Origin of the sequence: Oceaniglobus trochenteri, from assembly GCF_020529025.1 — a bacterium.
GTDB lineage: Bacteria > Pseudomonadota > Alphaproteobacteria > Rhodobacterales > Rhodobacteraceae > Oceaniglobus > Oceaniglobus trochenteri.
Genome location: NZ_JACNMM010000003.1, coordinates 275983 through 390567 on the forward strand (window position 1 = coordinate 275983; position 114585 = coordinate 390567).

At 64.7% G+C, this 114585-nt stretch carries 106 protein-coding genes and 1 tRNA gene (2 of these 107 cut by a window edge); 64 read left to right on the forward strand and 43 right to left on the reverse strand.

The window, feature by feature from the left end:
- Together H7828_RS05635 and idi are read right to left on the reverse strand one after the other, a co-directional pair.
- Positions 1-467, reverse strand: the 5' portion of a protein-coding gene (locus tag H7828_RS05635; protein ID WP_226780029.1) for a L,D-transpeptidase. It extends 103 nt beyond the left edge of the window; 467 of the gene's 570 nt are visible here — the first part of the coding sequence; it begins with the start codon at positions 465-467; its stop codon lies off the left edge, out of view.
- 123 nt (positions 468-590) lie between these two features.
- Entirely contained in the window at positions 591-1127 is a 537-nt protein-coding gene (idi, locus tag H7828_RS05640; protein WP_226780030.1) for an isopentenyl-diphosphate Delta-isomerase, read from the reverse strand.
- A 393-nt stretch (positions 1128-1520) separates the two neighbouring features.
- On the opposite strand from idi, the gene hemA reads away from it, so the two are divergent.
- Both hemA and H7828_RS05650 read left to right on the forward strand, forming a co-directional pair.
- A complete protein-coding gene (gene hemA, locus H7828_RS05645; protein WP_226780365.1) occupies positions 1521-2735 on the forward strand; it encodes a 5-aminolevulinate synthase in 1215 nt (404 codons plus the stop codon).
- A 74-nt stretch (positions 2736-2809) separates the two neighbouring features.
- The gene (locus H7828_RS05650) at positions 2810-3244 is read left to right on the forward strand and encodes a c-type cytochrome (RefSeq protein WP_226780031.1); all 435 of its coding nucleotides are present in this window, start codon (positions 2810-2812) and stop codon (positions 3242-3244) included.
- A gap of 52 nt (positions 3245-3296) precedes the next feature.
- Here H7828_RS05650 and H7828_RS05655 read toward each other — a convergent pair whose 3' ends face one another.
- Positions 3297-3737: an NUDIX hydrolase gene (locus H7828_RS05655; protein ID WP_226780032.1), complete on the reverse strand. Its 441-nt coding sequence runs from the start codon at positions 3735-3737 to the stop codon at positions 3297-3299.
- Positions 3738-3819: 82 nt separating this feature from the next.
- Between H7828_RS05655 and hslO the strand changes: the two genes are divergently transcribed.
- From hslO to H7828_RS05700, 9 genes are all read left to right on the forward strand, one after another.
- Positions 3820-4818 (forward strand): Hsp33 family molecular chaperone HslO, encoded by a 999-nt coding sequence (gene hslO, locus H7828_RS05660; RefSeq protein ID WP_226780033.1) that lies wholly within the window; start codon positions 3820-3822, stop codon positions 4816-4818.
- Entirely contained in the window at positions 4802-5395 is a 594-nt protein-coding gene (locus H7828_RS05665; RefSeq protein WP_226780034.1) for a CoA pyrophosphatase, read from the forward strand. Before hslO ends, H7828_RS05665 begins: the two co-directional genes overlap by 17 nt.
- Positions 5392-6528, forward strand: a complete 1137-nt coding sequence (locus H7828_RS05670) for a CCA tRNA nucleotidyltransferase (RefSeq protein ID WP_226780035.1) — start codon at positions 5392-5394, stop codon at positions 6526-6528. Before H7828_RS05665 ends, H7828_RS05670 begins: the two co-directional genes overlap by 4 nt.
- Positions 6529-6580: 52 nt before the next feature.
- Positions 6581-8422 (forward strand): ABC transporter ATP-binding protein, encoded by a 1842-nt coding sequence (locus H7828_RS05675; protein WP_226780036.1) that lies wholly within the window; start codon positions 6581-6583, stop codon positions 8420-8422.
- A complete protein-coding gene (locus H7828_RS05680; RefSeq protein ID WP_226780037.1) occupies positions 8419-10266 on the forward strand; it encodes an ABC transporter ATP-binding protein in 1848 nt (615 codons plus the stop codon). Before H7828_RS05675 ends, H7828_RS05680 begins: the two co-directional genes overlap by 4 nt.
- The gene (locus H7828_RS05685) at positions 10266-10790 is read left to right on the forward strand and encodes a P-loop NTPase family protein (RefSeq protein ID WP_226780038.1); all 525 of its coding nucleotides are present in this window, start codon (positions 10266-10268) and stop codon (positions 10788-10790) included. The genes H7828_RS05680 and H7828_RS05685 overlap by 1 nt, the downstream gene beginning before the upstream one ends.
- A gap of 9 nt (positions 10791-10799) precedes the next feature.
- Positions 10800-12029 carry a class I SAM-dependent RNA methyltransferase gene (locus H7828_RS05690; protein ID WP_226780039.1) on the forward strand — a complete coding sequence of 410 codons (1230 nt, stop codon included), beginning with the start codon at positions 10800-10802 and terminating at the stop codon, positions 12027-12029.
- A 14-nt stretch (positions 12030-12043) separates the two neighbouring features.
- Positions 12044-12829 carry an ion transporter gene (locus H7828_RS05695; RefSeq protein ID WP_226780040.1) on the forward strand — a complete coding sequence of 262 codons (786 nt, stop codon included), beginning with the start codon at positions 12044-12046 and terminating at the stop codon, positions 12827-12829.
- Positions 12830-12910: 81 nt separating this feature from the next.
- Positions 12911-13420, forward strand: coding sequence for a L,D-transpeptidase family protein (locus H7828_RS05700; protein ID WP_226780041.1), 510 nt, complete (start codon positions 12911-12913; stop codon positions 13418-13420).
- 21 nt (positions 13421-13441) lie between these two features.
- Here the strand turns inward: H7828_RS05700 and dalA are convergent, their stop codons facing one another.
- Entirely contained in the window at positions 13442-13954 is a 513-nt protein-coding gene (gene dalA, locus H7828_RS05705; protein WP_226780042.1) for a divisome-associated lipoprotein DalA, read from the reverse strand.
- Between the two features lie 177 nt (positions 13955-14131).
- Between dalA and H7828_RS05710 the strand changes: the two genes are divergently transcribed.
- Both H7828_RS05710 and H7828_RS05715 read left to right on the forward strand, forming a co-directional pair.
- Complete coding sequence (locus H7828_RS05710; RefSeq protein WP_226780043.1) at positions 14132-14728, forward strand: L,D-transpeptidase family protein; 597 nt, start codon at positions 14132-14134, stop codon at positions 14726-14728.
- 150 nt (positions 14729-14878) lie between these two features.
- Positions 14879-15061, forward strand: a complete 183-nt coding sequence (locus tag H7828_RS05715) for a hypothetical protein (RefSeq protein WP_226780044.1) — start codon at positions 14879-14881, stop codon at positions 15059-15061.
- Between the two features lie 73 nt (positions 15062-15134).
- Here the strand turns inward: H7828_RS05715 and hemH are convergent, their stop codons facing one another.
- Entirely contained in the window at positions 15135-16226 is a 1092-nt protein-coding gene (gene hemH, locus H7828_RS05720; protein ID WP_425354935.1) for a ferrochelatase, read from the reverse strand.
- A 61-nt stretch (positions 16227-16287) separates the two neighbouring features.
- Positions 16288-17130 (reverse strand): methyltransferase domain-containing protein, encoded by an 843-nt coding sequence (locus H7828_RS05725; RefSeq protein ID WP_226780045.1) that lies wholly within the window; start codon positions 17128-17130, stop codon positions 16288-16290.
- Between the two features lie 20 nt (positions 17131-17150).
- Between H7828_RS05725 and H7828_RS05730 the strand changes: the two genes are divergently transcribed.
- A complete protein-coding gene (locus H7828_RS05730) occupies positions 17151-17876 on the forward strand; it encodes a ComF family protein (protein ID WP_226780046.1) in 726 nt (241 codons plus the stop codon).
- A 32-nt stretch (positions 17877-17908) separates the two neighbouring features.
- Entirely contained in the window at positions 17909-18166 is a 258-nt protein-coding gene (gene grxC / locus H7828_RS05735) for a glutaredoxin 3 (RefSeq protein WP_226780047.1), read from the forward strand.
- 6 nt (positions 18167-18172) lie between these two features.
- On the opposite strand, the gene ubiG is transcribed toward grxC, so the two are convergent.
- Positions 18173-18925 (reverse strand): bifunctional 2-polyprenyl-6-hydroxyphenol methylase/3-demethylubiquinol 3-O-methyltransferase UbiG, encoded by a 753-nt coding sequence (ubiG, locus tag H7828_RS05740; protein WP_226780048.1) that lies wholly within the window; start codon positions 18923-18925, stop codon positions 18173-18175.
- A 67-nt stretch (positions 18926-18992) separates the two neighbouring features.
- Here ubiG and pip point away from each other — a divergent pair, with 67 nt between their 5' ends.
- The 5 genes from pip to H7828_RS05765 all read left to right on the forward strand — a co-directional run bounded on the left by pip (position 18993) and on the right by H7828_RS05765 (position 25480).
- The gene (gene pip, locus H7828_RS05745) at positions 18993-19970 is read left to right on the forward strand and encodes a prolyl aminopeptidase (RefSeq protein ID WP_226780049.1); all 978 of its coding nucleotides are present in this window, start codon (positions 18993-18995) and stop codon (positions 19968-19970) included.
- Positions 19971-20049: 79 nt separating this feature from the next.
- A complete protein-coding gene (locus H7828_RS05750; RefSeq protein ID WP_226780050.1) occupies positions 20050-21042 on the forward strand; it encodes an ABC transporter permease in 993 nt (330 codons plus the stop codon).
- Positions 21039-22208 (forward strand): ABC transporter permease, encoded by a 1170-nt coding sequence (locus H7828_RS05755; protein ID WP_226780051.1) that lies wholly within the window; start codon positions 21039-21041, stop codon positions 22206-22208. Before H7828_RS05750 ends, H7828_RS05755 begins: the two co-directional genes overlap by 4 nt.
- A 5-nt stretch (positions 22209-22213) precedes the next feature.
- The gene (locus H7828_RS05760) at positions 22214-23863 is read left to right on the forward strand and encodes an ABC transporter ATP-binding protein (protein ID WP_226780052.1); all 1650 of its coding nucleotides are present in this window, start codon (positions 22214-22216) and stop codon (positions 23861-23863) included.
- A gap of 72 nt (positions 23864-23935) precedes the next feature.
- Positions 23936-25480, forward strand: coding sequence for an ABC transporter substrate-binding protein (locus H7828_RS05765; protein WP_226780053.1), 1545 nt, complete (start codon positions 23936-23938; stop codon positions 25478-25480).
- Between the two features lie 57 nt (positions 25481-25537).
- On the opposite strand, the gene H7828_RS22695 is transcribed toward H7828_RS05765, so the two are convergent.
- A complete protein-coding gene (locus H7828_RS22695; protein ID WP_226780054.1) occupies positions 25538-27274 on the reverse strand; it encodes a response regulator in 1737 nt (578 codons plus the stop codon).
- 232 nt (positions 27275-27506) lie between these two features.
- On the opposite strand from H7828_RS22695, the gene rimP reads away from it, so the two are divergent.
- The 4 genes from rimP to infB are packed head-to-tail and all read left to right on the forward strand — an operon-like array spanning position 27507 to position 32865.
- Entirely contained in the window at positions 27507-28109 is a 603-nt protein-coding gene (rimP, locus tag H7828_RS05775; RefSeq protein ID WP_226780055.1) for a ribosome maturation factor RimP, read from the forward strand.
- Between the two features lie 3 nt (positions 28110-28112).
- A complete protein-coding gene (gene nusA / locus H7828_RS05780) occupies positions 28113-29726 on the forward strand; it encodes a transcription termination factor NusA (RefSeq protein ID WP_226780056.1) in 1614 nt (537 codons plus the stop codon).
- Positions 29727-29737: 11 nt separating this feature from the next.
- Entirely contained in the window at positions 29738-30370 is a 633-nt protein-coding gene (locus tag H7828_RS05785) for an RNA-binding protein (protein ID WP_226780057.1), read from the forward strand.
- Entirely contained in the window at positions 30367-32865 is a 2499-nt protein-coding gene (infB, locus tag H7828_RS05790; protein WP_226780058.1) for a translation initiation factor IF-2, read from the forward strand. The genes H7828_RS05785 and infB overlap by 4 nt, the downstream gene beginning before the upstream one ends.
- Positions 32866-32965: 100 nt before the next feature.
- Here infB and H7828_RS22815 read toward each other — a convergent pair whose 3' ends face one another.
- The 4 genes from H7828_RS22815 to H7828_RS05805 all read right to left on the reverse strand — a co-directional run bounded on the left by H7828_RS22815 (position 32966) and on the right by H7828_RS05805 (position 35786).
- Positions 32966-33094 (reverse strand): hypothetical protein, encoded by a 129-nt coding sequence (locus tag H7828_RS22815; RefSeq protein WP_281070694.1) that lies wholly within the window; start codon positions 33092-33094, stop codon positions 32966-32968.
- Positions 33095-33254: 160 nt separating this feature from the next.
- Positions 33255-33653, reverse strand: coding sequence for an 8-oxo-dGTP diphosphatase MutT (gene mutT / locus H7828_RS05795; RefSeq protein WP_342592285.1), 399 nt, complete (start codon positions 33651-33653; stop codon positions 33255-33257).
- Positions 33650-34915 (reverse strand): bifunctional glutamate N-acetyltransferase/amino-acid acetyltransferase ArgJ, encoded by a 1266-nt coding sequence (gene argJ, locus H7828_RS05800; RefSeq protein WP_226780059.1) that lies wholly within the window; start codon positions 34913-34915, stop codon positions 33650-33652. Before argJ ends, mutT begins: the two co-directional genes overlap by 4 nt.
- 31 nt (positions 34916-34946) lie before the next feature.
- Complete coding sequence (locus H7828_RS05805; protein WP_226780060.1) at positions 34947-35786, reverse strand: peptidylprolyl isomerase; 840 nt, start codon at positions 35784-35786, stop codon at positions 34947-34949.
- A 165-nt stretch (positions 35787-35951) separates the two neighbouring features.
- Here H7828_RS05805 and secA point away from each other — a divergent pair, with 165 nt between their 5' ends.
- The 3 genes from secA (at position 35952) to H7828_RS05820 (ending at position 41262) form a co-directional block, all read left to right on the forward strand.
- Entirely contained in the window at positions 35952-38645 is a 2694-nt protein-coding gene (gene secA, locus H7828_RS05810; protein ID WP_226780061.1) for a preprotein translocase subunit SecA, read from the forward strand.
- Positions 38646-38732: 87 nt separating this feature from the next.
- Complete coding sequence (locus H7828_RS05815; protein WP_226780062.1) at positions 38733-39683, forward strand: translocase; 951 nt, start codon at positions 38733-38735, stop codon at positions 39681-39683.
- Between the two features lie 22 nt (positions 39684-39705).
- A complete protein-coding gene (locus tag H7828_RS05820) occupies positions 39706-41262 on the forward strand; it encodes a substrate-binding domain-containing protein (protein WP_226780063.1) in 1557 nt (518 codons plus the stop codon).
- A gap of 4 nt (positions 41263-41266) precedes the next feature.
- On the opposite strand, the gene radC is transcribed toward H7828_RS05820, so the two are convergent.
- From radC to dnaK, 3 genes are all read right to left on the reverse strand, one after another.
- Entirely contained in the window at positions 41267-42019 is a 753-nt protein-coding gene (gene radC, locus H7828_RS05825) for a RadC family protein (RefSeq protein ID WP_226780064.1), read from the reverse strand.
- A gap of 189 nt (positions 42020-42208) precedes the next feature.
- Complete coding sequence (gene dnaJ, locus H7828_RS05830) at positions 42209-43366, reverse strand: molecular chaperone DnaJ (protein WP_226780065.1); 1158 nt, start codon at positions 43364-43366, stop codon at positions 42209-42211.
- Between the two features lie 74 nt (positions 43367-43440).
- Entirely contained in the window at positions 43441-45363 is a 1923-nt protein-coding gene (gene dnaK / locus H7828_RS05835) for a molecular chaperone DnaK (RefSeq protein WP_226780066.1), read from the reverse strand.
- Positions 45364-45603: 240 nt separating this feature from the next.
- Here dnaK and H7828_RS05840 point away from each other — a divergent pair, with 240 nt between their 5' ends.
- Positions 45604-46230: an alpha-ketoglutarate-dependent dioxygenase AlkB family protein gene (locus H7828_RS05840; RefSeq protein WP_226780067.1), complete on the forward strand. Its 627-nt coding sequence runs from the start codon at positions 45604-45606 to the stop codon at positions 46228-46230.
- Positions 46231-46285: 55 nt separating this feature from the next.
- Here H7828_RS05840 and H7828_RS05845 read toward each other — a convergent pair whose 3' ends face one another.
- Together H7828_RS05845 and H7828_RS05850 are read right to left on the reverse strand one after the other, a co-directional pair.
- Positions 46286-47002, reverse strand: coding sequence for a hypothetical protein (locus tag H7828_RS05845; RefSeq protein WP_226780068.1), 717 nt, complete (start codon positions 47000-47002; stop codon positions 46286-46288).
- 240 nt (positions 47003-47242) lie between these two features.
- A complete protein-coding gene (locus H7828_RS05850) occupies positions 47243-48064 on the reverse strand; it encodes an ABC transporter permease (RefSeq protein ID WP_226780069.1) in 822 nt (273 codons plus the stop codon).
- 157 nt (positions 48065-48221) lie between these two features.
- On the opposite strand from H7828_RS05850, the gene cysQ reads away from it, so the two are divergent.
- Positions 48222-49019 carry a 3'(2'),5'-bisphosphate nucleotidase CysQ gene (gene cysQ, locus H7828_RS05855; RefSeq protein WP_226780070.1) on the forward strand — a complete coding sequence of 266 codons (798 nt, stop codon included), beginning with the start codon at positions 48222-48224 and terminating at the stop codon, positions 49017-49019.
- A gap of 12 nt (positions 49020-49031) precedes the next feature.
- Positions 49032-50057, forward strand: a complete 1026-nt coding sequence (locus tag H7828_RS05860) for an ester cyclase (RefSeq protein ID WP_226780071.1) — start codon at positions 49032-49034, stop codon at positions 50055-50057.
- Here the strand turns inward: H7828_RS05860 and H7828_RS05865 are convergent.
- Genes H7828_RS05865 through H7828_RS05880 form a run of 4 tightly spaced genes read right to left on the reverse strand, consistent with a single transcriptional unit; the run spans position 49981 to position 53430 of the window.
- The gene (locus H7828_RS05865) at positions 49981-50844 is read right to left on the reverse strand and encodes a metal ABC transporter permease (RefSeq protein ID WP_226780072.1); all 864 of its coding nucleotides are present in this window, start codon (positions 50842-50844) and stop codon (positions 49981-49983) included. The genes H7828_RS05860 and H7828_RS05865 overlap by 77 nt on opposite strands.
- Positions 50841-51698, reverse strand: a complete 858-nt coding sequence (locus H7828_RS05870; RefSeq protein ID WP_226780073.1) for a metal ABC transporter permease — start codon at positions 51696-51698, stop codon at positions 50841-50843. The genes H7828_RS05865 and H7828_RS05870 overlap by 4 nt, the downstream gene beginning before the upstream one ends.
- Complete coding sequence (locus H7828_RS05875; protein ID WP_226780074.1) at positions 51695-52543, reverse strand: manganese/iron ABC transporter ATP-binding protein; 849 nt, start codon at positions 52541-52543, stop codon at positions 51695-51697. The genes H7828_RS05870 and H7828_RS05875 overlap by 4 nt, the downstream gene beginning before the upstream one ends.
- Positions 52540-53430 carry a metal ABC transporter substrate-binding protein gene (locus tag H7828_RS05880; RefSeq protein ID WP_226780075.1) on the reverse strand — a complete coding sequence of 297 codons (891 nt, stop codon included), beginning with the start codon at positions 53428-53430 and terminating at the stop codon, positions 52540-52542. The genes H7828_RS05875 and H7828_RS05880 overlap by 4 nt, the downstream gene beginning before the upstream one ends.
- Positions 53431-53548: 118 nt before the next feature.
- Between H7828_RS05880 and H7828_RS05885 the strand changes: the two genes are divergently transcribed.
- The gene (locus H7828_RS05885) at positions 53549-53983 is read left to right on the forward strand and encodes a Fur family transcriptional regulator (RefSeq protein WP_226780076.1); all 435 of its coding nucleotides are present in this window, start codon (positions 53549-53551) and stop codon (positions 53981-53983) included.
- Positions 53984-54071: 88 nt separating this feature from the next.
- Positions 54072-56282, forward strand: a complete 2211-nt coding sequence (locus tag H7828_RS22930; RefSeq protein ID WP_226780077.1) for a mechanosensitive ion channel domain-containing protein — start codon at positions 54072-54074, stop codon at positions 56280-56282.
- Here H7828_RS22930 and H7828_RS05895 read toward each other — a convergent pair.
- The 10 genes from H7828_RS05895 to H7828_RS05940 form a co-directional block, all read right to left on the reverse strand.
- A complete protein-coding gene (locus H7828_RS05895) occupies positions 56273-57277 on the reverse strand; it encodes a P1 family peptidase (RefSeq protein WP_226780078.1) in 1005 nt (334 codons plus the stop codon). The genes H7828_RS22930 and H7828_RS05895 overlap by 10 nt on opposite strands.
- Before the next feature lie 78 nt (positions 57278-57355).
- Positions 57356-58096 (reverse strand): glucose 1-dehydrogenase, encoded by a 741-nt coding sequence (locus H7828_RS05900; protein ID WP_226780079.1) that lies wholly within the window; start codon positions 58094-58096, stop codon positions 57356-57358.
- The gene (locus H7828_RS05905) at positions 58093-59688 is read right to left on the reverse strand and encodes an ABC transporter ATP-binding protein (RefSeq protein ID WP_226780080.1); all 1596 of its coding nucleotides are present in this window, start codon (positions 59686-59688) and stop codon (positions 58093-58095) included. Before H7828_RS05905 ends, H7828_RS05900 begins: the two co-directional genes overlap by 4 nt.
- Complete coding sequence (locus tag H7828_RS05910) at positions 59685-60500, reverse strand: ABC transporter permease (protein WP_226780081.1); 816 nt, start codon at positions 60498-60500, stop codon at positions 59685-59687. The genes H7828_RS05905 and H7828_RS05910 overlap by 4 nt, the downstream gene beginning before the upstream one ends.
- Positions 60497-61444 carry an ABC transporter permease gene (locus H7828_RS05915; protein ID WP_226780082.1) on the reverse strand — a complete coding sequence of 316 codons (948 nt, stop codon included), beginning with the start codon at positions 61442-61444 and terminating at the stop codon, positions 60497-60499. Before H7828_RS05915 ends, H7828_RS05910 begins: the two co-directional genes overlap by 4 nt.
- A gap of 272 nt (positions 61445-61716) precedes the next feature.
- Positions 61717-62193, reverse strand: coding sequence for a hypothetical protein (locus H7828_RS05920; protein WP_226780083.1), 477 nt, complete (start codon positions 62191-62193; stop codon positions 61717-61719).
- 146 nt (positions 62194-62339) lie between these two features.
- The gene (locus tag H7828_RS05925; protein ID WP_226780084.1) at positions 62340-63806 is read right to left on the reverse strand and encodes an ABC transporter substrate-binding protein; all 1467 of its coding nucleotides are present in this window, start codon (positions 63804-63806) and stop codon (positions 62340-62342) included.
- A gap of 15 nt (positions 63807-63821) precedes the next feature.
- Positions 63822-65126, reverse strand: coding sequence for an acetylornithine deacetylase/succinyl-diaminopimelate desuccinylase family protein (locus tag H7828_RS05930; protein WP_226780368.1), 1305 nt, complete (start codon positions 65124-65126; stop codon positions 63822-63824).
- 144 nt (positions 65127-65270) lie between these two features.
- On the reverse strand, positions 65271-66521 hold the full coding sequence (locus tag H7828_RS05935) for a sigma-54-dependent transcriptional regulator (protein ID WP_226780085.1): 1251 nt from the start codon (positions 66519-66521) through the stop codon (positions 65271-65273).
- Positions 66518-68242 carry a sensor histidine kinase gene (locus H7828_RS05940; protein WP_226780086.1) on the reverse strand — a complete coding sequence of 575 codons (1725 nt, stop codon included), beginning with the start codon at positions 68240-68242 and terminating at the stop codon, positions 66518-66520. The genes H7828_RS05935 and H7828_RS05940 overlap by 4 nt, the downstream gene beginning before the upstream one ends.
- 249 nt (positions 68243-68491) lie before the next feature.
- On the opposite strand from H7828_RS05940, the gene H7828_RS05945 reads away from it, so the two are divergent.
- From H7828_RS05945 to H7828_RS05980, 8 genes are all read left to right on the forward strand, one after another.
- Positions 68492-69493, forward strand: a complete 1002-nt coding sequence (locus tag H7828_RS05945; protein ID WP_226780087.1) for a TRAP transporter substrate-binding protein — start codon at positions 68492-68494, stop codon at positions 69491-69493.
- A 106-nt stretch (positions 69494-69599) separates the two neighbouring features.
- Positions 69600-70307, forward strand: a complete 708-nt coding sequence (locus H7828_RS05950) for a TRAP transporter small permease (RefSeq protein ID WP_226780088.1) — start codon at positions 69600-69602, stop codon at positions 70305-70307.
- 3 nt (positions 70308-70310) lie between these two features.
- Positions 70311-71705, forward strand: coding sequence for a TRAP transporter large permease (locus tag H7828_RS05955; RefSeq protein ID WP_226780089.1), 1395 nt, complete (start codon positions 70311-70313; stop codon positions 71703-71705).
- A gap of 240 nt (positions 71706-71945) precedes the next feature.
- Complete coding sequence (locus H7828_RS05960) at positions 71946-72788, forward strand: flagellar motor protein MotB (RefSeq protein ID WP_226780090.1); 843 nt, start codon at positions 71946-71948, stop codon at positions 72786-72788.
- A gap of 93 nt (positions 72789-72881) precedes the next feature.
- On the forward strand, positions 72882-74189 hold the full coding sequence (locus tag H7828_RS05965) for a flagellar hook protein FlgE (protein ID WP_226780091.1): 1308 nt from the start codon (positions 72882-72884) through the stop codon (positions 74187-74189).
- Between the two features lie 30 nt (positions 74190-74219).
- On the forward strand, positions 74220-75650 hold the full coding sequence (gene flgK, locus H7828_RS05970; RefSeq protein WP_226780092.1) for a flagellar hook-associated protein FlgK: 1431 nt from the start codon (positions 74220-74222) through the stop codon (positions 75648-75650).
- A gap of 2 nt (positions 75651-75652) precedes the next feature.
- On the forward strand, positions 75653-76657 hold the full coding sequence (locus tag H7828_RS05975) for a flagellin (RefSeq protein WP_226780093.1): 1005 nt from the start codon (positions 75653-75655) through the stop codon (positions 76655-76657).
- Positions 76654-77757: a flagellar basal body P-ring protein FlgI gene (locus H7828_RS05980; RefSeq protein ID WP_226780094.1), complete on the forward strand. Its 1104-nt coding sequence runs from the start codon at positions 76654-76656 to the stop codon at positions 77755-77757. The genes H7828_RS05975 and H7828_RS05980 overlap by 4 nt, the downstream gene beginning before the upstream one ends.
- A gap of 246 nt (positions 77758-78003) precedes the next feature.
- On the opposite strand, the gene H7828_RS05985 is transcribed toward H7828_RS05980, so the two are convergent.
- Positions 78004-78089: transfer RNA gene (locus H7828_RS05985), tRNA-Leu, on the reverse strand.
- Positions 78090-78274: 185 nt separating this feature from the next.
- Here H7828_RS05985 and H7828_RS05990 point away from each other — a divergent pair.
- Positions 78275-79264 carry a complex I NDUFA9 subunit family protein gene (locus H7828_RS05990; RefSeq protein ID WP_226780095.1) on the forward strand — a complete coding sequence of 330 codons (990 nt, stop codon included), beginning with the start codon at positions 78275-78277 and terminating at the stop codon, positions 79262-79264.
- On the opposite strand, the gene H7828_RS05995 is transcribed toward H7828_RS05990, so the two are convergent.
- A complete protein-coding gene (locus H7828_RS05995) occupies positions 79255-80070 on the reverse strand; it encodes an undecaprenyl-diphosphate phosphatase (RefSeq protein ID WP_226780096.1) in 816 nt (271 codons plus the stop codon). The two genes, H7828_RS05990 and H7828_RS05995, sit on opposite strands and share 10 nt — an antisense overlap.
- 218 nt (positions 80071-80288) lie before the next feature.
- Between H7828_RS05995 and H7828_RS06000 the strand changes: the two genes are divergently transcribed.
- The 12 genes from H7828_RS06000 (at position 80289) to H7828_RS06055 (ending at position 93782) form a co-directional block, all read left to right on the forward strand.
- Positions 80289-81722, forward strand: coding sequence for an NAD(P)-dependent oxidoreductase (locus tag H7828_RS06000; protein ID WP_226780097.1), 1434 nt, complete (start codon positions 80289-80291; stop codon positions 81720-81722).
- A gap of 37 nt (positions 81723-81759) precedes the next feature.
- Positions 81760-82200, forward strand: coding sequence for a GFA family protein (locus H7828_RS06005; RefSeq protein WP_226780098.1), 441 nt, complete (start codon positions 81760-81762; stop codon positions 82198-82200).
- The gene (locus H7828_RS06010) at positions 82197-82631 is read left to right on the forward strand and encodes a GFA family protein (RefSeq protein WP_226780099.1); all 435 of its coding nucleotides are present in this window, start codon (positions 82197-82199) and stop codon (positions 82629-82631) included. The genes H7828_RS06005 and H7828_RS06010 overlap by 4 nt, the downstream gene beginning before the upstream one ends.
- 33 nt (positions 82632-82664) lie before the next feature.
- Positions 82665-87191 carry a glutamate synthase large subunit gene (gene gltB, locus H7828_RS06015; RefSeq protein ID WP_226780100.1) on the forward strand — a complete coding sequence of 1509 codons (4527 nt, stop codon included), beginning with the start codon at positions 82665-82667 and terminating at the stop codon, positions 87189-87191.
- Between the two features lie 119 nt (positions 87192-87310).
- Positions 87311-88231 (forward strand): Hint domain-containing protein, encoded by a 921-nt coding sequence (locus tag H7828_RS06020; RefSeq protein WP_226780101.1) that lies wholly within the window; start codon positions 87311-87313, stop codon positions 88229-88231.
- Positions 88232-88263: 32 nt separating this feature from the next.
- On the forward strand, positions 88264-88998 hold the full coding sequence (gene mtgA / locus H7828_RS06025; RefSeq protein ID WP_226780102.1) for a monofunctional biosynthetic peptidoglycan transglycosylase: 735 nt from the start codon (positions 88264-88266) through the stop codon (positions 88996-88998).
- 151 nt (positions 88999-89149) lie between these two features.
- Positions 89150-89581, forward strand: a complete 432-nt coding sequence (locus H7828_RS06030) for a GNAT family N-acetyltransferase (RefSeq protein WP_226780103.1) — start codon at positions 89150-89152, stop codon at positions 89579-89581.
- 111 nt (positions 89582-89692) lie between these two features.
- Entirely contained in the window at positions 89693-90358 is a 666-nt protein-coding gene (gene fzlA, locus H7828_RS06035) for an FtsZ-binding protein FzlA (protein ID WP_226780104.1), read from the forward strand.
- Positions 90359-90427: 69 nt separating this feature from the next.
- Positions 90428-91525, forward strand: coding sequence for a tRNA epoxyqueuosine(34) reductase QueG (queG, locus tag H7828_RS06040; protein ID WP_425354936.1), 1098 nt, complete (start codon positions 90428-90430; stop codon positions 91523-91525).
- A gap of 10 nt (positions 91526-91535) precedes the next feature.
- On the forward strand, positions 91536-92543 hold the full coding sequence (locus H7828_RS06045; RefSeq protein ID WP_226780106.1) for an App1 family protein phosphatidate phosphatase: 1008 nt from the start codon (positions 91536-91538) through the stop codon (positions 92541-92543).
- 63 nt (positions 92544-92606) lie between these two features.
- Positions 92607-93533 (forward strand): DMT family transporter, encoded by a 927-nt coding sequence (locus tag H7828_RS06050; protein WP_226780107.1) that lies wholly within the window; start codon positions 92607-92609, stop codon positions 93531-93533.
- Between the two features lie 60 nt (positions 93534-93593).
- On the forward strand, positions 93594-93782 hold the full coding sequence (locus H7828_RS06055; protein WP_226780108.1) for a hypothetical protein: 189 nt from the start codon (positions 93594-93596) through the stop codon (positions 93780-93782).
- A gap of 3 nt (positions 93783-93785) precedes the next feature.
- Here the strand turns inward: H7828_RS06055 and H7828_RS06060 are convergent, their stop codons facing one another.
- Positions 93786-94655, reverse strand: a complete 870-nt coding sequence (locus tag H7828_RS06060; protein WP_226780109.1) for a branched-chain amino acid aminotransferase — start codon at positions 94653-94655, stop codon at positions 93786-93788.
- Between the two features lie 185 nt (positions 94656-94840).
- Here H7828_RS06060 and H7828_RS06065 point away from each other — a divergent pair, with 185 nt between their 5' ends.
- The 8 genes from H7828_RS06065 (at position 94841) to H7828_RS06100 (ending at position 101717) form a co-directional block, all read left to right on the forward strand.
- The gene (locus tag H7828_RS06065) at positions 94841-95338 is read left to right on the forward strand and encodes a MarR family winged helix-turn-helix transcriptional regulator (RefSeq protein WP_226780110.1); all 498 of its coding nucleotides are present in this window, start codon (positions 94841-94843) and stop codon (positions 95336-95338) included.
- The gene (locus H7828_RS06070) at positions 95338-96042 is read left to right on the forward strand and encodes a response regulator (RefSeq protein WP_226780111.1); all 705 of its coding nucleotides are present in this window, start codon (positions 95338-95340) and stop codon (positions 96040-96042) included. The genes H7828_RS06065 and H7828_RS06070 overlap by 1 nt, the downstream gene beginning before the upstream one ends.
- Positions 96043-96081: 39 nt before the next feature.
- Positions 96082-97023 (forward strand): histone deacetylase family protein, encoded by a 942-nt coding sequence (locus tag H7828_RS06075; protein ID WP_226780112.1) that lies wholly within the window; start codon positions 96082-96084, stop codon positions 97021-97023.
- Positions 97020-97262 (forward strand): exodeoxyribonuclease VII small subunit, encoded by a 243-nt coding sequence (locus tag H7828_RS06080; RefSeq protein WP_226780113.1) that lies wholly within the window; start codon positions 97020-97022, stop codon positions 97260-97262. Before H7828_RS06075 ends, H7828_RS06080 begins: the two co-directional genes overlap by 4 nt.
- A gap of 105 nt (positions 97263-97367) precedes the next feature.
- Entirely contained in the window at positions 97368-98177 is an 810-nt protein-coding gene (locus H7828_RS06085) for a polyprenyl synthetase family protein (RefSeq protein ID WP_226780369.1), read from the forward strand.
- 74 nt (positions 98178-98251) lie between these two features.
- Complete coding sequence (gene dxs / locus H7828_RS06090) at positions 98252-100177, forward strand: 1-deoxy-D-xylulose-5-phosphate synthase (protein ID WP_226780114.1); 1926 nt, start codon at positions 98252-98254, stop codon at positions 100175-100177.
- Positions 100174-101109: a restriction endonuclease gene (locus tag H7828_RS06095; RefSeq protein WP_226780115.1), complete on the forward strand. Its 936-nt coding sequence runs from the start codon at positions 100174-100176 to the stop codon at positions 101107-101109. Before dxs ends, H7828_RS06095 begins: the two co-directional genes overlap by 4 nt.
- A gap of 32 nt (positions 101110-101141) precedes the next feature.
- Positions 101142-101717, forward strand: coding sequence for a class I SAM-dependent methyltransferase (locus tag H7828_RS06100; protein ID WP_226780116.1), 576 nt, complete (start codon positions 101142-101144; stop codon positions 101715-101717).
- Here H7828_RS06100 and H7828_RS06105 read toward each other — a convergent pair.
- From H7828_RS06105 to H7828_RS06145, 9 genes are all read right to left on the reverse strand, one after another.
- A complete protein-coding gene (locus tag H7828_RS06105) occupies positions 101708-102574 on the reverse strand; it encodes an SDR family oxidoreductase (RefSeq protein WP_226780117.1) in 867 nt (288 codons plus the stop codon). The genes H7828_RS06100 and H7828_RS06105 overlap by 10 nt on opposite strands.
- Before the next feature lie 73 nt (positions 102575-102647).
- A complete protein-coding gene (locus tag H7828_RS06110; protein ID WP_226780118.1) occupies positions 102648-103073 on the reverse strand; it encodes a MarR family winged helix-turn-helix transcriptional regulator in 426 nt (141 codons plus the stop codon).
- A complete protein-coding gene (locus H7828_RS06115; RefSeq protein ID WP_226780119.1) occupies positions 103070-103654 on the reverse strand; it encodes an amino acid synthesis family protein in 585 nt (194 codons plus the stop codon). Before H7828_RS06115 ends, H7828_RS06110 begins: the two co-directional genes overlap by 4 nt.
- A complete protein-coding gene (locus H7828_RS06120) occupies positions 103651-104235 on the reverse strand; it encodes an amino acid synthesis family protein (protein WP_226780120.1) in 585 nt (194 codons plus the stop codon). The genes H7828_RS06115 and H7828_RS06120 overlap by 4 nt, the downstream gene beginning before the upstream one ends.
- Positions 104228-105085 carry a UPF0280 family protein gene (locus H7828_RS06125; RefSeq protein WP_226780121.1) on the reverse strand — a complete coding sequence of 286 codons (858 nt, stop codon included), beginning with the start codon at positions 105083-105085 and terminating at the stop codon, positions 104228-104230. Before H7828_RS06125 ends, H7828_RS06120 begins: the two co-directional genes overlap by 8 nt.
- A complete protein-coding gene (locus H7828_RS06130; RefSeq protein WP_226780122.1) occupies positions 105082-106485 on the reverse strand; it encodes a 6-hydroxynicotinate reductase in 1404 nt (467 codons plus the stop codon). Before H7828_RS06130 ends, H7828_RS06125 begins: the two co-directional genes overlap by 4 nt.
- Positions 106482-109178, reverse strand: coding sequence for a molybdopterin-dependent oxidoreductase (locus H7828_RS06135; protein WP_226780123.1), 2697 nt, complete (start codon positions 109176-109178; stop codon positions 106482-106484). Before H7828_RS06135 ends, H7828_RS06130 begins: the two co-directional genes overlap by 4 nt.
- The gene (locus H7828_RS06140; protein WP_226780124.1) at positions 109171-110004 is read right to left on the reverse strand and encodes an FAD binding domain-containing protein; all 834 of its coding nucleotides are present in this window, start codon (positions 110002-110004) and stop codon (positions 109171-109173) included. Before H7828_RS06140 ends, H7828_RS06135 begins: the two co-directional genes overlap by 8 nt.
- Positions 110005-110079: 75 nt before the next feature.
- Positions 110080-110871, reverse strand: coding sequence for a copper chaperone PCu(A)C (locus H7828_RS06145; protein WP_226780125.1), 792 nt, complete (start codon positions 110869-110871; stop codon positions 110080-110082).
- On the opposite strand from H7828_RS06145, the gene H7828_RS06150 reads away from it, so the two are divergent.
- From H7828_RS06150 to H7828_RS06160, 3 genes are all read left to right on the forward strand, one after another.
- The gene (locus tag H7828_RS06150) at positions 110865-112310 is read left to right on the forward strand and encodes a hypothetical protein (RefSeq protein WP_226780126.1); all 1446 of its coding nucleotides are present in this window, start codon (positions 110865-110867) and stop codon (positions 112308-112310) included. The two genes, H7828_RS06145 and H7828_RS06150, sit on opposite strands and share 7 nt — an antisense overlap.
- A 116-nt stretch (positions 112311-112426) precedes the next feature.
- Positions 112427-113722, forward strand: a complete 1296-nt coding sequence (locus tag H7828_RS06155; protein ID WP_226780127.1) for an ABC transporter substrate-binding protein — start codon at positions 112427-112429, stop codon at positions 113720-113722.
- A gap of 177 nt (positions 113723-113899) precedes the next feature.
- On the forward strand, positions 113900-114585 hold the 5' portion of the coding sequence (locus H7828_RS06160) for a branched-chain amino acid ABC transporter permease (protein WP_226780128.1). Its footprint extends 241 nt past the window's final position; the window shows 686 of its 927 coding nt (coding positions 1-686); it begins with the start codon at positions 113900-113902; the stop codon falls past the right edge of the window.

Below are 114585 nucleotides of genomic sequence, written 5' to 3' on the forward strand. Positions count from 1 at the left end.
CCGATGGTCCAGGGCTGCGGCGTGCCGTGAATGCGGTACATCGTGTCTCGGTTGCCACGGTACAGGTACAGCGCGCGCGCACCCAGCGGGTTGTCGGGGCCGCCCGGAACGCCACCGGCAAACTTTGCATAGGTTTCGGGTTCGCGGCGGATCATGTTCTTGGTGGGCGTCCAGCTGGGCCATTCGGCCTTGCGCCCGACACGGGCCGTTCCGCGGAAATTGCGCCCGGCATCGCCGACGGCGACGTGATATTCCGTGGCCACGCCCGGTGCCGTCACATGGTACAGAACGAAATAGCTTGGGAAGACGTGGATGCTGTTGACCGCCACATCATCGCGGATGCGCTTGACCACGGGGTCAAAGCTTTCGGGGGTGGTGTGGGGCGGGCCGACATGGGCCTGGGCGGCAAGGGGCGCGAGGCCGAGCGCCGAACCAGCGGTCTGGATGAAATGGCGACGTGTCAGCATGTTGGACTCCGGCAGCAGTCAAGAACTATCAAGAAGCGAGGTTGCATCTGCACGACACGATGTAAACGCGCCACAGGGCGGATTTGTGCCACATGCGGCGAAAGCGCCACGTTCACAACTGCGTTAACGCGCTTTTGGCCGGGGTGAGAAGATCGTGGCGCGGTGATCGGCCATGTAGATCCTCAGCCAGGGGGTGAAGCCTTCGGGTGCGGTTGCCAGTTCGCTTGTCAGGTCGGCAAGGTCGATCCAGCGCACCTGTGACACCTCGTCGGGATTGGGGGTCAGCGGCAGGTCGTGCGGGGCCGTCGCGACGAAAAGGTCCACGACCTCGTGTTCCGTCATGCCACCGCCGACATCGGCACGATATTCGATCCGGTCACGATGGTGCAGCGACAGGCCCGAGATGCCCAACTCCTCCTGCAACCGGCGGCTGGCGCAGTCGGCCGGGGCTTCGTTCCAGGCGGGATGGGTGCAGCAGGTATTGGCCCAAAGACCCGGCGTGTGGTATTTTCCCGCCGCCCGACGTTGCAGCAGAAGCCGCCCCTCGCCATCCAGGACGAACACTGAAACGGCCATGTGGCGCAGGCCCCGCAGATGCACCTCAAGCTTTTCGACCGGGGTCAGGGTGCCGTCAATCCAGGCTGGAATCATCGTGGGCATGGCATCTTTCCCTGACCGGGCGGGCCGGATCGCAAAGAGGTGGCGTTGGGTTGTCGCGCGGTGTCGTGACCAAAGGTCAGTGAAAGGTCAAGTGTTCCGCCGGGTCGGGCGTGGCCATGGGGCTGCGCCGGTGGCGCCGAAACCGCGATTGTCACGCAAAAGCGATAGGTTCCTTTTGCCGCCCGGGGGCAGAAAGCCTTGTTTTCCGTCGTGTTTCCACCATGATTGTCTCAGGCCCTGATGGCGGGGCGGTTGGTGACGGGGGTGTACGTTTCGCCGCATTGACCGCGATTGCACTTTTGACGCATGTGTGTCCGGCGCCGTTTCCCCGGGCGATTTCGGTCTGTGGCAGGGGGCGGGCGGATGAAAACGAACCGAGACGCGAGGTTACCCATGGATTTCGACACGCTGTTCAAGGGTCAGTTGGACGATCTGAGAGCCGAGGGAAACTACCGCGTCTTTGCGGAGATGGAACGTGCCTGCGGGCGTCATCCCCATGCCGTCAACCGCGGGCCCGATGGCGCGCGGGAAGTGACCGTCTGGTGTTCCAACGATTACCTGGGCATGGGCCAGCACCCCGAAGTGGTTGAATCGATGGTGAATGCCGCGCGCAGTTGCGGCACCGGCGCAGGCGGAACCCGCAACATCAGCGGCACGGCGACGCATCACGTCGCGCTTGAGGCCGAGCTGGCCGATCTGCACGGCAAGGAAGCGGCGCTTCTGTTCACCAGCGGTTATGTGTCGAACTGGGCCGCGCTGGGCACCCTGGGCAGCCGCATTCCCGGCGCGGTGATCCTGTCGGACGCCCTGAACCACGCCAGCATGATCGAAGGCATCCGCCATTCCCGCGCCGACAAGGTGATCTGGAAGCACAACGACCCCGAGGATCTGAACCGCAAGCTGGCGGCCATTCCCGCCGACCGGCCCAAGATCGTCGCCTTCGAATCGGTCTATTCCATGGACGGTGACATCGCGCCCATTGCCGAGATCCTTGACGTTTGCGAGGCGCATGGCGCGATGAGCTATATCGACGAGGTGCACGCCGTGGGCATGTACGGGCCCCGCGGTGGCGGTGTTTCCGAACAGCTGGGCCTGGCGCATCGGATCACCCTGATCGAAGGCACGCTGGGCAAGGCCTTTGGCTGTTTCGGTGGCTACATCACCGGCAGCGCGGCCCTGTGCGATTTCATCCGCAGCTTTTCGTCGGGCTTCATCTTCACCACGGCCCTGCCTCCGGCGGTGGCGGCGGCGGCGCAGACCTCGATCCGGCACCTGAAGACCTCGGATGTCGAACGCAAGCGCCAGCGCGAACAGGTGGCCAAGCTGCGCAAGCGGCTGGATCAGCTGGGCATTCCGCACCTGGACAACCCCAGCCACATCATTCCGGTGATGATCGGCGATCCGGTGAAATGCCGGATGATCAGCGACATCCTGATGCGTGATTTCGGGATCTACGTGCAGCCGATCAACTATCCGACCGTTCCCAAGGGCACCGAACGCCTGCGTTTCACGCCCGGCCCCCAGCACACCGATGCCGATATCGAACACCTCTGCGCCGCTCTGAATTCCCTCTGGAAGCAATGTGCCCTGTCGCGCCAGGTGGCGTGAGGCAAGGTTCAATATTTGTTTACCCTCGGACAGGCGGTTTTGCAGTAGACAGAAACCCTGAACAGGAGATTGCGATGAACGGATTTTGGATTGGCTGCGTGGCAGCAGGCCTTCTGGCGACGCCTGTACTGGCCGAAAGCCACGTTTCGGGCGATGCCGCCGCGGGCGAGGACGCCTTCAGGCAATGCATCAGTTGCCATGTGGTGCAAAACGACGATGGCGAAACCCTGGCCGGGCGCAACGCCAAGACCGGGCCTAACCTTTACGGTGTCGCAGGCCGTCAGGCGGGCATGGCCGAGGGGTATCGTTTCGGCAAATCCATGAAGGAAGCGGGCGAAAAGGGGCTGGAGTGGACCGAGGAACACTTCGTCGCCTACGTGATGGACCCCACCGCATATCTGCGCGAGTTTCTGGATGACAGCAAGGCACGGGGCAAGATGGCGTTCAAGGTCCGCAAGGAAGAAGACGCCGTGAACATCTATGCCTACCTGGCATCCCTGGCCGAGTAGGTCTTTTTAGGTGACGATTTCGGGGCTGTCGGTGCGAACCGGCAGCCCTTTTTCATCGCCCGATCACCCGGGCGACGAAAGCCGCGTCGCCGGGGTTGGCCAGGGCCTCGACCGCCAGCGGGCCGTCCAGCCAGACCGCCGCGTGCCCCGGTTCGGTGGGGGCGCCATGGGGGCGGACGGGACGGGCCAGGTAGATGTGGCAGACCTTCTCGGCCCAGATGTCGTATTCGGGCATGAAGGTGAACCGCCGGAACGCGCCCAGGCGCCGGGGCGCGGCGATGCGCCATCCCGTTTCCTCGAAAACCTCGCGATGCAGCGCCGCGATGGGCGATTCGCCGGGGTCGATGCCGCCGCCGGGCAGTTGGAATTCGGGTGTCGGGTCGGATTGCAGGGTCAGCAACAGCGCGCTGCCCTGTTGCAGGATGCCATAGACGCCGGGGCGATGGACGAAGCGGCGCCCCATTGCCGGCGCTTTGCCATACCGTCTGATCATGCCTGCCCCTCACCTGTTGGTCATCGCGTGTTTTTGACTATATAGACGCGATATGCCAACGCGAGACGCGTAAGGAAACCCCATGACGCTTGGATCGAAAATCGCCTGGGACGACACTGTCCTGCCCTTTCAGCTTGACCGGTCCGATATTCGCGGACGGGTGGCACGCCTTGACGGCGTGTTGGACAACGTGTTGGAGCAGCACGATTATCCCCCCCAGATCGAGGCGCTGGTGGCCGAGATGGCGCTGCTGAACGCACTGATCGGCCAGACCATCAAGCTGCGCTGGAAACTGTCGTTGCAGGTGCGCGGCGACGGGCCTGCACGCCTGATCGCGACCGATTACTATGCCCCCGGCGCCGATGGCAGCCCGGCCCGCATCCGGGCCTGGGCCAGTTTCGACGAAGACAGGCTGGAGTCGGGCAAGCCCGCCTATGACATGATCGGCAACGGCTATTTCGCCCTTCTGCTGGATCAGGGGCAGGGCAACATGCCCTACCAGGGGATCACGCCGATTGCCGGCGGGTCGCTGGCGGCCTGTGCACAGACCTATTTCGCCCAGTCCGAGCAGTTGCCCACCCGCTTTGCGCTGACCTTCGGGCGCAGCCAGGTGCCGGGCGAAAACGAAAGCTGGCGCGCGGGCGGCGTGATGCTGCAACATATGCCCAAGGCGTCGCCCTCGGTTGCCGGGGATGCCACGGGCGACGAAGGCCTGCTGAACGCCGAGGATATCCTTGACGGCGACGAGGGCGAAAACTGGCTGCGGGCCAATACCCTGCTGGATACCGTCGAGGATATCGAATTGATCGGCCCCTCGGTGCAGCCGACCGACCTTCTGGTGCGATTGTTCCACGAGGAACAACCCCGCGTCTTCGATCCGCAGCCCGTGACCTTTGGTTGTGGCTGCTCATCGGACAAGGTGCGCCAAAGCCTTTCGATCTATTCGGCCCGCGACATCGCCACGATGACGACCGAGGAAGGGATCGTCACCGCCGATTGCCAGTTCTGCGGCGCCCATTACGAGTTCGACCCCAAGACCCTGGGGTTCGAGGCCGAGGTGTCGGATGACGGCAACGCGTGACCGGCTTCTGGCAGCGCTGGAGCGTTCCGGCGCCGCGTCGTCCGATTTCGACCTGAACCCCGGCACCGTCCTGCCGCCCGGCCGCCGTTTGCGGGGGGCGGGGGTGATGGTGCCGGTGATCGACACGCCCGCCGGGCCGCAGGTTATTCTGACCAAGCGGTCCTCGGCGCTGAAACATCATCCCGGGCAGATCGCCTTTCCCGGCGGCAAGATCGACGATACCGATGCCGACGCCACGGCCGCCGCCCTGCGCGAGGCGCAGGAGGAGATCGGGCTGGACCGTGCCAATGTCGAACCGCTGGGGATCCTGCCGCCCCATGAGACCGTGACCGGCTTTACCGTGACACCGGTTCTGGCCATGGTGCGGGAAGAATTCACCGCCCGCGCCGAGCCCGGCGAGGTGGCCGAGGTGTTTCGCGTGCCCCTGTCCCATGTCACCGACCCGGCGCAGTTCACCGTGCAATCGCGTCACTGGCGCGGGGTGCAGCGGCATTACTATACCGTGCCTTTCGGCCCCTATTACATCTGGGGCGCCACGGCGCGGATCCTGCGGTCGCTGGCCGCGCGGATGACATGACCGGGCTTTCGGGCCACTGGCTGCGTCATCCCGGCACGCAGAAGGTGCTGGGCCTGCTGGGGGATGCGGGCCATGGCGCCTACCTAGTGGGGGGCTGCGTGCGCAACGACCTGATGGGCCTGGCGGTGGGTGATATCGATATCGCCACCGATGCCCGCCCCGACCGGGTTGGCGACGTCGCCGAAAGCGCCGGTCTGCGCGTCGTGCCCACCGGGATCGACCACGGCACCGTCACCATCATCGCCGATGGTTTGCCCCACGAGGTGACGACCTTTCGCGCCGATGTTGAAACCGACGGCCGGCACGCCGTCGTGCGCTTTTCCGGCGACATGGCCGAGGATGCCCGCCGGCGCGATTTCACCATGAACGCGCTTTACGCCGATGCGTCGGGGTCGGTCTTCGATCCGCTGGGCGGGCTGGCGGACCTGCGGGCGCGGCGGGTGCGCTTCATCGACGATGCCAGCGCCCGGATTGCCGAGGATCACCTGCGCATCCTGCGGTTCTTCCGGTTCCATGCCTGGTATGGCGATCCGGCCGCCGGTCTGGATGCCGAGGGGCTTGCCGCCTGCGCCGCTGGGGTGGATGGCCTGGCGCAGCTGTCACGCGAGAGGATCACGGCCGAGCTGTTGAAACTGCTCTCGGCGCTCGATCCGGCCCCGGCTATTGCCGCCATGGCGCAGGCGGGCATCCTGAACGCGGTGCTGCCCGGTGCCGACCCCCGCCTGTTGCCGGTGCTGGTGCACCTTGAATGCCTGCCGCCCGATCCGCTGCGCCGCCTTGCCGCACTTGGTGGCGACACCGCGCGCCTGCGCTTGTCGCGCAAAGAGGCCGAAATGCTGGTGCTGCTGCGCGACGGCATGGGCGGGACGGGGCGTCCCGCCGCACTGGCCTATCGCCACGGTGCCACACCGGCCCTGAACATCGCGCTTCTGCGGGCGGCACAGTTCGAAGTGCCCCTGCCCGAAGGCATCGAACACGAGATCGAAACAGGCGCCGCGGCACGCTTTCCCGTCTCGGCCCGTGATCTGATGCCGGAGCTGACCGGTGCCGCATTGGGCCGGCGCCTGAAAGAGCTTGAAACGCGCTGGATCGGGTCGGGCTTCACCCTCACGCGCGAGGACTTGCTGGCCTGAATTGCCTTTGCCCCGGTGGCGGAATATATCCCCCCGAGGAAGGCAATATCCCATGTTCCGCTTTTTTGAAAATATGGTCGATCCTTACACCTCGTACGAGGAGCAGGACGCCCCCCCGACCCGGCTTTGGCCGTTCATTCGTGCCTATTCCATCCCGTTTCGGCGGGTTTTCGCGCTGGCCGCCGTCAGCTCGGTTGTCGTGGCCATCGTCGAGATCGGGCTGATCTGGTACATGGGCCGCGTCGTCGATGTGCTGTCGACCGATACGCCCTCGGCGGTCTGGGCGGCCTATGGGTATGAGTTCATTGCCGTGGCGCTGTTCATCCTGCTGATCCGCCCCATCCTCCAGGCCTTCAACGTGGGCCTTCTGAACAACGCGATCCTGCCCAACTATGGCACGCTTTATCGTTGGCGGGCCCATCGCCACGTTCTGCGCCAATCTGTCGGCTGGTTCGAGAACGATTTTGCCGGGCGCATTGCCAACCGCATCATGCAGACGCCCCCCGCCGCGGGCGAGGTGGTGTTTCAGGCTTTTGATGCCATCACCTTTGCGCTGGCCTATATCGTCGGCGCGGCGATCCTGCTGTCGGGGTCAGATCCGCGGCTGGTGATTCCGCTGCTGCTGTGGCTGGTGCTGTACGGTTGGTTGATGAAATGGACCATCGCGCGGGTCGGACCGGCGTCGCAGGCCGCTTCGGATGCCCGCAGCGCGGTGACGGGCCGCGTGGTGGACAGCTATACCAACATCCATTCCGTCAAGCTGTTCGCGCAGGACGATACCGAGATCGGCTATGCCCGCAGCGCCATCGAAAAGGCCCGCGCCACCTTTGCGGCGGAAATGCGCATCTTCACCACGATGGACGTGGCCCTTGTCACGCTGAACGGTCTGCTGATCGTCGCCGTGGTGGGGTGGGCGATGTATCTTTGGGTGGGTGGCACGGCGACGGTCGGCGTGGTGGCGGCGGCGACGGCGCTGGCGCTGCGGTTGAACGCGATGACCGGTTGGATCATGTGGGCGCTGACCTCGCTGTTCCGCAATCTCGGCATCATGGCCGAGGGGCTTCAGACCATCGCCCAGCCGATCACCCTGACCGACAGCGCCGGGGCAAGGCCCCTGCGCCTGACCGAGGGCCGGATCGAGCTGCGAAACCTGACCCATCACTACGGGCGCGATGCCGGCGGGCTTGAGAACATCTCGCTTATCGTTCAACCGGGCGAAAAGATCGGCATCGTCGGGCGCTCGGGGGCGGGGAAATCCACGCTGGTGAAGCTGCTTCTGCGGTTCTACGACCCGGATGGCGGGCAGATCCTGATCGACGGGCAGGACGTGACCAGCGTGCAGCAGGACAGCCTGCGCGCGGCCATCGGAATGGTGCAGCAGGACAGTTCGCTTCTGCACCGCTCGGTGCGCGAGAACGTGCTTTACGGCAACCGCGACGCGACCGAAGACCAGATGCTGGCCGCCACCCGCCGGGCCGAGGCCCATGATTTCATCATCGACCTGCAAGACCCGGAGGGGCGGCAGGGCTATGACGCGCAGGTGGGCGAACGCGGCGTGAAACTGTCGGGCGGTCAGCGTCAGCGCGTGGCACTGGCGCGGGTGATCCTGAAGGATGCGCCGATCCTGGTGCTGGACGAAGCCACCAGCGCACTGGATTCCGAGGTCGAGGCCGCGATCCAGGACACGCTTTACGGCATGATGGAGGGCAAGACGGTGATCGCCATTGCCCACCGTCTGTCCACCATCGCGGCAATGGACCGGATCGTCGTGATCGACGATGGCCGCATTGCCGAAGAGGGCGATCACGATACCTTGCTGGCGAAGGGCGGGCTTTATGCCCGGTTCTGGGCGCGTCAGTCGGGCGGGTTCATCGATACGGAGGCCGCCGAATGACCACAGCCACATCCCACCGCCTTGCCGGATTGATCGACGCCTTCCGCCCCGCCGACGGCGCACCGCCCCGCACCCTGGGGGCCTTCTTTCGCTGGAACCTTGAAGGGTCGTGGAAGTGGCTGTGGATTGCCGGCCTCCTTTCGGCGCTGGCCGGCACGGCCGAGGTGATCACGGCGATCCTTCTGGGCGCGGTGATCGACGCTGCGCTGGATACCGGCGCCGCCACCTTTTTCCAGGACAAGCTGTGGATGCTGGTGGGCGTCGCGGTCTTCTTCGTCGTGGTGCGCCCGGTGCTGTTCGGGCTTTCGGCGGCCAGCAATGCCATCATCGTCGGCCCGAACGTGAACCCCCTTGTCCTGACCCGGCTGCACCGCTGGACCCTGGGCCAGGCGGTGACATTCTTCGACGACGATTTCGCCGGACGCATCGCGCAGAAACAGATGCAGACCAGCCGCGCCATCACCGACGTGGCGACCGAGGTGATCAACGTGGTCTTCTTCGCACTGGCCTCACTGATCGGGTCGGCGCTTTTGCTGACCACGATCAACGGCTGGGTTGCGCTGGCGCTGGCGATCTGGGTGGTGATCTATCTTTACATGATCCGCTGGTTCATGCCGCGCATCCGCACCCGCAGCATGGCGCGGGCGGCCAGCCGTGCGATGGTGACGGGGCAGGTGGTGGATACCATCACCAACATCAAGACGGTGAAGCTTTTCGCCCATGCCGATCACGAGGACAAGGCCGCCATCGGCGCGATCCGCACCTTCCGTGACCGGGTGATCGCCTTTGGGGTTCTGGCCTCGACCTTCCGGTTTTCGCTGATGCTTCTGGCCGGTATCCTGCCGGTTCTGCTGGTGGGCGGAACGCTCTATCTCTGGGCGCAGGGCACGGCAACGCCGGGCAACATCGCCGCCGCCGGGGCCATCGCGATCCGCATTGCGCAGATGACAGGCTGGGTCAGTTTCACGCTGATGGCGATCTATGCCAACGTGGGCGAGGTCGAGGACGGGATGAACACCCTGACCCCGCCCCACACCCTGACCGACGCGCCCGGCGCCCACGACCTGGAGGCCGACGGCGACATCCGTTTCCAGGATGTGACCTTCGCCTATGGCCGCGAAAAGGGTGGCATCCGCGATGTCGACCTGACAATCGCACGGGGCGAGAAGCTGGGCATCGTCGGGGCCTCGGGGGCCGGCAAATCCACCCTCGTGGCGCTGCTTCTGCGGCTTTACGATGCCGAAGAGGGGCGGGTGACGATCAACGGTCAGGACCTGCGCGAGGTGACACAGGAAAGCCTGCGCCGCAGCATCGGCATGGTCACGCAGGAAACGGCGATGTTCAACCGGTCGGCCCGCGACAACATCATTTACGGGCGGCCCGGCGCCAGCGACGCCGAGATGATCGAAGCCGCCAAGCGGGCCGAAGCGCATGAGTTCATCCTTGATCTTGTCGATTTCAAGGGGCGCACCGGCTATGACGCGCACCTTGGCGAACGGGGGGTGAAGCTTTCGGGGGGGCAGCGCCAACGCATCGCCCTGGCCCGGGCCATCCTGAAGGACGCACCGATCCTGGTGCTGGACGAAGCCACCAGCGCCCTAGATTCCGAGGTCGAGGCCGACATCCAGCGGGCGCTGGACAACGTGATGGAGGGCAAGACGGTGCTGGCCATCGCCCACCGCCTGTCGACCATCGCGCGGATGGACAGGATCGTCGTGCTCGAGGATGGCCGGATCGTCGAAACCGGCACCCATGACGATCTGCTGGAACGCGACGGCATCTATGCCCGCTACTGGAACCGGCAGTCGGGGGGCTTCATCGACGTGCGCGACGCGGCCGAGTGATGCGCCGGGTCATGATCGTCGGTGGCCCCGGGTCGGGCAAAAGCACCTTGGCGCGTGATCTTGGCGATGTGACCGGCCTGCCGGTGTGCCATATGGACCTTATCCATTGGAAACCCGGCTGGATCGAACGGCCCACGGCCGAAAAGCTGCCCCTGATCGGCGCCTGGGAATCGCGCGATGCCTGGATCATCGAAGGCGGGCTGTCCCGCACCTACGAGAATCGCGCCGCACGGGCCGATACCATCATCTTTCTCGACCTTCCCCTGATGTTGCGGCTCTGGCGGGTGGTGCGGCGTCGGATGCTCTATCGTGGCGGGCAGACGCGGCCCGACCTGCCAAGGGACTGCCCCGAGCGGTTGGACGGTGCATTCCTGCGCTGGATCGTGAGTTCCAGTCGCAGGACCCGCCGACGCAACCTCGATCTGCGCGATGGTGCGGCGCATGCGACCTATATCCACCTTCGCTCGGGCGCCGCGATCACGCGGTGGCTGGCGGGGATTGCGGCAGCGCCGTCTGCAGGATAACGGGGCGCCATGGAACACATCATCGAACGACTGGGCCACCATGGCGACGGCATCGCGCCGGGGCCGGTGTTTGCCCCCCGCACCCTGCCCGGAGAGCGGATCGAGGGCGAAGCCGAGAACGGACGCATCGACGCACCCCGCATCCTTGCGCCGTCGCCCGACCGGGTCACGCCGCCCTGCCGCCACTACCGCGCCTGCGGTGGATGTGCCTTGCAACATGCCTCGGACGGGTTTGTCGCCGATTGGAAGGTGGGGGTGGTGCGCCATGCCCTGTCCGCCCAGGGGATCGAGACCGAGGTGGGCGGCCCCGACACATCGCCCGCCAATTCGCGCCGCCGTGCCACGCTGTCGGGGCGGCGCACCAAGAAGGGCGCGCTGATCGGTTTTCATGGCCGCGCCTCGGGGGTGATCAGCGAAATCGACGGCTGCACCCTGCTGCATCCCGCCATCCTGGCCGGGATGCCCGCCTTTCAGGCGCTGGTGGTGGCGGGCGGATCGCGCAAGGGGGAAATGGCGATCACCGTCACCCATTCGACGGCGGGGCTGGATGTGACCGTGCGGGGTGGAAAACCCCTGGATGGCCCCTTGCGGATTCAGCTTTCGGGGCTGGCCGGACAGCACGATCTGGCGCGCCTGGTCTGGGAGGATGACGTGATCGTCGAAATCCGCCCCCCGGTTCAGGTCTTCGGCCCGGCCAGCGTCATCCCGCCCGCCGGTGCCTTTCTTCAGGCCACCGTCGAGGGCGAGGCGGCGCTGACCCGTGCGGTTCTGCGCGCCGTGGGCGATGCGAAACGCGTGGCCGACCTTTTTGCCGGCTGCGGCACCTTTGCCCTTCCCCTGGCCCGCAAGGCCGAGGTGCATGCCGTGGAAAGCGTGGCCGAGATGTTGGCGGCGATGGATCGGGGCTGGCGCCATGCCAAGGGGCTGAAACAGCTGTCCCATGCCACGCGCGATCTGTTCCGCCGTCCGCTTCTGCCCGATGAGCTGGCGAAATTCGATGCCGTGGTGATCGACCCGCCCCGCGCGGGTGCCGAGGCGCAGACGGCCGAAATTGCCCGCGCCGAAGTGCCCGTTGTCGCGGCGGTGTCGTGCAATCCGGTCACCTTTGCCCGCGACGCGAAAATCCTGACCGATGCGGGTTACAGGCTGGACTGGGTGCAGGTTGTGGATCAATTCCGCTGGTCGCCCCATGTGGAGGTTGCGGCGCGGTTTTCCCGTGGCCATATCCCCGGAAGCTGAATCAAGAGGACTTCATGGCATTTCGCGCACGTCTGGCCGCCTTCCTGGAACGTCGGGCCGTCACGAACGGCATTCTGGCGGTGATCCTGTTCAACGCCGTTCTTCTGGGGCTGGAAACCTCGGACAGGGTGATGGGCGCCACGGGGCCGTTGATTCCGGTGCTGGATTCGCTTTGCCTGGTGATCTTCGTGGTCGAGCTTGCGGCCAAGATGATTGCGCAGGGCGGCCGGTTCTGGCGGCGTGGCTGGAACCTGTTCGATTTCACCATCGTCGCGCTGTCGCTGGCGCCAGGGGCGCAGACGCTTTCGGTGCTGCGGGCCCTGCGCATCCTGCGGCTGTTCCGGGTGATCTCGGTCGCGCCCAGCCTCCGGCGGGTGGTCGAGGGCCTTGTTTCCGCGTTGCCGGGCATGGCCTCGGTCTTCCTGTTGATGTCGCTTCTGTTCTACATCGGCGCCGTAATGGCGACCAAGCTGTTCGGCCAGAGCTTTCCCGACTGGTTCGGCGATATCGGGTTGTCGGGCTATACGCTGTTTCAGGTCATGACGCTGGAATCCTGGTCCATGGGCATCGTGCGCCCGGTGATGGAGGTTTATCCCTATGCCTGGATGTTCTTCGTTCCCTTCATCCTGATCACGACTTTCGCGGTGGTGAACCTTCTGGTGGGCCTGATCGTGAACTCGATGCAGGATGCCCACCACTCCGAGGACAACGCCCGCACCGACACCTACCGCGACGAGGTTCTGGCACGCCTTGTGGTGATCGAGCAGATGCTGGAACGCGACAGGGACGCGAAACCGTGATCGCGCCCGCGTGAATACCGGTTCCGACATGGGGTCGTTTTCTGTATAGGTTGGGAAAAAATACAGAGGCAGTGATCGACCATGCGAATCTTCAGATTCTTCATTCTCGTGCTTGGGCTGGCCGCGCTTTCGGCCTGTGGCAGCAGTTCGAAATTCCGCACCTACAACGGCCCCGAGGTGACGCAGATCGTGGTGTTCAAGGGCGAGCGCACAATGCATCTGATGCACCACAGAAAGCGTTTGAAAAGCTACAAGTTCGACCTTGGCTTCGCGCCCGTGGGCCACAAGCAGTTCGAAGGCGACGGCAAGACGCCCGAAGGTGTCTATTTCATCGACCGCCGCAATCCCGAAAGCCGGTTCCACCTGTCCATCGGCCTGTCCTATCCCAACGAACGCGACCGCGCCTTCGCCGAGGCCATGGGCCAGAAGCCGGGGGGCGACATCTTCATCCATGGCCGCGGGCCGTTCTATAACCTGAAGAAGAACCGCAAGCCTGACTGGACATGGGGCTGCATCTCGGTGTCGGACCGCGAGATGGAGGAAATCTATTCGATGGTGGCGACGGGAACGCAGATCGTGGTCATGCCCTGACCACGATGGGCCGGCACCTTGTCAGGTGCCGGTGATCAGCGTCCACCAGATCTTGCCGTTGGGTTCCTGGAACCAGGCAAAGCCAAGCTGACGGGCCTTCGGGTCGGTCAGCACGTTGCGTGTCGAGGGTTCGTTCGACCAGGCGGCCAGGGTCTCAAGCTCGGTCTCGAAGGTTTCGCTGATGTTTTCGCCCAGAAGCTTGCCGGTGTAACCGACGCGGCGCACCCGGTCGATAGGCGAAGACCCGTCCGAACCGAAGTGCCAGGGGCGGTTCTGCACCGACATGTCGCGCGAATGGGTGGCGGCGGCGGCGTTCAGCTCGGCGTTCAGTTGCAGGGGAACCGCGCCTGCGGCCTGGCGCAGGGCATTCACCGAATCCAGCATCCGGAACTGGATCGCGGCCGTGTCGGCATCATTGATGCGATACAGCTTCGACAGGGGCTTGCCGTCGCTGCCCAGACGGGGCGGAGCAACCGGCGTACAGGCGGCCACCACAAGGGCGAAGGGAAGCATGAGGGCAAAGCGACGATTCATCAACGGGATCACCTGGGTTTAAATTCTGCCACCCGGACTTATAGGCAATCGTCCGCCGGTTCAAACCCCGTGGTGCCGGCCGGGTGGCGTGATCGCGCCGGTTTGAATTGCGGAAAGGCGGGAACAGCGTTAAAAAACGGCAGATTCACCGAGAATTTGGGACAGCAGGGGCAAACCATGTCGCAGGGTCACGAAAATATGTTCAACCGCCGCCGGTTCCTTAGCACCGCGGCCGCCGCAACGGGCGTACTGGCAACGCCGGCGCTGGCACTGGACAACAGCACCGAATACCTTCCCCCGGCGACGACGAATCGTCGCAATGCCTCCAGCTTCCGGTCGCTGGATTGGCAGCCCTATTTCAACAATCTGACCAACGGGGCGATATTGGTCGATATCACGTCACGCGCCCTGCATTTCTGGACCGAGGACGAATCGGTCTACAAGCTGTACCCGACTTCGGTGCCTCTGACCGACGATCTGACACGACTGGGCCGTACCGAAGTGGTGCGCAAGGTCGAAGGGCCGGAGTGGCGCCCGACGCCGTCGATGAAGGAACGCAACCCCGAATGGCCCGATTTCGTGCCCGCCGGGCCGGATAACCCCTTGGGAACACACGCTTTGTATCTCAGCTGGACCTATTATCGCATCCACGGAACCCACGATACCCGCAAGATTGGCCGTCGATCATCCAATGGATGCATCGGTCTTTACAATGAACATATCGCCGAACTCTTCGGTATGGCCAAGCACGGTACACAAGTGTTGCTTATTTGACGAAACTCTGGCGAAACAGCCCCTTAGAACGATAACTCACATTTGCATCACTCCTCCTTTACTGCTTAAAGAATAGTACGAGGTACAGTCTTGGGTGCCTGCTGCCGTCCTCAATAACCCTCGGCACCAGGCGATACTGGAGGATTTAAAATGAAGAAACTCGCACTCGCCGCCGCTCTGTCGGTTGCTGCCACCGGCGCAATGGCCGGCGGTCTGGCCCCCGTGGTCATGGAACCCGCAGTCATCGTCGAAGAAACCACTTCTTCGTCGGGCGGCATCGTTGTTCCGCTGCTGCTGCTGGCCGTGATCGTGGCCGTGGCCGTTTCCGACTAATTCGTCGAAACGACTATCGAATCAAAAACGGCCGGAGAGATCCGGCCGTTTTTATTTTGTCCGGTGGCTGGTGTCAGGCGATCCAGCCCTTTAAGTTCTCCTCGATGACCGCCGACAGTGCCGCGATATGCGCATCGTCATCGTTTAGGCAGGGAATGTAGGTGAAGCTTTCGCCACCCGCGTGTTCGAAACTCTCGCGGATCTCGCCGTTGATCTCTTCCAGGGTTTCGATGCAATCGGCCGAAAAGGCGGGTGAAATCACCGCGATCCTTTTCGTGCCCGCCTTGGCCAGGCGCGCCACCTCATCGACGGTATAGGGTTTCAGCCATTCCTCGGGGCCGAACAGCGACTGGAAGGTCGAGTTGATGCGGCTTTCGTCCCAGCCCAGCCTTTCGCGCAAGAGGCGCGTCGTCTTCTGGCACTGGCAATGATAGGGGTCGCCCTCGGTCAGGTAACGCTGGGGCATTCCGTGGTAGGAGGCGACCAGAAGATCGGGTTTCACCTCCATCGCGCCATAGGCCCGCTCCACCGATTGGGCCAGGGCCTCGATATAGGCGGGATGGTCGAAATAGGCCGCGGCGGTGCGCACGGCGGGTTGCCATTTCTCGGCCATCAGCGCGCGAAAGAACTGATCGTTCGCGGTGGCCGTGGTGGCCCCGGCGTATTGCGGATAAAGCGGGAAGAACAGGATCTTCTGACACCCTGCCGCGACCATGGCCCGCACCTTGGACTTGGTGGAAGGATTGCCATAACGCATGCAGTAATCCACCATCACGTCGTCGCCATAGCGGGCCTTCATCGCCTCGGTGATCTTCGCGGTCTGCGCCTTGGTGATGGTGGCCAGGGGGCTTTCGCCCTTGTCGTGATTCCAGATCGACTTGTAATTCGCGCCCGAGGTGAAGGGCCGTTTGCTGAGGATCACCAGTTGCAGCAGCGGCTGCCATTTCCACGGCGCATAGTCGATCACCCGGCGGTCGGACAGGAATTCGTTCAGATATCGGCGCATCGACCAGTAATCATAGTTGTCTGGCGTGCCGAGGTTGGCCAGCAATACCCCGACACGGCCGGGCGGAACCCGGGGGTGATCCTTGGGGGCATGGGCCGGGCACACGGCATCCGGCGCGGTGAGCATGGGTGTGCCGTCGGTCAGTTTGGCATCCGACATAGGTATATCCCGATCCGTGAAAGAAACGTTTCCGGGGGAGATAACGGGTTTTACCCCCGGGTCAATCGCGCCCCGGTGTCGCAGGGTCGGGAACCGGGCGTTCGGGCACGCCAAGGGCATCAGCCAGGCGCGCCTTGGCAGACCCGGGGCGCATGGGCTTCTGTTGCGATTCGTCGGGCGCCCAGCCGGTGAGGAACACCAGTTCGAAGGTGGCGCGCACCCTGTCGGCATCGGCGGCGAAATGCGCGTGATAAATCTCGGCGGCGCGCGCAAACAGGGCGCGGGGGGCGAAGCGGCGGTCGCGGGCGGCCAGGGCGTTGGTTTCCCCCATGGCGCGAAGATCGCGCATCAGGTGCAGCGCCGATCTGTAGGTGACCGTCAGGGGCGCCGTATCGGCCACGGGCAGGGCGAAACCGGACCGTTGCAGAAGGCCACCGAGGTCGCGCAATTCGCCCATCGGGGCAACCCGGGGCGACAGCCCGCCGCGCAGGGCGGTTTCGGCCTCGGCCAGGGCGGCGCGCAGTTCGCTCAGGGTCTGGCCGCCGGGAAAGACGGCCAGGAAAAGCCCGTCGGGCCTTAGCGCACGCCGTGCCTGCACCAGTTGGCCCACCGGATCGTCGGCCCATTGCAGCGCCATGGCATGGATCACCAGGTCATGCTGTCCGGGCGCAAGACGCAGGGTTTCGTCGGGTTCAACCAAAAGGGCACCCGGAACGGCGCCTGCCCAGAGTTCGGGATGGGCGGTTACAATGGCTGGCGCGGTAAACGCCCTGTTAACCTCTTCCAGTCTTTCCTGAACCTGGTCCAATGCCTCGTCATGCAGGAACCGCGCATCCTCAAGCCGGGCGCGAGCGCGATGAAGGGCAAGGGCAGGGCGGTCGGTCAGGGGCGGTGGTACGGACATGGAAGTGAAGTAGGCGCAGGATGAGGGTTTTGCAAAGCGCATTGTCGCTGATTTATCCGCATCAGTGTGTGCTGTGCGACACACTGGTCGAACTGGGCAGCGGGCTGTGCGGGCCCTGCTGGCGCGATACGCCCTTCGTGGCGGGGCTGGCCTGCGACATCTGCGGCGCCCCGCTGATGGGTGAGGATGACGGCCACACCGTCCATTGCGACGATTGCATGGCCTTGCCGCGCCCCTGGATACGGGGGCGCACCGCCATGGTGTATCGCGACAAGGGGCGGCGCATGGTGCTGGCGCTGAAACACGGCGACCGGCAAGATATCGTGCGCCCGGCGGCGCGCTGGATGCACCGCGCGGCGGGCGATATCGTGACGCCGGGTTCGCTGATCGTGCCGGTGCCCATCCATTGGCTGCGGATGCTCAAACGCCGGTTCAATCAATCCGCCCTGCTGGCCACGGCCCTGGCGCGCGAGGCGCGGGTGCAGGTTTCGCCCCGGGCCCTGATCCGGTGCCGCAACACCGACCGACAGGATGGCAAGACTCCCGATGAACGCTTTGCCAATGTCCAGGCGGCAATCCGACCGCACCCGAAATATGGCGCGCTTCTGGAAGGGCGCGACGTGGTTCTGGTGGACGACGTGATGACCACCGGCGCCACCCTGGCCGCCTGCGCCGAGGCTTGCCAGGCGGCCGGTGCGGCCCGTGTCGATACCGTGACACTGGCGCGCGTGGTCAAAGATACCTAGATACCCCTACGAACCAGATGCAGGAGGGTCGGATGGCCAATGTCGAAATCTACACCTCGCCCCTGTGCGGATTCTGCCATGCGGCCAAGCGGCTGCTGACGCAGAAGGGCGTGGGATTTGTCGAAACCGACGTGTCGCGGGATGCGGCGCAGAAACAGGCGATGATGCAGCGCGCCAATGGCCGCCACACGGTGCCGCAGATCTTCATCGGCGGCAAACATGTGGGCGGCTGCGACGATCTTTTCGCGCTTGAGCGGGCGGGCAAGCTTGACCCGATGCTGGCCGCCTGACGCCGTTCAGGCGGGTTTCAGGCTGGTGGTGACGTAGTTGCAGCTCAGATCCCGGTCCGACAGGCTCCATGACCAGCCCAGCGGGTTGAACACGAACCCGGTCTTGTCGACCGGGTTCAGCCCGGCCCGGCGCAACAGGTCGAACAATTCGTCGGGCGTGATGAACTTGCTCCACTCGTGGGTGCCCTTGGGCAGCCAGCGCATGACCCATTCGGCCCCGACAATCGCCATGGCAAAGCTTTTCGGGTTTCGGTTCAGGGTGGAACACACCATCAGCCCCCCAGGCTTCAGCAGGGTTTGGCAGGCCGTCAGATACGACAGCGGGTCGGCCACATGTTCGACCACCTCCATGTTCAATATAGCGTCGAACCTTTCGCCCGCCTGCGCCAGGTCTTCGGCGGTGGTGTGGCGATAATCGATCGTCAGGCCCGATTGCGCCGCGTGAACCTGGGCCACCGGGATATTGCCCGCCGCCGCATCGGCGCCCACCACCTCGGCCCCGAGCCGCGCCATGGGTTCGGAAAGCAGGCCGCCACCGCACCCGATGTCGAGGATTCGCAGGCCGGCGAAGGGCAGGGCGCCTTTCAGGTCGCGGTCGAACTCGGATGCGATCTGCGCCGTGATGTAATCCAGGCGGCAGGGGTTGAGCATGTGCAGCGGCTTGAACTTGCCGTTCGGGTCCCACCATTCGGCGGCCATTGCCTCGAACTTGGCGACTTCCGCTGCGTCAACGGTGCTTTGTTGCGCGGGGTGCTGCATTGATATGATACCCTTTTTAAGACAACTGCCCGTGGCGGGGCGGACTTCCACGTTATATAGAGCTTGAATGGACAAGGTTTCAGGTCAAAAGAGCGCAGCCAGCTATCTTTATCGCCCCATCGACCCTTTCGATCAGCGCATGCTGGACGTGGGCGACGGGCATCGGGTCTATGTCGAACAATGCGGCAGGCGTGATGGCATTCCGGTTGTCGTGCTGCATGGCGGCCCCGGCGGCGGCTGTTCACCGTCGATGCGGCGGTACTTCGACCCCTCGGTTTATCGGATCATCCTGTTCGATCAGCGCGGCTGTGGCCGCTCGCGCCCCCATGCCAGTGTCGAGGCGAACACGACATGGCACCTGGTGGCCGATATCGAACGCATCCGCACGGCGCTTGGCATTGATCGCTGGATCGTCTTCGGCGGCAGCTGGGGGGCGACGCTGGCCCTGATCTATGGCGAGGCGCACCCTGACCGGGTGGCGCATCTTGTCCTGCGCGGCGTCTTCCTGATGACCCAGGCCGAACTGCGGTGGTTCTACGGTGGCGGCGCGGGGCAGTTCTGGCCCGATGTCTGGGCCCGCTTCACCGACCCGATCCCCGAAGACGAACGCCACGATCTGATCGCCGCCTATCACCGGCGCCTGTTTTCCGGCGACATGATGGTGGAAACCCGCCACGCCCGCGCCTGGGCCGGATGGGAAAACACCCTTGCCAGCATCGACAACGACGGCCCCGGCGGCGAAAGCCCGGCGGAATACGCCCGCGCCTTTGCCCGGCTTGAAAACCACTATTTCACCAACGCGGGCTTCCTGGATCGCGATGGCCAGATCCTTCAGGACATCGGCCGCATCCGCGATGTGCCGGGCACCATCGTGCAGGGCCGCTATGACATGATCTGCCCGCCCGCCTCGGCCTGGGGTCTGCACAAGGCCTGGCCCGCGTCGCGCCTGGTGATGGTGCCGCGGGCCGGCCATGCCCTGTCGGAACCGGGGATAAGCCGCGCCCTGGTCAAGACGATGGACGATCTGGCGCGCGATCTGCGGTAGACCGGTTGCAGAATTGGGGGGTTACACGAAGCGCATCTTTTCATTAACCTGCCAGTCAACAAAAACCGGAGAATGGCCCTTGGGCGCCCTGTCACGTATTGTTCTGCATCGGCTTTTTCTTGGCCTCCTGACGCTTTTCGTCGTGTCGATCGTGATCTTTACAGCGGTCAACATGCTTCCTGGCGATTTCGCCCAGGCGATCCTGGGCCAGGGCGCCACGCCCGAGGCCGTTACCGCAATCCGGCGCGACCTGGGGTTGGATCAGCCACCGGTCACGCGGTATTTCCAATGGCTTGCCGATGTGCTGCATGGCGATCTGGGTACCAGTTTCGCCCAAGCCAATTTCGTCAGCTTCACCGGCAGCGATGCCGAGAAGGCCTCGGTCCTGGCGCAGATCGGGCCACGCTTTGCCAATACCATGTTCCTGGCGGGGGTGACGGCGGCGATCGCGGTGCCGGTTTCCCTGACCCTTGGCATCCTGGCGGCGCTCTACCGGAATTCGGCCTTCGACAAGGTGGCCAATGTCTTCACGCTCAGCTCGATCTCAAGCCCCGAGTTCTTCCTGGCCTATATCCTGATCCTGTTCCTGGCCGTACTGAACCCGCTGCTGCCGTCGCTGTCGAACATCTATGACGGCATGGGCCTGGGCGAGAGGTTGGAAAAGACGCTTCTGCCCGCGCTGACGCTGACGCTGGTGGTGACGGCCCACATGATGCGGATGACCCGCGCGGCGATCATCAACCTGCTGGCCAGCCCCTATATCGAAATGGCGCGGCTCAAGGGCATGTCGCCCATGCGGGTGATCGTGCGCCACGCCCTGCCCAATGCCCTGGCCCCGATCATCAACGTCATCGCCCTGAACCTGGCTTACCTGATCACCGGTGTCGTCGTGGTCGAGGTGGTCTTTGTCTATCCCGGCATCGGGCAGCTGTTCGTCGATTCGGTGAAGATCCGGGATATTCCGGTGGTGCAGGCCTGTTGCCTGATCTTTGCGGGGGCATACATCCTGCTGAACCTGCTGGCCGACATCCTGTCGATCCTGTCCAACCCGCGGCTGAGGCATCCGAAATGAATGTTGTTGTGGGTCTTGTCGCCTGTGTCGGTTTTCTGGTTCTGGCCGCCTGGGTCTTCCGGTTTGCAGGGCGCCTTTCAGGGCGGACCTATTTTCGCGACATGGAGCTGACAACGGCCTTTGGCTGGATGTTGTCGGTCTTCGTCGCGTTCTGGGGTGTTTACCTCTACATTTTCGTGGAAAGCGCGGTGTTCTTCCGCTGGGCCGTTCAGGGCTTCGTGGTTTTCGCCATCGCGGCCTGGCTGTTTCGCCTGCTGGGGCGAAACCTGGGGCCGGGCGGCACGCGGCGCCTGTTTCGCCAGATGCCGCTGACCGCCAGTTTCGGCATCCTGATCATCCTGCTTTATGCCATCCTGGCCATCTTTGCCGGTGTCCTCGCGCCCCACGGCCAGGAAGAGATTTTCGCCAAGGTCAACGTCCTGCCCGGCGGCGATCCGGCCATTGGTGGCGATCCCGCACATCCCCTGGGCACCGACCAGATCGGGCGCGATTTGCTAAGCCGGCTTATCTATGGCGCGCAGAACACCGTGGGCATCGCCTTTGCCACCACGCTGATCGCGTTCCTTCTGGGCGGCACACTTGGGTTTCTGGCGGCGACACTGGGCGGATGGCTGGATCAGTTGCTCAGCCGGATGGTGGATGTTCTCATGGCCATCCCGTCGCTGATCTTTGCGCTTCTGCTGATGACCATCGCCAGCGCCTGGGCCGGATCGCAGCCGCATCTTCTGACGATCTACATGATCCTGATCATCGCGGTCATCGATTCCACCCGTGTTTTCCGGCTGGCCCGGGCGGTGGGCGGCAATATCGTCGTCATGGATTACATCGAGGCGGCCAAGCTGCGCGGTGAGGGGATGGGATACCTGATCTTCAAGGAAATCCTGCCCAATGCCACGGCGCCCTTGCTGGCCGAGTTCGGCTTGCGGTTCTGTTTCGTGTTCCTGACCATCGCGTCGCTGTCGTTCCTGGGGGTGGGCATCCAGCCGCCGCTGGCCGACTGGGGCACCATGGTGCGCGACCTGTCGCAGTTCATCAACTTCGCCGCCTTCTCTCCGCTGACGGCCGCGCTGCCGCTGATGGCGGCGGGGGCGATCGCCCTGTTGACCGTGGCGGTGAATTTCGTGGTCGACTGGATGCTGCACCGTTCATCGGGCCTGAAGGAGTGAGCGATATGAACGCGAAGCAGCTTCTGAAGATCCGCGGGCTGAAGATCGAAGGTCGCAGCGACGAGACATGGACGCAGATCGTCAACGGGATCGATCTTGATCTGAACCGGGGCGAGGTTCTGGGCCTGATCGGCGAATCCGGCGCCGGCAAATCCACGGTCGGGCTGGCCGCCATGGGGTTCGCCCGTGACGGATGCCGCATTTCGGGCGGTTCGGTGGAATTCGACGGTGTCGATCTGGTGCAGGCCCCGGCAGCGACCAAGCGCGCCCTTCTGGGCAAGCGTATCGCCTATGTCGCGCAGTCGGCCGCGGCCAGCTTCAACCCCGCGCATCGGATCATCGACCAGCACACCGAGGGCCCGGTCCAGCACGGCGTGATGGACAAGGCCGAAAGCGAACGCGACGGCATGGAGCTTTATGCCCGCCTGCGCCTGCCCAATCCCGACGAGATCGGTTTTCGTTATCCCCACCAGGTAAGCGGCGGGCAGTTGCAGCGCGCGATGACGGCCATGGCCATGTCATGCCGGCCCGATCTCATCATCTTCGACGAACCCACGACCGCGCTGGATGTCACCACCCAGATCGAGGTGCTGGCCAGCATTCGCGACATCGTCGAACAATTCGACACCGCCGCGATCTATATCACCCATGACCTGGCGGTGGTGGCGCAGATGGCCGACCGGATCAAGGTTCTGCTGAAGGGCGACGAGGTGGAAGAGGCCGACACCCGCACCATGCTGTCGGCCCCCACCGAGGATTACACCAAATCGCTTTGGGCCGTGCGCAGTTTCGAACGCCCAATGAAACCCTCGATCCCGGAAGGCGCGACACCCGTGGTCAGCCTGCGCAACATCACCGCCGCCTATGGCACCACCGATGTTCTGCACGATGTCAGCTTCGACATGCACGCCGGGCGCACCGTGGCCGTGGTGGGCGAAAGCGGCAGCGGCAAGTCCACGGCAGCACGCTGCATCACCGGGCTGTTGCCGCCCCGCGCGGGCGCCATCGCCTTTGACGGTGTCGATTTGCCGCCGGATTACCGCAAGCGCAGCAAGGAACAGCTGCGCCAGGTGCAGATGATCTATCAGATGGCCGATACCGCCCTGAACCCGCGTTCGACCATCGGGGACATCATCGGCCGGCCGGTGCAGTTTTACCTGGGGCTGCGCGGCGCGAAAAAGCGCGCCCGGGTCGAGGAACTGCTGAACCAGATCGAGCTTGAGCCGAAACAATATATCGACCGCCTGCCGTCCGAACTTTCGGGGGGCCAGAAACAGCGTATCGGCATCGCCCGCGCCCTTGCGGCCGAGCCCCGATTCATCATCTGCGACGAGGTGACAAGCGCGCTGGACCAGCTTGTCGCGGAAGGCATCCTGAAACTGCTGGCGCGGTTGCAGGACGAATTGGGCCTGACCTATATGTTCATCACCCACGATCTGGCCACGGTGCGCGCCATTGCCGACGAAGTGGTGGTGATGAAGGATGGCGCGGTGGTCGAACAGGGCGGCAAGGTGGAAATGTTCCGCCCGCCCCATCACCCCTATACCGACCTGCTGCTGTCCTCGGTCCCCGAGATGGACCCGGACTGGCTCGACGATCTGCTGAAGGAACGCGGAGTTGATAACATCGGCGATGCAGCAGTCGGTAAGATGTAACCGAATCGCCCCGACAAGGGGCAGTAAACCTGTGGGACAACCCCGCAATCAAGAAACGAACGGGAGAATGACATGACCAATATCTCAAGACGCGGCCTGCTGCGTTCGGGCGCCGCTGCCGGTGTTCTTGCGGCCACCGGCCTGCCGGTGATGGCGCAGGCCAAGAAGGGCGGACGGCTGCGGCTGGGCCTGGCGGGCGCGAATACCAGCGACAGCTGGGATGGCCGCACCCATTCCGACACCTTCATGATCATGGCCGCCTTCGGCTGCGTCTTCGATTGCCTGACCGAGATTTCGGCCAGCGGCGAACTGGTGGGCGAACTGGCGGAAAGCTGGGAATCGACCCCCGATGCCAAAACCTGGACGTTCAAGCTGCGCGAGGGCGTGACCTTCCACAACGGCAAGCCCTTCGGCGCCGATGATGTGATCGAATCGCTGAACATGCATGTGGCCGAAGGCTCGAAATCGGCGGCACAGCCGATTGTCGCGGCAATCAGCGAGATGAAGAAGCTGGGCGAACACGAAGTGCAGATGGTGCTGGAATCCGGCAACGCCGATTTCCCCTTCCTGATGTCGGATTATCACCTGCTGATGTATCCGGCCGGCCAGGTGGACGAAGCCATCGCCAAGGGCATCGGCACCGGCATGTACCGCGCCGAAACCCTGGACCCCGGTGTGCGGTTCCTGGGCAAGCGGGTCGACAGCCACTACAAGGACGGCAAGGCCGGCTGGTTCGACGAGGTCGAGATCATCGCGATCAACGATGCCTCGGCCCGGATGAACGCGCTGATGACCGGGCAGGTCGATGCCGTGAACCGCGTCGATTTCAAGACCGAGCCGCTGATGAAGGCCAACCCGATGGTCAAGATCTTCGAGGTGACGGGCAACCAGCATTTCACCTTCCCGATGCTGACCAACCTCGACCCTTTCACCGATGTGAACGTGCGCCGGGCACTGAAACATGCGGTCAATCGGCAGGAACTGGTGGACAAGATCCTTCAGGGCCACGGCGCCGTGGCCAACGACCACCACATCGGCCCGGCGAACCAGTATTATGCCGCCGACCTTGAACAGAACGAATACGACCCTGACAAGGCCAGGTTCTATCTGAAAGAGGCCGGGATGGACGGGCTTTCGGTCGATCTGTCGGCTTCGAGCGCGGCCTTTGCCGGTGCGGTGGATGCGGCGCAGCTTTACCAGGCCTCGGCCAAGAACTGCGGCATCGACATCAACGTCGTGCAGGAACCGGCCGACGGCTATTGGTCGAACGTCTGGATCAAGAAGCCCTGGTGCGCCAGCTATTGGTCGGGCCGCGTGACCGAAGACTGGATGTTCTCGAGCGTGAACGAAGCGGGCGCACCCTGGAACGACAGCAAGTGGGTGAACGACAGGTTCCAGAAGCTGCTGATCGAGGCCCGTGCCACGCTGGATTCCGGCAAGCGGCGCGAGATGTATCGCGAGATGCAGGAGCTGGATTCCAAGGAAGGCGGCACCGTCATTCCGATGTATGCCAACTTCGTCGATGCGGCCTCGGCCAAGCTGGCCAATTCGGGGACCATCGGCAACGTGTTCCAGATGGACAGCTCGCGCCTGATCGAACGGTGGTGGTTCGCCTGATCGCCCCGGTCTTGTTGTGATGAAGCGCCCCGCCATTGGCGGGGCGTTTTTCGTTTCTCACTCGGCCGCCAACCCGCTGACCCCGCGCCGGGCCAGGACACGTTCGATCTCGCGAAACATGGTCATGCGGCACAGGGGCTTGGCCAGGTAGCCGTCCAGCCCGGCGTTCAGGTAGTGGGCGCGATCTTCGGGCGCGGCATCGGCGGTCAGCGCGATGACCGGCAGTTGCGCCGATTGATCGGGCAATTTCCTTATGCGCGCCAATGTCGTCAGCCCGTCCATGCCGGGCATCTGCATGTCCAGCAGGATCATGTCGAAGCGCCGTGTGACCAGCAGGGCAAGGGCGGAGGCGCCGCCATCGGCCTCGGTCACGGTCATCCGGGCCTTTTCCATGAAGGCGCGGGCGATCATGCGGTTGGCGCGGTTGTCGTCCACCAACAAAACCCGCTGCGCGGCAAGGCAACGGTCGGCCGGGGCGTTGGGCTGAAGGATCGGTGCCGCCCCGGCCTGGCGTTCGGGTTCACGCAGCGGCATGTCAAAGCGGAAGACCGATCCCTTGCCGGGGATTGAGCTGACGGTCAGATCACCCTCCATCATCCGCGCAAGGTTGCGCGAGATGACAAGCCCCAGCCCCGTTCCCGAGGCCGCCCTTTCGCTGTCGGGATCGACCTGGACAAAGGATTCGAACAGGCGGGCGCAATCCTCCTCTCTCATCCCGGCGCCGGTGTCCTGCACCGTGAACCAGAACTGCGGGCGGACCCGCGGCGGGGCGATGCCCATGGTCAGCCGCACCTCGCCCGATTCGGTAAATTTCACGGCGTTGGAAATGAGGTTCGACATGATCTGGCGCAGGCGAAGGGCATCCGCCAGGATCAGCGGCGGCAGCCCCGGTTCGATATCCAGGGCAAGCCGCACCCCCTTGCGCCTTGCCTGGTCGGCAAAAAGCCGCACGACGGTATGGCCCAGTTGCACCGGATCGGTCGGGGTTGGGCGAATGTCCATCTTGCCGGCTTCGATCTTGGCGTGGTCCAGCACGTCATCGACCAGGGCGCGCAGGGTGATGGCGGAACTGAGCAGGATGTCGGCCCGGTCGCGCCGGGCATCGGTATCGGCCGCGTCAACCTCAAGCTGGGCAATCCCGAGGATGCCGTTCAGGGGCGTCCTGATCTCATGGCTCATCGCGGTGACGAACCTGCTTTTCGCGCGATTGGCCGCCTCGGCACGGTCCTTTGCCGCGAACATGGACTGGCGCATGCGGTGCATTTCCAGGATGGCCTGAAAGGCATAGAGCCCGAGCAGCGCCGTCATCCCGATTCCGACCCCGCGCAAGAGGAAATCAGGCTCGCGCCGCAGTTCGGCGACCGCGATCCAGAGGCCGGTGGCGATCATCGGGCTGACCACGGCCAGGGTGAAGGGCAGGTGGTAGGAGCGCACGACAATCACGTGCAGGACGGCGCCGAAGAACACCGTGAAGGCGTAGATGTGAGAGGTGATGCTGCCGTGATGCCAGGCCAGCACGGGCATCATCATCGCGGCCAGGCTGCCCGCTAGGCAGGCCAGGAACTGAAGCGCGTAGACCGGCGCGGAATATCCTGACCGCTGGCGCCGGATCGCCAGGATACCGCCGCCTTCGATCAAGAGATAGGCAAGGAACATGGCGCTGATCGCCGCGCCGTCGGCAAAGAACAGCCCGGCAGCGAAAGAGGCCGAAACCGAAAGAATCCGCGAGGGAAGATCGCGGGCGGTCATTTCGTTCTGACGGGCCAGCGTGTCGAGGAAATGTCTGGATGGCACCTTGGCCCTCGTGATTCGTCCTTTTTTCCACGATGCTCACAAAAACCTTAACGGTTCGTCGCCACCGCCCCGGATCAGGGCCGGCAGAAACCCCTTGTGTTTCCCCCGGTTTGAACCTAACTAACGCCAATCAGCGGCGCGTCGGGGTCCAAACCCGAAGGTTCCACCGGAATTTTTCACGGGCCGCGCGCCCGTTTTTTTGTGCCCGATCCATGGGGGATACAGGTCAGCCATGTCCGACATGATTGCAAAAGCCACGATCGACCGCCGCCTAGCCGAGGTGATCACTCCGGTGATCGAAGACCTTGGTTTCGAACTGGTGCGCGTGCGCTACATGGGCGGCAAGACGCCCACGGTCCAGATCATGGCCGACAGGCCCGAGGGCGGAATCGAGGTTGACGATTGCGGCGTGATTTCCACCGCCGTTTCCGCGCACCTGGATGTCGAGGACCCGATCGAGGAAGCCTATACGCTTGAGGTTTCCAGCCCCGGCATCGACCGGCCGCTGACCCGGCTCAAGGATTTCGACGCCTGGGAAGGCTATGAGGCCAAGATCGAGACGACCGAGATGATCGACGGCCGCCGCCGGTTCAAGGGCATCCTGGCCGGGGTCGAGGGCAGCGAGGTTCTGATCGAGATCGAGGAAGGCACCATCGGGCTTCAGTTCGACTGGCTGAGCGATGCCAAGCTGGTGCTGACCGAAGACCTGATCCGCGACGTTCTGCGCAGCCGCAAGGATGCCGGACAGATAGACGAATCACAGTTCGACGCGGTGGAAACCGTGCTGGACGACGACGAAGATGACACGCCCCCGAAGGCACCAAGGGAGAACTGAGCGATGGCGATTACCTCTGCCAACCAGCTGGAACTGCTTCAGACCGCCGAGGCGGTGGCACGCGAAAAGATGATCGACCCGGGCCTTGTGGTCGAGGCGATGGAAGAATCGCTCGCCCGGGCTGCCAAAAGCCGCTACGGCAGCGAAATGGACATCCGCGTGTCGATCGACCGCAAGACGGGCCGCGCCACCTTTACCCGCGTGCGCACGGTGGTCGAGGATGAGCTGCTTGAGAACTACCAGGCCGAACTGACGGTCGAGCAGGCCAAGCAGTACATGGCCGACCCCAAGGTCGGGGACGAGCTGACCGACGAGGTGCCGCCCGTGGAAATGGGCCGGATCGCCGCGCAGAGCGCCAAGCAGGTAATCCTGCAGAAGGTGCGTGAGGCCGAGCGTGACCGTCAGTACGAAGAATTCAAGGATCGTGTGGGCACCATCATCAACGGTGTGGTCAAGCGCGAGGAATACGGCAACATCATCGTGGATATCGGCCGCGGCGAAGGTATCCTGCGGCGCAACGACAAGATCGGGCGCGAAAGCCATCGCACCAACGATCGCGTCCGCTGCTACATCAAGGATGTCCGCCGCGAGGCGCGTGGCCCGCAGATTTTCCTCAGCCGCACCGACCCGCAGTTCATGGCCGAGCTGTTCAAGATGGAAGTGCCGGAAATCTATGACGGAATCATCGAGATCAAGGCCGTCGCCCGCGACCCGGGTTCGCGCGCCAAGATCGCCGTGATCTCCTATGACGGGTCGATCGACCCGGTCGGCGCCTGCGTCGGCATGCGGGGCAGCCGGGTGCAGGCTGTCGTGAACGAGCTTCAGGGCGAGAAGATCGACATCATCCCCTGGAACGAGGACATGCCGACCTTCCTGGTGAACGCGCTTCAGCCCGCCGAGGTAAGCAAGGTCGTGCTGGACGAAGAGGCCGAGCGGATCGAGGTCGTCGTGCCGGATGAGCAGCTTTCGCTGGCCATCGGGCGGCGTGGCCAGAACGTGCGCCTTGCCTCGCAGCTGACCGGGCTCGACATCGACATCATGACCGAGGAAGAGGAATCCAAGCGCCGTCAGGCCGAGTTCGAGCAACGCACCAAGCTGTTCATGGACACGCTGGACCTTGATGAATTCTTCGCCCAGCTTCTGGTTTCGGAAGGGTTCACCAACCTGGAAGAAGTGGCCTATGTCGAAGCCGATGAACTTTTGGTCATCGACGGCGTTGACGACAGTACGGCGCAGGAACTTCAGGCGCGGGCCAAGGATTACCTCGACGAACAGAACCGCAAGGCCCTGGAAAACGCCAAGGCCCTGGGTGTCGAGCAGAGCCTTATTGATTTCGAGGGGCTGACCCCCCAGATGATTGAGGCACTGGCCAACGACGGCGTGAAGACGCTGGAAGATTTCGCCACCTGCGCCGACTGGGAACTTGCCGGCGGCTGGACGACGGTCGACGGCGAGCGGGTCAAGGATGACGGCGTGCTAGAGAAATTTGACGTTTCTCTGGAAGAGGCGCAGAATATGGTCATGACCGCCCGAATCCAGTTGGGTTGGGTCGATCCTGCCGAGCTTGAGCCCGAGGAAGACGAAACCGAGGAACCGGCCGAAGAGGCCGAGGCGTAAGGACGCAGGGCATGTCACGCGGCGGCCGCGAAAAGGATTATACCGACCCCGAGCGCAAGTGCATTGCGACGGGAGAGGTCCACCCCAAGCGCGGCCTGATCCGGTTTGTCGTGGGTCCGGACGATACGATCTATCCCGACCTGGCGGAAAAGCTGCCAGGTCGCGGCATCTGGGTTTCGGCCGAACGGTCGGCGCTTGAGACGGCCGTGAAGAAAAAGCTGTTTTCCCGTGGGGCGAAACGGCAGGTGAATGTGCCACCAACCCTGGTGGCAGATGTTGAAGCGGCGCTTTTGCGTCGTGTGACCGAACGATTGGCCATGGCACGCAAGGCGGGCCGGGCGATTGCCGGTTACGAGAAGGTGAAAGACTGGCTGCTGCAGGAAAAGGCAGCCATCCTGATTCAGGCCTCTGACGGGTCGGAACGTGGAAAATCCAAGCTGCGGCCACCCGGCGGAAGGGGGTCGTTTTTCGAGATCCTGACCGCGCCAGAATTGGGTTTGGCTTTCGGTCGGGAACATGTGATACATGCGGCGCTTGCGCCAGGGGGACTCACTGACAGCTTCAGAGAGGACGCCGTGCGGCTTTCAGGCGTTCGAGATGATGTCGGTGGAGACGCCACCGGAAAGGTAAAGAAGACCACATGAGCGATAGTGACGGCAAGAAGACTCTCGGCCTGCGCGGCGGCCCGCGTTCCGGACAGGTAAAGCAAAGCTTTAGCCACGGCCGGACCAAGAGTGTCGTGGTCGAGACCAAACGCAAACGGGTCGTCGTACCCAAGCCCGCGGCCGGCAAGGCCGGCGGGGGCGGTGGCGCCACGGGCGGTGATCCGTCCAAGCGCCCGGCAGGTATTTCGGACGCCGAACTGGAACGCCGGATGAAGGCACTGGCCGCGGCCCGTGCGCGCGAGGCCGAAGAGGCCGCCGCCCGCGAAGCCGAGGAAAAGGCCCGCGCCGAAGAGCGTGAGCGCCGCCGTGCCGAGATCGAGGCCAAGGAAGCCGAGGAGCGCGAACGCGAAGAACGCGCCAAGGCCAAGGCCGAGGAAGACGCCAAGCGTCTGCGCGAGGAAGCTGCCGCCAAGGCAAAGGCCAATGCGCCTGCCGCCCCGGCCGCGACGCCCGCCGATCTTGAGGCGAAGGTTGCCGACACGGGCCGCAAGGGTGGCGGTGCCGCCCCCGCCCGCAAGGATGACCGTGACACCGATCGCAACGCCAAGCCGTCGAAGGGCCGCGACGATTCGCGCCGTTCGGGCAAGCTGACGCTGAACCAGGCGCTCACCGGTGGTGAGGGTGGCCGGCAGCGGTCGATGGCACAGATCAAGCGCAAGCAGGAACGCGCCCGCCAGAAGGCCATGGGCCAGCAGGTCGTGCGCGAGAAGATCGTGCGCAATGTGAATCTGCCTGAGACGATCACCGTTCACGAACTGGCCGTTCGGATGGCCGAACGTGTGGCCGATGTCGTGAAATTCCTGATGAAAGAGGGCATCATGGCCACTCAGAATCAGGTGATCGACGCGGATACCGCCGAACTGATCATCGAGGATTTCGGCCACAAGGTCGTCCGCGTCTCTGATTCGGACGTGGAACAGGTGATTGACCAGGTCGATGATGCGCCTGAGGATCTCCTGCCCCGTGCGCCGATCATCACGGTCATGGGCCACGTCGACCACGGCAAGACATCGCTGCTCGACTCGATCCGCAAGGCCAAGGTTGTCGCGGGCGAGGCCGGTGGCATCACCCAGCATATCGGCGCCTATCAGGTGACGACGGACGACGGCACGCTGCTGACCTTCCTCGACACGCCCGGCCACGCCGCGTTTACGTCGATGCGGGCCCGTGGTGCGCAGGTGACGGATATCGTCATCCTGGTGGTTGCGGCGGACGATGCCGTGATGCCCCAGACTGTCGAGGCGATTGCCCACGCGAAGGCGGCCAACGTGCCGATGATCGTGGCGATCAACAAGGTGGACCGTCCGGCAGCCAACCCCACAAAGGTGCGCACCGACCTTCTGAACCACGAAGTCGTGGTCGAGGCCATGTCGGGCGACGTTCTGGATGTCGAGGTTTCGGCAATCACCGGCCTCGGGATCGACCAGCTGCTGGAAAGCATCGGGTTGCAGGCCGAACTGCTGGACCTGAAAGCCAACCCCAACCGCGCCGCCCAGGGCGCTGTCATCGAAGCGCAGCTTGACGTGGGCCGTGGCCCCGTTGCGACGGTTCTGGTGCAGAACGGCACACTGCGCAAAGGCGACATCTTCGTCGTCGGCGAACAGTGGGGCAAGGTGCGCGCGCTGGTCAACGACAAGGGCGAACGTGTGGACGAAGCCGGACCTTCGGTTCCGGTCGAGGTTTTGGGCCTGAACGGCACGCCCGAGGCGGGCGATGTTCTGAACGTGGTCGAGACCGAAGCCCAGGCGCGTGAAATCGCCGAGTATCGCGAAAACGCCGCCAAGGAGAAGCGCGCCGCCGTCGGCGCCGCGACGACCCTGGAGCAGATGATGGCCAAGGCCAAGGCCGATGAGGATGTGGCCGAACTTCACATCCTGCTGAAGGCCGACGTGCAGGGCTCTGCCGAGGCGATCGTCCAGGCGATGGAAAAGATCGGCAACGACGAAGTGCGGGTGCGGGTTCTGCATTCTGGTGTCGGTGCGATCACCGAAACCGACGTGGGCTTGGCCGAAGCCTCGAACGCGCCGATCATGGGCTTCAACGTTCGTGCCAATGCATCGGCCCGCAACACGGCCAACCAGAAGGGCGTCGAGATCCGGTATTATTCGGTGATCTACGATCTAGTGGACGACGTGAAGGCGGCTGCCTCCGGCCTGCTGAGCGCCGAAGTTCGCGAAACCTTCATCGGCTATGCCGAGATCAAGGAAGTGTTCAAGGTGTCCAACGTCGGCAAGGTTGCCGGTTGCCTTGTGACCGAGGGTGTTGCACGGCGCAGCGCCGGTGTACGTCTGCTGCGCGACAACGTGGTGATCCACGAAGGCACGCTGAAGACGCTCAAGCGGCACAAGGACGAAGTGACCGAGGTTCAGTCGGGCCAGGAATGCGGCATGGCCTTCGAGAACTATGAAGACATTCGGCCCAAGGACGTGATCGAGATCTTCACCCGCGAAGAGGTGGAGCGGAACCTCACCTGATCGGGGTTTCGCCATTGGAACAAAAAAAGGGCAGTCCCAACCGACTGCCCTTTTTTCCATTTCGTGAGTAACGTTTGTCTTTCGGTCTGTACTGTTCCCGTCAGTACTGAACCGGCTGACCTGCGTATTGGGTCGGGCCGACCTGAATCACCACCCGGCCATCTTCAAGCGAGCGCACCAGCAATCCCTGAACCGACACGCAACTTCCGATCGTGATAGTTTTTACCATTGTGTTTTCCCCTGTTGGTCCCTTGATCTTAACTGCAAAAAGTTTGCTGACCACTCAAACTTCGGGCAGTTCGACAAGATTGTGGCAGAAATATTGAACAACCCGTAAACGCCCTATGGAAATGTCGCAAAGCGCGGCATTTGTGCCACAGTGAAGCGATTCAAAGCCAATCGCGCAGGATCGGAATCAGGGGAATATCCGCTGGCGGCATCGGGTAATCGCGCAGTTTCTGCGGTCGAACCCATTTCAATTGCTGATTCTCGCGCGAAACGGGCGTTCCGCCCCACTTGCGGCAGGCGAAAAGGGGCATCAGAAGGTGAAAATCGTCATAGCTGTGGCTGGCAAAGGTGAGGGGGGCCAGGCAACTGGCCCAGGTGTCGATCCCCAGCTCTTCCTGCAACTCGCGAATCAGTGCCGCCTCGGGGGTTTCGCCGGGCTCGATCTTGCCCCCGGGAAACTCCCAAAGCCCGGCCATGCTTTTGCCTTCGGGGCGCTGCGCCAGAAGAACACGCCCATCGACATCAATCAGCGCAACGGCAGAAACAAGAAGCGTCTTCACGACCGATAGTCGGCGTTGATGGTGATGTACTGATGCGTCAGATCACAGGTCCAGACGATGGAGCGGCCCGCACCCAGCCCCAGATCAACGTTGATCGCCAGATCCTGCTGCTTCATGTAGTCCGCGCCGCTCTGTTCCGTATAGGCGGGCGAAACCCAGCCATTCTCGGCCACCAGGATATCGCCCAGTTGGATCGTCAGGCGGTCACGGTCGGCCTTCGCGCCCGACTTTCCGACGGCCATGACGATACGGCCCCAGTTCGGATCCTCCCCGGCGATGGCGGTTTTCACCAGCGGCGAGTTTGCGATGGCCATGGCCACCTTGCGTGCATCGGCATCGGACTCGGCGCCTGCCACGTTGACGGTGACGAATTTCGTCGCGCCCTCGCCATCGCGGACCACCTGGTGGGCCAGGTCCAGCATCACCTTTTCAAGGGCGGCGCCAAAGGCCAGCGCTTCGGGCGAACCGGCGTCGGTGATCGGCGCATTGCCGGCGGCGCCCGTGGCGGCCATCAGAAGGGTGTCGGATGTCGAGGTGTCGCTGTCGACGGTGATGGCGTTGAACGAGGTTTCATTCAATCGGCTGACCAACTGTTGCAGCACCGGCTGCGCGATGGCGGCATCGGTGAAGATATAGACCAGCATCGTCGCCATATCGGGCGCGATCATGCCCGAGCCCTTGGCGATTCCGGCGATGTTGACGGCCACATCACCGATATCGGCGCTGGCCGCTGCCCCCTTCGGGAAGGTGTCGGTGGTCATGATTGCCTTCGCCGCGGCCTCGATGTCATCGCTTGAAAGACTGCCGCGCAATTCGGCCAGCTTGGCGGTGATCCGGTCATCGGGCAGGGGCTGACCGATGACGCCGGTGGACGAGGAAAAGACCCGGTCTTCGGGAATGCCCAGGGTTTCGGCGACGCCACGGGTGACGCGCGAAACCGATTCCATCCCGGCCTTGCCGGTGAAGGCATTGGAATTGCCCGAGTTCACGATGATCGCCGCGCCCTCGTTCGAGTCACGCCCGATCTTGGCCTGGCAGTCCAGCACCGGGGCCGAGCGTGTGGCCGAGCGGGTGAAAACCCCCGCCATGGCCGTTCCGGGCGCAAGGCGGGCCAGCATCACGTCGGTGCGGTTGCGGTATTTCACGCCCGCCGCCACCGAGGCGAATTCCACGCCGCCGATCACCGGCAGGGCGGGGAATCCCCCGGCCGGAGCCAGGGGGGAAACAGGATTGGCGGCTTTGGTTTTCGTCTGGTCGGTCATTCTGCCGCCACTCCCTTTGTCTTTGTATCGTTTATTTGCCCAGAAGTTCACCGTTGCGCAGCAGCGCGGGGTCGATCTCGCCGGTGTCGGGGCGGTTGATCTCGGCCGATTCGGTCACTTCGGCGATCATGTCCTGAACCGCTTTCTGCCGCACGCCGTCGGACAGTTCCTCGCGCACGTCGTCAAGCGAGGGGGCCTCTTTCTGGCGGGTGTCGGTCAGGATCAGGACGTGCCAGCCGAATTGCGTCTGCACCGGCTCGGAGATTTCGCCGACCTTCAGTTCCATCACAGCCTGTTCGAACTCGGGCACCATCATGCCCTGGCCGAACCACCCCAGCTCACCGCCGTTGGGGCCCGAGGGGCCGGTGGATTTTTCCTTGGCCAGTTCGGCAAAGTCGGCACCGCCGTTCAGCTCTTCGATCAGGGCCTTGGCCTCGTCCTCGGTCTCGACCAGGATGTGGCTGGCTTGGTATTCCATCTCGGGCTCGGCATTGCCGTAGGCTTCGTCATAGGCGGCCTGAAGGTCTTCGTCCGAAACCTCGGCGCGGGCCTTCTCGTCGATCACCTCACCGGCCAGAAGGGCGCGGCGTTCGTTTTCGAGGATCAGCTGCGCGCGCTTGTCCAGCTCGCCCACCTGCTGGCCCAGGGCCGTCTGCTGGATCAGCTGTTCCAGGATGCCGTCAAACAGAACCTGGTCGGGAAGCTGCTTGTACTGGTCGGGCAGGCGTTGTTCGAGAACGATCATGTGACCCAGCGTAATGTCGGTGCCGTTCACCGTCGCGACGACCGTATCGGCGTCCTGGGCGAAACCGGGAGTGGCGAGGGCCAGCATCATTGCTCCGACGGCGGGGATTACGTTTCGTTTCGACATTCAATTGTCCTTCCTGTCGGCCCTTGCGGGCCTTGACGTTGACACTATGTGGGCCGCCCCTTACATCGCTTCATGGCCATGAGGGGGCCCGTATTCTTGCCGTATCTATTGTGGCCTGCGGGCATGGGCAAGCAATCCCCTTTCAAGAAGCCGTCAGGAGAGAACATGCTGGGTATCGGAACTGTCGCGAAAAAGATCTTTGGCACGCCCAATGATCGCAAGGTCAAGTCGGTCAAACCGCTGATCGACAAGATCAACGCGCTGGAGCCGGAGTTCGAGAAACTCTCCGATGCCGAGATAAAAGAGCGCACCGAAGGCCTGGCCAAGCGGGCCATGGGCGGTGAAAGCCTGGATGCGCTCCTGCCCGAGGCCTTTGCTAACTGCCGCGAGGCGGCGCGCCGCGCCCTTGGCCTGCGGGCTTTCGATGTTCAGCTGATGGGCGGCATCTTCCTGCACCAGGGCAATATCGCCGAGATGAAGACAGGCGAGGGCAAGACCCTTGTCGCCACCTTCCCGGCCTATCTGAACGCGCTGACCGGCAAGGGCGTGCATATCGTTACCGTGAACGATTACCTGGTGCGCCGGGATGCCGAATGGATGGGCAAGGTCTTTGCCACGCTGGGCCTGACCTGCGGCGCCGTCTATCCCCAGCAGCCCGAGGAAGAGAAGAAGGCGGCCTATGCCGCCGACGTGACCTATGCCACCAACAACGAGCTGGGCTTCGACTATCTGCGCGACAACATGAAATCCGAACTGTCGGACATGTACCAGCGCCATCACAATTTCGCGATTGTCGACGAGGTGGACAGTATCCTGATCGACGAGGCGCGCACGCCGCTGATCATTTCCGGCCCCTCGCAGGACCGCAGCGATCTTTACCGCACCATCGACGCGGTGATTCCGCTGATCAACGACAGCCACTTCAAACTGGACGAAAAGACCCGCAACGTCACCTATACCGACGAGGGCAACGAATTCCTGGAACAACACCTGGCCGGTGCGGGCATCCTGCCCGAGGGCCAGACGCTGTACGATCCGGAATCCACCACCATCGTTCACCACGTCAACCAGGGCCTGCGGGCGCACAAGCTGTTCACCCGCGACAAGGATTACATCGTCCGCGACGGCGAGGTCGTGCTGATCGACGAATTCACCGGCCGCATGATGGCCGGCCGGCGTCTGTCGGATGGTCTGCACCAGGCCATCGAGGCCAAGGAAGACGTGAACATCCAGCCCGAGAACGTCACCCTGGCCAGCGTGACCTTCCAGAACTATTTCCGCCTCTATGACAAGCTGTCGGGCATGACCGGCACCGCCGCCACCGAGGCCGAGGAATTTGCCGAGATCTACAAGCTGGGCGTTGTCGAGATGCCCACCAACCGGCCCATCGCCCGGGTCGACGATCACGATGCCGTCTATCGCACTGCCCGCGAGAAATACGAGGCCATCGTCGAGAACATCAAGAAATCGAAGGAAAAGGGGCAGCCGGTCCTGGTTGGCACCACCTCGATCGAGAAGTCGGAATTCCTGTCGAACCTGCTGACCGAGGCGGAGATCGAACACAACGTGCTGAACGCGCGCCAGCACGAGAAAGAGGCGCAGATCGTCGCCGACGCGGGCAAGTTCGGCGCCGTCACCATCGCCACCAACATGGCCGGACGCGGCACCGACATTCAGCTTGGCGGCAATGTCGACATGAAGGTGATGCAGGCGCTCGAGGCCGATCCCGAAGCTGACCCCGAGGAGGTGCGCAAGCGCATCGAGGCCGAGGTGGCCGACGACAAGGCGAGGGTGAAAGAGGCCGGCGGCTTGTTCGTCCTGGCCACCGAGCGCCACGAATCCCGCCGGATCGACAACCAGTTGCGCGGCCGCTCGGGCCGTCAGGGCGATCCGGGGCGGTCCAGTTTCTTCCTGTCGCTGGAAGACGACCTGATGCGCATTTTCGGCTCGGAACGTCTGGAAAACGTGCTCAGCAAGCTGGGGATGAAGGAAGGCGAGGCCATCGTTCACCCCTGGGTCAACAAATCGCTGGAAAAGGCCCAGGCCAAGGTCGAAGGGCGCAACTTCGACATCCGCAAGCAGTTGCTGAAGTTCGATGACGTGATGAACGACCAGCGCAAGGTGATCTTCGGCCAGCGCCGCGAGATCATGGAAGCCAAGGACCTGCACGAGATCACCGAGGACATGCGCCACCAGGTGATCGAAGACCTGGTCGATGCCTATATCCCCCCCAAAAGCTATGCCGACCAGTGGAACGGTGAAGGGCTTTATGTCGCCGTGATGGAGCAGCTTGGCCTCGATCTGCCGATCATCGCCTGGGTGGATGAGGACGGCGTGGACAACGAGGTGTTCCGCGAACGCATCATCAAGGCCAGCGACGAATTCATGGCGGGCAAGGCGGCCCAGTTCGGCCCCGACAACATGCGCCAGATCGAAAAGCAGCTGTTGCTGCAAACCATCGACGGCAAGTGGCGCGAACACCTGCTGACGCTGGAACACCTGCGCTCGGTCGTCGGCTTCCGTGGCTATGCGCAGCGCGATCCGCTGAACGAATACAAGACCGAGGCCTTCCAGCTGTTCGAAAGCATGCTCGATTCCCTGCGCGAGGACGTGACCAAGAAGCTGTCGCAGATCCGCCCGCTGTCGGAAGAGGAACAGCAGGCGATGCTGGCCCAGATGCGCGCCCAGCAGCAGGCGCTGGCCGGTGAGACCAACCCCGAGGTGGAAGCCCCGAAAGAGAACGCGGGAACCGGCTTCGTCGAGGAAGATCCCTCAACCTGGGGCAACCCGGGCCGCAACGATCCCTGCCCCTGCGGATCGGGCAAGAAGTTCAAGCATTGCCACGGCGAAATCCGCTAGACGGCACGCAATAACCTTCGGGCCGCCCCAGAAGCGGCCCGATTGAAGGGCACGCCTGCTTTCGTCACCGCAAGCAGGAGAAGCACCATGGCGAAAGCGTTGAAAACCATCGTGACCAAGGGCGTTACCGGCCTGTTTGCGGCTGCGGCGGTTGTCATTGGCGCCACCCATCTTCTGGGCAACGACAGGGCCGGCGCCTTTCAGGCGACCGAGCCGGGGACGATCGACCTCGCCAGCGCCCGGATCGAAGACCTGCCGCGCCCCGCCGAAACGGCCCCGATCCCGGCCGAGGCCCTATTGCCCGGCAAACCGGCACCGTCGATGCCCAAGAGGCCGGTTGCCGTTGCGCCCCCCGCCGCCGATTGCACCCCGGCCCTGTCCGCCACGCTGCTGGGCGGCGCAACCGTGCGCCTGACCCTCGCGGCACCCTGTGATGCAGGGGCGCGGGTCGAGATGCGGCACGAGGGGCTGATCTTCGATGTGGTGACGGATGTGAACGGGGGCGTCAGCGTCGATGTGCCCGCCCTGGCCCGGATTGCCGGTTTCGAGGCCACCGTGGCGGGCGAAACGCTCAAGACCATCGCGGCGCTGCCGGATTTCGACAGCTACGCCCGCGTCGCGCTCCAGTGGGCCGGGGAAAGCGGGCTTCAGATCCACGCGCTGGAATTCGGGGCCGGTCACGGGGATGAGGGCCACGTCTGGCAAGACGCGCCCGGTTCGTCCCTGCGGGCGGTGCGTGCGCGCGGCGGGTTCCTGGCCCGGCTGGGCGATGACAGCCTGCGTGATGGCCGGATGGCTGAAATCTATGTCTTTCCCGCCGCGCTGATGCAACGTGACGGCACGGTGCGGCTGAGCGTCGAGGCGCGCGTCAACGCCTTCAGTTGCGGCAAATCGGTCGAGGGGCAGGTGATGCAACCGGGTGACGATGGCCGGTTGCAAACCACGCTGCTGACACTGGAAATCCCCGATTGCGACGCGGTGGGCGATATTCTGGTGTTGAAAAACCTGCTGCGAGACATGAAGATCGCCAGCAACTGACGCCAAGGATTGCAGGCCCCTGATGATGATGCGCTGCGCGGCGGGAATCGCCGCGCTTCTTCTTTGCTCGGCCAGCCTCGCCAGGGCCGACGACGTGACGCTGACCGCGCGCGACGGCTCGGTTGAGGTTTCGGGCAACCTCTTGGGGTATGATGGCGAATTCTACCGGGTCGATACCGACTACGGCACCCTGACCCTCGATGGTTCGGGGGTGATCTGTGCCGGGCCGGGCTGCCCCGACCTGACGGCCTATGTCGCGGAATTCACACTGTCGGGCGCGCCGGCCATGGGGGCCGTCCTTATCCCGTCGCTGCTGGAATCCTTCGCGGCGCGCAACGGGTTCTCGGTGCGGCGGGTGATGAACAGCGACGACAGGTTCCTTTACGAGCTGAGCGAGCGCAGCACCGGCGCCCCCGCCGCGCGCATCACCTTCAACCTGAACAGCTCGGACGAAGGCTTCGCCGATCTGATCGCGGACGAGGCCGATATCGCCCTGTCGCTGCGCGAAGTTTCGGCACAGGAAGCGGCCTTGGCCCGCACGGGCGATCTGGGCGACCTGACGGCGCCGGGCCGGTCGCGGATCGTGGCGCTTGACGCGCTTGTGCCGTTGGTGTCGGTCTCGAACCCGATTAGCCGCATCGACATGGCCGATCTGGCGGCCGTTTTCGCGGGTGAAATCACCACCTGGGCCGCGCTTGGCGGCGATGACGAGCCGATCGAGCTTCACCTGCGGGCCGAGGATGCCGGGGTGACCCAGGCCTTCGAATCCCGTGTGCTGGCGGAATACGGCAAGACGCTGATGGAGGGGATCACGCGCCATTCCACCAACGCCGAACTGGCCGATGCCGTCGCCGCGAACCCCTTTGCTCTGGGCATGGGAAGCTTTTCCGAACCGGGCAATGCCGCGGCCCTGACCGTGACAGGGCCCTGCAGTTTCGCGACCGAGGCCAGCGTCACCTCGATCAAGACCGAGGATTACCCCCTGACGGCGCCGCTTTTCGCCTATCTTCCGGCCCGGCGCCTGCCCCGGGTCGCGCGGGAATTCCTGCGCTATGTCGCCTCTCCGGCGGCGCAGCCCGTGATCCGGCGTGCCGGCTTCGTCGACCAGTTCCCGGCGGCGATCCCGTTCCGCAACCAGGGCGCGCGCTTTGCCAATGCCATCGACCGCGCCGGAAGCGAGATCGACCTTGAAGAGTTGCAGCGCCTGGTGCGCAGTCTGGCCGGCCACAGCCGCCTTACGGTGACGTTCCGGTTTGAACGTGGCTCGACCTCGCTGGATGCGCAATCGCGCTCCAACGTCGCCCTGCTGGCCGAGGCGCTGGAGCGTGGCGTCTTCGATGACAGAACGCTGGTCTTTGTCGGCTTTTCCGATGGCGATGGCCCGGCGTCGATCAACCGGCGGATTTCGCGCACCCGTGCGGGTGCGGTGCGCGATGCCGTGCGGGCTGCGGCGCGCACGGTCGATCCCGGCCGCCTGACCCTGAACACCGAGGCCTTCGGCGAGGCGATGCCGATGGCCTGCGACGAGGTGCCCTGGGGCCGGCAGGTCAACCGGCGCGTCGAGGTCTGGCTGAAGTGACGGCCTAGAGATAACCGGCGCTGCGAAAGCTGAGCTCGGTCGATTTTCCGATGATCAGGTGGTCGTGCAGCACCAGACCAAGCGCCTGGCAGGCTTCGTTGATACGGGCGGTCATGGAAATGTCGCTGTCGCTGGGTGTCGGATCGCCAGAGGGGTGGTTGTGCACCAGGATCAGCGCCGAGGCGTTCAGCGCCAGGGCCCTCTTGACCACTTCGCGCGGATAGACCGGCACATGATCAACGGTGCCCTTGGCCTGTTCCTCATCTGCGATCACCACGTTCTTGCGGTCCAGGAACAGGATGCGGAACTGTTCCGTGTCGCGGTGCGCCATGGTGGTGTGGCAGTAATCGAGAACGGCATCCCAACTGCTGACCACATGGCGTTGCAGCACCCTTGCACGGGCGATGCGGTGCGCCGTGGCCTCGACGATCTTCAGGTCCTGCATCACGGCCTCGCCCACGCCCTCAACCTCCATCAGTTGCGCGGGGCTGGCCGCCATGACGCGCCCGAGATCGCCGAACCGGTCCATCAGGCGCCGGGCAAGCGGTTTGACATCCTGGCGCGGGATCGAACGGAACAGCAGCAGTTCCAGCATTTCGTAGTCGGGCACGGCATCGGCGCCCCCTTCCATGAAGCGCGAGCGCAGGCGCTTGCGATGATCCTTGATGTAGGAGGGCAGCCGCGGCCCGCTCACCGGCGTGGCCCCGGTGAACAGGGGCAGGGGCGCTTCCGCGAAGGAGGAGGGACGACGTGTCATGCCGCCAGCATGGGCAAGAGAGGTAAACCGGTGGTTAACGCCATCGCTCCCAGGCCGATGCCCCGATGCCCGAAATGACAAAAGCCTCCGGCGGGGATATTTACCCGACCAAAGATGAGGGCGACCCTTTCATCTTTGGTCTTCAAATATCCCCGCCGGAGGCTCCGGCCTTTCGGGTGGCGCCGCAGCTCAGTTCTTCATGCCATCCCAGAAGGTCTTGACCTTCTTGAAGAATCCCGATGTCTCGGGATTGTTGTCTTCGGACAGCTTGTCAAACTCGCGCAGAAGTTCCTTCTGGCGCGACGTCAGGTTCACCGGCGTTTCGACGGCCAGTTCGATATACATGTCGCCATGTCCGCCACCCCGCAGCATGGGCATCCCCTTGCCGCGCAGGCGCATCTGCTTGCCCGACTGGCTGCCGGCGGGCACCTTCACCCGGCTGCGGCCGCCGTCGATGTTGGGAACCTCGATATCGCCCCCAAGCGCGGCGGCGACGATCGACACCGGAACATGGCAGAACAGGTGCTGGTTCTCGCGCTGGAACAGCGGGTGATCGGCCACCTCGATGAAGATATAGAGATCGCCCGCAGGACCGCCGCGCAATCCGGCCTCGCCCTCACCGGACAGCCGGATGCGGGTGCCGGTTTCCACACCTGCCGGGATGTTCACCGACAGCGACCGGTCCTTCTGGACCCGGCCCTGGCCGCCGCAATCGTGGCAGGGGTTCTTGATGGTCTGGCCCGCGCCCGAACAGGTGGGGCAGGTGCGTTCGACCGTGAAGAAGCCCTGCTGGGCGCGCACCTTGCCCATGCCCGCACAGGTCGGGCAGACGCTGGGTTCCGAGCCGCCTTCGGCACCGGTGCCGCTACAGGTCGAGCAGGCAAGGGCCGTCGGCACGTTGATCGTCTTTTGCAGGCCGTTGAAGGCGTCTTCCAGCGAGATGCGCAGGTTGTAGCGCAGGTCGGAGCCGCGGGTGGCCCTCTGGCCGCCACGGCCGCCGCCGCGCCCGCCCATCATGTCGCCGAACAGGTCGTCGAAGACATCGCTGAAGGCGCTGGCAAAATCGCCCTGACCGCCCGCACCGAAGCCGCCGCCCTGCCCGCCGCGCGGTGCATGGCCGCCTTCGAAGGCCGCGTGACCATAGCGGTCATAGGCGGCTTTCTTCTCGGGGTCCTTCAGAACGTCGTAGGCTTCGTTCGCTTCCTTGAACTGTGCTTCGGCGTTGGGGTTGTCGGAGTTGCGGTCGGGGTGCAGTTCCTTGGCCTTCTGGCGAAAGCCCTTCTTGATCTCGTCCGCCGTGGCGCCCTTCTTGACGCCCAGTGTTTCGTAATAATCGCGCTTTGCCATCAGGTCTCATCCTTTTGGAACGCAAGGACCGGCCCAGTGTTGCCGGGCCGGTCCAATGTCATTCCTAGCTGCACTCAGGAGCTGCGCTTGTCGTCGCCCAGATCTTCGAAATCGGCATCGACAATGTCGTCATCCACGCTGCTGGGGCCATCCGAACCGTCGTCTTCGGTCTCCTGCCCGGCTTTCGCCTGCTCGGCCTTGTAGATGGCCTCGCCCAGCTTCATCGCAGCTTCGGTTACGTTCTGGATGCCGCCCTTGATCTTGCCGGCATCTTCGGTTTCCAGCTGTTCGTTCAGGTTGGCAATGGCCAGTTCGATCGCTTCGATCGTGGTCGGGTCAACCTTGTCCTTGTGCTCTTCCATCGCCTTCTCGGTCGAATGGATCAGCGACTCGGCCTGGTTTTTCGCCTCGACAAGTTCGCGGCGGCCCTTGTCGGCCTCGGCGTTGTCTTCGGCATCCTTGACCATTTTCTCGATGTCGTCGTCCGACAGACCGCCCGACGCCTGGATCGTGATCTTCTGTTCCTTGCCGGTGCCCTTGTCCTTGGCGCCCACCGACACGATGCCGTTGGCGTCGATGTCGAAGGTCACTTCGATCTGGGGCATGCCGCGGGGTGCGGGCGGAATGTCCTCAAGGTTGAACTGGCCGAGGATCTTGTTGTCGGCGGCCATTTCCCGTTCACCCTGGAACACCCGGATCGTCACGGCATTCTGGTTGTCTTCCGCGGTCGAGAAGATCTGCGACTTCTTGGTCGGGATCGTGGTGTTGCGGTCGATCAGGCGGGTGAACACGCCACCCAGCGTCTCGATGCCAAGGCTGAGCGGGGTCACGTCGAGAAGGACCACGTCCTTCACGTCACCCTGAAGCACACCGGCCTGAATGGCGGCGCCCAGTGCCACGACCTCGTCGGGGTTCACGCCCTTGTGGGGCTCTTTCCCGAAGAACTTGGTCACTTCCTCGAACACCTTGGGCATCCGGGTCATGCCGCCGACCATCACGACCTCGTCGATGTCGCCCACCGACAGGCCCGCATCCTTCAGCGCGGCCTGGCACGGCTTGATCGACGACTTGATCAGGTCACCCACCAGCGATTCCAGCTTGGCACGGGTCAGCTTCATGACCATGTGCAGCGGCTGGCCGCCTTTCGGGTCCATGCTGATGAAGGGCTGGTTGATTTCGGTCTGGCTCGAGCTCGAGAGTTCGATCTTGGCCTTTTCCGCAGCTTCCTTCAGGCGCTGAAGCGCCATCTTGTCCTGGGTCAGGTCGACGCCGTTGTCCTTCTTGAACTGCTCGGCAAGGTAGTTGACGATCCGCATGTCGAAGTCTTCACCACCCAGGAAGGTATCCCCGTTGGTGGATTTCACTTCGAACAGCCCGTCGTCGATTTCCAGGATGGTCACGTCGAACGTGCCGCCACCCAGGTCATAGACGGCGATGGTCTTCGTCTCTTTCTTGTCCAGGCCATAGGCCAGGGCGGCTGCCGTCGGCTCGTTGATGATGCGCAGCACTTCAAGGCCGGCAATCTTGCCTGCGTCCTTGGTGGCCTGACGCTGGGCGTCGTTGAAATAGGCCGGAACGGTGATGACGGCCTGGGTCACTTCCTCGCCCAGGTAGCTTTCGGCGGTTTCCTTCATCTTCTGCAGGATGAAAGCCGAGATCTGCGAGGGCGAATACTTCTCGCCGCGCACTTCGACCCATGCGTCGCCGTTGCCGCCGCTGATAAGCTTGTAGGGCAGGTTTTTCTTGTCCTTGGCAAGATCGGCGTCGTCGAAACGGCGGCCGATCAGGCGCTTGACCGCAAAGATGGTGTTTTCCGCGTTGGTCACGGCCTGGCGCTTGGCGGCCTGGCCTGCCAGGCGCTCGTCGTCCGTGAAGGCAACGATGGAGGGTGTGGTGCGTGCGCCCTCGGCGTTTTCGATGACGCGGGGTTGGCTGCCGTCCATGATGGCGACACAGCTGTTGGTGGTTCCAAGGTCGATTCCGATGACTTTGGCCATGCTCAAGTCCTCTCTAAGGCGATGTTTTGCCGGGCAACCCGCGGTGCGGCATTCCCCGGCGATCCCAAGTATTCTGCCGGAGTTAGGCCCCGGCCAGCCTGTTGATTGATGCCGGGAACAAAGCCCCCAGCAGGGCGTCTGGGCGTATATAGGGGCCGTATTTGGGGGCTGCAAGCCGCGGAAGGTGTGGAATCTCGCGGAAAATGCGAGTCTTCTGATGTGGTTGGCGAAGGGGGTTCGATGGCACAGGGCGGGGCGATGCGGGTGAAGGGCTTTGATATTCACCGACAGTGGCTGGACCGTCCGGCGCAAGAGGCGGTGCTGGCCGATCTGCGCGGCGTGATCCGGGCCGCGCCGCTGATGCACCCGGTCACGGCGGCGGGGCGCAGGATGTCGGTCAGGATGACATCGGCGGGGAGGGTCGGCTGGATCTCGGACAGGGCCGGCTATCGCTATGCGGCGCGCCACCCCGCGGGGCAGGTCTGGCCCGCGATCCCCGACAGCATCCTGTCGATCTGGCGGGCGCTGGGGCCGGCGCGCCTGCCCGATTGCTGCCTGGTCAATTTCTATGGCGAGGGTGCGCGCATGGGCCTGCATCAGGATCGCGACGAGGGCACCTTCGATCATCCGGTGATCTCACTGTCACTGGGGGATGACGGATTGTTCCGCATGGGCAACCCCACACGCGGCGGAAAGACCGAAAGCCTCTGGCTTAATTCGGGCGATGTGGTGGTGATGGGGGGCGATGCGCGGCTGGCCCATCATGGGGTCGACCGGATCAGGTTCGGATCATCCAGCCTTCTGCCCAGGGGCGGGCGGGTGAACGTGACCCTTCGGGTGGTCGATGACGTGCAGGAACGGCGATAGGAATTGCGGGATCACCCGATTGCCGGGTGGCCCCGCAATTCCATCGGCGGCGGGATCAGAAAATCAGATCGAGCAGCCCGTGATCTTCGTCTTCATCGTCGCAGTCCTCGGGGCCGTCATCCTCGGACAGGACGTCCAGGGACAGGAAGGCGATAAGGTCATCCGCGCCGCCTCCGATATCGGCGGTGGCAATCACTTCGCTGACCAGACCGTCTTCGCCAAGGGTGGCATCGGCAATGGCATCGACATCGATTCCGTCCTCGCCCAGAACCTCGACCCCGGCCTGGGCGTCGATATCGATTCCGTTCTCACCGATGGTGACGGCGGGAAAGGCGTCGACATCCAGGATTTCCTGATCGCCCAGCCGCACATCGGCGAAGACATCGGCGTGCAATCCGTCTTCGTCGATATCGGCATCGGCGATGGCCTTGGCGTGAAGCCCGTCGTCGCCGCCCACATCGGCGTTGGTGATCGCGAAGGTGTCGAGGCCTTCGTCGTCAAGGTCGGCGCTGGCGAATGAAACTGAATCGACGCCTTCGTCTCCGCCCAGATGCGCCGTGCCATAGACATTCGTGTCGAGCGATTCATCGTCCAGCGTTGCGTCGGTCACGGAATAGCTGTTGATGCCGCCATCGCTGTCGGAGCCGATATCCCCGATAAGCTTGGTATCCAGAGCGTCATTTGCGCCGTCGCTGATGGTTTGCAATTCGGCAATAGGATCGCTGGTGACCTTGCCGAAATCCAGCGCCTTCAATTTCAAGAACCTGAACATCACTCACTCCCATGTTGCTATTGAGTGATTGTAGTCACGAATTCTTGTAAAATTCAGTTGCAACCTGAGGGAGAACACTCTGTCCCCGTTTCGGGGAAAGTTAACCATTTCGTAATGAATTGATAAAAATGGAAAAACCTGAATTTGATCGTTTTTTGCATATCGAGGCCAATCGCGGCCCGTACCGGAATTGAAAACAATTGATCCGGTCGAGGTTGAATTGTTCCCGAAACCGGAAAATCAGCGCCTCGCGCTCCAGCTGATCGAGGCGTGTTTTCGGGTATAGAACTCGCCCATCAACCCCACCATCAGCAGGGCAATCGAAACATAGAGCGGATATTCCACCGACGAATTGTGGGGCGAATAATTGATGAAGGCATATCCGCGCGCCTGATCGATGGTGTGGAACAGCGGATTCCAGTCGAAGAACGCCAGCATGGTCGAGGGCAGGTTATTGGCCACGAACATCTTGCCCGACGCGATCATGTTGGCCCGGGTATAGATCATCGACAGGATGTTCACGAAACTGGGCGCCCAGGGCTTCATCGCCAGGAAGATCAGGCCGATCGCCACCCCCGAAAACCACGACAGGATGACCATGCCCAAGGCGCCGATCGGGTCCCAGATATGCACCGGCCCCCATATGACATGATAGAAATACATCACGATCCCCATCGACAGAAGCTGGATGTAAAGCGCCCCCAGCGCCGCCGAGGCAATCGAGATTGCCGTGGTCATGGGGGCGTGTTTCATCATCGCCGATGCCGGGCCTTCCGACCCCAGGATCGCCGTCACCGTGCGGGTATGCACCATGTATAGAAAGATGCCCGACATGATGTAGACCAGGAAATCGCCCCGGATCGCACTGCCCCGCATTCCCAGAACCGAGAACAGCAGGAAGAACGCGGCGACGAAGATCACCGTCTGCAGGATGTTCATCAGGATCGACATCAGCGCGTTCGAGTGGGTCTTGCGGATGCTGCGGACGGTGTTGTGGTAGATCAGTTCAAGGATGTTGGCGGCCGATCCAAGGCGCGTCTCGCGTGTCTGGCGCTGGAACATTCGATCACCTGTCTGCGTTGCCGATCGGTGCCGGGCATGGCACCTGTCGCATGATATTCTTGTCGTTTGGTTGACGACCCACCATAAGGCCACAAGCCCATTCAAACAACTGCACCAGAAATCTGGCGACACTTTGACGAACCGAAGGATTGAAGCGATGGATCACGATACCCTCACACGCGTGATGCGCCGACTGGCGCTTGAGGCCGGCGACAGGATCATGGAGATCTATGGTGCCGACGATTTCGAGGTGAAGTCGAAATCCGACAACAGCCCCGTCACCGAAGCCGACGAAGCCGCAGACGAAATCATCTCGGCCGGGCTGCGCGAGGCCTTCCCCGATGTCGCTCTGGTGACCGAGGAACAGGCCGCCTCCCATGATGTGCAGGCCAGCACCTTCCTGATCGTCGATCCGCTGGACGGCACCAAGGAATTCGTGCAGCGGCGCGGCGATTTCACGGTCAACATCGCCTATGTGGTCGATGGTCTGCCGGTGCGCGGTGTCGTCTATGCGCCCGCCAAGGGGCGGTTGTTCTACACCACTGCAACCGGCACCTCGGTTGAGGAAACCGGCAGTTTCGACAAGGAAACCCCTGGTGAAACCACGCCGATCAAGGTGTCCGAACCCGACAACAACGCTCTGCTTGTCGTCGCCTCGAAATCGCACCGCGACCAGGCGACCGACGATTACATCGGGAAATATTCGGTGCAGGACATGAAAAGTGCCGGATCGTCGCTGAAGTTCTGCCTGGTCGCCACGGGCGAGGCCGACATCTATCCGCGTCTTGGCCGCACGATGGAGTGGGACACCGCCGCCGGCCATGCGGTTCTGAACGGCGCAGGCGGGCGCGTTGTGCGCTTCGACGACCATTCACCGCTGATCTATGGCAAATCCGGCTATGCCAACCCCTTCTTCATCGCCTATTCGCCCGACGTGGCGTTGAAGCCCGCCTGAGGCACAGGAGACATGGCCGGCTTTCAGGATGCCAAGGCCCTTGTTCGCGCCCACCACGCGGCGTTGGCAGGGGCCGCGCCCGACACGGTGGCCGACATCCTGGCCGAACGCACCGGTGCCGGTTGGCACTGGCGCGGGGTGCATCCGTTCAACGAACAGCATGGCGCCCAAGCCGTGGCCGAGAGTTTCTGGGCGCCCTTCCTGACCGCCATGTCGCGGGTGCAGCGGCGCGAGGATATCTTCTTTGCCGGTGACAATGAACAGGACGGCGGGCCGCGCGCCACCTGGGTCGTGTCGATGGGCCATCTCATGGCGCTGTTCGACCGGCCCTTCGTGGGCATCCCGCCCACCCGCAAGATCGCGATGCTGCGCTACGCCGAATTCAACCGCGTCGAGGGCGGCAAGATCGTCGAAACCGCCTTTTTCTGCGATCTGATCCACCTGATGCACCAGGCGGGCCTGCGCCCCCTGCCACCCCAGACTGCCGCGCACCTGGTTCAGCCCGGCCCGCTGACCCACGACGGGCTTCTGCGCGATGATGCCGACCCGGCAGAGGGGGCCGAAACGCTGGCGCTGATCGAACGGATGATCCACCGGATCGGGGCGGCGGGGCGTGTCGTCGATCCGCGTGGTGAACTGCCGCAGGATTGGCACGACGACATGATCTGGTGGGGCCCAGACGGGATCGGGGCGACCTATACCATCGACCGCTATGCCGAACAGCACCAGGCGCCGTTCCGCAATCACAACAAGGACCGCACCTTCAACGGGCATATCGCCCGCCTGGCCGAGGGGAGCTATGGCGGATTTTTCGGCTGGCCCAACCTGTCGCTGACGCCGCTGGGGGGCTACATGGGCCTGCCTGCGGGGCCGCGGGCGGACATGCGGGTGGTCGATATCTACCGGCGCGACGGCGACAAGCTGGCCGAGAACTGGGTCTTCATCGACATGCTGCACTTTCTCAGGATGCAGGGCCTTGATCTGCTGGAACGTCAGAAGGCGCTGGTTCCCCCCGCGCCCGGCGCGATGCTCGGATGAAGGCCGCGATGAAGATCGCCGTCAGGATCAGGATCACCGTGGGTGCCGGCGCGCTGTCGAGGTAGAAGCTGAGATAGACGCCGCCCATTCCCGCCAGAAGCGTGACACCAAGGGCGATGGGCAGCATCCATTCGAACCGCCGCGTCAGCAGGAAGGCGATGGCCCCCGGCGCGATCAGCAGGCCGATCGACAGGATGATCCCGACCGCCGAAAGCGTGGCGACGATGGTAAGCGAGATCATCGCCAGCAAGCCATAGTGCAGCCACCGCGTGCGCAGCCCCACCGCCTGGGCCTGGATCGGATCGAAGGCGTGTAGCAGGAAATCGCGCCGCTTGGCGACGATCAGCCCGCCGACCAGCGCAGCGATCACACCCGCCGTCCACAGATCACCCGCCGAGACGCCCAGCATGTTGCCGAACAGGATGTGATCCAGGTGAACATCGGTCGAAATCTTGGTGTAAAGCACGATCCCGAAGCCGAACATCCCCGAAAAGACGATGCCCATCACGGTGTCCTGTTTCACCCGGCTGTTGTCGCTGAGGAACCCGGTGGAGAGCGCGCAGAACATCCCCGCACAGAAGGCCCCCACGATCAGCGGAATGCCTAGGATATAGGCGGCCACCACGCCGGGCAGCACCGCGTGGCTGATGGCGTCGCCCATCAGCGACCAGCCCTTCAGCACCATGAAACAGGACAGAAGGCTGGTGGGTACCGCCAGGATGGCCATGATCAGGAAGGCCTTGTTCATAAAGGCAAACTGGAACGGCTGGATCAGGGTGTCGATCATTGCGGCTCCAGTGCTGCGGCGGCCTTGCGGCGGGCGGCAAGGTAGCCGTGTTTGGGCGCCAGGAAAAAGGCCACCAGGAAGATCGCGGTCTGAAAGGTGACGATCAGCCCGCCGGTCGCACCGTCGAGGAAGAAGCTCAGGTAGGCGCCGACGAAACTGGTCACCGCGCCGATGGCGACGCTGAGCATCAGAAGCCGCGGAAACCGGTCGGTCAGCAGATAGGCGGTGGCGCCCGGCGTCACCACCATGGCGATGACCAGAAAGGCGCCCACGGTTTGCAACGCCGCAACGCAGGAGGCCGACAGCAGGGTGAAGAACACCACCTTCAGCACATCGGGCCGCAACCCGATGGAGCGGGCATGGCTTTCGTCAAAGAACGTCACCATCAGGTCTTTCCACTTGGCCAGAAGGATCGCCAGCGTGATGAAACCGATCAGCGCCAATTGCAGGGTGTCTTCGGGGGTAATGGCAAGGATGTTGCCCATGGTGATGGTCTGGATGCTGACCGACACCGGCGAAAGCGACACCATGAACAGACCCAGCCCGAAAAACGAGGTGAAGATCAGCCCGATGATCGTGTCTTCCTTCAGCCCCGACCGCTGGCTGAGGAACAGCATCGTTCCCGCCGCCAGCCCGCCGGCAAAGAAGGCCCCCAGGGCAAAGGGCAGGCCCAGCATATAGGCCCCCGCCACCCCCGGCACGATGGAATGGGAAAGCGCGTCACCGATCAGCGACCAGCCCTTCAGCATCAGATAGGCCGACAGGAAGGCGCAGACCCCCCCGACAAGGGCGCTGACCCACATGGCATTGAACATGTAGCCATAGGAAAAGGGCAGAAGCAGCGTTTCGATCATTGCTCGGTTGCCTTTTCATCGCCGTAGACGACGAAGGGGCGCTCATCATCGCTGATGACCCGGACCGAGCGGGTATCGTCATCGTCGTGCAGATCGGCCCCGCCCAGGACGAAGTGGCGCAGGACGCCGCCGAAGGCTTCTTCCAGGTTGGCATGGGTAAAGGTGGTTTCGGTGGGGCCATGGGCCAGAACCGTCTGTTTCACCAGGATCGTGCGGTCACAGAACTCGGGGACCGAGCCAAGGTTGTGGGTGCTGACCAGCATCACCCGCCCTTCGTCGCGCATGTCGCGCAGCAGTTGCACGATGGCCTCTTCGGTCTGCACATCGACACCGGTAAAGGGTTCATCCAGCAGGATCACCTTGCCATCCTGTGCCAGGGCGCGGGCCAGGAACACACGCTTGCGCTGCCCGCCCGAAAGCTCTCCGATCTGGCGGTGGCGGAATTCGCTCATGTTGACCCGGGCCAGGGCCGATGACACGGCGTCGCGGTCGGCCTGCGCGGGGCGGCGGAAAAAACCCATGTGGCCATAGCGGCCCATCATCACCACGTCTTCCACCAGCACGGGAAACGACCAGTCCACTTCCTCGGCCTGGGGAACATAGGCCACGATGTTGCGGCGCAGGGCCTCTTTCACCGGCATGCCCAGAACCGTGATGTCGCCCTTGGCGACCGGCACGAACCCCATGATCGCCTTGAACAGGGTCGATTTGCCGGCCCCGTTCACCCCCACCAGCGCGGTGATCGTGCCGGTGGGTATCGCGAAACTCGCGTCGCGCAGGGCGGTGTGGCCATTGCGATAGGTGACTGTCACATCGCGCGCGGTGATGCCCTGGGCGTCGGTCATTCGGTCAGACCCGTCACGATGGTTTCGGCGGTGACGCGCAGCATGTCGATATAGGTGGGCACCGGGCCGTCCGCCTCGGTCAGGCTGTCGACGTAGAGAACGCCGCCATAATTGGCCCCTGTTTCGCGGGCCACCTGTTTCGCCGGGGCCTGGGACACCGTGCTTTCGCAGAAGACGGCGGGAATGTCGTTGTCGCGCACCGCGTCGATGACCTTGCGCACCTGCTGCGGCGTGCCCTGGCTGTCGGCGTTGATCGGCCAGAGGTACAGTTCCTTCAGCCCGAAATCGCGCGCCAGATAGCTGAAGGCGCCCTCGCAGGACACAAGCCAGCGCTGCTGTTCGGGCACGTTCTGCACCTCGGCCTTCAGGGGCGCGATGGCGTCGGTGATCTGCTGTTTGTAGCGTTCGGCGTTGGCGCGATAGGTTTCGGCATTGTCCGGGTCATGCCGGGCAAAGGCATCGCGGATGTTGTCGACATAGATCAGCGCACTGTCCAGGCTCATCCAGGCATGGGGGTTGGGTTTGCCGTCATATTCGCCTTCGGTGATGCTCATCGGGTCGATGCCGTCGCTCAGCGTGGCGCTGGGAATGTCCGAAAGGTTGGCGAAGAACTGTTCGAACCACAGCTCGAGGTTCAGCCCGTTCCACAGGATCAGATCGGCATCCTGGGCGCGGATGATGTCGCGCGGGGTGGGTTGATAGCCGTGAATTTCGGCCCCCGGCTTGGTGATGCTTTCCACCGTTGCCGCGTCGCCCGCCACGTTGCGGGCCATGTCGGCGATCACGGTGAAGGTGGTCACGGCCTTGAAGGGCTCGGCATGGGCCGCCGGTGCGATGGCAAGCAGGCTGGCGGTCAGCAGCGCCGAAAGGGTCACGCGCGGTCCCATGTGATTCTCCTGATGATGTGGTTCGGGTTGAGAGATGCTTATGAGAACTATTCGCGATTGTAAATGGAATTGATAACCATTCGCAAAGATAGTAGGAAGATGCGAACCGGAGACTGCCATGACCCTTGCCGCCGACAAGACCGCCAAGATGACAACCGCCCTGCGCAAGGCCGGGGTCCGCGTGACGCGCCAGCGAATCGCGCTTCTGTCGGTGCTGGTCGAAGCCGACGATCACCCCCATGCCGAAGAACTGCACAGCCGCGCCAAGCAGATCGAACCGGCGGTGTCACTGGCCACGGTCTATCGCACGCTCTCGGTGCTCGAGGCCGAGGGGGTGGTGCATCGCCACAGTTTCGAAGGCGGCGGCGCCCGGTTCGAAACCGCGACCGAGGCGCATCACGATCACATCGTCGATCTGGACAGCGGCGAGGTGATCGAATTCAACTCGGACAAGATCGAGCGGCTTCAGGACGAGATCGCGGCCGAGCTTGGCTATGATGTCGTGCACCACCGAATGGAGCTTTACTGCCGAAAGCGCAAGGATCGGGCATGAAATTGCCGTTATCCACAGGGAACGGCCATTGCATGTCGTTCCCGATTGCGATGTGAGTGCCGTTAAACCAACAAAGGTACCTATACCCGTGTTTGCCAAGTTTCTTGCCATTTGCCTTGTCGCCCTCGTTTCGCTGGCGGCGCCGATCCATGCCCAGTCGGGCGAAGAACCCGCCGGCCAGACGCCAAGCCAGACCCTGATCGACATTCTGCAGGACGACACCGCCCGTGCCGAACTGATCGAACAGCTGAAAGCCGCCGCTCCCCAAGCCGAAGCCCCCCCCGCCGAAGAGACGAAAACCGTCGCCCAGCAGGTGGTGAGCGAGGTCAGCGCCGTGATCTCGGGGGCGCGCGACGTGGTGGAACGCACGCTGTCGGAAATCGCCCGCGTCGTGGAACTGGTCGGGCAGGTGCATGTCGCGGAATTCTCGCTGCAACCCGAGGCGGTGACCCTGCTTCTGGTGATCGCGGCCGTTGTCGCCGTCAGCGTTCTTGGCAAGCTGGCGCTGGACCGAGTGATCCGCCGCAATCGTATCAACGCCCTGACGCCGCTGCGTCGCCGGGTGTTCCTTATCGTCCTTTACGCCGTCCTTCGGCTGCTGACCCTTGCCCTGTCCTGGGGCGCCGGTTACGCGACCACGCTCTTGCGTCAGACGGGAGGAAGCGGGCCCTCGACGACCGAAGCGATCTTCCTGACGACCGTGCTTGTCTTCGGGCTGTGCCGGATCGCGCTGCGGGTCATCGTGACGCCGGATGCCGAACATGAACCTTCCCTGTCCAACCTGGCGCCCCGCGCGCAGGAATCGGTCTATCGCGGGCTGCGCGGTTTCATTGCCGCCCTGACCTTCAGCTTCATGTTCGCGCTGCCGCTGGTGCGCGAATGGATCGGCTTTGCCACGGTACGCCCGGTGCGCACGCTGCTGGCCACGATCCTGCTGGTGATGGCCATCCTGATGCTGCGCCGGATCGTCAAGGTGCTGGACATCGCCCATGCCGCGCAAGAGACCGATCAGGAAGGCACCGGCGCGATGCTGTCGCGCGGGGTTCAGGCCACCTGGCGGGCCATCTGGCCGCCGCTGGCCACGATCTATGTCATCTATTGCTGGCTGATCGCGGTGACGCGCCCGCGCGAAATGTCGGACCTGGTGCTGGGTGGCACGCTCTATTCCATCGGTGCGCTTGTGCTGGCGCTGATCGCGCTCTGGCTGATCCGCATCGCCTCGACCCTGCATATCGACCTGCCGGGCGCCATCGACCGCGCCATGCCCGACCTTGCCGCGCGGGTCAGCAGCGTGGCGCGGATGCTTTGCGGAATCGTGGCCGCCATGGCGATCGTGGCTGCGCTGGTCGTGGGCATCGCGGCCTGGGGGCTGATCGACGCCGTCACATGGATGAACGATCCCGATGTCCAGCAGGTCTTCTGGCGGATCGTGTCGGCGGCGCTTCTGGCTGTCGTGCTGGCCCTGGTCTGGGCGCTCATCGCCTCATTCGTCGATCAACGCCTGCGCGGTGCCACCCTGATCGAGAACAACCGCGCCCGCACCCTGCTGGGGTTGTTCCGCAACGCCTTTACCATCCTGGTGCTGGTGCTTGGGTCCATGGTCGTGCTGTCGCAGCTGGGCATCGACATTGCGCCGCTTCTGGCCGGTGCCGGTGTCATCGGCCTGGCCATCGGTTTCGGCGCCCAGAAACTGGTGCAGGACATCATCACGGGCGTGTTCATCCAGCTTGAGAACGCCATCAACGAAGGCGATGTCGTCAGTGTCGCGGGAATATCGGGTGGGGTCGAAAAGCTCTCGATCCGCTCGGTCCGGCTGCGTGCCATCGACGGATCGGTGCATATCGTGCCCTTCTCATCCGTCGATACGGTGACGAACCTGACCCGCGATTTCAGCTTCCACGTGGCCGAGGTGGGCGTCGCCTACAAGGAAAAGGTCCCCGAGGTCATCGCGGCGATGCAGGCGGCGTTCGACACCCTGCGCGAGGGCCCGGCGGGTGCCGACATCCTCGACGATTTCGAGATGCACGGCGTGACGGCTCTGGGCGACAGCAGCGTCGTCGTGCGGGCCCGGATCAAGACGAAACCGGGCAAGCAGTGGGGCCTGGGGCGCCAGTATACCGCCCTGGTCAAGGAAGAATTCGACGCCCGCGGCATCGAGATTCCCTTTCCCCATCGCCAGCTGATGCTGCCGCCCGAACTGATCAAGAGCCTGTCGCAAAAACCGGGCGACGATGCCAAGGTGATCGACAACGACAGCAGCAACGACAGCGATCGCGACGGCAACAGCGCTCAGGACTGATCCTGGCGCCAGGTGCGCAGAACATCGCCTGGCGCGGGGGTGGCCTCGTAAACCCCCCGCGCCAGGGCCCGCGCCACGCAATGGGCCGCGGCCGCGCCGATCTGGGCCAGCACGTCCTCGCCCACCGCCCGTTCTCCCGTGGACAGGGCAAAGACGATGTCGCCATCGTGGGGCGTGTGGGCCGGCACCACCGCGCGGGCAATTCCGTCATGGGCCGCAACCGCCAGCCGGTGACACTGCGCCTTGTCCAGCGTGGCATCGGTGGCGACGATACAGGGGGTGGTGTTGGCCCCCGCCGCGATCCCGGCGGCCATGGCCTGCATCTTCAGGCTGACCGGCGCAAAGCACAGCCCGCCGCGCGGGTCCGGCCCCTTGCCACCGAATTCGCCCTCCATCTCGAAGGGGGCCGCCCAGAAGTGGCCCGCCGGCGTGGTGGCGCTGCCCACCGGGTTCGCCACCACCAGCGCCGCCACCGTCACCCCGCACTCCAGCACGAAAGAGGCCGACCCCAGCCCGCCCTTCTGCATCGCGCAGACAGCCCCGGTGCCCGCGCCCACACTGCCCAGTGCGAAATCGTCCTGCGCCCCTTCCAGCGCCGCGCGGCCCAGGGCGCGATAGGGGTTCTCGCTCCAGGTCTTGTCGCCGCCGTTCAGCAGGTCGAACAGGATCGCCCCCGGCACGATCGGCACCAGCGCCGAGGCCAGCCGGAACCCCCGGCCCATCGCCGCCAACCCGTCGGCGACACCCGAACAGGCATCAAGGCCAAAGGCCGATCCGCCCGAAATCACCAGCGCATCCACCGCCTGCACGGTCTTGTCCGGTGCCAGAAGGTCGGTCTCGCGGGTTCCGGGTGCGCCGCCCATCACATGGCACGACGCCACGAAAGGGGCATCGCCGGTCACGACCGTGGCCCCCGATTTCAGCGCAGCGTCCTGGGCGTGCCCCACGCGAAGCCCCGCCACATCCGTCAGTGAATTCCGCTTTCCGGTTTTCATCTCAGCCTCATCTTTGGTCCGCAAATATCCCGGGGGGAATCGCTGCAGGCGATGGGGGGCTGGCCCCCCATGCTCCGGTCAGATACAGCGCCCGCCATCCACTTCCATCGCCACCCCGGTGATCATCGATGCCTCCTCGCTGCACAGGAAACAGGCCGCGTTTCCCATGTCCTGGGGTGTCGAAAAGCGGCCCAGGGGGATCGTTGCCAGGAACTTCGCCCGGACCTCGGGCGTATCCTCGCCCATGAAGGATTTCAGCAGCGGCGTTTCGCCCGCCACCGGGTTCAGCGCGTTCACCCGTACACCGAAGGGGGCCAGTTCCACCGCCATCGCCTTGGTGGCGGTGATCATCCAGCCCTTGCTGGCATTGTACCAGTTCAATCTTGGCCGCGGCGAAACCCCGGCGGTCGAGGCGATGTTCAGGATCGCGCCGCTGCCCTGCGCCTTCATCCCGGGCACCAGGGCACGCGCGGTCAGATAGACGGATTTGGCGTTGACCCGCAGCACCCGGTCGAATTCCTCTTCGCTGATGTCCTCCATCAGGCCCGGCAGGTGGGTGATGCCCGCGTTGTTGACCAGGATATCGACCGCCCCAAGGGCCGAAAGCGCGGCACTTGCCATGGCGTTCACGCTTTCACCGTCGCCCACATCGACGGTGCAGGCAATGCCGCCGATCTCGTCGGCCATGGCACGGGCGGCTTCGGCGTTGATGTCGGCGCAGACCACCTGCGCGCCCTCGGCGGCGAACCTGCGCGCGATTCCGGCCCCGAACCCCGATCCGGCGCCGGTGACGATGGCGCCCTTTCCTTCCAGTTTCATGCTGTTTTTCCCTGTTTCAGATCCGGCAACACCGGCGCGGCGGCGATCAGTTTACGGGTATAGGCGTGGCGCGGCGCGGTGAAGACCGCTTCGGTTTCGCCCTCCTCGACGATCCGGCCCGCCTTCATCACCAGCACCCGGTCGGTGACGGAGCGCACCACCGACAGGTCGTGGCTGATGAACAGATAGGCCAGCCGGTGACTGCGGCAGAGATCGGCCAGAAGGTCCAGAACCTGCGCGCGCACGGAAACATCCAGCGCCGAGACCGCTTCGTCGAACACGATCAGATCGGGTTTCAGGATCAGCGCGCGGGCGATGGCGATCCGCTGCCTTTGCCCACCCGAAAACTGGTGGATGTACTTGCCCGCGTCCTCGGGCGCCATGCCCACGGCGACAAGCGCTTCGGCAATGGCCTGGGTGCGGGCGGCGCCTTCGGGGGGGCGGGGCAGAAGGTGGAAGGGTTCGGTGATCAGGCGCGACACCCGGTGGCGGGGGTTGAAGCTGCTGTAGGGATCCTGGAACACCACCTGCAGGCCGCTGCGCAGGGCCGGGGGCAGGGTGGCGATGTCATGGCCGAAGGCGGCGATGCTGCCGCCCTGCAGGGGCTCCAGCCCCAGGATGGCTCGGGCCAGGGTGGATTTGCCGCAACCCGATTCACCCACCAGCCCGATCCGTTCACCTGCGTTGACGGTCAGGCTCACGCCATCGACGGCGCGGTGAAATTCCCGCCGCGCGAAAAGCCCCCGGCGCGGGCCGGGATAGTCGCGCACCGCGTCTTTGACCGTCAGGATCGGATCGTCGGCGCGTTCGGGGGGCGGCATGTCGGGGCGGTGGGTAGAGGCGGCGAAAAGCGCCCGGGTGTAGGGGTGCTGCATCTGCGTCAGCAGGTCGGCGGTGGGCGCCTGTTCCATGACCGCGCCGTCCTGCATCACCACGATCCGGTCGGCCATGTCGGCCACCACGGCCAGGTCGTGGGTGATCATCATCAGGCCCATCCCGAAATCATCCACCAGCCCCCTCAGCAGGTCGAGGATCTGGGCCTGCGTCGTCACATCCAGCGCCGTCGTGGGTTCATCGGCGATCAGAAGCCGGGGGCGCAGGGCGATGGCCATGGCGATGACAACCCGCTGGCGCTGTCCCCCCGAAAGTTCGTGCGGGTAGCGCGACAGCGGAAAGCGGTCTTCGGGCAGGCCGACCCGGTTCAGCATGTCGCGGGCGCGGCGTGTCGCCTCGCTGCGGCTGGCCTTGGTGTGGATGCGGATGGTTTCGGCCACTTGGGCGCCGATGGTCTGCACCGGGTTCAGGGCGGTCATCGGTTCCTGGAACACCATGCCCACGGTATCGCCGCGCAGGGCGCAGAGCCCGCTTTCGGGGGTTTGCAGGATGTCGGTGCCATCCAGCATCAATTGCCCGGTGGTGGTGGCGCCCTGGGGCAGAAGGCCCATGGTGGCCAGCGCGGTCATGGATTTTCCCGATCCGGATTCACCGGTCAGCGCCACGATCTGCCCCGCTTCCAGATCGAAGCTGATGTCGCGCAGGATGGGCTTGTCGTGGATGCGCACCCCAAGGTTTCGGACCGACAGCAGCGTCATGTGCGCAGGATCCGCAGGCGCGGGTCAAGCCAGTCGCGCAGCCCGTCGCCCATCAGGTTCAACCCCAGCACCGTGAGGATGATCGCCATGCCGGGAAACAGCGCAAGGTGGGGCGCGATGCTGACCAGGGTCTGCGCATCGGCCAGCATCCGGCCCCAGCTGGGGATCGGCGGCTGCGCCCCCAGCCCGACATAGGACAGCCCCGCCTCGGCCAGGATGCCCAGCGAAAACTGGATGGTGCCCTGCACGATCATCAGGTTGGCGATGTTGGGCAGGATATGTTCAAGGGATATCCGCGCGCGCGACTTTCCGGCGACGCGGGCCGCAAGGACGAAATCGCGGCTCCACAGCCCAAGGGCGGCGCCCCGGGTCAGGCGGGCAAAGACGGGGATGTTGAACACCCCGATGGCGATGATCGCGTTCACCGCCCCGGCCCCGAAGACGGCGGTGATCAGGATCGCGATGACAAGCGAGGGAAAGGCAAAGACCAGGTCGTTGCCGCGCATGATCACCTCGTCCAGCCAACCGCCCCGCAGCGCCGCCGCGCCCAGCCCCAGCGGAATGCCCAGCCCCATCCCGATGCCCACCGCCAGAAGCGCCACGGCAATCGAGGTGCGCGCGCCCACCATGATCATCGACAGGATGTCGCGCCCGAAATGATCGGTCCCGAACCAGTGCTGCGCGCTGGGCGGTTGCAGCTTGGCGGGAATGTCCAGCTGTTCGATGTTGTAGGGCGTGAAGACGAAGGAAACGAAAGCGGCCAGGACAAAGACCGAGGTCAGCGCGATGCCAAGCGTCAGATTGCGGCTCATGTCCGGGCCCTCAGCCGCGGATCGACGGCGGCATAGGCCAGGTCGACGATGAAGTTCACGGTGATCACGGCAAAGACCAGCAGCATGACCACGCTTTCCACCACGATCAGGTCACGCGCGCTGATGCTTTGAAAGACAAGCCGCCCCAGCCCGGGCAGGAAGAAGACCTGTTCGATGATGATCGCCCCGGCCAGCAGGAACGAGAATTGCAGGCCGATGATCGTCAGCACCGGGATCAGGGCGTTGCGCAGGGCGTGGCGCCAGAGGGTCTGGCGCCGGGTCAGCCCCTTGGCCCGGGCGGTGCGGATGAAATCCTCGCCCAGCATGTCCAGCAGGGATGAGCGCATGACCCGCGCCAGGATGGCCGCCTGGGGCAGGGCCAGCGCCACGGCGGGCAGGGTCAGCGCCTTCATTCCGGTCCAAAGCCCCTTGTCCCAGCCGGGAAAGCCCCCGGCGGAAAACCAGCGCAGGTTGATGGCAAAGATCAGGACCGAGATCATGGCAAACCAGAAGTTAGGGATCGCCACCCCCAGCTGCGTGGCCGCCATCACCGCCGTATCCCCTGCCCCGCCCCTGCGCGAGGCGGCATAGATGCCGGCGGGAAAGGCGATCAGGGTCGAGAGGGTGAGGGCATAGAAGGCAAGGGGCAGCGACACCCACATCCGCTCGGCGATCATGTCGCGCACGGGGCTGCGATAGGCATATGAGGTTCCGAAATCGCCCCGCGCCATGCCGGTTATCCAGTTGATATAGCGTTCGAATTTCGACACATCCAGCCCCAGTTCGCTGCGCAGGGCGGCCACGGTATCGGGGCGGGCATTGACGCCCAGCATGAAGGACGCCGGATCGCCCGGGGCCACCTCGATCACCAGGAAGATCACCACGCTGGCCACGATCAGCGAGATCGCAAGCGACAGGGCGCGTTTCAGGGCATACCGCAACATGGCCCGACGTTAGGGGCGGAATCCGGGGCGGTCCAGCGGGTTATGCGGATCGCTGTTGGTCACCCTGTCTTAACCTTCTCGATCATAACCTGAGATCGAAAGGAGGCCGCCATGGGCCGTGCGCGAACCCGTTCAGGCGAGATTCTTGTGGCCGGGTACCATCTGGCCCGCTGTTCGCTCATCTCTCCGGGACGCGAAAGCAGGCCGCCAGCGGCCCGGTGCGTGCAGTTGGGCCGAAGCAGCGGTGCTTTTGCCGGCTTCGCGTGGGGCGGTCACTGCCACCAGGCGCGGCCCATGTGACGGCGCAGCCAACCCCCCAGGCTGAAGTGATCGCGCGGGATCAGCAGGATCAGCGCGGCAAAGGCGGCCAGCACGGCAAGGTCGATCACCTGGTTGCGGTTGATCGGAAACCCCTTGTCGTTCAACGCGAAAGGATCGAAAAACCCCTCCCACCGGCGGGTGACGGTGTAAAGATGCATCAGTGCCAGCCCGAAATATGACAGAAGACGAAACAGCCCCAGCGCGGCAAGGACACAAAGCGCGATCTGCACGCCTCCGATGATCTGGACCTGAAGCGTCGACACGTCGACCTTGTCGAAATGGCTGGCCAGCTGTTGATACTGGCCCGGCGTGATGAACTTGTGCGCCGCCCAGAGAAAGATGAACCAGGCAAGGCCCAGCCGCAGGATCAGCAGGGCCAGCGCATCGCGCTTGTCGGCGGGTGTCAGGTGTTCGTTCCGGGCAATCATGACAGACTCTTGGCGTGATGAAAAACAACTCGCGCTGTCCTAGCGGGCGGGACGGGGGAAGGAAAGGCCAGCGGCCGCCTTGCCCGCGGCGCGGCAGGTGAAAGGGGGCCATGACGGCCCCCTCAAATCGTTTCAAAAGGCCGCGATCACTGGCCCCAGCTGACCCCGGTCAGATCGACGGCCTGTGTCGGCTGATCCAGCCAAAGCCCTTTCAGATCGGTCTTGGCGATGGTCGGGATCGCCAGTTCGAAGAGATAGGCGTTCACGTAATCCTCGGCGATCATGCGCTGGGCGTCCTGCAGAAGGGCGGTGCGCGCCTCGGGGTCGGTGGTGGCGTTCAGCTTGTCCATCAGGGCCACGAATTCGGGCTTGCCATACTGGAAGTAGTAGTCGGGATTGGCATAGATGCCGATGTCCATGGGTTCGGTATGGGACACGATGGTCAGGCCGAAATCCTTGCCCTTGAAGGTGTTCTCAAGCCATTGTGCCCATTCCTGGTTCTCGATCTTCGCGTCGATGCCCACGGCACGCAGCTGGCTTGCGATGATCTCGCCTCCGCGGCGGGCATAGGAGGGGGGCGGCAGCTTCAGCGTCGTTTCGAACCCATCGGCAAACCCGGCCTCGGCCAGCAGCTTCTTGCTAAGCTCGGGGTCGAATTGCGACAGGTCGGTCAGATCGACATAGGCGGGGTTGTGCGGCGCGAAATGGGTGCCGATGGGCGTGCCGACGCCGAACATGGCGCCGTCGATGATGGCTTGCCGGTCGATGGCATGGGCCACGGCCTCGCGCACCTTGACGTTGTCGAAGGGTGGCAGCTTGTTGTTCATCGCCAGGATCGTCTCGCCCTCGGTGTTGCCAACCAGCACCTGGAAGCGCGGATCGGCCTCGAACTGGGGCAGGTTCTCGGGGGCGGGAAAGCCGACGAAAGCGTCCACGTCCTCGGCCATGACGGCGGCAAAGGCGGCGGTGGGGTCGGCGATAAACTTGAAGGTCGCCCGGGCCAGTTTCGCCGGCTCGCCCCAGTACTCGGGGTTGCGCGACAGTTCGATCCGGTCGCCCTGCACCCAGTTGTCGAATTTGAAGGCGCCGGTGCCCACGGGCATGTTGGCCAGGTTGTCGGCACTTTCGGGCGCGACGATCACGGCATCGCCCCAGGCCATGTTGAACAGGAAATTGCCGGTGGGGGCCGAAAGCGTCACCTTCACGGTCAGCGGATCGACAACCTCGACCGACTCGATGGGCGCGAACAGGCCCTTCTGCGCATTGGTGCTGTCCTCGGCGCGGGCGCGATCCAGGCTGAATTTCACGTCCTCGGCGTCCATCGCGCTGCCGTCGTGGAACGTGACCCCCTCGTGCAGGTGGAAGGTATAGGTCAGCCCGTCCTCGGAAATCTCCCACTCGCGCGCCAGGCCCGGGATGATCGACCCGTCCGAGGCAAAGCGCGTCAGCCCCTCGTAGACGTTGGAATAGAGCACCGAATCGATGGCCCCGGCCGCCCCCGCGGTGGGGTCGAGGTTGGGCGGCTCAAGCTGGATCGCGACGGTGATGGCGTCCTGCGCGGCGGCGGCGCTGGCGCTCAGGGCAAGGGCGGCAAGGATGGGGGTGAAACGCATGAAGGCTCCCTTCGGTCAGGTTTGGGCGGGCGACAGAAGGTCGACCAGGGACAACGCCATGACCGTGACGCTGTCCATCATGTCATCGACCCCGATCCATTCGTCCGGCTTGTGGGCCAGCTCCAGGATGCCGGGGCCATAGGCGACACAGTTCTTCAACTTGCCGATCCTGTCGATATGCTTTTGATCGTAGGTGCCCGGCGAGGCGACGAATTCCGCCGGCTGGCCCATCACGCGCTCGATGGCGCGGGCCACGGTGGCGGCGACGGGCGCGTTGCGGTCGGTCATCGAGGGCAGGACGTGGTTCAGCTCGCGCAGGGCATATTCGAAGTTCGGGCGGCTTTCGGCCAGTCCGTCGAGAATGCCGCGCACCTCGCCGCGCACCTGGTCCAGCGGCTCTTCGACCAGGAACCGCCGGTCGATCACGATCCGGCAGGAATCGGGCACGCAATGCGAGGGCAGCGCGGTGCTGTCGGCCAGTTTTTCCGCCTGGCCGCCGTGGATGGAGTTGATGTTCATGGTGGAACTGCGCGCCCCTTCCGGCACCACTGGCATGTCGGTGCGCCGCTGCGCCATGGCCGGAAAAAGATCGGCCTCGAAGGCGTTCAGGACCGCCCCCATGTGGCGCACCGCGCAGTCGCCCAGGAAAGGCATTGACCCGTGGGCGATCTCGCCGAAGGTCTCGATCTCGGCCCACCAGCCGCCGCGATGGCCAAGGCAGACGCGATCCTTGTTCAGCGGCTCGGGGATGATGACGTGCTGCACCTTGCGGGGGCTGAAATAGCCCTGCTTGGCCAGGTAGGCGACGCCGCCGTATCCGCCGGATTCCTCGTCCGCCGTGCCGGAAATCTCGATGGCGCCGGAAAAGTCGGGGAAGGCGGCGATGAAACATTCCGCTGCGATGATCGACGCGGCCAGCCCGCCCTTCATGTCGCAGGCGCCCCGCCCGTAGATCCGCCCGTCAACCAGTTCGCCGCCGAAGGGGTCGCGCGTCCAGCCCAGCCCCACGTCCACCACGTCGGTGTGCGAGTTGAAATGCACGCAATCCCCGGCCCGCCTGCCGTCGCGCCGGGCGACGATGTTCCAGCGCGGATAGCGATCGCAATCGCCGGGGGTGTCATGGGCGCGGATCAGATGCGTGTCGAACCCCGCCGCGCCAAGGCGCCTGTCAAGATATTCACAGATGGCGCCGTAATTCTCGCCGGGCGGGTTCAGGGTGGGAATGCGGATCAGGTCCTGGGTCAGCGCGATCAGGGCATCGCGGCTGTCGGCGATGCGGGCGTGCAGATCGGCAAGGCGTGGGTCGGCGGAACTGTCCATGGCGCAACCTTGGCCGATGGCATGGCCCATGGCAACGTCGGACTGGGGTTTCACCCCAGACCCCAGAGTATTTCCGACAAAGAAGAAGCAGGGCGCGGCATCCTGTTTCTTCTTTGTCCAAATACTCAAATTCCGACCCTGGCGTCACAGACCATCGCTGCGGAAGCTGCGGGGTTTCAGACCGTGCCGGGCGAGCTTGTCATAGAAGGTCTTGCGCGGCAGCCCCAGCACGGCGGCGGCGCGGGCGGCCTTTCCGCCCGAACGGCGCAGGGTTTCGGCCAGCACCGCCTTTTCGAAGGCGTCCATCTGTTCGGCCAGTGTCATCATCGAGGGGCCGGTGGTGGTGGCATTGATGCCCAGCACCACGGAATGGGCGAAGTTGCGCAACTCGGGCAGGTTGTCGGGCCAGTCACGGGCCATCACCTGGGCATAGACCGAATCGGGGATCGGCGGCATGTCCTGGTTGAGGTTGCGCACCGCCTGGCGCACCAGCGCCTCGAACAGCACGGCAAGGTCGCCCTTGCGCCGGTCAAGGCCGGGAAGTTCGATCTCCATCAGGTTGAGGGCGAAATAGAGGTCTTCCGACAGGCCGCGCGCGCGCAGGTCGGCCAGGGGGGCGGGGGCCGAGGTGATGAGCCGCAGGTCGGGGCGGCGTTCGATGAGGCGCAAGAGGTCGTCCTGCTGGCGCGGGGTGGCGCAATCGAGGTTCTTCAGCGACAGCGTGGCGCGAGGGGCGGGCGCCTCGAGCGTGGCGACGGCCTCGTCGGGGGCACCCTTGAGGGTGAGCGTGGCAAAGCTGGGTCGGTCGTCGCTGAGCGCGTGGATCGTATGGGCCGCCAGCCTCTTGCCCGCCCCGGCGGGGCCGAAGAGATGCAGGTGGATGGGCAGGCCTGCCGCCCGGCGCAGGTTGCGGCGCAGGGTTTCGGTGATCTCGGAGGGGCCGGGAAAATTGGTGGCGGCGGCGTCGGATTTCTGCAACTGGCGTTCGATCCGGCGCGTGCGCAGCACCAGCGCGCGGTGATCCTGGGCGCGGATCAGCACCTCGGCCAGGTGATCCGGGTCACAGGGTTTTTCCAGGTAGTCATATGCACCGTCGGACATGGCCCGCAGGGCGGTGGGCACATCGGATTCGCCGGTCAGCAGGATCACCGGAAGGTCCGGGTCCAGCCGCCGCGCATGGGACAGCACGTCGAAGCCGTCCTTTCCGGGCATCCGGATGTCGGACAGGATGACACCGGGGAAGGTGGCGCTCATGTGGTCCTTGGCCTCGATATAGCTGGCGGCCTGGATCACGGCCATGTCGGCCAGTTCCAGCGTCTGGGCCAGGGCGGTGCGCAGGGCGCGGTCATCCTCGATCACCAGGACGTGGCGGGTGCCGGTTTCAGGGTGGTTCATGGCGCGGCTTTCGGAAGGGTGAAGGTAAAGGCGGCTCCCTGGCCGGTATTTTCGGCGCGCAGGGTGCCGCCGAAGCTGCCGATGATGCCGAAGCTGATGGACAGCCCCAGGCCCAGCCCCTTGGAGGCGCCGATTTCCTTGGTGGTGTAGAAGGGTTCGAACACGCGGGTCGGGTCCGGCAGGCCACAGCCAGTGTCGGTTATGGTGCAGCTAACCATGTCGCCGGGTTGCAGGGTGATGGTGATCCTTCGGGTTTCGCTTTCGGCCATGGCATCGACGGCGTTGGTCAGCAGATTGACCAGAACCTGTTGCAGGCGCACCGTCCCGCCCAGCACCATCACCGCGCCTTCGGGCGCGTCGAGCGTGACCGTGGCGCCGCCCGCGCGCCAGTGCGGTTCGGTCAGGGCCACGGCATCGCGGGCGATGGCGGCCAGGTCGACGGGGCTGATCCGCACGGTTTCGTTGCGGGCGAAGGCGCGCAGGTTGCGGATGATGCGGTTCATGCGGTCGGTCTGGTTGGTGATCTCGGTCAGGTTTGCGCCGGCCTCGTCGGTGCGGTCGCGCGCGATCAGCTTGCGGGCGTTTCCCGCCAGGCTCTGGATCACCGCCAGTGGCTGGTTCAATTCGTGGCTGAGGCCGGCCGACATCTGCCCCAGCGCCGAAAGCTTGCCCGCCTGCACCAGGTCGTCCTGGGCACGGCGCAGCTGGGCGGTGCGTTCCTCGACCCGTGCCTCGAGGGTGGCGTTCGCCTGTTCCTCGATCAGCAGGCGGTCGGCAAGGCGCTGGCGGCGTTGGGCCAGGGCCAGCAGGCCAAGCGCCAGAAGCCCGGCGAGGGCGGCGGCCAGGCTGGCCTGAAGCAGGGCCGTCGCGCGGGCGGGGCCGGTATCCTTGAACACCAGTTCCGTCATGTTCAACTGCGGCACGAAGCGGCGCAGCACCATGGCGGCGGCGGGCAGGGTGCCGGTGTTCTCGAACATCCATACCTCGTGCCCGAACCAGCGGACGGTCCGATGCGCGGGCAGGGGGGTGACGCTGTCGCTGGGGTAACGCGGCGTGGGCACGAACTCCATGGTGGGGGGCGCATCGCGTGACAGCAGAAGGCCCGGCCGGTTCGACGCGAAAACCACGTCGGCCCGGTCGACGAAGGCGATGGCATCCTCATCGACGCGCCAGTCGAACTCGATCTGCGCCACATCGACCACCAGCACGACAACTCCCTGTTTCGTGGCGCCCCGGACCGACCGTGCATAGTAGAACCGCCGTTGCAGATCCTGCGGATCGACAGCATGATAGAACCCCAGCGCCCCCGACATCGCGGTCAGGACATCGGGGCGGAAGCCCTGGAACCGCTCGGGCGTGTCCGGATGGTTTTCAGTATCCGAGGCGGCAATCACCATCCCCTCGCCATCCAGCACCACCAAACGGTCGATGCCCGTGGTCAGCGCCATGCGCAGCAGGAATTCGTTGGTCTGGCGGGCCGGTGCATCCCCGTCGACGGCGCGGGCCACCGCAGGATGGCTGGCGAAGACATTGACCAGTTCCCGGTGGCTTTCCAGCTTACCGAGGATGCGGTCGGCCCCCTGCGCCAGGCGGACGGTGCCGGCCTGCGCCAGCTGATCCAGCGCGCTGCGGTAGGACAGCAGGAACACCGCCACCGCCAGCGCAAGGGCGAAAAGCCCGTAGCCGGCGAAGAGGGCGATCTTTCGGGTCTGTCGTGTCATCCGGGCATGGCGCGAATCGGTCCGCTCAGGTTTGTGCGGAATATCGCACAATGCGGGACTGGCGGCACCTCTTTGTGTGAGAATCCGCGCGGATTGCCGGGGATTTCACGTGAAGCCGCCATAACATTCTGTTTTCGATGGAAAATCATGCGGCCTGCATTTTCTTTGATCCGCGCGCGGGAAAATTGGCATGGTCACGCCATGTGGCGGGCCGAACCTGCCCGCACAAGACAATTCCGGGAGGATCGAATGAAGACCTTTATCAAAGCCGCTACCGTTGCCGCCGTGGCCCTGGTTCCGGGCGTTGCCGCCGCCGCCTGCGACGATGGCGAGATCGTCATCAAGTTCAGCCACGTCACGAACACCGACAAGCACCCCAAGGGGATCGCCGCCTCGCTGTTCCAGGAGCGTGTCAACGACGAGATGAACGGCATCGCCTGTGTCGAGGTGTTCCCCAACTCGACCCTCTACAACGACGATCAGGTGCTGGAAGCCATGCTTCAGGGCGATGTGCAGATGGCCGCGCCCAGCCTGTCGAAGTTCGAGGCCTTCACCAAGCAATACCGCATCTTCGACCTTCCCTTCATGTTCCGTGACATCGACGCCGTGGATGCCTTCCAGAAATCCGAGGCCGGCGAGGCGATGAAGCAGTCGATGACCCGCCGGGGCCTTCTGGGGCTTGAGTTCTGGCACAACGGCATGAAGCAGTTCTCGGCCAACAAGCCGCTGATCCTGCCCGAGGATGCGGCGGGCCTGAAGTTCCGCGTGCAGCCCAGCGACGTTCTGGTCGCGCAGATGGAGGCGCTGAAGGCATCGCCCCAGCCCATGGCCTTCTCCGAGGTTTACGGCGCGCTTCAGACCGGCGTTGTCGACGGTCAGGAAAACACCTGGTCGAACATCTATGGCCAGAAGTTCTTTGAAGTGCAGGACGGCACCACCGAAACCAACCACGGCGTTCTCGACTACCTTGTCGTGGTCGGCACCGACTGGTGGGATGGGCTGGATGCCCCCGTGCGCGAACAGCTGGCGACCATCCTGACCGAGGTCACGGACGAGCGGAACGCCGCCGTGGGCCAGGTGGACATGGAAGCACGCCAGGCGATCCTGGACACCGGCGCCGAGATCCGCGAACTGACCCCCGAGCAGCGCCAGGCCTGGGTCGATGCGATGAAGCCCGTCTGGGCCCAGTTCGAAGGCGACGTGGGCGCCGACAACATTGCCGCCGCACAGGCGATCAACGAATCGATGTAAGGCAGCCTTCGGGCGCGGGGCCGCAGGCTGGCCCCCGCCCTTCCCCCGGCCATCGCGCCGGGGGTTTCGTTTTCCGGCCCCCTTTCCCCACGACAGGAGCGACAGCATGAGCGCGCCCAGACCCTTTGAACGCACGGCCCTGGGCCGCGCCGTCAACAGCCTTGAAGAAACGGTCATCGCCTTTCTTCTGGGCGCCATGACGCTGGTGACCTTCGTCAACGTCGTGTTGCGCTATGGGTTCAACACCTCGCTGATCTGGGGGCTTGAGGTGGTGCTGATCCTCTTTGCCTGGCTGGTGCTTTTCGGCATCGCCTATGGCTTCAAGATCACCTCGCACCTGGGAGTGGATGCCATCACCAACATGCTGCCGCCGGGGCCCAAGCGGGTGATGGCGATCATCACCGCGCTGCTGTGCCTTGTCTACGTGGCGCTTCTGGCGAAGGGGGCCTGGGATTACTGGGCGCCCTTCGCGGGATTGCAGCAGACCACCGGGCGCTGGTTCCCCACGGGGATCACCGAAGGCGTGCGCAGCCGGGCCTTTTACACCACCGACCAGGTGCCGATGCCCGCGTTCCTCAGCTTCATCGAGCCCTGGACCCTGAACCGCGGCTTTCCCGAGGCCGAATGGGAGCATTACGAAAAGCTCCCCCGCGTTCTGCCCTATGCCATGTTGCCCTTCGCGGCGGCGCTGATGCTGCTGCGGGTATGCCAGGCGCTGTATCGCATCCTGCGCGGCACGCAGGACAGCATGATCGTCAGCCATGAAGCCGAAGACGCGGTCGAAGAAGCCGCCGCCAAGATGAAAGACGCCTGAGCCATGGAAGTTGTTCTGCTGTTCGTGCTGATCGTCGGCCTGCTGATGATCGGCGTTCCCATCGCGGTAAGCCTGGGCCTGTCGTCGATGATCTTCCTGCTGGCCTTCTCGGACACCTCGCTGGCCAGCATCGCGCAATCGCTGTATCAGGCGATGGCGGGGCATTATACCCTGCTGGCGATCCCCTTCTTCATCCTCGCCTCGTCCTTCATGTCCACCGGCGGGGTGGCGAAACGGATCATCCGCTTTGCCATCGCCTGTGTCGGGCATCTGTCGGGCGGCCTGGCCATTGCCGGGGTTCTGGCCTGCATGATGTTCGCGGCCCTGTCGGGGTCTTCGCCCGCCACGGTCGTCGCCATCGGTTCGATCGTGATCGCCGCCATGCGGCAGGTCGGATACACCAAGGAATTCGCCGCCGGCGTGATCTGCAACGCCGGCACCCTGGGCATCCTGATTCCGCCCTCCATCGTGATGGTGGTCTATGCCAGCGCGACCGACGTGTCGGTGGGCCGGATGTTCCTGGCGGGCGTTCTGCCGGGCCTTCTGGCGGGCACCATGCTGATGCTGACGATCTATGTCATCGCCAAGATCAAGAAGATGCCCAAGGGCGAATGGCGCGGCTGGGGCGAAATCTTCGATTCCTTCCGCGACGCACTTTGGGGGCTGCTGTTGATCGTCATCATCATGGTGGGCATCTACGGCATTCCGGGCGTTACCGGCGCGATCTTCACACCCACCGAAGCGGCCGCCGTGGCCTCGGTCTATGCCTTCTTCGTGGCCTGTTTCATCTATCGCGACATGGGGCCGCTGTCGCGCGGCGAGGGCGAGGCACCGCTGTCGCTGTACCAAAACCCCAAGGCCATCGTGACGGCCTTCTTCCACCGCGACACCCGCAACACCCTGCTGGAGGCCGGCAAGCTGACGATCATGCTGATGTTCGTCATCGCCAATGCGCTGATCCTGAAACACGTGCTGACCGACGAGCAGATCCCCCAATCCATCGCCAATGCCATGCTGTCCACCGGTTTTGGTCCGGTGACCTTCCTGATCATGGTCAACGTGATCCTTCTGATCGGCGGCCAGTTCATGGAGCCTTCGGGGCTTCTGGTCATCGTCGCGCCGCTGGTCTTTCCGATCGCCATCGAACTGGGGATCGATCCGATCCACCTGGGCATCATCATGGTGGTGAACATGGAAATCGGGATGATCACCCCGCCGGTGGGCCTGAACCTCTTCGTCACCTCGGGGGTGGCGGGAATGCCGATGATGGCGGTGGTGCGCGCTGCCCTGCCGTTCCTGGCCGTGCTTTTCGTGTTCCTGATCATCGTCACCTACGTGCCCTGGATCTCGACCGCGCTGCCCACAGCGGTCATGGGCCCCGAGATCGTGATAAAATAGCGCCGCGCGATCATCTTTGGTCGTGAAATACCCCCGCCGGAGGCCCTGACTCTCTTTCGGAGCGACAGGAACTTTCAATGCCTCCGGCGGGGATATTTGCAGGACCAAAGATGCAGGCCCCGTTGCCGCCCCGGGCGGCGGGGCGGCCAGAGGGTCGGAAAAACCAATACTTTTAGAGGTTAAGCGCCCCTTCACCCGCCGCTGCTAGACCCGAGCGTGGTGGGAAGAGGGGTGAGACAAATGACAGCGCATGCAAATGCGCCGGTGATCATCAAGCGCAAGAAGATCATTGCCGGCGGGCACCACGGCGGTGCCTGGAAGGTTGCCTATGCGGATTTTGTGACCGCCATGATGGCATTCTTCATGTTGATGTGGCTTTTGAATGCCACGACCGAAACCCAGCGCAAGGGTATTGCCGATTACTTCAACCCGACGATCCCGATAAACCGGATTTCCGGGGGTGGCGGCGGGTCGTTCGGCGGCGAAAATGTCTTCTCGGAAGAGGAGCTGGCCAAGAACGGCTCGGGCGCCTCGGCGCGCTATCATGCCGACGACGACAAGGCGCGTGGCCCTTCGGGGGTGGATACCGAACGTGCCGGCGACGGTGAGGGCGACATGTCGCGTGAGCTGGCGGAACTGGCCGACCGGCTGAGCGGACGATCGGGCGAAAGCATGGTGAGCGAGGAGCTGGCGCGCCACATCGTCACCCGTGTCACCGACCAGGGGCTGATCGTCGAACTGTTCGATCTTCCCGATGCCATGCTGTTCGAAGGTGATTCGGACCGGGCCAGGCCCCTGCTGCGCGAGTTGGTCGATGTCGTGTCCCAGGTCTTTGCACTGGCCGAGAACCGGATCGCCATCGGCGCCCATGTTCGCGCGCAGCCCATCGTGCGGCTGGACAATCCCGTGTGGGACAATTCCGGCGCGCGGGCGCACAGGGTGCTGGGGATGCTGCAGGGATCTGACCTGGACAATCAACGCATTCAAAGGGTTACGGGATACGCTGATCGCAAGCCTGCGGTCGCAAACCCGATGGCGGTGCGCAACAACCGGATCGAGATGATCCTGCTGCGCCGGGATTAGTGCCGGGTCGCGCGGATTTTAACGGTTAGCGGCCTGTTAAGGCTGCTGGCCTATCAAGGGGCAGACCGGACAATCGCATCAGAAAGGCGCTCTATGACCATCTATTCCTCGCTTTCGGCCAGTGTGGCCGGGCTGAATGCCAATGCCCAGCGGCTGGCCGGAATCTCGGACAACCTGGCGAATTCCTCGACCTATGGGTACAAGCGGATGGAAACCGATTTCCATGCGATGGTGGTGAACGGTGGCGCGCTGTCCCAGGGCAAATACACCGCCGGTGGTGTTTCAACGACGACCCACCGGCTGATCAGCGAAAGCGGCCAGGTTGTCGGCACGTCGAACGCCATGGACATCACGGTGCGGGGAAGGGGCATGTTGCCTGTGACCGAAGCCTCGGCCGTCGGGCGGGGCGGTGCGCTGCCGCTGTCGTTGATGACGACCGGTTCGTTCGAGGCGGATGCCGACGGTATCCTGACCAACTCCTCGGGGCAGGTGCTGCTGGGCTGGGCGCTGAACCCCGATGGGTCGCTGCCCGGCGTGACCCGCGACACCAGCGCCGCCCTGGTGCCTGTCAACGTGGGCCACAACCAGTTCGTGCCCAACCGGACGACGGCGGTGAACATGGGCGTCAACCTGCCAGCCGCCGACACCGCTGCCGGGGCCGCCGGCGCGCCGCGCGACCTTTCGGTCGAGTATTTCGGCAATATCGGCCAGGCCGAAAAGCTGACGGTTGCCTTCTCCCCGTCGGTTCCGGCCGCAGGCAGTTCGAATGAGTGGACGATGGTGATCACGGATTCCTCCTCGGGTGGTGCCGTCGTCGGGGAATATCAGCTTGCCTTCAACGACACGGCGGTGGATGGCGGTACGCTTCTTTCGGTCGTCGATGTGTCGGGTGGCCCCTATGATCCGACCACCGGATCGATGACCCTGCCGGTCGCCGGGGGCGATATCGAATTCAGCATCGGCCAGATCGGTGCCATCGACGGCATGACCCAGCTTGCCTCAAGCTTCGCGCCCACCAACCTGACCAAGAACGGTTCGCCCGTCGGCAACCTCGTGGGGGTCGAGATTGATGCGCAGGGGGTCGTGAACGCCGTCTATGACACCGGGTTCAACCGCCCGATCTATCAGGTGCCGCTGGTGGATGTCCCCAACCCCGATGGCCTGCTGTCGATGAGCAACCAGACCTACAAGCTGTCGAAGGAAAGCGGGCCCATGTTCCTGTGGGATGCGGGCGACGGGCCCACGGGCGAAACCCGGGGCTATTCGCTTGAGGCATCCACGACCGATGTCGCCGTTGAACTGACCAATCTGATCCAGACCCAGCGGGCCTATTCCTCGAACGCCAAGGTCATCCAGACGGTGGACGAGATGCTTCAGGAAACCACCAACATCAAACGGTAAACGCGCCGTGCGACCGGAAAGGAACGACAGATGAGCATGAGCGCGGCCCTGAACAACGCCCTGAGCGGGCTGGGCGCCGTCGGGCGTTCGGCGCAGACGGTTTCGTCGAACATCGCCAATGCGCTGACCCCGGGATACGGACGGCGCGAGGTCGCGCAATCCGCGGCCGCCTCCGGGGGGGTGCAGATCGACGGGATCAGCCGTTCGGTCAATGCGGCCGTCCTGTCGGACCGACGGCTGGCCGACGCGGAAGCCGCGCGCAGTGCCGTGGGTGCCGGGTTCCTGGACCGGGTCCAGTCTCTTCTGGGCCTGCCGGGCGATCCGGGCGCGCTGAGCGATCAGGTGGCACAGCTGGAGGGGCGCCTTGTCGAAGCGGCAAGCCGCCCGGATTCCGAGGTGCGCCTGCAATCCGTCGTTGCCGCGGCCCGCGATCTGAGCTCGCGGATCAACGACATCGGCGATGGCCTCCAGGCCGAGCGTGGCGCCGCCGACAAGGCGATTGCCGATGACGTCAGGCTGCTCAACACCACCCTGGCCGAGATCCGCGATCTGAATGCCGGTATTGCCCGGCATTCCGGCACTGGAGATGCCAACGCCCTGAAGGATCAGCGCCAGGTGCTGATCGACAGGATTTCCGAGGTTGTTCCGATCCGGTCGATTCCCCGGGATCGCGATGCCGTGGCCCTGATGACGGTGGGGGGGCAGATCATCCTCGATGGACAGGCGGCCGAATTCGGGTTCACCCGGGCCAATGCCGTGACGCCTGACATGACCCTGGGGGCCGGCCAGCTTTCGGGCCTGACCCTGGATGGCAAACCGATCGAGATGAACACCCACGGTGGCCGTATGGACGGTGGGCGGCTTGCGGCAAGCTTCGCCCTGCGCGATCAGCTTGCCCCCGAAGCCCAGGGCTATCTCGACAATCTCGCCCGCGACCTGATCGAACGGTTCGAAAGTTCGGGCCTGGACCCCACGCGCGGGCCGGGCGATCCGGGGTTGTTCACCGAGAATGGCGCTGCCCTGTCGGCGACCCCGGCGGTGGGGCTGGCACAAAGGTTGCGTCTGAACGCCTTGGTTGACCCTGACCAGGGCGGATCGGCCACACGCCTGCGCGATGGTCTTGGCGCAATGGTGCCCGGGCCTGTCGGAGAATCCGGCCTGCTGCAATCTCTGGCGGATGCGCTGGGCGAAACACGCCCGACGGTCTTGGGGCTGTCCACCTCGGCGGCGGGGCTTGCATCGGAACTTGTGGCCCGAACCGGCGGCGCATTGTTCCAGGCTGAACAATCGCAGGTCTTTGCCCAAAGCCGGGCCGACGCCCTGCGCGAACAGGAGCTGACCTCGGGCGTCGATAGCGATCAGGAAATGCAGAAACTGCTGATGATCGAGCAATCCTACGGCGCCAACGCCCGCGTCATTCAGGTGATCGACAGCATGATGCGTCGACTTTTGGAGATTTGACCATGCCGCATGCCATCGGTGATCTGGCCATGAGCCTTGCGAACCGCTCCTCGAACCTTCGCATCCGCAGCGAAATCAACACGCTTGCCCAGGAGCTTTCATCGGGGCGGAAGTCTGACCTGGGCAGCGCCCTGTCGGGAGATCTGGCGCCCATCGCCCTGATCGAACGCTCGTTGTCCAACCTTTCCGCCTACCAGACGGTCACATCCGAAACGGCCCTGTTTCTGGGCGCGGCGCAAACGGCCCTTGGGCAGATTTCGGGTCATCTGGAGGGGTTGTCAGGCGCGGCCTTCGACATGGAGAACAATGCGAACCCCGCGCTGATCGACAATTTCGCCAAGGATGCGGAGGGCCGATTCTTCAGCATTGCCAGCGCCATGAATGCCGGAATTGCCGGGCGCAGTCTTTTCGCGGGCAATGCAACCGACTCCAAACCGCTTGATCGCCCCGAGCTTGTTCTCTCCGATCTCACCGCCGCGATTCCGCCCGGTGCCGATGCCAAGGCGGTGTCCGATATCGTCGATGCCTATTTCGCCCCTGGCGCGGGCTTTGAAAGCAACCGCTATTCCGGATCGAACGACGCCATGGCGCCCCTGCGCGTTTCGGCCGATGACAATGTGGCATTCGGAGCAACGGCGAAATCCGATGCGATGCGTGCCGCGCTGGCTGCAACCGCCAAGGCGGCCCTGCTTGACCGTGGCATTTTGGCCGGTGACATCGACGAACAGCGCAAGCTGATCCGCGCCAGCGGGCTTGATCTCATGGGGGCGGGGGCCGAAATTGCGGCCTTGCGGGCGGATATCGGGATAGCCGAAGCGAAGGTGGAGCGCGCGCAGGTCAGAAACGGCGCCGAACGATCCGCGCTGGATCTGGCGCGCGCCGATATTGTCGCGGCCGATCCGTTTGAAACCGCCAGTCGGTTGACGGCGGTGCAGGCCCAACTTGAAACCTTCTACACGGTCACCGCGCGCCTGTCCCGACTCAGCCTGACGGAGTATCTGCGATGACCCTGTGGCGCCTGCTGTTTTGCGTCCTGTTGGCCCTGACAACCCAGGCCGCGGCCGGATCGGTCAGGATCAAGGACCTTGTCGAATTCGACGGCGTCCGAGGCAACGATCTGGTCGGATACGGCCTTGTCGTCGGCCTGAATGGCACCGGTGACGGCATCAGGAACGCGCCCTTCACCGAAGACATCATGGCCAGCATCCTTGAACGCCTGGGCGTGAATGTCACCGGAGAGCAGTTTCGACCCAAGAACGTTGCGGCGGTTCTGGTGACGGCTGCCTTGCCGCCCTTCTCACGGGCCGGGGCCCAGATCGACGTCACGGTCTCAGCAATCGGCGATGCCGGCAGTCTCATGGGTGGAACGTTGGTGATGACGCCGCTGAATGCCGCCGACGGTCAGATATACGCCGTGGCCCAGGGGACCGTTCTTGCCGGCGGAACCGTGGCCGAGGGTGACGCCGCAACCGTGACCCAGGGCGTGCCCACCTCGGGGGTGATTCCGGCAGGCGGGCGGGTCGAGCGCGAGATCGAGTTCGATTTCACCCAGATGACATCCATCCGCCTGGCCCTGCGCACGCCCGATTTCACCACCGCGGGCCGTATCGAACAGGCCATAAACCGGGATCTTCGCCGCAATGTCGCGCTGATGCTGGACGCCGGCACGGTCGTGATCGACATCGGCGCGACGCGGCTCCAGTCTCCGGCCCATGCCATCGGGCGGATCGAGAGTATCGCGATCGAGCCTCAGCGGCGCGCACGGGTGGTTGTCGACCCAAGTTCAGGCACGATCGTCATGGGCGAGGATGTGCGCATCAGCCGCGTGGCGGTGAGCCAGGGCAACGTCACGATCCGGATCGAAGAAGCCCCCCTAGTGGTTCAGCCGAACCCCTTCGCAGAGGGGGAAACCGTCGTCGTGCCACGCAGCAAGGTCGGAATTGACGAGGAGCCGGGAATCGGGCTGGCCGAAGTGCCGGAAGGGGCGTCTCTCTCCGAGGTGGTGCAGGGGCTGAACGCCCTTGGCGTATCGCCGCGCGACATGATCGACATCCTAAAGAGCATCAAGGCGGCTGGCGCCCTGCACGCGGAATTCATCGTCCGGTGACATAGCAGTGTCCCCGAAACGGTCGGTCCCATAATCGGAGGGCCCTCTGCCTTTGCGGCAGTTTCGCTGGATAGGCGCTGCGGCGCTGCGATTAGAGGATGGTACGACGCAAGCGGTTTTGAAAGGGCCGTCATGCCGGAATGTTCGCGGAAGGGCATCGCGAAGGCAGCATGTGTCGCCATCAACCGAAGGTCCAACCCAATGCTATCACTGCAGTTTTCGAGAAATGACTTTCCTTCGGGAAAGTGGTGCCCAGGAGAGGACTCGAACCTCCACACCGTTGCCAGTACTAGCACCTGAAGCTAGCGCGTCTACCATTCCGCCACCTGGGCTACCGTGAGTGGCGATTTACGGGAGGGATTCGGGGGTGTCAACGGGATTCGCGGCTGATTTGACGGAATATTTCCGGCGGTGCCCATTTCGCGCGGGGCGTGGTGCCACAGGGGGCGGATTGCGCCTTGTGCCATGGGGGGCGCGGGCTTAAACCTTGGTGCGGAAAAATCTTTGGGGCAACGATATGTCGAACCTTGTCACGATCTTTGGCGGCTCGGGCTTTGTCGGGCGGTATGTGGCGCGCCGGATGGCGAAGGCCGGATGGCGCGTGCGCGTCGCGGTGCGCAATCCCAATCTTGCCGGTTTCGTGCGGCCCTATGGCGTGGTCGGCCAGGTCGAACCCGTGTTCTGCAACATCCGCGATGACGAGTCCGTTCGCGCCGTGGTGAACGGCGCCGATGCCGTGGTGAACTGCGTGGGCATCCTGGCCGAAAGCGGCAAGCAGCGGTTCGATGCGGTTCAGGCCGAAGGCGCGGGGCGCGTGGCCCGGATCGCCGCCGAAAAGGGTGTAGCGCGGCTGGTGCATGTGTCGGCCCTTGGTGCCGATGCCGCAAGTGACAGCGATTATGCGCGCAGCAAGTCCGAAGGCGAAGCGGCGGTTCTGGAACATATGCCCGAAGCGATGATCCTGCGCCCCTCGATCATCTTCGGGGCCGAAGATGAATTCTTCAACCGCTTTGCCGGGATGACGCGCTTTGGCCCGGTCCTGCCGGTAATCGGCGCCGCGACCCGGTTTCAGCCTGTCTATGTCGATGATGTGGCCAAGGCGGCGGTGCTGGGCGCCACCGGCAAGGCGCCGGGGGGCATCTATGAACTTGGCGGACCCGATGTGCGCAGCTTCCGCGAGCTGATGGGTGAGATGCTGGCGACGATCCAGCGGCGGCGTCTGGTCGTGAATGTGCCGTTTCCCATCGCCCGGATCATGGGGTCGGCCTTCGACCTTCTGGGCAAGATCTCGGGCGGGTTGATCGCGGGGCCGGTGACGGCAGACCAGGTGCGCAACCTGCGCCATGACAACGTGGTGTCCGAAGGCGCGCAGGGTTTCGATGACCTGGGGATCCGCCCGACCGCGACCGAGGCCGTGCTGCCCGAATACCTGTGGCGGTTCCGCCCCTCGGGGCAGTATGCTGCGATCAAAGGTTCGGCCAAGAACCTGCGCCTGCGTCAGCCCTGATCATAGCTGTAGGCGATTACCAGGAGGATCACGCCCAGGATCACGCGGTAGATCACGTAGGGCGTGAAACTGACAGAGCGCAAGAGCCGCATCATCAGGGCCAGCGCCAGCAGTGCCGAACCGAAGGCGAAGATCGCGGCGATGGCCGCACCGCCCAGGATGGCATAGTTGGCGTCGGCCACCACTTCGGCCCCCAGCAGAAGGCCCGAGGCCAGGATCGTCGGAATCGACATCAGCATGGCCAGGCGCGCGGCATCCTCGCGCCCATAGCCCAGCATCCGCGCCGCCGAAACGGTGATGCCTGAACGGGACGTACCGGGAATCAGTGCAACCGCCTGCCACAGACCCATGACGATGGCATCGCGCATGGTCCAGGTCTCGGCGGTTTTCGCGGTCGTGCCCTTCTGATCGGTCCAGTACAGCACCAGCCCGAAGATCAGCATGGTCCAGCCGATCACCGCGGTCGAACGAAGCATGTCGTCAACACCCGTCAGCTTGAGGATCAGGCCGGCGATCACCACCGGAATCGTCCCCAGGATCAGGCCTAACGCAAGGCGGGCGCCCGGCGTGTCGATGCGGCCCCGCAGGGCGCGGGGCAGGCCCAGAAGGCCAAGGCGCACATCCTGCCAGAAATAAAGGATCACGGCCCCGAGCGTGCCAAGATGAACGGCGACATCGATGGTCTGGCCCTGATCGGCCAGCCCCGTGAGATGGGGCAGAAGAATCAGGTGGCCGGAGGAGGAGACCGGCAAGAACTCGGTCAGGCCCTGGATGATTGCGACCAGCAGAAGATGGAGAAGAGTCATGTGCCTTGCCCGACTGAAAGGTGCCCAAGCTATAAGGCTTTGAATTTATTTTGGGAAACGAAAAAAGAGACAGTAAGGATTACCTAAAATAGAGCGACCATGATGTGTATCAGGGACGGGAAGCGAAAAAAACAGCAAATAGGTCAGCACAGGTGACTTTTATTTCCCTTCGGCCCCCTTTATGAAGGCGCACGAATGTATGGACCGGGATCTTTCTGATGGCGAAGAACGTGATGCTCAAGTTTGTGGATGTGGCGCGGGATATGCCCGAAAAGCGCGCGCCCGATCTGCGCCGTCAGGATTTCAACGAGATCTACGGCGAATATGCCCGTGAAAAGGCCGGCGAACAGGCCGGGCGGTGCAGCCAGTGCGGCGTGCCCTATTGCCAGAGCCATTGCCCCCTGCACAACAACATCCCCGACTGGCTGCGCCTGACGGCCGAGGGGCGGTTGCAGGAAGCCTATGAGTTGAGCCAGGCCACCAACACCTTTCCCGAAATCTGTGGCCGGATCTGCCCGCAGGACCGGCTTTGCGAAGGCAACTGTGTCATCGAACAGGCCGGGCATGGCACCGTCACCATCGGGTCGGTTGAAAAATACCTCACCGACACGGCGTTCGAACAGGGGTGGGTCAAGCCCATCACCAATGCGGGCGAGCGTGGCGAATCCGTGGGCATCATCGGCGCCGGGCCGGGCGGCCTGGCCGCCGCCGACATGCTGCGGCGCGCCGGGGTGCAGGTGACGGTCTATGATCGCTATGACCGCGCGGGCGGCTTGATGACCTATGGCATTCCCGGCTTCAAGCTGGAGAAGGACATCGTCATGCAGCGGGTTGCGCAGCTTGAAGAAGGCGGCGTGACCTTCGTTCTGAACTGCGATGTGGGCGTCGACATCTCATTCGATGCGATCCGCGGCCGGCATGACGCGGTGCTGATCGCCACCGGTGTCTACAAATCGCGCGAACTGACCGGCCCCGGTTCGGGCGCCAAGGGAATCGTGCGGGCCATCGATTATCTGACCGCCAGCAACCGCAAGAGCTTTGGCGACGAGGTGCCGGAATTCGACAATGGCGATCTGAATGCCACCGGCAAGAAGGTGGTTGTCATAGGCGGCGGCGACACGGCCATGGATTGCGTGCGCACCGCCATCCGCCAGGGGGCGGAATCGGTCAAATGTCTCTATCGCCGTGACAGGGCGAACATGCCGGGCAGCCAGCGCGAGGTTGCCAATGCCGAGGAAGAGGGCGTGGAATTCGTCTGGCTGAGCGCGCCGCACGGCTTTGCCGGCGATACCGTTTCCGGCGTGATGACCCAGCGGATGCGCCTCGGCGATCCCGATGCGACGGGACGCCAGATGCCCGAACTGATCGAAGGGTCGGACTATGTCGAAGAGGCCGACCTGGTGATCAAGGCGCTGGGGTTCGAGCCCGAGGATCTGCCCAAGCTCTGGGGTGTCGAGGGGCTGGAAGTCAGCCGCTGGGGCACCGTGATCGCCGATTTCAAGACGCACGAGACCAGCATCGAGGGCGTCTATGCCTGCGGCGATATCCAGCGTGGCGCGTCGCTGGTGGTCTGGGCCATCCGCGACGGGCGCGAGGCGGCCGAGGCGATGCTTGAATATGTGACCGGGGCGGCGCGGATCGCGGCAGAGTAGCCGGTTTCGACCGGCCCGACCGGAAAGGGGAAACAGGATGACGCAGAAATCTACCGGCGGATGCCTGTGCGGCGCGGTGCGCTATACGCTTGCCGAACGGCCCGAGGGGCTTCACGCCTGCCATTGTTCCATGTGCCGCCGCCATACCGGGGGCATCGCCCTGGCCGTGTCGGTTGCGCCCGGTGGAATCGTGTTTCAATCCGATGCCGCGCTCAGGGTTCACGCCACCTCGGACTGGGCCGAACGGGCGTTTTGCGGCACCTGCGGCTCATCCCTGTTCTGGCGGTTGACGGCCCCCGGCCCGGCGCAGGGCAACATGGCGCTTTATTCCGGCACGCTGGACGATCTGGAGGGGTTGGAACTGATCGAGGAAATCTATGTCGATCACAAGCCCGAAGGCTATGCCTTTGCCGGTGAGCGCAAGCGGATGACCGAGGCCGAGGTTCTGGCGCAGTTCGGGATCGGAGACGCGACATGAAGACCGGCGCCTGCCTTTGCGGTGCCGTGCGGTTTCGGGCCGCCGATGTGCCGGATACCTTCGGCGTGTGCCATTGCAGGATGTGCCGCCGCTGGACCGGCTCGGCCCTGCTTGAGGTCAGTGTGCCCGAGGGCGGCGTGACCTGGGCGGGTGCGGAGAATATCGCCCGGCGGGCGACCTCGGCCTGGGCCGAACGGGCCTGGTGCCGCGAATGCGGATCGGGGTTGTATTACAAGGTGACGATGCAGGGCGAATGGTCGGGCAAGCTCGACATTCCGCTGGGTCTGTTCGATGAGCCGGACGGCTTCAAGATGAGCCACGAGATCTTCATCGATCACAAGCCCGACAGTTTTGAATACGGCGGCCCGGCACGCATCGTGCTGACCCGCCAGCAGTGCGTCGAGAAGTTCGGCGCGCTGGACAGTGAATGATGGCTTCGGCCCGTTTCGGAGAGGATGAACGACATGACCAAGTATGATGCCGAATGGGTTGCCGCCGAGGAAGCAAAGCGCGCCTGGATGGCCGAGAACGGCCTTTACCGCGACGAGGACGAACATTCGTCCTGCGGCGTGGGCCTTGTGGTGTCCATCGACGGCAAGCCCCGCCGCCAGGTGGTGGACAGCGGGATCGCCGCGCTGAAGGCGATCTGGCACCGCGGCGCGGTGGATGCCGACGGGCGCACCGGCGATGGCGCGGGCATCCATGTGCAGATTCCGGTGCCGTTCTTCTACGACCAGATCAAGCGCACCGGCCACGTCCCGCGCGAGGATGAGCTGATCGCGGTGGGCCAGGTCTTTCTGCCGCGCACCAACTTCGGCGCGCAGGAAACCTGCCGGACCATCGTGGAAACCGAAGTCCTGCGCATGGGCTACTATATCTACGGCTGGCGCCATGTGCCCGTGAACATCGACGTTCTGGGCGAAAAGGCCAATGCCACCCGCCCCGAGATCGAACAGATCCTGATTTCCAACGTCAAGGGCGTGGACGAAGAGACCTTCGAGCGGGAACTTTACGTCATTCGCCGCCGGATCGAAAAGGCGGCGACGGCGGCCGGGGTGGGACAGCTTTACATCGCTTCGCTGTCGTGCCGGTCGATCATCTACAAGGGCATGATGCTGGCCCAGGACGTGGCGAATTTCTATCCCGACCTGCAGGACGAACGCTTTGAAAGCGCCTTCGCCATCTATCACCAGCGCTACTCCACCAATACCTTCCCGCAGTGGTGGCTGGCCCAGCCCTTCCGCATGCTGGCCCACAACGGCGAGATCAACACGTTGAAGGGCAACCTCAACTGGTTGAAAAGCCACGAAATTCGGATGGCCAGCAGCACCTTTGGCGACATGGCCGAAGACATCAAGCCGATCGTCGCGCTGGGGTCGTCGGATTCGGCCGCCCTGGATGCGGTTTTCGAGGTTCTCGTGCGTTCGGGCCGGTCGGCGCCCATGGCGAAAACGCTGATGGTGCCTGAAAGCTGGTCCAAGCAGGCCGAGGATCTGCCCCAGGCCTGGCGCGACATGTATTCCTATTGCAACAGCGTGATGGAGCCCTGGGACGGCCCCGCCGCCCTGGCCATGACCGACGGGCGCTGGGTGTGCGCCGGGCTTGACCGCAACGGTCTGCGGCCCATGCGCTATGTCGTGACGGGCGACGGCCTGGTGATCGCCGGCTCGGAAGCGGGCATGGTGCCGGTCGAAGAGGGCCGCGTCGTCGAAAAGGGGGCGCTTGGCCCCGGTCAGATGCTGGCCGTGGACATGCAGAAGGGTGTCCTGTTCCATGACCGCGACATGAAGGACAAGCTGGCCGCGGCGCTGCCCTTCCAGGAATGGGTCGGCAAGATCAAGGAGCTGGATTCGACGCTGACGGCCCTGCCCGAAACGGCAATCTTCAGCGGCACCGAGCTGCGCCGCCGCCAGGGGGCTGCCGGTTACACCATCGAAGAGCTTGAGCAGATCCTCGCCCCCATGGCCGAGGATGGCAAGGAAAGCATCGCCTCGATGGGCGACGATACCCCCAGCGCGGTCCTGTCGCAGAAATACCGCCCGCTCAGCCATTTCTTTCGCCAGAACTTCAGCCAGGTGACGAACCCGCCCATCGACAGCCTGCGCGAACACCGGGTGATGAGCCTGAAGACACGCTTCGGCAACCTCAAGAACGTGCTGGACGAGGACGGCAGCCAGACCGAGATCATCGTGCTGGAAAGCCCCTTCCTGGCCAATGCCGAGTTCGATGAACTGACCCGTCATTTCGACAGCAAGGTCACGGTGATCGACTGCACCTTCGCACCGGGCGCCGGGGCGCTGTCGGACGGTCTGACCCGCATCCGCGCCGAGGCCGAGGATGCCGTGCGCTCGGGCTCGGGGCACCTGGTGCTCAGCGATCAGGGATCGGGCGCCGAACGTGTGGCGATGCCGATGATCCTGGCCACCAGCGCCGTACATTCCTGGCTGACCCGCAAGGGCCTGCGCACCTTCTGTTCGCTGAACGTGCGCAGCGGTGAATGCATCGATCCGCATTACTTCGCGGTTCTGATCGGCTGTGGCGCGACCACGGTAAACCCCTACCTGGCACAGGATTCGATTGCCGACCGCATCGAACGCGGCCTGCTGGACGGCAACCTTGGCGATGCCGTGGCGCGCTATCGCAGTGCCATCGACCAGGGCCTTCTGAAGATCATGTCGAAGATGGGCATCTCGGTGGTCTCGTCCTATCGCGGTGGTCTGAACTACGAGGCGGTGGGCCTGAGCCGCGCCATGTGCGCCGAATATTTCCCCGGGATGCACAGCCGGATTTCCGGCATCGGCGTGTCGGGCATCCAGATCAAGGCCGAAGAGGTGCACGCCCAGGCCTGGCGCAGCGATGTCCTGCCCATCGGCGGTTTCTACAAGGCCCGCCGTTCGGGTGAAACCCACGCCTGGGAGGCCACCAGCATGCACATGCTGCAATCGGCCTGCGACCGCGCGTCGTATCAGATGTGGAAGCAGTATTCGGCCAAGATGCGGGCCAACCCCCCCATCCACCTGCGCGATCTGCTGGACATCAAGCCGCTGGGCAATGCGATTCCGCTGGAAGAGGTGGAAAGCATCACCGCCATCCGCAAGCGGTTCGTCACGCCGGGCATGTCGCTGGGCGCCCTGTCGCCCGAGGCGCACAAGACGCTGAACGTGGCGATGAACCGGATCGGCGCCAAGTCCGACAGCGGCGAAGGCGGCGAAGACCCGGCGCATTTCGTCCCCGAAAGCAACGGCGACAACCCCAGCGCCAAGATCAAGCAGGTGGCATCGGGGCGCTTCGGCGTCACCGCCGAATACCTGAACCAGTGCGAGGAACTGGAAATCAAGGTGGCCCAGGGCGCCAAGCCCGGCGAGGGCGGGCAACTGCCGGGCATGAAGGTGACCAAGCTGATCGCGCGGCTGCGCCATTCCACCCCGGGCGTCACGCTGATTTCGCCGCCGCCCCACCACGACATCTATTCGATCGAGGATCTGGCGCAGCTTATCTATGACCTGAAACAGATCAACCCGCGCTGCAAGGTGACGGTAAAGCTGGTGGCATCCTCGGGGGTCGGCACCATCGCGGCCGGGGTAGCCAAGGCCAAGGCCGATATCATCCTGATTTCCGGGCACAACGGCGGCACCGGCGCCAGCCCGGCGACCAGCATCAAATATGCCGGCCTGCCCTGGGAAATGGGCCTGACCGAGGCGCATCAGGTTCTGGCGATGAACAACCTGCGCGGACGGGTGACCCTGCGCACCGATGGCGGGCTGCGCACCGGTCGCGACATCGTCATGGCGGCGATGATGGGGGCCGAGGAATACGGCATCGGCACCGCCGCCCTGATCGCCATGGGCTGCATCATGGTGCGCCAGTGCCAAAGCAACACCTGCCCCGTCGGCGTCTGCACCCAGGACGACAAGCTGCGTGAAAAGTTCACGGGCACGGCGGACAAGGTGGTGAACCTCATCACCTTCTACGCCCAGGAAGTGCGCGAAATCCTGGCCAGCATCGGTGCGCGGTCGCTGGACGAGGTGATCGGGCGGGCGGACCTGCTGAGCCAGGTGTCGCGCGGCTCGGCGCATCTGGACGACCTTGACCTCAACCCGCTGCTGATCACCGTCGATGGTGCCCAGTCCATCGTCTATGACCGCAACAAGGAGCGTAACGCCGTACCCGACACGCTGGATGCCGAGATCGTCAAGGATGCCGCCCGGTTCCTGGACGAAGGCGAGAAGATGCAGCTGTCCTATGCGGTGCAGAACACCCACCGCACGGTCGGCACCCGCACCTCAAGCCATATCGTGCGCCGCTTCGGGATGCGCAACAACCTGCAACCCGACCACCTGACGGTGAAACTGACCGGATCGGCGGGGCAATCCCTGGGCGCCTTCGCCGCGCCGGGGCTGAAGATCGAGGTGTCGGGCGATGCCAACGACTACGTCGGCAAGGGGCTGTCGGGGGGCACCATCGTGGTGCGTCCGCCCATGGCCTCGCCGCTGACGGCGGCCGACAACACGATCATCGGCAATACCGTGCTTTACGGGGCGACCGACGGTTACCTTTTCGCCGCAGGTCGGGCGGGCGAACGGTTCGCCGTGCGCAACTCTGGTGCGAAGGTGGTGATCGAGGGCTGCGGATCGAACGGTTGCGAATACATGACCGGCGGCGTGGCCGTGATCCTGGGCGAGATCGGCGCGAACTTCGGCGCCGGGATGACCGGTGGCATGGCCTATCTCTATGATCCCGAGGGCCGCGCCGCGACGCTGATCAATGGTGAAACCCTGGTCACCTGCCCGGTGCAGGTCGATCACTGGGAAGACCAGCTGCGGGGCCTGATCCAGCGCCACCTTGACGAAACCGGCAGCCGCCGCGCGGCGGGGATCCTGCAGAACTGGTCGGACACCCGGCGTCACTTCCTGCAGGTCTGCCCGAAGGAAATGCTGGCCCATCTGCCTGCGCCCCTCGGCCGGGAAGAAACCGCGATCCCGGCAGAGTAGCGCCGGGAGCTTGCGAAATCCTGCCCACGCGTGGGCAGGATACACGCATCGGTAGAGTTAACGGTTTGTTTTTGACAGGTTGGTAAGAAAACCGACAGAAACCAGTCAGAGGCAGTACCATGGCAACCTTCAACGACCAGTTCTTCACCTTCGATCCGGCCAATCCGCCGACCGGATCGTCGGTTACCTTCAGTCGCCTTGATCTGACCGATGCCAACAACGACGGCGATGTCGATCGATTCAATAGCGATTCGGTGAACGGGTCGGATGTGGTGCGTTCCTACCCCGGTGATACGGTTACAATCGCCACTGGTTCCGGCAACGTTACCTACACCGGCATCACGTTCTATACTGCGGACGGCGGCCGATATTTCACGCCCACCGACGGCCAGGTCTTGCAGAACGGCACCGTGGTCGGCGCGACGGCGGTGTCGGGGCAAGGCCCGCTTCAAATGTCAAACCTAGGGCCGTCCTGTTTTGTGGCGGGCACCCGGTTGCGCACACCGAACGGGATGCGCCCGGTGGAAGGAATCGCCGTCGGCGAACAGGTGAAAACCCGCGACAGCGGCATCCAGACGGTGCGCTGGGTCGGGCAAAGCACCACGCGCGGTATCGGGCCTGCCGCACCTGTGCGGTTTGCGCCGGGCGCGATCGGCAACACCCGCGAACTGCGGGTCAGCCAGCAGCACAGGATGCTTGTGCGCGGGCCTTTGGCCGAGATCTATTTCGGCGCGGGCGAGGTTCTGACCGCCGCCAGACATCTGGTCAACGGGCGTGACATCACCTTCGCACCCTGCGCCGAAGTCACCTATCTGCACCTGCTGTTCGACCGGCACGAAATCCTCTTTGCCGAGAACGCCCCCTGCGAAAGCTTCCACCCCGGCGACACGGTTCTGGGCGAGGATGACGCGATGATGGATGAACTGCGCATGCTGTTTCCCGATTTCGACGGGCTTTGCGCGGAAGGCGCCTGGCGCATGGCCCGCCCTGTGGTGCGTGGCAGCGAGGCAGCCGTGCTGGTGAACCAAGGCGCGGCTTGACCGCCTGACCCCTCTCGTGGCTATGGTGCGCCGTGGCACGCGCTAGGAAAACCCCAAAGGCCAAGGACGCCCCCAAGACACCCCGCCGCCGGTTTCGCCCCGGGCGGTGGCTGTTGCGCTGGGTGTTCCGCCTGACGGTTCTGGCGATTGCCCTGATGCTGATCTGGGTGTCCTTCCACGCGGTCTTCAACCCGAAAACCACGCCCTACATGCGGTCGGAAAAGGCGCGCCTTGGCGCCGTCGATTTCCAGTGGGTGTCGCTGAAGGATGTGGCGCCCGCCATGGCCCGGTCGGCCGTGGCGGCCGAGGATGCGAATTTCTGCACCCACTGGGGGTTCGACATGGCGGCGATCCGCCAGGCGTTGGAGCAGGGCGGGGCGCGGGGGGCCTCGACCATCTCTCAGCAGGTGGTGAAGAACGTCTTCCTGTGGCAGGGGCGCAGCTGGACCCGCAAGGCGCTTGAGGCGGCGATCACCCCGGTGATGGAAACGATCTGGACCAAGCGTCGCATCCTTGAGGTTTACCTGAACATCGCCGAGTTCGACGAGGGCGTCTTTGGCGTGGATGCCGCCGCCCACCATTACTTTCGCGTCGCCCCCGGCAAGCTGACCACCACTCAGGCGGCCCGGCTGGCCGCGATCCTGCCCAACCCCAAGGCCCGCTCGGCCAGCAAACCCAGCGATTTCGTGCGCCGCCGCGCCTCGTCGATCCGCGACGGCGCTGCGACCATCGCGCGCGACGGACGCGCTGCCTGTTTCGAGGGGTGACAGGGGCGCTGCGCCCTGTCACACTGAAATCGGATTTGGTGACGAAAAACCGCCTTTGGCGGCACTTTTCACGTTTCCAATCCAAAGGAGGGCCGTTGTGTCCTGCATCCCAAGCATTCGCTCCGCCACAGGTGCCGACAAACCCGGCCTGATGTTGCTTTTCAACGATTGCGGCCTGTTCGAACCCGGCGAAGTTCACCTGGTGGAAGAAATGTTCGACGGATGGATCGCCGGCCGCCTTGCGAGGCCCGATCACCGCTGGTTCGTGGCCGGGGATGACGCCGGCATTGCCGGGGCCGGATACCTTGCCGCCGACATCATGGCCGACCGGGTCTTCAACCTGCTGTTTCTCGCGGTGCACAGCCGGGCACGGCGCGGGGGGCTGGGCGATGCGCTGATCGCCCATGGCGAGGTGGCGGCGCGGGATGACGCGGGACGCCTGATGCTGATCGAAACGGCCTCGGGCCCCGAGACGGCGGCGGCACGGGCGCTTTATGCCCGGCGGGGATATGCCCTGGACGGGCGGATCATCGGCTACTACGGCAAGGGCATCGACAAGCTGATCTTTCGCCGTACGCTTTGAGCGTGGCGCGGCGGGCGGCGTGGCGCCGCGGAAGGGGTTGTCGGGTTTGAGCGGTTGAATTGCCGCCGCGTTCACGGCATTGAAGGGTGATCCATAACATTGGTTGTCCCCATGAATCGCCTGTTCCACGTTCCCTTGTCACCGTTTTCCCGCAAGGTCCGCCTGAGCCTTGCGGAGAAGAAGATCGAGGTTGAACTGGTGGAAGAGCGTTACTGGGAGCAGGACCCGGATTTCCTGCGCCGCAATCCGGCGGGCAAGGTCCCGGTGCTGCGGATGGGCAGCCTGACCCTGAGCGACAGCGTGGCGATCTGCGAATACCTGGAAGAGGTGCACCCCGACCCGGCCCTCATGCCGTCCGATTCCGAGGGCCGTTACGAGGTGCGCCGCCTGGTGGCCTGGTTCGACGACAAGTTTCACAAGGAAGTGACCAGCAAGCTTCTGTACGAACGGGTGAACAAGAAGGTGATGGGCCTGGGATACCCCGACAGCACCAACATCAAGGCCGGCGCCAAGGCGATCAAGTATCACCTCGATTACATGGCCTGGCTGTTGGAACAGCGCCGGTGGCTGGCGGGTGACACGATGACCCTGGCCGATTTCGCCGCCGCTGCGCATCTGTCCTGTCTCGACTATATCTCGGATGTCGACTGGAACCGCAGCGAGGCCGTGAAGGACTGGTACGCGAAGATCAAATCGCGCCCGGCCTTCCGTTCGATCCTGGCCGACCAGATTTCCGGCTTCCTGCCGCCACCCCATTATGCCGACCTGGATTTTTGACGCCCGACCCCGGTGGGGGCCTTGCCCCCACACCCCCAGGATATTTGCGGACCAAAGATGGGGGCACCGGTGTCTGAGGCGGTGAAGCGCGCCCTCGTGGCCGAGGCGCTGGCCGATGGCTTCGTGTCGGTGGGGGTCTGCCGCCCCGATGCGCTGCCGGATCTGGCGGCGCGGCTGGAGACCTTCGTGGCCGAAGGGCGGCACGGGCAGATGACCTGGATGGGCGAGCGGATGGGATGGCGCGGCGATGCCGCAGCGCTCTGGCCGGCGGCGCGGTCGGTGGTGATGCTGGCCGAAAGCTATGCCCCGCTGCACGATCCTCTGGCGGTGCTGAAGCAGCGCGACAGGGGCGCGGTGTCGGTCTATGCCCAGGGGCGCGATTACCATGACATCGTGAAGAAGCGGCTGAAGCGCGTGGCGCGATGGCTGATCGAGGCGGTGGAGAAGGGCGGCTATCGCAGCCGGCAGACGGGGAAATGGGTGGCGCTGGATGCCGGCCCGCGCCCCGAGGTGAAGGTTTTCGTCGATACCGCGCCGGTGATGGAAAAGCCCCTGGCGCAGGCCGCCGGCCTGGGTTGGCAGGGCAAGCACACCAACCTGCTGAGCCGGGATTTCGGCAACTGGGTGTTCCTGGGCGCGATCTTCACCACGCTGGACCTGCCTGTCGATCCGCCCGAGGCCGAGCATTGCGGCAGTTGCACCGCCTGCCTTGACATCTGCCCGACGGCCGCCTTTCCCGCGCCCTTCCAGCTGGATGCGCGGCGCTGCATTTCCTATCTCACGATCGAACATGCCGGGCCGGTGGACGAGGAGCTTCGGGCCCTGATGGGCAACCGGATCTATGGCTGCGACGATTGTCTTGCCGTCTGCCCGTGGAACAAGTTTGCGGTTGCGGCATCGGATATGCGATACCATGGCGACGGTGCGCTGGAGGCGCCGCGGCTGGCCGAACTGGCGGCCCTGGACGATGCGGCATTTCGCGCATTGTTTTCCGGCAGCCCGGTGAAAAGGATCGGGCGGGACAGGTTTGTGCGCAATGTCTGCTATGCGATCGGCAATTCCGGCGATCCGGCCCTTCTGCCGGCGGTGTCCGGTTTGGTCGGGGATGAGGATGATACGGTGGCGGATGCCGCGCGGTGGGCCGTGATGCGGCTGACAGGGGAATAGGACGGAAACGGTGCTGGGGCGCAGTTTACTTCACAAGGCGGCCGTTGGGCTTGAGCGGCTGGTCGACAGGGCCATGCGGCGCGAAGGCGCGCGCCCGTTGCTGGACGGCTATCACGGCTTTGCCACCCCCGACCGGTTGATCCTGCGCGGCCGTGTCCTGACCGCGCTGCGCCGGGATGCGCCGCTGCCCGACCAGGGAAAATGGGCCAACCTGCGCCAGATGGTGTCGCTGTTCCTGACCGACGAGGTGGCGGGCGTGAACGTGCGCGCCGGCAGCGTCACGGGCCAGAGCGACGGCGAGGGCTATGTCTGGCTCGAGATCCCGCGCGAGGGCCACACCCCCGGCTGGCACGAAGTGGAAGTGTGCATCGAGGGCGACCCCGAGTCTGCCACGCCCTTCGACGTGATGGTGCCGTCGCGGGCTGCGCGCATCGGCGTGATCTCGGACATCGACGACACGATGCTGCGCACCGGTGCCCATACCCTGCGCCGCAATCTCTGGACCACCTTCACCGGCTCGGCCCGCACGCGGAAGGTGTTTCCCGATGCCGTGGTCCTGATGGATCACCTGCACGCCCATGGGCAGAACCCGGTCTTTTATGTCAGCTCCAGCCCCTGGAACCTGCATTATTTCCTGAACAAGGTGTTTTCGCGGGCGGGGCTGGTGCCGGGGCCGATGTTCCTGCGCGACATGGGGGTGGGCGAGAACCACTTTTTGTCGCCAAGCCACGGCGCCCACAAGGGCGATGCCATCGACCGCATCCTTGCCGCCAACCCCGGCCTGCCCTTCATCCTGCTGGGGGATACCGGCCAGCACGACGCCGAGATCTATCACGCCGTCTGCGAAAGGGCCGGGGGGCAGATCGCGGCGGTGATCATGCGGGAAACGCGCGGCGCCCCCAACGACGAACAGCGCCGCCAGATCGCGGCCATCCGGGCGATGGGGGTGGTGGTGCACACGGCCCCGGATTTCACCGGGGCCGCCGACGCGCTGGAGCGGGGCGGCATCGGCCTTTGATTTCGGGGTGTCCCCTCGGGGGTGGGTACGCTAACCATGGGGCATCTACAGCAGGAGAACCCCATGCAATCGCCATTTCGCGCCATCCTGTTCAAGGTGGGGTCGGTTTTCCTGTTCGTCTGCATGTCGGCGATGATCAAGAGCGTCAGCGACGAGGTGCCGCCGGGCCAGGCCGTGTTCTTCCGATCGCTTCTGGCGATTCCGGTGATCCTGGTCTGGCTGGCCATGCGGCACGAATTGCGCACCGGGTTGCGCACCGCCGTGCCCATGGGCCACGTCTGGCGCGGGCTGGTGGGAACCATGGCCATGGGGCTGGGCTTTGCCGGGCTGGCCTATTTGCCGCTGGCCGAGGCGCAATCCATCCAGTATCTCGCGCCGTTGCTTGTGGTGATCTTTGCCGCGATGTTCCTGGGCGAACAGGTGCGCGCCTTTCGCCTGACGGCGGTGGCGCTGGGGATGACCGGCGTTCTGATTGTGCTTTCGCCGCGCCTGACGGCCATTCAGGATGGCACCCTGGGCGAGGGTGAGGCGCTGGGCGCGGTTCTGGTCCTCATGTCGGCGGTCTTTGCGGCCCTGGCGCAGGTCTTTGTGCGCAAGCTGGTGACGACGGAACAGACCAGCGCCATCGTGTTCTGGTTTTCGGTCACCGCGTCGGTTCTGGCACTTGCCACCCTGCCTTTCGGTTGGGTCATGCCGGATTTGCGGGTGTTGTCGATCCTCATTCTGGCCGGGCTTCTGGGGGGGCTGGGGCAGATCCTGCTTACCACCTCGTACCGGCTGGCCGACGTATCGGTGGTGGCGCCCTTCGAGTATTCCTCGATGCTGCTGTCGGTGATGTTCGGCTACTGGATCTTTTCCGAGGTGCCGACCCTGACCATGCTGGCCGGCGTCGCCCTGATCATCTCGGCCGGGGTGCTGATCATCTGGCGCGAACGCAAACTGGGGCTGGAGCGGAACAAGGGCCGCAAGGTGATGACGCCACAGGGGTGAAGTGACGCGCAATTCGTGATAGGGTTGGACAATCCTATGTTTCCAAGGAGGGAGGCCGCGATGACCCGTCATGTCCTGGATTTTCCGAAGCCCCGGCGCAGCGCGTCGAAGTTGCGCCGGTTTCTCATGCTGGACCGGCAGAATGGCGCGCCCGTGCTGCATCGGGCGCTGGCCCGGCTTCCGCGCGAACGCAATGCCGCGCGCAGGTTTGCGGCCTTTGGCCGCGTCGCCCGCGCGCAGGCGCTTTAGGGTTCAGCTGCGCACCAACTTTTCATACCCTTCCGCGATGTCGCGGGTGATGGTGCCCACTTCGAAGTTGTAATCGCCGATCTTGCCCACGGGCGTCACTTCGGCGGCGGTGCCGGTCAGCCAGCATTGCTCGAACCCTTCCAGTTCCTCGGGCATGATGTGGCGTTCGTGCACCTTGATCTGGCGGTCCTTCAGCATGCCGATCACGGTCTGCCGGGTGATCCCGTTCAGGAAGCAGTCGGGGTCGGGGGTGTGCACCTCGCCGTCCTTGACGAAGAAGATGTTGGCGCCCGTCGCTTCGGCCACATAGCCGCGGTAATCGAACATCATGGCGTCGCTGCATCCCTTCGCCTCGGCGGCGTGCTTGGCCATGGTGCAGATCATGTAAAGACCGGCGGCCTTGGCGTGGCTGGGGGCGGTTTCGGGGCTGGGGCGCTTCCACTTGGCAATGTCGAGCTTGGCGCCCTTCATCTTGGCGTCGCCGTAGTAGTTGCCCCATTCCCAGGCGGCGATGGCCAGGCGCACGGGGTTGCGCTTGGAGGCGACGCCCATATCCTCGCCCGCGCCGCGCCAGGCGACGGCGCGCACATAACCGTCGGTCAGCCCGTTGGCGGCCAGGACGGCCACCTTTGCTGCCTCGATCTCGTCCACGGTATAGGGGATTTCGAAATCGAGACAGCGGGCCGAGTAATGCAGCCTTTCGGAATGGCGGCGGCTTTCGAAGATCTTGCCGCCATAGCAACGCTCACCCTCGAAGACCGAACTGGCATAATGCAGCCCATGGGTCAGAAGATGCACGTTGGCATCGCGCCAGGGCACCAGGGCGCCGTCCATCCAGATCTTTCCATCACGGTCATCATATGCGCCTGCCATAATCGCGGCTCCTGTAGCTTGCGCCCGGATCATGGCGCGTTTTTCGATAGTTGCGCAAGAAAGGTCCGAAACGGATATAAAATTGCGCAGAATGCGCGGAATCGCTAACAGTTTGATCTTGGAATGTCAACAAGGCTGACATAACCTGTGATGAAGAAACAGGCACAGCGAAAACGGAGGCGGCAATGGGCGAACAACGGCCGGGCGGCGAGGGGCTGCTTTTCCTGACCGACGAACAGCTTCGCCTGGGGATCGAGGCGATGTTCTTTGCCTATCGCGGCTTCACCGCCGACCCCGACCGCATCCTGGCCGAACATGCCTATGGGCGCGCCCATCACCGGGCGGTGCATTTCATCAACCGCAGCCCCGGCACCACGGTGAACAACCTTCTGGGCATCCTGGGTGTTACAAAGCAGTCGCTGAACCGTGTGTTGCGCACCCTGGTCGAGGATGGTCTGGTGGAAAGCAGGGTCGGGCATCGTGACAAGAGGGAGCGGCACTTGTTTCTGACGGAAACCGGCAAGACACTGGAACATGCGCTGTCCGAGGCGCAACGCAGCCGGATGCGCGCCGCCTATCGTGCCGCCGGCCCCGAGGCCGTGGCCGGGTTCCGCCAGGTGCTCGAGGCGATGATGGACCCCGAACAGCGGCGCCACTTCGCGATCCGCAAGGGTGAGCGGTGATGAGCGGGGTCAGCGACATTCACCTGCTGATCGTGGACGACGACGAACGCATCCGCAGCCTTCTGCAGAAATTCCTGATCCGCAACGGGTTCTTCGTGTCGGCCGCCCGGGATGCCGCCCATGCCCGCCGCCTGCTGGCGGGGCTGGACTTCGATCTGATCGTGCTGGACGTGATGATGCCGGGCGAGGACGGGATCGCCTTTACCACCGCGCTGCGCGAAACCCTGACGGTGCCGATCCTGCTGCTGACCGCCAAGGGCGACACCGGCGACCGGATCACCGGGCTGGAAGCGGGGGCTGACGATTACCTGGCCAAGCCCTTCGAGCCGAAAGAGCTTCTTCTGCGGATCAACGCCATCCTGCGGCGCATGCCATCCGAACCCACGACCGGCGAGGTGCCCAAGGTGCTGCACCTCGGGCCGGTGCGCTATGACACCGAGCGCGGCGAGATGTGGCAGGGCGATACCCTTGTCCGGCTGACGGCGACCGAGGCGCAGCTGATGAAGATATTCTCGGCCGCGCCGGGCGAGGTGATCAGCCGCACCCAGCTGGTGGATGACCTGGGGCGCGGCAATGGCGGCGCCCAGGACCGGGCGATCGACGTGCAGATCACCCGCCTGCGCCGCAAGATCGAAGCCGACCCGAAACAGCCGAGATACCTTCAGACCGTGCGCGGCGCGGGGTATCTTCTGGCCTCGGACTGATCGGCGGGGCGCGTTTTCCGCCTCTGGCGGGGATGTTTGATGACCAAGGATGAGGGCGCGATGATCTATTTTTCGCATGATGACGGCTTGGCCCATGTCAATCCGCCGGGCCACCCCGAACAGGTGGCGCGGCTTGAAGCCGTGGGCGCGGCACTGGCGGGCATGGACCTGGACAGGCGCGCCGCCCCCCTGTGCGACGATGCCGAGATCCTGCGCTGCCATCCCCGCGCCCACCTGGACCGCATCGCCGCCGCAGTGCCGGCCGAGGGTTGGCGGGCGCTGGATGCCGATACCTCGCTTTCGCCCGGCAGCCTGACCGCCGCGCGCCGGGCGGTCGGCGGTTGCGTGGCTGCGGTGGATGCCGTGCTGGCGGGCGAGGCGAAGACGGCCTTCGTGGGGTGCCGCCCGCCGGGCCACCATGCCGAACGTGAGACGCCCATGGGGTTCTGCCTGTTCGGCAATATCGCCATCGCGGCCATGCGGGCGCTGGACCATCACGGGCTGGATCGCGTCGCGGTGGTGGATTTCGATGTCCACCACGGCAACGGCACCCAGGATCTGCTGTGGGACGAGGGGCGCGCGCTGTTCGTGTCGTCCCACCAGATGCCGCTTTACCCCGGCACCGGCGCTGCCTCGGAGCGGGGGGCGCAGGACAACGTGCTGAACCTGCCCCTGGCGGCGGGCAGCGGCGGCGAGGCCATGCGCGCCCTCTACGAGGATCGCGTCTTTCCGGCGCTGCGCGATTTCGCCCCCGACCTTCTGCTGATTTCGGCCGGGTTCGATGCCCATGCCGCCGACCCGCTGGCCGGCCTGAACTGGTCAACCGCGGACTTCGGCTGGCTGACCGGGCGGCTGTGCGACCTTGCCGATGAGCTTTGCGGCGGGCGCATCGTCTCGACACTGGAGGGCGGGTATGATTTGCAGGCCCTGGGCGCCTCGGTGGCGGCCCATGTGGCGGTTTTGAAGGAGCGGAGCGCATGAGCGAGCAGCCGGTAGCGGAAATGACATTCGAACAGGCCATGGCCGAGCTGGAGCGCGTTGTCGGCCAGCTGGAATCGGGCAACGTGCCGCTGGAGCAGTCGATCGCGCTCTATGAACGCGGCGCCGCCCTGAAGGCGCGCTGCGAGGCCAAGCTGAAAGAGGCCGAAGAGAAGGTGGCGGCGATCACCCTGGACCGGGACGGCGCGCCGACCGGAACGGCGGCCTTTGACGGCAAGTGACGGGCATTTGAGTATTTTCGGCAAGAAAGAGAGCGCAGCGTGAGCCGGTTTCAGGCGCGGCTGGCCGAAAGCGCCGCGGCGGTTCAGCACTGCCTTGACGATGCCATGGCGCCCCTGGGCGACCTGCCGGTGGTGCAGGGCATGCGTTGGGCCTGCAACGGCGGCAAGCGGCTGCGCGGTTTCCTGGTGACCGAGGGGGCGGCGCTGCACGGTCTGCCGCTGGCCCGGTCGGTGCGCACCGCCGCCGCGATCGAGGCCCTGCATGCCTACTCGCTGGTGCATGACGATCTGCCCTGCATGGACGATGACGACCTGCGCCGGGGCCAGCCCACGGTGCATGTGAAATGGGACGAGACGACGGCGGTGCTGGTGGGGGACGCCTTGCATTGCCTGGCCTTCGAGCTGCTGTCCGATCCGGCCTGCCATGACGACCCCGCCGTGCGGTCGGCGCTGGTCCTGTCTCTGGCGCGGGCGGCCGGGGCGCAGGGCATGGTCCTGGGGCAGGCGATGGACATTGCCGCCGAGACCGCGCCCGAACCCCTGGACCTGGCGCAGATCACCGCATTGCAGGCGGGCAAGACGGGGGCGCTGATCCGTTGGTCGGGAGCTGCGGGCGCCCTGCTGGCGGGGGGCGATCCCGCGCCGCTGGAACGCTATGCCACGGCGCTGGGGCTGGCGTTCCAGATCGCCGACGACCTTCTGGATGTGACCGGCGACGCCTTGATGGCGGGCAAGGCCCTGGGCAAGGACGCGGCGGCGGGCAAGGCCACCTTCGTTTCCCTGCTGGGGGTCGCGGGCGCGCGGGCCCGCGCGGGCGAGTTGGTGGACGAGGCCTGTGGCGCGCTTGACACCTACGGCGATGCGGCCGGACCCTTGCGCGACTGCGCGCGTTTTGTCATTGAGCGGGACCGCTGAGCCGGACCCGCGCGTCAAACTGACCCTTTCGCCGGGCGCTGCGGTGCCTATGCTGGAAAGCGGAGGAGATTGTGATGAGCGACAGACCTTCAACCCCCCTTCTGGACCGTATCGCCGGCCCGGCGGACATGCGCGGGATGAGCGACAGCGAATTGAAGCGGCTGGCGGGCGAGTTGCGCGCCGATGTCATCCATGCCGTGTCGCAGACGGGCGGGCACCTGGGCGCGGGCCTGGGTGTTGTCGAACTGACCGTTGCGCTGCACGCCGTCTTCGACACGCCGCGCGACCGGCTGATCTGGGATGTGAGCCACCAGTGCTATCCGCACAAGGTTCTGACCGGGCGACGCGACAGGATGAACACCCTGCGCCAGAAGGACGGGCTGAGCGGCTTCACCAAGCGCAGCGAATCGCCCTTCGATCCTTTCGGCGCGGCCCATTCCAGCACCTCGATTTCCGCCGCGCTGGGGTTTTCCGTGGCGCGCGATCTGGGCGGATCGCCCGAACACGGGCTGGGCGATGCCATCGCCGTGATCGGTGACGGCGCCATGAGCGCGGGCATGGCCTATGAGGCGATGAACAATGCCGGCCACCTGGGCAAGCGACTGATCGTGATCCTGAACGACAACGAGATGAGCATCGCGCCCCCCGTCGGCGCCATGAGCGCCTATCTCTCGCGGCTTTATGCCGGGGCGCCGTTCCAGGAATTCAAGGCCCTGGCCAAGGGCGCCGTGTCGTTCCTGCCACCGCCGTTCCAGGAGGGCGCGCGCCGGGCGAAGGAGCTGGTCAAGGGCATGACCGTGGGCGGTACCCTGTTCGAGGAGTTGGGGTTCTCCTACATCGGGCCCATCGACGGGCACGACCTGGACCAGATCCTGCCGATCCTGCGCACGGTGAAATCCCGTGCCACGGGGCCGGTCCTGATTCACGCGATCACCCAGAAGGGCAAGGGATACGCCCCCGCCGAACATGCCGCAGACAGGGGCCATGCGCGGGGCAAGTTCGACGTGGTGACAGGCGCTCAGGCCAAGGCGAAAAGCAATGCGCCCAGCTATACCTCGGTCTTTGCCAAGGCGCTGCTGGCCCATGGCGCCGAGGATGACAAGGTGGTGGCGGTGACGGCGGCAATGCCCGACGGCACCGGGCTGAACCTCTTTGCCGAGCGTTACCCCAGCCGCTGTTTCGACGTGGGCATCGCCGAGCAACACGGCGTGACCTTCAGTGCCGGTCTTGCGGCGGGCGGGATGAAACCCTTCTGCGCGCTTTATTCCACCTTCCTGCAACGGGGCTATGACCAGGTGGTACATGACGTGGCGATCCAGCGCCTGCCGGTGCGTTTCGCCATCGACCGGGCCGGGCTGGTGGGGGCCGACGGCGCCACCCATGCCGGAGCCTTCGACGTGGCCTTCCTGGCCAACCTGCCGGGGTTCACGGTGATGGCCGCGGCGGACGAGGCCGAGCTGATGCACATGGTCGCCACCGCTGTCGCCCATGACGAGGGGCCCATCGCCTTCCGCTTTCCGCGCGGCGAAGGCGTGGGGGTGGAACTGCCCGCCAAGGGCGTGCCGCTGGAGATCGGCAAGGGGCGCATGGTGCGCGAAGGATCGGGCGTCGCGATCCTGTCCTTCGGCACGCGGCTCTCCGAGGTGGAAACCGCCTGCGAGGGGCTGGCCGCGCGCGGCATCACCCCCACGGTGGCCGATGCCCGTTTCGCCAAGCCGCTGGACCGCGACCTGATCCTGGCGCTGGCCCGCGATCACGACGCGCTGATCACCATCGAGGAAGGGGCCATCGGCGGTTTCGGCAGCCACGTTGCGCAACTGCTGGCCGAGGAAGGCGTGTTCGACACCGGGCTGAAATACCGCTCCATGGTGCTGCCCGACATCTTCATCGATCAGGCCTCCCCCGCCGACATGTACGCCGTCGCCGGCCTCAACGCCTCGGACATCGAGGCGAAGGTGCTGGAGGTCATGGGCCTGGGCCAGATCGGCAAGCGGGCGTGAGCGGGATACCCGATTACCAAACTCTGATGTGCCCTACGCTGAGGGCTTTCGCGGATGGGGCGACCAGTGTTCGTGAAGTCGTTCCCGTATTGAAACGACTTTTCGATCTGAGCGACGCGCAGTGCGAGCAAACATTGCCAAGCGGGCGCGTGACTGTTCTGGCCAGCCGTACACATTGGGCGCGAACCTACTTGGGCAAGGCGGGAATGTTGCACAGTCCCCGCCGCAATGTTCACGAAATCACGCGGCGCGGGCGTGATTTTCTCGCGCGCTTTCCCGACGGATTCCGCCAGTCCGATCTGGAGGAATCTGCCGAATTTCGCGATTGGAAGGCCACCTCGGCCCAAGGAAATACCGCCACACCTGACCGGCCGATACTTGAGCCTTCCGACAATGCGCAGGAAACGCCGGAAGCGATTCTGGAACGAACCTTCGGAGAGATCGAGGCAAGCCTTGTCGAGGAAGTGCTGCTTGCTGTCCTCGGTCTTTCGCCCGACCGTTTCGAGCTTCTGATTGTCGATCTGCTTGTAGCCATGGGATATGGCGGCGGCGACGCGGCCATGGCGCGGGCCATCGGAAGGTCGGGCGATGGCGGCATCGACGGGATCATCAACGAAGATGCGCTTGGCCTTGACGCGGTCTATGTTCAGGCCAAACGCTATGCGCTGGACAATAAGGTGGGGCGTCCGGCGATTCAGGCCTTCGTGGGATCCCTGACAGGGGAAAGCGCGACAAAAGGTGTTTTCGTCACGACCTCGGGCTTCAGCAGCGAAGCACGCGCCTATATCAAAAAGGTGCAGCAGCGGATCGTGCTGATCAACGGAGACCAACTGGCCCGTCTGATGATCCGCCACGAGGTGGGAGTGCGGGCGCGTCAGACCTATGTCCTGCGGTCTATTGACGAAGATTACTTCGCCGAATCAACGGCCTGACCAGCTCGGGTAGCATTGCGAGGGAGTGATGGATGTTGCAGCAGGTTCCCTTCGCGCCCGAAATTCCGCCCCTGCCCGATCATTTGCGCCCCCTGGCCCGGGCCGCCGAGGAGCGGGCTGCGATGTTGGGCGATCCGGCGTTTGCCGGCAGGGTGGCGGGCTTTGTCATGTCCGATCCGCGCATTGCCTGGGGCATCGTCAGTTCCCTGCGGGGCGTGGACGGCGTGCGGGATGACAGTTTCTGCGAATGGGGCTGCGGGATCGGGCTGGTCACCTGTCTGGCCGCGCAGGCCGGGTGGCAGGCCCGGGGGATCGAACTGGAACCGGGGCTGGTGGCCGAAGGGCAGGCGCTGGCCAAGGCCCATGGCATCGCGGCAGAGTTGAGCGTGGGCAGCTACAAGCCCGCGGGGTTCTTCGATGGTCCGCCCCCCGTGCCGGCCCTTCCCGAGGCCGCGCCGGGGCTGTGCGATGCGGCGGTCACCTATGTCTATGGCTGGCCCGCCGAGGCCGAGGCGGTGTTGCGGTTCTTTGGCCGGGCGGCCCCCACCGGGGCGCTGTTGCTGCTTTACCGTGGCGGGCTTGAGATGAGCCTCTGGCGTCAGGACTGATCCTCGCGGGCCAGCAGGGCGGCCAGACCGCTGCGGTAATCGGGATGTTTCAGGGTGACGCCAAGCTCGGTCTTGATCCGGTCGTTGCGCACCCTCTTGGATTCGGCATAGAAACTGCGCGCCATCGCGGACATCTCGGCCTTGTCGAAGTCGACCTCGGGGGGCATCGGCAGACAAAGCAGACGTGCGGCATGGGCGATCACGTCCTGCGGCGGCGCCGGGTCGTCATCGCAGAGGTTGTAGATCGCGCCGGGGTTCGGCCGTTCCATCGAGGCGGCAAGAACCTGCGCGATGTCTTCGACGTGGATGCGCGAAAACACCTGTCCCGGCTTGATGATCCGGCGCGCCGTTCCCGCCCGCACCTTGGCGAAGGGGCCGCGCCCCGGGCCATAGATGCCCGCCAGCCGGAAGATGTGCAGTGGCAGACCGTGGTCGCGCGCCACCGCCTCCCAGCCCGCTTCGGCCTTTACCCGCAGGGCACCGCGCCGGGTTGTCGGGGTAAGGGGCGTGGTTTCGTCCACCCATGCGCCTTCGTGGTCGCCGTAGACCCCGGTGGTGGAAAGATAGCCTATCCATTTCAGGTGCCGGGCCTTGCCGATCTGGTCGCCCATTGTGTTCAGCACCGGATCGCCCGCGTCATCCGGCCCGGCCGAGATCAGAAGATGGCTGGCATCTGCCAGCGCCCCGGTCACGTCCTGACCGGGCCAGACAAGGGGCGCAATGCCGGTTTCGGCCAGGGCGGCCGCCTTTTCGGCGCTGCGGGTGGTGCCGGTGATCTGCCAGCCCAGCGGCAGAAGAAGCGCGGCCAGCGCGCGGGCCGAATAGCCGTGGCCAAGGCTGAGTAGGTTCTGTGTCATGCCCCGAGGCTTGCCGCCTTTGGCGCGCGGGGGCAAGAGGGGATGCCGGCAGGGCGGGACATTGCCCGCGCCGTTACATCAGCCGGGACAGCAGGGCGATCAGGGTGTCGCGTTCGCCCTTGTCCAGGGGCTCAAGCGTCTGTTCGGTGATCTGGGTGCCTGCTTCCTTCAGGGCCGGGATCAGATTGCGCGCCCGATCCGTCAGGGTGATCAGCCGGCGCCGCTTGTCGCCGGGATATTCGGTCAGTTCCACCAGCCCCTTGGCGCGCAGCCGGTCCACCACGCCCTTGATCGTGGCTACGTCCATCGCCGCCGCGCGGCCCAGTTCGTTCTGCGAACAGGGGCCGTTTTCCTGCAAACGGATCAGGGTGGAAAACTGCGTCGGGGTCAGACCGTCGGGCGCGTTGGCCTGAAAGATCAGGGCGTGGCGCTGGCTGACCTGGCGCAGGATGAACCCCACCTGCGCGTCAAGCTTGTAGTCCCTGCCGGGGCGCGTCACCGCAACCCGTCCTTGCCGGTCGCATCGGCGTGGGTCAGCCCGCCGACGCGGGGCAGGGGGCGGCCGCTGTCGGTGACGGCGACGGCCACCATGATCTCGTTCGGGCGGGGGGCGTCGTTCAGCCGCACCTCGACCCCGTCGAAATGGCTGCGCACATAGGCGGCATCCTTGTGGCCCAGCGGCACGTCGAGATCCTGACCCGGCCCGCCCATCTTCTTCGACGAGGGCACCAGCGCCGCACCCTTTTCGACGGCCGTACGCAGGGGCGCGCCCAGCTTGGGGTGCAAGATCGCGGCGGCGTGTTCCAGTTCGCCGTTTTCACCCACCATGGCCGCCTTGCCATAGCTTTCGGCCTGGGCCGGGGCGATGCCCAGAGCCTTCACGCAGCGTTCGCCCAGCAGGGCGCCCAGTTCGGCGCCGATATCCATCAGCGGGGCAAGATCCTCAACGTATTGCCCGGCGAAGGGGTTGGCGATCACGGCAACCGCCACCGCCTTGCGGGTGGGCGGGGCGATGGTGCGGTTCATCTCCAGGTGGGTTTCCTCGACCCAGACGGCGATCTTGCGGATTTCGGCGCTCATCTCAAACCATCCTCTCCGGTGATGTCTTCGGCCAGAAGGCCGCCACAGCGGCTGTGTACCCGTGGCCCCGTTGTCATGGCCAGGATATAGCACAGTTCGTTCGCCCGCGGCGCATCGTTCAGACCCACTTCGATGCTGTCGAAGTGGCTGCGCACATAGCTGGCGTTGACATGGGTGATCGGCACGTCCAGCCGCGCCCCGGCCCGCCCGACCTTTTTCGTCGAGGGGACGATGGCCTTGGGCGCGCCCAGAACCTCGCGCATGGAATAGCCGCCGGGGGCGTGCCACAGCGCGCCATGCTCCAGCTCGCCCGCGGTGCCGATGATGGCGCCCTTGCCATAGCCCTCGATCCGCGCGGCATCGCCGCCAAGGTCACTCAGAAGGCGGCGGGCCATCGACAGGCCCAGGGGCTTCAGGTCTTCCATGAAGGGCTGGATGTCGGCCACGTAACCGTTCGCGAAGGGGTTGGCGATGACAGCGAGGACCACGCCGCGCAACAGGGGGGTGTCCGGGGCGGGGCCGAATTCGTGGAAGATTTCCTCGATCTGGGTGGCCACCTTGCGGATCTGCACTTCAGGCATGGGCGGGTTCCTTTCCTTCGATCAGGTGTGAGGCGCCGACGATCCGCGTCTGTCCGTCCAGGAACAGGGCGGCGGCGTCAACAAGGCCACGACGCGCCATGTCACGCGCCAGGGCGGCACCCCGAGACAGGGCCGTTTCGCGATCGCGCGGCGAAATCGGGCCGCGATGGGTGACGACCGGCCTTGCGCCAAGATCGCTGTCGGGGGACAGGGCATTGGCCGGTTGCCGGGTGATGGCCGGATGGCCGGGCAGATCGACGGCATTGGCGATCAGCGTCGCGGCGACATCGGCCATGGCGGCTGTGCGCGCCAGCACCGTCACCTGGTCGGCGATGCCCATGGTCAGGCTGCGCCCGCCCCGCCCACTGGTGGCGATGCCGCGGGCGGTGTCGGTGGCGGTCAGGGTGATGCGGCCAAGGTCGCGGTTGTCGAGCGATCTCATGGCGAGGGTGAAGGCGGGGGCTTTCCGATCGTCATTGTCTAGGTCGTTCAGACATATCGCAATGTCCCCGCCGTTGTTCACATAGGCCCGGGTCAGCCCCCCGCCCGCGACCATGGCCGCCAGCACCGTGTCCGCCACCGCCCCCGCCACCGCCGCCATGGGCGTGACGAAGACCGCACGGTGCGGCCAGCAGGCGGCGTGCATCGTTCGGGCAATCGGGCGGCGCGGCACCGCGCCCACGGGCGAGCGCAGCAAGGGCAACTCCTCTACCAGTTCCTCAAGCACCGAAGCAAACCGCGCCTCCGCTGCCGAAAACGCCGCCGCGCGCGCGCCATCGGCCCCGATCACCAGGTCGATGGGGCCGTGTTGCAGGTGCAACCGGTCGCCGGGCAGGCGGGCGGCGATCACGGCCTGCGCCCTTTCGGCACCCGGCGGATGGCGGGGTTCATCACGTCGGCCACGGGGCGGATGCGGTCCATGTGGCCCCCAAGGGCGGCGTAATCGGACCGGCGCATGGTGAATTCGATGGGCGCGACAAGGGCAGGTGTGGGCACATAGCCGAAGGCGTTGCTGGGCATGTCCATCACGTCGGCCATCACCGTGATGCCGCCACCGGGCCAGACATAGCCATCGGCGCCCCCCACGGTCACCCGGGTCAGCGCCTCCTTGACGCTGCGGGTCAGGCCCACCGGGTTCTCGGTGACACCGGCACGCAGGCTGCCCCCGGCGCCGCCCATGAACAGCACGGAACACATCGAGGGTTCGCAATTGTCGGCGATGCGTTCGGCCACCACGCGCAGGGCCTCGGGAATGTCGGCGGGTTGCGGCACAAGGGCATCGTCCAGCGTGAAATAGGCCCATTGTTCGCCGGTGGTAGAAATCATCAGCAGGCGCAGGCCGGGCCAGGCCACCTTCGGGTCGATCTTCTTGATGATGGTCAGCGGGTCGGTCACATCAGTGCCGCCCCAGCCGGTGCCGGGATTGGCCACCTGGAAATACCGCCCCGGCGTGCTGCGCCGCCCGGTGACGCGGATGCCCGCCGGCTTCATGTCCAACTGCTTGCCCGCTTCGTGTTCGGTCAGCACGCCGGTGATGTGATCGTCCACCACGATCACCTCGTCGACATGGGGCGCCCATTGCAGCGCGAACATCCCGATGGTGGCCGACCCGCAGCCGACCCGCATCAGGTGTTCGGGCACGCCGTCGATGACCGGCGCATGGCCCGCCTGCACGGTGATCGTCACGCCGCCGTCGATGGTCAGCTCCACCGCCTCGCGGTTGCACAGCGCCAGCAGGGCGTCGCAGGTGGCGCGACCTTCCTTCTTGCTGCCGCCGGTCAGGTGATCGACCCCGCCAAGGCTCAGCATCTTGGAGCCGTATTCACCGGTCATCACATGGCCGATCGCTTCGCCCTCGGCCCGCACCACGGCGCATTCCTCGCCGATGTGGCGGTCGGTGTCGATTTTCACCTTCACGCCGCAATAGGAAAAGATGCCCTCGGTCACGACGGTGATCATGTCCACGTCATCCACCATCTGGCTGACGATGAAGGGGGCGGGCTTGTAATCGGGATAGGTGGTGCCCGCGCCGATGGCGGTGACGAAGGGGCGATCCCCCTGCAGGATATCGCCATCCCAGTCGCGGCCCAGGAAGGGCACCATCGCTCCGCCGCCCTCGATCACGGTCAGCGGGTCAAGGCGCACCAGATCGCCCCCGTGGTTGGCATAGCGGTCACAGGCGCCCGTGCGTCCATCCGCGATATAGCACATCACCGGGCAGGCATCGCAGCGGATCTTCTCGTCGGTCATGTCAGGGCTTTCAGGGCGGCGTGCAGCCGCGATGGCGTGACGGGCACCGAACGCAACCGGGCGCCGGTGGCGTGGTATATCGCATTCAGAAGCGCGGGGGCAGTGGGAATAAGCACGTGTTCGCCCAGTCCCTTGGCACCGAAGGGGCCGTGGGCGTCGGGTTCTTCGACGATCAGGGTTTCCACCGGGGGCATGTCGCCCACGGTGGGGATCAGGTAATCGTGCAGGTTTTCGGTGCGCCCGGGCAGGTATTCCTCCATCAGCGCCATGCCCAGGCCCTGGGCGATGCCGCCCTGCACCTGGCCTTCCACCAGCAGGGGGTTGATGGCCTGGCCCACGTCATGGGCGGCGGTGAACCCGATGGGCGTGACGCTGCCAAGCGCCAGGTCAACCTCGACCACGGCAAGATGCGCGGCATAGCCGAACTGCGCATAGGGGCTGCCCTGGCCGTTTTCATCCAGCGGCAGGGTGGGCGGATCATAGGTTTCCTCGGCCCGGAAGACATAGCCTTCGGTGTCGGCAGGCATGTCGGCAAGGGCAAGGCGGGCCTCGCCCACCAGGATCTGCCCCGCCTCGATCACGATTTCGGCGGTTTCGGGCGCGTTCAGCCGGTGCAGGATCGCGGCGCGCAGGGCGTCGCCCGCCCGCTTGGCCGCCGCGCCGGTGACGAAGGTCTGGCGCGATGCGCTGGTCTTGCCCGCGTCCGGGGTCACGTCGGTGTCGGGGCCGACAAGGGTGATCTGCGACAGGGGCAGACCCAGGGCCTGGGCAAAGATCTGGGCGATCACGGTGTTCGCGCCCTGCCCGATGTCCATGGCCCCCTGGTGCAGCACCACGGTGCCCTCGGCGGTGATGCCCACCTTGATGGTGGATGGATTGGGAAGCGAGGTATTGCCGCAGCCGTACCAGCCCGCGGCGATCCCGACGCCGCGTTTCACCCCGTCATGGGTGGCGTTGAAAGCCTCGGCGCTGGCCCGGGCGCTGGCCCAGGCGGGGCGCAGGGCATCGAAACAGGCGCCGATGCCCACGCCCTGTTCGAAGACCTGCCCGCAGATCGTGGGCAGCCCGTTTCTCAGGGCGTTCAGCGCGCGAAACTCCAGCGGATCAAGGGCCAGCTTTTCGGCCAGTTCATCGAAAAGTACCTCTTGCGCGATGGCCGATTGCGGCACGCCGAAGCCGCGAAAGGCCCCCGAGGGCGGGCAATGGGTGTGGATGCCCTGCGCCTCGGCCCGGTAATCGGCCAGGTGATAGGGCCCCGAGGCATGAACCGGCACACGGTTGGCCACGGTCGGCCCCCAACTGGAATAGGCGCCGGTGTTGAACAACCCGTCAAAGCGCATCCCGCACAGCTTTCCGTCCTTGGTGGCGCCGATCCTGACGTGCAGGTCGGACGGATGCCGCTTGGTCGTCGATTGCATGGATTCGACCCGCGAATAGGCCAGGCGCACCGGCTGACCCGTCTTCAGGGCGGCAAGGGCCAGGTAGGGCTGCACCGACAGGTCCAGCTTCGATCCGAAACCGCCGCCCACCGCCGTCGGCACGATCCGCACGCGCGACCTGTCCCACCCCAGGATCAGCGCCATCGAATCCCGGTCCATCACCGGGGCCTGGGTGCAGGCGTGGATTTCGATCCTGTCGCCCACCATTTGCGCGAAACCGGCCTCGGGCTCGATATAAGCGTGTTCGACGAAACCGCTGGTGAAATGCCCCTCGGCCACCACGTCGGCGCGGGCCAGGGCGGCATCGGGATCGCCGCATTGCACGAAACCGCCGGTCATGACATTGCCGGGGCGGTGGGGGTGCAGCAGGGGCGCACCTTCGGCCATGGCCTCGGCGGGCGTTTCCACGGCGGGCAGGGGGGTGAAGCTGACCGGGAAGGTGGCCAGATCGACGGTTGCATCCGCGTCACAGATGACGGCGGCCACGGCCTCACCGCGAAAGCGCGCCTCGGATTCGGCAAAGACCGGCTGATCGACGAAACCGGGAATGACCCCGAAGGCATTCTGCCCCGGCACATCCCGCGCGGTCAGCGTGGCCACCACGCCGGGGGTGGCGCTGGCCCAGGCGTCAAGATCGCCCAGGGTAAAGGCGGCGCGGGAGTGGGGCGCGCGGACAAGGCGCAGGGTCAGGGTGCCCGGCGGCGCGATATCGTCGCCAAAGCGCGTGGTGCCCGCCACCCGCTCGGCCCCGTCGATCCGGCGCACCGCATCGCCCACCGCCCCCGTGCCCGACAGGGTGGCGGGCCGCCCCATCACCGCGTCGATGATCTTGCGATAGCCGGTGCAGCGGCACAGCACACCGCCCAGGGCATCCTGCACCTGGCTTTCGTCAGGCGCAGGCACGGCGCGCAGAAGGGCGATGGCCGATACCATCATGCCGGGTGTGCAGATGCCGCATTGCGCCGCCTGATGATCCTGAAACCGCGCGTCCAGCGCCCGCCCCTCGGGGCTGTCGCGCAGCCCGGCCAGGGTGTCCACGGCTCGCCCCGCCGCCTGTTGCGTCGGCACAAGGCAGGCACAGACCGGCGCGCCATCCAGCAGGACGGTGCAGGCGCCGCAATCGCCTGCGTTGCAACCCACCTTCACGTCCCGCGCGCCCAGCCTTTCGCGCAGGGTGTGGGACAGACGTTCGCCCACCTTCGGTGTGGCCTCGGCGGGTTGGCCGTTCAGGATGATGCGGCAACGCTCAGACATGGGCCAGCGCCTGCCGGATCGCCCGGTCGCAAAGTTCGGTGACGGCCTCCTGCCGGTATTCGGCGCTGCCGCGCACATCGGCGATGGGCGACAGCGGGGCAAGGTGCTCGGGCCGGGTGAGGCCCGGATCGTTGACCGGGCGCCCCACCAGCGCCGCCTCAAGCGCCGGAAGGCGTTGCGCGACCGGCGAGGCGGCGCCGACCGTCACCCGCGCCCCGGCGATCCGGCCCTCCCTGGCCCAGAGGTTGGCCGCCACCATGACGATCGAGATTACCAGGTAGCGCCGGCTGCCCAGTTTCCGAAAGGCCGAAACCATGCCATCGGGCTGTGTCGGAACATGCACCGCCGTCACGATCTCTCCCTTTTGCAGGGCGGTCTTGCGCACCCCCAGCAGGAACTTCGACAGGGGCAGGCGGCGCGTCTGCGCAGGGCCGGCGATTTCCACCTCGGCCTCGAGGGCCAGAAGCGGCGGCACGCCATCGGCAGCGGGCGAGGCATTGCAGAGGTTGCCCGCCACGGTGCCGGAATTCTGGATCTGGACCGATCCCACCTCGCGGGCGGCGGCCCTGAGGGCATCGAAACAGGGCGGCAGGGGCGCGCGCAGGATGTCGCTCCAGGAGGTTGCGGCACCGATGCGCCAGCCCTCTGCGGTTTGCGCAATGCCGCGCAGCCCGTCGATGCGGGTCACGTCGATCAGGGTTTGCGGGGCCGGGCCCTCGCCCAGGGCGGGAAAGAAATCGGTGCCCCCGGCCACGATCCGTGCATCGCCATGACGGGCGAGTGCGGACAGGGCGTCGTCCAGGTGGGTGGGCATGGAATAGCCCATAGCTGTCTCCTGACGGATGGCGGGCACATCGTTTGTACACGATCAAAACAGATGCCCGCCCTGTGTCAACAGGTTTCAGGGGCGCGCCACCTCCAGCGTCACGCTGGCCGTGACCGGGCGATCATTCACCACATAGGCGCGATGATCGTTGGTGTTCAGGGTCACCTCGACCAGATGCGCCCCTTCGGGCAGGGCGCCGATACGGGCGGTGGGGGCATACATCCGCTGCAACTTCACCCCGTCGACATAAAGGTGCCCGTGACCATAGCCCGGGATATGACCCATGTCGGCCATCGGTTCCGAGAAGGTGAAGTCGTCCGACTCCACGGTCACCGTCCAGCCCGTGCCATCCGGCGTGACCGACAGGCGCAGTTGCGGCGCCGGTTCGCCCTCGCCCACGCGGCAGATGCCCCCCAGCGACAGAAGCCCCAGATCGCCCGCCGCGCCGCGCGCCATGGGATCGGACAGAACCGCGCGCGTGCTGACCCGCGCGCCGCTGGCAAACTGCAGCGTCAGGGGCAGGACGGCACCGTCGCCCGGCATTTCCTCAAGCCCCGACAGGCGCAGGTGGGCACCATCCATGGCCAGGATCGGCGCACTTTCGGCGGGCAGGGTGATTCCGTCGCCCGGCGCCACGATTCCGATGGTTCCCCCAAGGGGCGAACTGGCACCGGTCAGCCGGTCGGCCCCGCCGTCATTGTGCAGCGTCATGAACAGCCGCAGGGTGCCGGGTTCGTCGGTCAGGGGCACCGCCGTCGCTCCCTCGGCCCGGATCGGCACCGGGGCGGGGCGCAGCGCCAGGAACAGCGCCCCACCCGCCAGAAGGGCAAGGGTAAGCAAAATCGCGATACGGCGGCGCAGTGTCATTGGCATCCCGGCAAAGCTGTGGCTTGCTGCGCAGCATGTTTGCCCTGCGCCGTTCCGTCAATCTCTGCCTTGCCGTGCTTCTGCCCTCGGCCGCGCTGGCGCATCCGGCGCAGGGGGGCTTTGTCCTGCTGCTGCCCACCGGGCTTTACATCACCGGCGGCTGCCTTGCCGTCGCGCTGAGCGTGCTGATCGTCGCCGGCCTGCCCGATGGCTGGCTGACCGGGCTGTTCACCCCCCGCAGGCTGATGCGCACACCTCCGCTGGCCATGGCGCGCCGGATCATCAGCCTGCTGTCGCTGGCGCTGCTGGCCTGGCTTCTATGGGTCGGGTTCAACGGGCCGCGCGACCCGCTGTCGAACCTGCTGCCGCTGACAATCTGGACGCTGTGGTGGATTGCTCTGTTCACGCTTCAGGGGGTGGTGGGCAATCTCTGGGCCTGGGTCAATCCTTGGCGCGGGCTGCACGGCCTGCTGTGGGGCGATGCGCCGCCGCCGTTGCGCCTGCCGGCCCGGCTGGGCCATGCCCCGGCGATCCTGGTCTTTCTCGCCGTCACCGGCTTTGCGCTGGCCGATCCGGCGCCCGACGATCCGGCAAGGCTGGCGGCCTTCGTCATGGGATATGCCCTGTTCACCTTTGCCGGCATGGCGCTGTTTGGCGCCGACGACTGGTTGGAGCGGGCCGAGTGCTTCACCCTTCTGTTGCGGCTTTTCGCGACGCTGGCGCCCCTGCGCTGGCATCCGCGCCTTGCCATCGGCTGCCCCGGCTGGGCCGTGCCGCAGCGCGACGTGCCGCTGTCGCTGGGCCTTTTCGTGATCGTGATCCTGGGCGCGGGGAGCTTTGACGGGTTGAACGACACCTTCTGGTGGCTGGCGCAGATCGGCATCAACCCGCTGGCCTTTCCGGGCCGTTCGGCGGTGATCTGGCCGACGGCCCTGGGCCTGCTGGGGGCGAACCTGGCGCTGGTGCTGGTGTTCGCCGCCTGCGTGGCCACCGGGCACCTGGCCCTGCGTGCGGTCGATCCGGCGGCACCGCTGCCGCCGCTGAAAGGGGCCATCGCGCATCTGGCGATGTCGGTCCTGCCCATCGCCTTTGGCTATCACGTCGCCCATTTCCTGACCACATTCCTGGTCAACGGCCAATATGCCCTTGCGGCCCTGACCGACCCGCTGGCGAAGGGCGCCGATCTTCTTGGGCTGGGGCAGTTCTATGTCACCACGGGATTCTTCAACACCCGCGCCACGGTGCAGGCGATCTGGCTGGGGCAGGCGGGAATCATCGTTCTGGCGCACATGCTTGGCGTGCTTCTGGCGCATCGGGCGGCTGTCGTGCTCTATGGACGCGGACATTCTGCGCTGATCGCGCAAATCCCCTTGGCGGTGTTCATGGTCCTCTATACGCTGTTGGGGCTATGGCTTCTTGCGGCGCCGCGCGGCGCATGACCCTGAGTAAAGAAAAATCTGGACAGATCGTTCGCACACATACAACTTGAATTCCAATGACAAGGGCCAGAAGGCCCCATCCCGGCGCCCGGCGCCACCCGACCAGGAGGTTTGACATGACCGAAAGACTCCCCGCACGTGGATTGCTTGACCGGCGCGGCGCGCTGAAGACACTTGGCCTTGGCGCCGGGGCCCTTGCCGCCAGCACGGCGATGCCCGGTTTCATCCAGGCGCAATCCAGCGCCCCGATCAGGATCGGGTTCCAGGTGCACCGGACGGGCATCGGCGCCTCGTACGGGCGCTGGTATGACCGCACCAGCCAGGCCGCCGTCAAGCGGATCAACGACGCGGGCGGCATCAACGGGCGCATGGTGGAACTGGTCCCCGAGGATGACGGCACCGACCCCAAGCGCGGCGCCGAGGTGGTCGAGAAATTCGCCACCCAAAGCAAGTGCGACGTGGCCTTCGGCACGCTCTTCTCCCATGTCGTCATCGGCTCGGCCCCCCGGGCGGGCGAATTGAAGCTGCCCTATTTCGTCGTCTCCGAAGGCCATCACGTGGCCAGCGGAATGCTGAACCGCTATACCCTGCAGCCCGGAATCACCGACGTGAAAAGCCAGGTCCAGGCGATGGCGCCCTTCGTGTCGCAGAACCTGGGCAAGAAGGTCTGCATGATCTTCCCGGATTTCGCCTTCGGCCACGATCACCGCGATTATTTCAGCAAGGCGTTCGAGGCACAGGGCGGCACGATCAACGCCAAGATCGCGATTCCGCCCACCGAAACCAGCTTTACCAAGTATTTCCCGCAGATCCCCCGCGACACCGAGGTGATCTATCACGTCATGACCGGCCCCGCCGTCCTGACCTTCGTGAAGGAACTGGGCGAATTCTTCGGCCCCTCGCGCCCCGAGCTCTTCGGCTTCATCGACAGCCTCGAAGCGGTCGACATGTCGTCGCCGGGGCTGGAATTCCTTGAAGGGTCCTACATGTGGGAAGGCAACCCGCGCTATGCCCAGGCCGACCAGACCGAATACGACAAAGCCTACCGCGAGGCCGTCGGCGTGGACGACAACGGCGCCTCGGTCAGCGACGGCAAGGATGTCAGCACCTATGCCCACATGTTCGGATGCTGGGAAACGCTGAACATCATCAAGGCGGGAATGGAGGCTTCGGGATACCAGGGCCCCGACGACCGCGCCGCGCTGATCGAGGCGGTCGAGGCCATGACCGACATGCCCGAAGGCATGGACCACCCCCAGGGCGCCAAGCGGTTCAATGGCAAGACCCACCAGGTCTTCGGCCACCAGTACATCAGCAAGGTCGAAGGCGGGCGGATGAACCGCGTCCACACCACCAGCATCGAAGATACCCTCTACGAGGACGAAGTGGATTACACCACGCAGTCCTTCTGAACCGGCGCACAGCCGACAGGGCAGCCCATGGTGCGACGGCGGGATCTGAGTATTTGCGGCAAGAAAGAGGGCAGTTGCGTTTCTTTCTTGCCCAAATACTCCCGCCGGAGGCGCATCTGTCGGGCCGCGCTGACGCCCGTGGTTTTGCCCTTCCCATCCAGAGGATCGAACTGAGACATGGATTTCGGCCCCCACCTTATGCTTGCCATGCTGGAAGGCGCGGTTGCCGCGGCCATCCTGGCGCTGACGGCCATGGGCCTTTCGGTGGTCTTCGGCGTGATGCGCGTGGTCAACGTGGCGCACGGCGAATTCTACATGCTGGGCGCGGTCATCGCCTGGTTCGTGGCAACGACCCTGGGCACCCATCCGGCGCTGGGGTTCGTCGCCGCGCTGGTCATTGCCCCGGCCCTTGTGGGGGCGCTGGCGGCGGCGGCGGACAAGCTGATCCTGCAACGCATCGACTATGACCCCGAGCGCACGATCGTCGCCACCATCGGTCTGCTTTACATCATCCAGCAGGGCACCCTGATGACCTTCGGCCCCGATGCCCGCCCGGTCGAACCCCCCTTCAACAGCCGCATCGCCCTGCCGTGGTACGAATGGGTGGATGGCAAACTGTCGTTCTACTATCCTTGGGGGCTGTCCATCACGTCGTACAAGCTTTTCGTCATTGCCGCCGCCGCCGCGATCCTGGTGGCGCTCTGGCTGTTCATGACGCGCACCCGGGCCGGTCTGATCATGCGCGCCACCCAGCAGGACAGCCAGATGGCGCAGGCCTTCGGCATCCCGGTGTCGCGGGTCTATGCCCTTGTCTTCGGGCTGGGCGCCGCGCTTGCCGCCATGGGCGCCGTGCTGGTGGTGCC

Bases quoted from the DNA above. Each gene is read 5' to 3' on its own strand.
- H7828_RS05840 (WP_226780067.1), top strand. From the start codon at position 45,604: ATGGCACAGGGCGGGGCGATGCGGGTGAAGGGCTTTGATATTCACCGA.
- rimP (WP_226780055.1), top strand. From the start codon at position 27,507: ATGTCCGACATGATTGCAAAAGCCACGATCGACCGCCGCCTAGCCGAG.
- H7828_RS05695 (WP_226780040.1), top strand. From the start codon at position 12,044: ATGGCATTTCGCGCACGTCTGGCCGCCTTCCTGGAACGTCGGGCCGTC.
- H7828_RS06050 (WP_226780107.1), top strand. From the start codon at position 92,607: ATGCAATCGCCATTTCGCGCCATCCTGTTCAAGGTGGGGTCGGTTTTC.
- dnaJ (WP_226780065.1), bottom strand. From the start codon at position 43,366: ATGGCAAAGCGCGATTATTACGAAACACTGGGCGTCAAGAAGGGCGCC.
- H7828_RS05940 (WP_226780086.1), bottom strand. From the start codon at position 68,242: ATGACACGACAGACCCGAAAGATCGCCCTCTTCGCCGGCTACGGGCTT.
- dalA (WP_226780042.1), bottom strand. From the start codon at position 13,954: ATGAATCGTCGCTTTGCCCTCATGCTTCCCTTCGCCCTTGTGGTGGCC.
- H7828_RS06135 (WP_226780123.1), bottom strand. From the start codon at position 109,178: ATGTCTGAGCGTTGCCGCATCATCCTGAACGGCCAACCCGCCGAGGCC.
- pip (WP_226780049.1), top strand. From the start codon at position 18,993: ATGGACAAGGTTTCAGGTCAAAAGAGCGCAGCCAGCTATCTTTATCGC.
- H7828_RS05685 (WP_226780038.1), top strand. From the start codon at position 10,266: ATGCGCCGGGTCATGATCGTCGGTGGCCCCGGGTCGGGCAAAAGCACC.
- H7828_RS05820 (WP_226780063.1), top strand. From the start codon at position 39,706: ATGATGATGCGCTGCGCGGCGGGAATCGCCGCGCTTCTTCTTTGCTCG.
- hslO (WP_226780033.1), top strand. From the start codon at position 3,820: ATGACGCTTGGATCGAAAATCGCCTGGGACGACACTGTCCTGCCCTTT.
- H7828_RS05865 (WP_226780072.1), bottom strand. From the start codon at position 50,844: ATGATCGACACCCTGATCCAGCCGTTCCAGTTTGCCTTTATGAACAAG.
- H7828_RS05785 (WP_226780057.1), top strand. From the start codon at position 29,738: ATGTCACGCGGCGGCCGCGAAAAGGATTATACCGACCCCGAGCGCAAG.
- H7828_RS05845 (WP_226780068.1), bottom strand. From the start codon at position 47,002: ATGTTCAGGTTCTTGAAATTGAAGGCGCTGGATTTCGGCAAGGTCACC.
- H7828_RS05900 (WP_226780079.1), bottom strand. From the start codon at position 58,096: ATGAAACTGGAAGGAAAGGGCGCCATCGTCACCGGCGCCGGATCGGGG.
- H7828_RS05980 (WP_226780094.1), top strand. From the start codon at position 76,654: ATGACCCTGTGGCGCCTGCTGTTTTGCGTCCTGTTGGCCCTGACAACC.
- H7828_RS05915 (WP_226780082.1), bottom strand. From the start codon at position 61,444: ATGTTGCGGTATGCCCTGAAACGCGCCCTGTCGCTTGCGATCTCGCTG.
- argJ (WP_226780059.1), bottom strand. From the start codon at position 34,915: ATGACCGACCAGACGAAAACCAAAGCCGCCAATCCTGTTTCCCCCCTG.
- H7828_RS05870 (WP_226780073.1), bottom strand. From the start codon at position 51,698: ATGATCGAAACGCTGCTTCTGCCCTTTTCCTATGGCTACATGTTCAAT.
- H7828_RS05955 (WP_226780089.1), top strand. From the start codon at position 70,311: ATGGAAGTTGTTCTGCTGTTCGTGCTGATCGTCGGCCTGCTGATGATC.
- H7828_RS05905 (WP_226780080.1), bottom strand. From the start codon at position 59,688: ATGACGCTGCTGTCGGTCCGAAACCTTGGGGTGCGCATCCACGACAAG.
- ubiG (WP_226780048.1), bottom strand. From the start codon at position 18,925: ATGCAGCACCCCGCGCAACAAAGCACCGTTGACGCAGCGGAAGTCGCC.
- H7828_RS05990 (WP_226780095.1), top strand. From the start codon at position 78,275: ATGTCGAACCTTGTCACGATCTTTGGCGGCTCGGGCTTTGTCGGGCGG.
- H7828_RS05655 (WP_226780032.1), bottom strand. From the start codon at position 3,737: ATGATCAGACGGTATGGCAAAGCGCCGGCAATGGGGCGCCGCTTCGTC.
- H7828_RS06130 (WP_226780122.1), bottom strand. From the start codon at position 106,485: ATGACCGACGAGAAGATCCGCTGCGATGCCTGCCCGGTGATGTGCTAT.
- H7828_RS05960 (WP_226780090.1), top strand. From the start codon at position 71,946: ATGACAGCGCATGCAAATGCGCCGGTGATCATCAAGCGCAAGAAGATC.
- H7828_RS05815 (WP_226780062.1), top strand. From the start codon at position 38,733: ATGGCGAAAGCGTTGAAAACCATCGTGACCAAGGGCGTTACCGGCCTG.
- hemH (WP_425354935.1), bottom strand. From the start codon at position 16,226: ATGTCGGATGCCAAACTGACCGACGGCACACCCATGCTCACCGCGCCG.
- gltB (WP_226780100.1), top strand. From the start codon at position 82,665: ATGACCAAGTATGATGCCGAATGGGTTGCCGCCGAGGAAGCAAAGCGC.
- H7828_RS05730 (WP_226780046.1), top strand. From the start codon at position 17,151: ATGAGGGTTTTGCAAAGCGCATTGTCGCTGATTTATCCGCATCAGTGT.
- H7828_RS05950 (WP_226780088.1), top strand. From the start codon at position 69,600: ATGAGCGCGCCCAGACCCTTTGAACGCACGGCCCTGGGCCGCGCCGTC.
- H7828_RS05920 (WP_226780083.1), bottom strand. From the start codon at position 62,193: ATGATTGCCCGGAACGAACACCTGACACCCGCCGACAAGCGCGATGCG.
- H7828_RS05860 (WP_226780071.1), top strand. From the start codon at position 49,032: ATGGCCGGCTTTCAGGATGCCAAGGCCCTTGTTCGCGCCCACCACGCG.
- infB (WP_226780058.1), top strand. From the start codon at position 30,367: ATGAGCGATAGTGACGGCAAGAAGACTCTCGGCCTGCGCGGCGGCCCG.
- H7828_RS05965 (WP_226780091.1), top strand. From the start codon at position 72,882: ATGACCATCTATTCCTCGCTTTCGGCCAGTGTGGCCGGGCTGAATGCC.
- H7828_RS06080 (WP_226780113.1), top strand. From the start codon at position 97,020: ATGAGCGAGCAGCCGGTAGCGGAAATGACATTCGAACAGGCCATGGCC.
- H7828_RS05995 (WP_226780096.1), bottom strand. From the start codon at position 80,070: ATGACTCTTCTCCATCTTCTGCTGGTCGCAATCATCCAGGGCCTGACC.
- nusA (WP_226780056.1), top strand. From the start codon at position 28,113: ATGGCGATTACCTCTGCCAACCAGCTGGAACTGCTTCAGACCGCCGAG.
- H7828_RS05805 (WP_226780060.1), bottom strand. From the start codon at position 35,786: ATGTCGAAACGAAACGTAATCCCCGCCGTCGGAGCAATGATGCTGGCC.
- idi (WP_226780030.1), bottom strand. From the start codon at position 1,127: ATGCCCACGATGATTCCAGCCTGGATTGACGGCACCCTGACCCCGGTC.
- H7828_RS05765 (WP_226780053.1), top strand. From the start codon at position 23,936: ATGACCAATATCTCAAGACGCGGCCTGCTGCGTTCGGGCGCCGCTGCC.
- H7828_RS05665 (WP_226780034.1), top strand. From the start codon at position 4,802: ATGACGGCAACGCGTGACCGGCTTCTGGCAGCGCTGGAGCGTTCCGGC.
- H7828_RS06070 (WP_226780111.1), top strand. From the start codon at position 95,338: ATGAGCGGGGTCAGCGACATTCACCTGCTGATCGTGGACGACGACGAA.
- H7828_RS06005 (WP_226780098.1), top strand. From the start codon at position 81,760: ATGACGCAGAAATCTACCGGCGGATGCCTGTGCGGCGCGGTGCGCTAT.
- H7828_RS05760 (WP_226780052.1), top strand. From the start codon at position 22,214: ATGAACGCGAAGCAGCTTCTGAAGATCCGCGGGCTGAAGATCGAAGGT.
- H7828_RS05850 (WP_226780069.1), bottom strand. From the start codon at position 48,064: ATGTTCCAGCGCCAGACACGCGAGACGCGCCTTGGATCGGCCGCCAAC.
- H7828_RS06010 (WP_226780099.1), top strand. From the start codon at position 82,197: ATGAAGACCGGCGCCTGCCTTTGCGGTGCCGTGCGGTTTCGGGCCGCC.
- H7828_RS06155 (WP_226780127.1), top strand. From the start codon at position 112,427: ATGACCGAAAGACTCCCCGCACGTGGATTGCTTGACCGGCGCGGCGCG.
- H7828_RS05910 (WP_226780081.1), bottom strand. From the start codon at position 60,500: ATGAGCCGCAATCTGACGCTTGGCATCGCGCTGACCTCGGTCTTTGTC.
- H7828_RS05710 (WP_226780043.1), top strand. From the start codon at position 14,132: ATGTCGCAGGGTCACGAAAATATGTTCAACCGCCGCCGGTTCCTTAGC.
- dnaK (WP_226780066.1), bottom strand. From the start codon at position 45,363: ATGGCCAAAGTCATCGGAATCGACCTTGGAACCACCAACAGCTGTGTC.
- H7828_RS22815 (WP_281070694.1), bottom strand. From the start codon at position 33,094: ATGGTAAAAACTATCACGATCGGAAGTTGCGTGTCGGTTCAGGGATTG.
- H7828_RS05700 (WP_226780041.1), top strand. From the start codon at position 12,911: ATGCGAATCTTCAGATTCTTCATTCTCGTGCTTGGGCTGGCCGCGCTT.
- H7828_RS05925 (WP_226780084.1), bottom strand. From the start codon at position 63,806: ATGCGTTTCACCCCCATCCTTGCCGCCCTTGCCCTGAGCGCCAGCGCC.
- H7828_RS06085 (WP_226780369.1), top strand. From the start codon at position 97,368: ATGGCGCCCCTGGGCGACCTGCCGGTGGTGCAGGGCATGCGTTGGGCC.
- H7828_RS05650 (WP_226780031.1), top strand. From the start codon at position 2,810: ATGAACGGATTTTGGATTGGCTGCGTGGCAGCAGGCCTTCTGGCGACG.
- radC (WP_226780064.1), bottom strand. From the start codon at position 42,019: ATGACACGTCGTCCCTCCTCCTTCGCGGAAGCGCCCCTGCCCCTGTTC.
- H7828_RS05930 (WP_226780368.1), bottom strand. From the start codon at position 65,126: ATGGACAGTTCCGCCGACCCACGCCTTGCCGATCTGCACGCCCGCATC.
- H7828_RS05880 (WP_226780075.1), bottom strand. From the start codon at position 53,430: ATGGGACCGCGCGTGACCCTTTCGGCGCTGCTGACCGCCAGCCTGCTT.
- dxs (WP_226780114.1), top strand. From the start codon at position 98,252: ATGAGCGACAGACCTTCAACCCCCCTTCTGGACCGTATCGCCGGCCCG.
- H7828_RS05975 (WP_226780093.1), top strand. From the start codon at position 75,653: ATGCCGCATGCCATCGGTGATCTGGCCATGAGCCTTGCGAACCGCTCC.
- H7828_RS06120 (WP_226780120.1), bottom strand. From the start codon at position 104,235: ATGCCTGAAGTGCAGATCCGCAAGGTGGCCACCCAGATCGAGGAAATC.
- H7828_RS06105 (WP_226780117.1), bottom strand. From the start codon at position 102,574: ATGACACAGAACCTACTCAGCCTTGGCCACGGCTATTCGGCCCGCGCG.
- H7828_RS05680 (WP_226780037.1), top strand. From the start codon at position 8,419: ATGACCACAGCCACATCCCACCGCCTTGCCGGATTGATCGACGCCTTC.
- H7828_RS05675 (WP_226780036.1), top strand. From the start codon at position 6,581: ATGTTCCGCTTTTTTGAAAATATGGTCGATCCTTACACCTCGTACGAG.
- H7828_RS06020 (WP_226780101.1), top strand. From the start codon at position 87,311: ATGGCAACCTTCAACGACCAGTTCTTCACCTTCGATCCGGCCAATCCG.
- flgK (WP_226780092.1), top strand. From the start codon at position 74,220: ATGAGCATGAGCGCGGCCCTGAACAACGCCCTGAGCGGGCTGGGCGCC.
- H7828_RS05935 (WP_226780085.1), bottom strand. From the start codon at position 66,521: ATGAACCACCCTGAAACCGGCACCCGCCACGTCCTGGTGATCGAGGAT.
- H7828_RS06100 (WP_226780116.1), top strand. From the start codon at position 101,142: ATGTTGCAGCAGGTTCCCTTCGCGCCCGAAATTCCGCCCCTGCCCGAT.
- H7828_RS05945 (WP_226780087.1), top strand. From the start codon at position 68,492: ATGAAGACCTTTATCAAAGCCGCTACCGTTGCCGCCGTGGCCCTGGTT.
- H7828_RS06000 (WP_226780097.1), top strand. From the start codon at position 80,289: ATGGCGAAGAACGTGATGCTCAAGTTTGTGGATGTGGCGCGGGATATG.
- H7828_RS06075 (WP_226780112.1), top strand. From the start codon at position 96,082: ATGACCAAGGATGAGGGCGCGATGATCTATTTTTCGCATGATGACGGC.
- H7828_RS05895 (WP_226780078.1), bottom strand. From the start codon at position 57,277: ATGAAAACCGGAAAGCGGAATTCACTGACGGATGTGGCGGGGCTTCGC.
- H7828_RS05715 (WP_226780044.1), top strand. From the start codon at position 14,879: ATGAAGAAACTCGCACTCGCCGCCGCTCTGTCGGTTGCTGCCACCGGC.
- hemA (WP_226780365.1), top strand. From the start codon at position 1,521: ATGGATTTCGACACGCTGTTCAAGGGTCAGTTGGACGATCTGAGAGCC.
- H7828_RS06065 (WP_226780110.1), top strand. From the start codon at position 94,841: ATGGGCGAACAACGGCCGGGCGGCGAGGGGCTGCTTTTCCTGACCGAC.
- H7828_RS05670 (WP_226780035.1), top strand. From the start codon at position 5,392: ATGACCGGGCTTTCGGGCCACTGGCTGCGTCATCCCGGCACGCAGAAG.
- H7828_RS05885 (WP_226780076.1), top strand. From the start codon at position 53,549: ATGACCCTTGCCGCCGACAAGACCGCCAAGATGACAACCGCCCTGCGC.
- cysQ (WP_226780070.1), top strand. From the start codon at position 48,222: ATGGATCACGATACCCTCACACGCGTGATGCGCCGACTGGCGCTTGAG.
- grxC (WP_226780047.1), top strand. From the start codon at position 17,909: ATGGCCAATGTCGAAATCTACACCTCGCCCCTGTGCGGATTCTGCCAT.
- fzlA (WP_226780104.1), top strand. From the start codon at position 89,693: ATGAATCGCCTGTTCCACGTTCCCTTGTCACCGTTTTCCCGCAAGGTC.
- H7828_RS06030 (WP_226780103.1), top strand. From the start codon at position 89,150: ATGTTGCTTTTCAACGATTGCGGCCTGTTCGAACCCGGCGAAGTTCAC.
- secA (WP_226780061.1), top strand. From the start codon at position 35,952: ATGCTGGGTATCGGAACTGTCGCGAAAAAGATCTTTGGCACGCCCAAT.
- H7828_RS06145 (WP_226780125.1), bottom strand. From the start codon at position 110,871: ATGACACTGCGCCGCCGTATCGCGATTTTGCTTACCCTTGCCCTTCTG.
- H7828_RS05725 (WP_226780045.1), bottom strand. From the start codon at position 17,130: ATGTCCGTACCACCGCCCCTGACCGACCGCCCTGCCCTTGCCCTTCAT.
- H7828_RS05690 (WP_226780039.1), top strand. From the start codon at position 10,800: ATGGAACACATCATCGAACGACTGGGCCACCATGGCGACGGCATCGCG.
- H7828_RS05755 (WP_226780051.1), top strand. From the start codon at position 21,039: ATGAATGTTGTTGTGGGTCTTGTCGCCTGTGTCGGTTTTCTGGTTCTG.
- H7828_RS06115 (WP_226780119.1), bottom strand. From the start codon at position 103,654: ATGAGCGCCGAAATCCGCAAGATCGCCGTCTGGGTCGAGGAAACCCAC.
- H7828_RS05875 (WP_226780074.1), bottom strand. From the start codon at position 52,543: ATGACCGACGCCCAGGGCATCACCGCGCGCGATGTGACAGTCACCTAT.
- H7828_RS06055 (WP_226780108.1), top strand. From the start codon at position 93,594: ATGACCCGTCATGTCCTGGATTTTCCGAAGCCCCGGCGCAGCGCGTCG.
- H7828_RS06060 (WP_226780109.1), bottom strand. From the start codon at position 94,655: ATGGCAGGCGCATATGATGACCGTGATGGAAAGATCTGGATGGACGGC.
- H7828_RS06140 (WP_226780124.1), bottom strand. From the start codon at position 110,004: ATGGGCTATTCCATGCCCACCCACCTGGACGACGCCCTGTCCGCACTC.